This is a genomic window from Gordonia sp. NPDC003424 (assembly GCF_053588655.1).
In genome coordinates this window covers 57,672-173,014 of the sequence record NZ_JBSFQJ010000002.1, presented here as the reverse complement: position 1 = coordinate 173,014, position 115,343 = coordinate 57,672, and the positions used below count along the sequence as shown (strand labels likewise).

The window sequence follows — 115,343 nt, the reverse complement described above, 5'->3', positions numbered from 1 at the left end:
CCGAACTTCGCCTACGAGCACGCCGCCGCCCGCGGACTGCCCAAGCCGGGCGAGCATCTCGACCTGTCCAACGTCATCGGCCTGATCAACGGCTCGGAGCCGGTGACCGTGGCGTCGATGAAGAAGTTCAACGACGCCTTCGGCCCCTACGGTCTGCCCAAGACGGCCATCAAGCCGTGCTACGGCATGGCCGAGGCCACGCTCTTCGTCTCCGCCACCCAGCGCGAGAACGAGGCCAAGATCATCTACGTCGACCGCGACGAGCTCAACGCCGGCCACATGAAGCCGGTCGACCAGCACGCACCGAATGCGGTGGCGCAGGTGTCGTGCGGTCAGGTCGCGCTGAGCCAGTGGGCCTGCATCGTCGATTCCGAGACCGCCACCGAGGTTCCCGACGGTCAGGTCGGCGAGATCTGGCTGCACGGTCTGAACATCGGTGCCGGCTACTGGAACAAGCCGGACGAGACCGAGGAGATCTTCGAGAACAAGATCGCCCATCCGCTGGACGAGGGCAGTCACTCCGAGGGTGCGCCCGCCGACGGCACGTGGATGCGGACCGGCGACTACGGCGTCTGGCTCGACGGCGAGCTCTACATCACCGGCCGGGTCAAGGACCTGGTCATCGTGGACGGTCGCAACCACTACCCGCAGGACCTCGAGTTCAGCGCGCAGGAGGCGAGCCCCAGCCTGCGTCCGGGTTTCGTCGCCGCGTTCTCGGTGCCTGCCAATCAGTTGCCGCCGGAGGTCTTCGAACAGTCCACGTCGGGTCTCAGCTTCGACGCCGACGATGCCTCCGAGCAGCTCGTGATCGTTGCCGAGCGGGCGCCGGGCAAGCGGCACGATCCGCAGGAGGTGGCCGACACCGTGCGCGCCGCCATCGCCCAGCGACACGGCGTGATGGTCCGCGACATCCTGCTCACCCCGGCCGGTTCGATTCCGCGTACGTCGAGCGGCAAGATCGCGCGACGGGCCACCCGCGCCGCCTACATCGACGGCAGCCTGCGCGGTGGCTACAAGCAGAACGCCTTCCCAGATAGCGTTTGATTGCGTGGGGAGAAGGGTGTTAGGCCGAGCCAAAGGTCACTGTGGCAACAACACCCGCGTCGACGGAGTCGGCGCCATGAAACTAAGTAGTCTGGAAAACGATGTCTGAACTGAATAACGACGAGCCCACCACCCCCGACGAGCACGGCACGGCCGGCGAGACCGCGGGTGATCTGACCGTCGCGGAGCTGCGCGACTGGTTGCGGAACTGGGTGTCCGAGGCCACCGGAATCCCGGCCGATCAGATCTCCGAGGACCGGCCGATGGAGGAGTTCGGGCTCTCGTCGCGCGATGCGGTGGCGCTGGCTGCCGACGTCGAGGACAAGACCGGTGTCATCCTCACCGCGACGGCGGCCTACAACCATCCGACCATTGCGATGCTCGCCAAGCGCATCATCGAGGGTGATCCGGACGAGCTGCTCGACGACGCCGCCGACACCTACTGGCAGCGTGATCGTAGCGACGACGACGACATCGCAATCGTCGGCCTGTCCACGCGGTTCCCGAAGGCAGGATCCACTCCGGAGTCGACGTGGGAGGCCCTGATCGAGGGCCGCGACGGCATCAGCGATCTTCCTGCCGACCGGTGGACCGAGTTCACCTCAGACCCGCGGCTCGCCGAGATCATCGAGTCCTCGAACGTCAAGGGCGGCTACCTCGACGACGTGAAGACGTTCGACGCCGACTTCTTCCAGATGAGCCCGCGCGAGGTCGAGATGGTCGACCCGCAGCAGCGGCTCGCCCTGGAACTGACGTGGGAGGCGCTCGAACACGCACACATCCCGGCGAGCGACCTCAAGGGCGCCCCGGTCGGTGTGTTCATCGGCACGTCCACCAACGACTATCAGATGCTCGCGACGCTCGGCCTCGGTGAAGGTGCCCAGGAGACCGCTGCGTACGCGCTGACCGGTACCGCGACGTCGATCGTCGCCAACCGGGTGTCGTACTTCTTCGACTTCCGCGGGCCGTCGCTCGCCATCGACACGGCGTGCTCGTCGTCGCTGGTGGCGGTGCATCAGGCGGTGCGCAGTCTGCGGTCCGGCGAGTCGGATGTCGCGCTCGCCGGCGGCGTGAACATGATCATCACGCCCGCGGTGACCTTGGGCTTCGACAATGTGGGTGCACAGGCCAAGGACGGCCACATCAAGGCCTTCTCCGCCGACGCCGACGGCATGATCCGCGCCGAGGGCGGTGGCCTGGTGGTGCTCAAGCGGATGGCCGACGCCCGCCGCGACGGCGACCACGTGCTCGCGGTGGTCGCGGGTTCGGCGGTGAACTCCGACGGCCGCTCGAACGGACTGTTCGCCCCCAACCCGGAGGCGCAGGTCGACGTGCTGCGCGACGCCTACCTCGACGCGGCGCTCGACCCCCGCACCGTCGACTACGTCGAGGCGCACGGCACCGGAACGATTCTGGGTGATCCGATCGAGGCCGACGCGCTCGGACGGGTGGTCGGGCGCGGACGTATCGTCGGTGCGCCGGCCCTGCTCGGTTCGGCCAAGACGAACTTCGGGCACATGGAGTCCGCGGCTGGTGCCGGCGCACTCGCCAAGGTGATCCTGGCGTTGCAGCACAACAAGATTCCCGCATCACTGAACTACTCGGAGCCCAACCCGTACATCCAGTTCGGCGCGAACGGCCTCAAGGTGACCCCGGAGGCCGCCGACTGGCCGCGCTACTCCGGCCACGCCATCGCCGGTATCTCCGGCTTCGGCTTCGGTGGCACCAACGCGCACGTCGTCGTGCGCGAGGTGCTGCCCTCGGATCTGGCCGCGACCACCGGCTCTCCCGTTGACGCTCTCCCCGGCGGCGACGCTCTCCCCGCTGATCGGGTAGGCCTCGACGAGGGAGCCTCCCCCGATGATCGGGTAGGCCGCGACGAAGGAGCCTCCCCCGCTGATCGGACAGGCCGCGACGAAGGAGCCCTTCCCGCTGGTCGAGTAGCGGCGACGGAGGAGCCGCGTATCGAGACCCCTGCGTTCGACGACGAAGACGACGACGAGTTCCTCACCGAAGCCGAACGCGCCATCCTGGCCGCGCAGGCCGACAAGAACACCGCACCCGCCGAGGACACCGAGAAGGACCCCGCCGAAGGCTTCGCGCCGTGTGCCATCGAGGGATCGGTGGTGCCGCTGGTCATCTCCGGGTTCCTGCCGTCGCGTCGGCGCAAGGCCGCCGCGGATCTGCTGGAGTGGCTGGAATCCGAAGCGGGACAATCGACTCCGCTCGCCGACATCGGCCGGGCGCTGGCGCACCGCAACCATGCGCGTTCCCGTGCGGTCGTCATGGCCCGCACACACGCCGACGCCGTCAACGGCGTTCGTGCGATCGCCGAGGGCAAGAACAATCCGCTTGTCTACGTGGCGGATTCGCCCGATGCCGCATCCGCGGTGTGGTTGCTGTCCGGCTTCGGATCGCAACACCGCAAGATGGCCAAACAGCTCTACCTCGAGAACCCGGTCTTCAAGAAGTACGTCGACCGCGTCGACGCGTTCGTGGAGAACGAGCTGGGCTACTCGATCGCCGCGATGTTCCTCGACGACGAGCAGACCTACGGCATCGAGACCAGCCAGGTCGGCATCTACACCATCCAGGTCGCCCTCGCCGACCTGCTGCGTCATCACGGCGCGGAACCCGGTGTGCTCGTGCCACATTCGATGGGTGAGGCTTCCGCGGCCTACATCAGCGGCGGATTGTCGCTGGAGGACGCCACCCGCGTCATCTGCCAGCGCTCGCGCCTGATGGGCGAGGGCGAGGCCATGCTGGTCGGCGACGACATCCGGCTGATGGCCCTCGTCGAGTACAGCGCCGACGACATCACGGGCGTCCTCGCCGATTACCCCGACCTCGAGATCTGCGTCTACGCCGCCCCGACCCACACGGTCATCGGCGGTCCGGAGGCACAGGTCGACGCGATTGTCGAACGTGCCGAGAAAGAGGGCAAGCTCGGCCGGAAGCTGCAGACGAAGGGTGCGAGCCACACCTCGCAGATGGACCCGCTGCTCGGCGAACTCGCCTACGAGCTCACCGGAATCGCGCCGCTGCGGCCGACCGTCGGGTTCTACAGCTCGGTCGACCGCGAGACCTTCTATCGTCCGGGCAGCGAGCCGGTCCACACCATCGACTACTTCACCAAGGGGCTTCGGCACAGCGTGTGGTTCTCGCAGGCCATCGCGAAGGCGGTGGAGAACGGACACCGCACATTCCTGGAGCTCTCGCCGAATCCGGCGGTACTGATCTCCGTTGCCGCGGTGACGTTCTCGTCCGGTCTGCACGACGCCGAGCTCATCGAGACCCTGCGGCGCAAGGAAGACGAGAGCTACGGCGTCGTCAACGCGCTGATGAAGCTCTACGTGCACGGCCACGCGGTCGACGTCGGATCCTTGTTCGGCGCGGGCGAATTCGGGGACATCCCGCGAACCCGGTTCGAACGCAAGGAGTTCTGGCTCAAGGCGCAGATCTCCGCCGGTGGCTCGGCCGGTACCGTGCCGGGATCGCATGTGGCGCTGCCGGATGGTCGGCACGCCTGGGAGGTCAACGCGTCGGCGATCGGTGATCCGCGCGACCTCGTCCGCGCGGCCGCAGCGCAGGTCATGACCGATGTGGGCGTGGGCGCCGCGATCACGCACGGACAGATTCCGACGACGGGCACCGTCACCACGACGCTCAGCCCGCATCCGGGGGGCGCGTCGGTGAGCGTGCACGCCAAGGAGGACAAGAACTTCCGGCTGCTGTTAGAGGCCGTGGTCACCAGCGGCGGAGCCGTGGCGGAGGCTGCGCCCGCAGTGACGGCGACCGAGGTGACCGCGGCCGGCGAGTCGGCGGCTGCTGTCTTCGCCGACGACAAGGTCGTGACCGACGACGAGGTCGTCCACGACATCGACAACAAGTGGGACCCGAACTCCGATGAGTCCGTGGAGGATCGACTCGCCATCATCGTCGGCGAGTCGATGGGCTACGACCCGGAGGACCTGCCTCGCGAGATCCCGCTCATCGAACTGGGCCTCGACTCGCTGATGGCGGTGCGGATCAAGAACCGCGTCGAGTTCGAGTTCGACATCCCGCAACTGCAGCTGCAGGCGATGCGACAGGCCAATCTGGCCGACGTCACCAAGTTCGTCGCCTATGCGGTCGAGCACCGTGACGAACTCGACGACCTCGCCGAGAACGCTGCGGGCGGTGGTGAATTGGACACCGCCGCGCTCAACGCGTACATCGACGAGCAGAACGCGAAGCGCGATGCCGCGCCTGCCGTCGAGGAGTCGGCGGAGGAGGCTTCCCCCGCCGACAGCACCCCGCAGGTCGTCGACGAAGACCAATCGGTCGGCGACGCTCCTCAGGCGGCGGACACCGTGCCCCCGATCGCCGAGGAACCGGCAGTCGCGCCGGCAGCCGTCACGAAGAGTCCCGCCGACCTCACCGACCAGGCCGCCGTCGCCGACGCCGCGGGCGCCGATGTGCCGCCGCGTGACGCCGCCGAGCGTCTGACGTTCGGCGTCTACGCGGTGGTGACGAAGAAGTCGGCGGGCGGCATCTTCAACAAGCTGCCGGTTCTCGAAGAGGAAGTGGCGCAACAGCTCACGGACCGTCTCAACGAACGCACCGGTGGCGACATCGACGTCGAGGACATCCTCGACTCGGAGACCATCGAAGAGATGTCGGACTACGTCCGGCAGTACCTCGACGCCAGTGCCGACACCGACGGCTTCATCCGCTATCTGCGCCTGGTGCCCGAGGGCAAGAAGTCCTACGACCCCGCCGCCGGCGATCCGTCGCCCATGCTCTTGTTCCATCCGGCCGGCGGTAACACCTCGGCATACGAGGCGCTACTCAAGCGCCTGCCCGAGGACCGACCGGTGATCGGTTTCGACCGGGTTGAAGGAACGATCGAAGAGCGTGTGCGCCAATATCTTCCGCGCCTGCGCGAGATCCAGCCGCACGGTCCGTACGTGCTCGTCGGCTGGTCGCTGGGCGGAGCACTCGCCTACGGGTGCGCGCAGGTGCTGCGCGACGAGGGCGAGGAGGTCTCGTTCGTCGGGCTGATCGACGTGGTGCGGCCGTCCGAACCCGTCGTGGAGAACGCGGACACGAAACGTGCTCGGCTCGAGCGGTGGAAAGAGTTCGCCATCAAGAACTATGACCTCGACGACGACATCCCGATCCCGATGGATCGGCTCGTCGAAGCCGACGACGAGGGCCAGTTCCAGATCATCATGGAGATGATGTCCATGTCGGGCACGAAGATTCCGGGCGGCATCATCGAGCACCAGCGCACCTCGTTCCTGGACAACCGTGCACTGACCAACATCGAGCCGACGAGCTACGACGGCAAGGTGATTCTCTATCGCGCGGACAAGATGCACGACGGGGCAATCGAACTCGAGCCGCAGTGGGCGAAGATCGACGAAGACGGCCGCTGGGGTGAGGTAGTCGAGGATCTCGAGATCATCCACATCGGCGGCGATCACCTGTCCATCGTCGACGAGCCCTTCATCGGAAAGATCGGTGCCGACCTCTCCAAACGTCTCGGCGCCCTCGGCAAGTAGAAAGTGCAGGACCGTGTCTGACACCACCGCAGGCAAACTGGCCGATCTCCGCGAGAAGTTGGCTGCCGCCAACGAACCCGGCGGCGAGAAGGCGATCGCCAAGCGAGAGGCGAAAGGCATCTGCTCCCCGCGTGAACGGTTGGCGATGCTGTTCGATCCCGGGACGTTCGTCGAGATCGGCGGACTGGCCAAGATGCCCGGTGCCGCCCACACGGGTTACGGCGACGGTGTGGTTACCGGTCACGGACTGGTGCACGGGCGCCCGGTGGCGGCGTTCTCGCACGACCAGACCGTGCTGGGCGGCACGGTCGGAGAGATGTTCGGCCGCAAGGTGTCTGCCCTCATGGAGTGGGCGGGCAAGATCGGTTGCCCGATGGTCGGGATCAACGACTCGGCCGGCGCCCGGATCCAGGACGCGGTCACCTCGCTGGCCTGGTACGCGGAGATGGGTCGACGGAATCTGCTGCTCTCGGGACTCGCTCCGCAGATCTCGGTGATCCTCGGCAAGTGCGCGGGTGGTGCCGTCTACACGCCCGCCAACACCGACATCCTGGTGGCGGTCGAGGACAAGAGCTACATGTTCGTCACCGGTCCCGACGTCCTCAAACAGGTGAACGGAGAGGACATCTCGGCCGAGGACCTCGGCAGCGCCCACAACCAGGCGCGGTGGGGCAACATCCATCACGTGGCGCCGGACGAGAAGGCGGCGTTCGACTGGGTGCGCGAGTACCTCCAGTACATGCCGTCGAGCGCCTACGAGCAGCCCCCGATCATCAACCCGGGCCTCGAACCCGAGATCACGGCGTCGGACCTGTCGCTCAACGAGTTCATGCCGGACAACGACAATGCCGGTTACGACATGCACGACATCATCATCAAGCTGTTCGACGACGGCGCCTTCCACGAGGTCGGCGAACTGTTCGCGCCGAACCTCCTGACCGGGTATGCGCGCGTCGACGGGCACGCGGTTGGCGTGGTGGCGAACCAGCCGAACGTGATGTCGGGTGTGCTCGACACCGATTCATCGGAGAAGGCAACGCGATTCGTCCGGATCTGCAACGCATTTTCCATCCCGCTGATCTTCCTCGTGGACACCCCGGGCATCCTCCCCGGACTCGCCGAGGAGCAGAAGGGCACCATCCGGCGCTCGGGCAAGTTCCTATACGCCTACGTGGAAGCCGACGTCCCGAAGGTCACCGTGGTGCTGCGTAAGGCCTACGGCGGCGCGTATGCGGTGATGGGCTGCAAACAGCTCGGCGCCGACATCAACCTCGCCTGGCCGAGCGCGAAGATCGCGGTGATGGGTGCCGAATCCGCCGCCGCGATCCTCACCCGCCGGCAGACGGCGGGCATGTCCGCGGCCGAGGCGGACAAGGTGCGCCGCGACTTCATCGGCTTCTACAACACCATGATGGCGACGCCGTATCTCGCGGCGGAGCGTGGCTACATCGACGCGGTCATCGAACCGGCCGAGACACGACTGCAGCTGCGAAAGGCGATGGCGCAGTTGCGGGACAAGGCGGAGTACCGCACGCCGCGCAAGCACTTCCTGATGCCCATCTGACCCTTCGAGGCTCGCTGCGCTCGCACCTCAGGGAGCGGATGGTCACCCCACCGCGGTCCCGACCAACCGCCCGATCGCGAACGTCACCACCATCGCGATCGCCCCGCCGATCACCACCCGGCACATCGGCCGCCAGGGGCGGGAGCCGCCGAGCGTCGCGCCCATCCAGCCGGTGACCGCGAGCGCGAGGATCACCGCGACGAAGGCGACCGGTATGCGCCATGCCGCCGGCGGGATGAGGATCGCGAGGAGCGGCAGCAGCGCACCGAGGGTGAACGACACCGCCGACGAGCCCGCCGCCTGCCACGGATTGGTCAGATCGTTCGGATCGATCCCGAGTTCGGCCTCGACATGCGCCTCGAACACGTCGTGCTCGGTCAACTCGGTCGCCACCTGACACGCCGTGTCGTGGGTGAGTCCCTTGGCCTCGTAAATGCCGACCAATTCCTCGAATTCGGCGCGCGGTTGCTCGGCGAGCTCACGGCGTTCCTTGGCCAGCAAGGCCTTCTCGGTGTCCCGCTGGGTACTCACCGACACATACTCGCCGAGCGCCATCGACACCGCTCCCGCGGCCAGCCCCGCGATGCCGGCGGTGAAGACCGGTGCACGTGCGGTCGTCGCGGCCGCGACACCCACGACGATGCCGGCGGTGGAGACGATCCCGTCGTTGGCGCCCAGCACCCCGGCGCGTAACCAGTTGAGCCGATTGGCCAGGCCCCCACCGGCATGCGGCTCCGCGGCATGCTGATGCGGCACCCCGTTGGTCTCGGCTGGCGATTCGTCCGCGGACATGCATCCAGGGAACCGGAGAATACCGCTGTGCCGCAAGCAAGGTGATGCTTGCCTAAAGCCGAGCCGTCCAGGGCCGAACCGACTGAGACTAGTCGAAGCGCATCAGGATCGACTGCACCGCCTGCGTCACCGTGAGCCGGTCATAACTCTGCACGAAATCGAATGTGCGATCGAGATCCGTTGCGCCGCAGTGCTGGTCACGTGCCGACAGCAGTGCGGTGAAATGTGGCCCCAGGACCGCGACATTCCATTCGTTGACCAGATCGTCATCCGGTGCCAAGGGCGCCCGATGGACATTGCCGTCCCGCACGTCCACCAGATCGACACCGAACACACCCGCGAGTCCGGTCTGCTCGGACATCAGGCGCCACCGGTCTGCGGTGCTCGCGGTGAAGTGGCGCGCGTGCTGGAATGTGCCGAGCACCACGGCCGGGCCGCCGACGGCGGCCTGGTGCTCGAGGGCCTTGCTCATCTCGATGAGCAGGCGTTTGTCGCCGCGGCGCGGTGTGATCGACGCCGATGCGATGGCGAACGGTGTCGCGTGTTCGGGTGGCGGAGTCGACCAGACGGGCAGTTCCGGCAACGGCACGATGGTTGTCGAGGTCAACGAGGACGGCGACTCGACGGGCGGATACAGCGCCCCCGTGCCATAGGCGGCACCGATGGTCAGCGCGGCGATACGCTGCTCCTCGTTGTCCACCCCCTCGGCGATCACCACCGCATGACTGCGTTCGGTGTGCGCCGCCAGGGCGTGAGCGACCCGGGCGGATTCCTGACTTGCGTTGCCGCGCAGCAGATCTGCACTGGTGATAACGATGTCCGGCTCGATCAGCGACAGCAGGGTGGCGGCCTGCTCGCTGGTGGTCAGGCCGTCGACGCAGATGACCCGTCCGGTCCGCCGTGCCTTGGCCACCTTGGCCAGGGTGTGCTGGGGACTGCGCTGCACGGCGTCGGGCAGCACCACCATCACGTGCCGTTCGAGCGTCTCGACCGTGACGGCGTCGAGTCCGGTGATCAGATCGAGATCCAGGGGCACCAGCAGGGGGAGGATCTTGGCGACGGACTGTGCGCGCGAGGTCGTCGCGAAGTCACGTTTGCGGTTGTCGAGCACCCGGTGCTGATCCATCAGCCAGGCCGCGCGGCGCAGTGCGCGCGCCGTGCCGACGCGGGTGCCCGACGGTCCGCGGAGCTGCAATTCGACGGCGGCCACCGCGCCGTCCGACAGCCGGCAGACCGGCGCGAATTGCATGTGGAGCTCCAGATCGTCGAAGACGGTGAATTCACTGCCGGAAACGGGCCCGGCGCTGGGCCTCATCGCTGAACCTTGGCCATTTCGAGGCCTCCCGCCAGGGCGAGGCGCCCCGTTTGATCTGGGCAGATGCGGACTGTTTCACATCCGGAGGAGGACGAGCAGAGTCCCTGCCGTTAGCGTAGCAAAAAACCCACCAGCGCGACGGCCGTCCAGATCGAACCGAGCATAGAAAAGCGATCAGAAACACCCAGACCAGGATGGACACGGCAAGCGCAAGGCCGTATAGGGCGCCCTGATCCGCGACCGAGTCGCGGACCCGACGCTCCGGCGACACCACGGCCTCCTCAACCCTGGTGTCGCCGGCGGCGGGATCGACGGTGGTCACCGGGTCAGCCTGCGGCGCGTGCCGCGTCGGCGGCTCCGACCTCGGTGGTCTCGCCCGCGGTGGCGAGTTCGCCCGTGTAGCTCTCCAGGTGGGCGCGCACGAACCACTGGAACTTCTCCAGTTCGGCGGTCTGGCCGATCAGGATGTCCTCGGTCACGGGATCGATCTCGCCGGCCTTCTCGATCGCTGCCCGGTGCGAGGTGATGAAGCCGTTGTAGACCAGGTTCAGCGCACCCAGGTGTGCCTGGGCGGTGTCGCGCCCGATGGAGTAATCGTCCCAGGACCGATCGTCTTCGATGGCCTTTGCCGTTCCGCGCGGGGAGACGCCCAGGGTGGCGATCCGCTCGGCGATGGTGTCGGCGTAGCCGCGGACGAGTTCCACCTGGGGATCGATCATCTCGTGGACTCCGATGAAGTTGGCGCCCAACACATTCCAGTGGACGTGTTTGAGCGTGAGGTGAAGGTCGTTGAGCGCGCTGAGCCGCTCCTGCAGTGTGTCGGCCACCGTGGTGGCGTCGTCGATGGACAGGCCCGGAGCGGTGAATGTGGTCATGCCCCGACGCTATTGCCGACGCGCACGCAGCGGCCCGTGGCGAATCGTGACGGCAACACAACCGAGACGTCCGGTATCGGTCCGGTAACGGCACAGACGGCGGGTGGGTCAGAAAACGCGGAGCCCCATCCGCCGGCGCATCCGCATGTCGAGGAGGTAGGCGGTCAGCAGGCCGCGCATGACGCGGCCGACCGCGGGATCGACGGCGCGCGCGACCCTCAGCGTCCGCTCGTAGATCTGCTCGTCCCGGCTGCTCCACCGCCACTGCATCATGTCGCGGAAGCCCGGCGGCAGCCCCGCCTTGATGAGGTAGTTCATGGGCTGGCCGAATGCCTTGTGCGCCAGGGTGCCGACCGGGCCGAACCGGTAGGACAAGAACGAGAGGTCCGAAAGGCTTTGCAGCAGTGCGCGAACCGGAGGATCGATGGACAGGGTTGCCAGCTCCGAGTTCCAATAGTCTTGGAGCTGTGCGTAACTGTGCGGCCACTGGTCGGCGGCCACGTTCAATGTCGTACCGAGCCATCGCGAATCGGCCACCACCCGCTCGCGTTCGGCCACCGACAACCGGCCGTACAGCAACTCGTACTGGTCGATGAAGTACTTGAGCAGGCACACCGCCACCCAGAGCTGGAGCCGGGAGTCGTTGCCGCTGTAGCGGACCGGGCTGTCGTCGGTCGAGTAGACCAGCCCGTGGACGCGGCGCAGTTCGTCGCGGACGTAGGCGCGGTCGTCGTCGCTGCCGAGCAGCGCCACCGCCAGGAACGTGCCCGTGGTGCGGCTGCGCTTCATCGGATGCTTCACCGCGCTGCCGGACTCGACCCGGCTCTCGACCACTCCGTAACCGACTTTCGAGTTGGCCAGCTGCATGATCACATTGGCACCCGCGATGGACGGACCCAGGCCGGTCACGAGGTCACCGGTCCGGCGGACGCGGCGCCGATGCCGGGCGCGGGGCACCTCGGCGACATGCGCATGCCGGTAGCTGTCCTCGATGACGCTCACGGGGCTACCGTAACCCCGCGAGGCGCCCCGGCGGTCAGTATCCGCTGGATCGCATCGGTGCCGGACTGTACAGCCCGGAGTGCCGGGCCGTCCCGAGTTCGAGTTCGGCCGGTGGTGCCGGCTTGATCTCGGTGAACCGTTGCAACCCACCCCAGTCGCGGCCCCAGTTGTTCCGCAGATACGTCGGCAGCAGCGTCGGTGTGAGCATCGCCTCGGTGATGCCGAGTGGGCCGCCGGCCTTGCCCGACATCCACGTCTGGCTGTTCTTCCGGGTCGCCTCCGCGTCGGGCATGATCCGCCACTTGGGTACCTCGAGGACCCCGTTGCTCACCCGCATCGGTTGCTGGCAGGGGAACACCATGCCGGGCAGCCAGTCGATGAACACCGGATCGGTGCTGCCCACCACGTCCTGCAGGGTGTTCAGCGCGGTCACCCTCGGTGGGGTGACGGCCACCCATTCCGAGGGCGCCCCGGCGGTGTCGTTGACCTCCACCCGCACGACGTCGGCGTCGCGCGGCGCCTGATCCATCGGGAAACGGAGATTGCGCCAGGTGGGCACCTCGCCGATGTCGATCGGCGACAACGTGCCGATCGGGGTCACGCGCCCGTCCGGACCGGTGCGGCCGAAACGCATGATCAACTGCTGTCCCGGATGGACGACTCCGATACCGTCGACGGCCTGGACCGACCCGGCGACGGAGATCGTCAGCAACGGCTTGTCCCCGGCGCGCGGCGGCAGTTGATACCAATCGGTGGTCAATGATCCGGTGCCCGAGGGGGTTCCGTAGCTTCCCAGCACCGGTGTGGTCGCCGGATTCAGCCCGAACGGCAGACGCACGGTGGAACCGTTCACCCCGCGCGCGCCCTGTCCGCCTTCGGTTCCGCCCTGCGCGGACGTGTTGCTGTCGGTGGCCGCGGCGGCGCCCGCCCCCGCTTGTGCGGTGTTCTGCGCGGTCGTCGTCGCGGTGTTCTGCTCCTCCGTGACGTCGACGGACAGGCGGTTGGGAACCCCGTTGGGAGAGAACCCCTCCGGGCTCGACGACCCGGCCAGCGCGGCCGCGACGGAGGGTGCGGGCTTGCCGTCGACGGCCGCCGGCTGCAGCATGCCCGTATTCGGATCTGCTTCCACCAGAACGTCATTGGCGAGTGCGCACTCGTTTCCGGTGATGGCACGGGCATTCGAGTTGAGCCACGACCAGCTGTCACGCTGGACGTAGGCCGCCTTGGCGAACGACGCCACCATGAACATCACGACGAACACCGAGATCACCGGCAGCGGTGAGAACTTCAGCTTGGACAGCCACCCGGTGCCGCCACGGCTGCGGGTCTGTTCGTCGACGTAGTCGTCGCGGAAGTGGAACCACAGGCCGACCAGCGCGGTGATCACGGCCAGCACGAGGATCACCCAGCCGAGCTTGATGCCGGCGATCGACGGCGGGCGGTCCCACCACGGGATTCCATAGCTGCCCACGAACCACCAGCCGTTGGTGCCGGCGAACGAGATCGCGGTGACCCCGAGTACCGCGGCGGCGAAGAACGTCCGGTTGCGCCGTGACCGCAGGATCGCGGGCGCCATCATCGCGCCGGCCGCCGCGGCCAGACCGCCGGCGATCCCGGCGTAGATGCCGAAGTGGTGGGTCCACTTGGTGGGGGTGAACGAGATCAGGAACATCGTGCCGAGGACCACGGCGAGCAGACGCCAGATCGGTGCCCGCGCCACACCGTTGGGGTGTTCCCGACGCAACAGGCGCAGCAGGACCACCACGATGCACAGGATCATGATGAGGACACCGAACCGGCGCGCCAAGGTGCCGTCGGCGGTCTGCAGGTCCAGGTAGTAGTAGCGGACCGGCTCCTGCCACCACTCGAGGGTGGGACCGACGTCGGTGGCGACCTTGTTGCCGGCGATCAGCGGAGCCAGCGGCTGGTCGAAGAAGATCTCGTAGAGCACCGCGGTGCCCGCCGCGACGATCGGTACCAGCATCGGCAACAGGCCGTCGCGCTTGCGGCGGGTCACGACTGTCTTGACGATCGGCCGGATGCCGGCGAGCAGCGCGGCCACCGCCATCAGGCCGCCGGGCGCGAGCGCCAGGGTGAACGCCGCGGTCACCACCGCCACCGCATAGGGCAGCAGACGGCGGGTCGCGATGGCGCGCTCCACGCAGCACCACGCGAGCAGCGCGCCGATCGCCTCACCCGGTTCCGGGCGCAAACCGTTGTTGTAGGGCAGCCAGATCGCCAGGAACACGAACGCACCCGACCACATCGCCGGTGTGCTGTTGCGCACCGCGCGACCGAGACGCGGGATGACCTCGCGGCTGAGCAGCCACCAGCCGAGCAGGCCCAGCAGGAAGGCGGGCAACCGCATCCACGGCGCCGACAGGCTGACATGGGTCATCGCCGCGATCACCTGATAGTGCCAGCCGAACGGGTCCTGCGGCACACCGAAATAGCGGAAGTAGTTGTCGGCGTAGCCCGCATCGCTGGTGATGCGGCCGACGGTGAAGTTATAGCCGTCGTCGGAGGTGTTGGCGCCCATGAACCACCAGAACGCGAGCACGGCGAACACGACGACGTCGAGGGGGGTGATCGCCCACCATCCGGCGGGCAGGAACCGCTTGTGGCCGCGGCCATCTCGATGATCGAGCACGCCGAGTGCGATCAGCGACAGGATCGTCATGAGGATGCCCACGATGATCGCCGCGAGCTTCAGGAACGTCGGGCTGCTGACATAGCGGGTGTCGATGGTGGCGTGGAACGACAGGCCCTCGCGTGGTGCGGCGCTCGGCAGATCGGTGTAGACGCCGACGATCTGCGGACGCATGTCGGGATCGGGGACCGAATACCTCAGCGCGCCATCGCCGGTCACGCCGTCGATCCGCGCGTTCACGCCCTTGCCGTCCGCGTGGAACACCACCCGGCACGCCGGATTCGCCTGCGCCGCCGCCCGATCCGTGTTGAGGATCACCACGTTGCGGTCGCTGACCGTCAGTGCGTCGCCGGTGGCGCGGATGAACAGGCCGCGAGCCGCGGCATCCTGACCGCCGTCGGGCACTGTCGACAACAGCACTCCACCGTCCGGCGGCAGCTCGCGGGCCAGCGAGCACGGCACCGCGACGTCCATGTCGATCGGGACGAACGAGACGAGCGGTGCCGCCACACTGCCGACACCCTCACCCTGTGGCCAATTCAGTTCGGAGGTGGACTGATTGACCGGCAGCAGCGGTGTCAGCACGGCCATCAGGACGCCGATCACACCGGCGACCACCGCGACGATCTTGACCGTCCGGTAATTGCGCTGTTCTGTGTCAGTCGTCATCTGATTGGGGCTCCACCCTGATCGAACCGGTCCGCGACCATCCCCATCGCGTCTGCTGTGTGAGGTCCACCTCCACCGATCCGGCGTCGGGCTCCAGCGGGGTCAGTTTCTCCAGCGCACCCCAATCCTGATGCCAGTCGTCGCGCAGGTAGGTGGGGACCGTGGTGGCCGAGGTCGTCGACTCCGACACCGCCAGCAGCCCCCCGTCGGCCGCCGACATCCAGGTCTTGGACTGCGAGTTCGCCGACGCGAAGTCCGGCAGGATGCGCCACTGCGGCACCTCGGCGACCCCGTTGGTCACCTCCAGCGGCCGCTGGCACGGGAAGTGGGCGGCCACGGTGAAGTCGATGACGGTGGGCGCCTGCGAGCCGACCGTCTGCTGCAGGGTCTGCAGCCTCGGCGCTCGCGGCGGGGTGATGCCGATGAACTGCTTCGGGTCGATGTTGTTGTCCAGCAGGGACAATCGCATCACGGTGGCACGCGGCGGGACCTGTGCCATGGGTACCCGCAGATTGCGCCACGGTCGATTCGGGATCACCGGACCGGGATCGATCGGCACGATGTCCCGGCCGACCTGCTCGAACGAGCCGTTCGCCCCGGGGCGACCGAACTGCATCACCAGTTTCTGCCCGAACACCTGCGCCCCGAACACGTCGGTGGTGGCGATGGACCCGGCCGCGGCGACGACCAGCAGGGGTGACGAATTGCGTTGCGGCAGCTGGTACCACCCCGTCGTGAGGTGTGCCTCGCCGGTGAATCCGTAGCTGCCGAGTACCGGCGTGGTCGCCGGGTTCAGGCCGAACGGCAGAGCGACCGTGGAGCCGTTGACCGTTTCCGGGCCGGTGCCGCCGGTGGTTCCGGCGCCCATTCCGCCGCTGACGACGAACGGCTTGGAGAAGCTCGCCGCCACGTTCATCTGACCCGGCCGCGCACTGCCCGGGTCCGGGGTGAGATCGCCGGGCACACCGTTGGGGGTGAAGCCGACCGAACCGGTGCCGGCCAGGGCCGCCGACGCGGATTCACCGCCGGCGGGCGGCAGGATGCCGGCGTTGGGGTCCGGTTCGGCCAGGACCGCATCGGCCATCCCACAGGGCTTGCCGCGCAACGTGTTGAGATTCTCCGCCGCCACGGTGAACGCCGGGCGCCGGACCACGACGGCCTTCGTGAACACCAGTACCTGCGCGACCACCATGATCGCGGCGATCACCGCGATCGGCGACGACGCGAGGAACAGGCGGCGGCGGTCGGCGGCGGTCTCACCGGGGCCGTCGGTGGTGTGGGAGAGTCCGCGGTTCTCGACGTAGTCGAGGCGGAGGTGCTGCCACACGGCGAGGCCCGCGGTCAGGACGGCCAGGCCCAGGAAGATGCTCGACACCTGGAACCCGAGCAGCACCGGGGCGCGGTCGAACCAGGAGATGCCGTACTCGTAGGCGAAGGGCCAGGCATTCTTGCCGGCCATCGCCGCCGCCAGGGCGAAGAAGAGGCCGGAGACGAACACCGTGAGGTTGCGTGCCGAGCGGGCCGCCGACTGCGCCACCGCGAGCGTGGCAGTCGCGGCCAGTGCCGCGGCGAGTCCCGCGAACACCCCGAACTGGATGGTCCACTTGGTCGGGGTGAACGCGAACAGCAGCAGCGTGACGCCGACCGCGCCGATCGCCCGCCAGGTGGGACCCGGGTCCACGCCACGGATCCGGGTGCGCCGCAGCATCACCGCGACGGTGACGATCAGCGCGGCCAGCAGCAGCAGCACCGGGACGCGGCGGGTCAGTGCGCCGTCGTCGGTGGTCACGGTGAGGAAGTAGTAGCGCAGGTATTCCTGATGCCAGCTGATGACCGGCCCGACCTGGTAGCGCACCTTCATCGCCTCGAGCACCGTCGCCAGGGTCTGGTCACGGAATACGACGACCAGCACCAGCGATCCGGCGGCGAGGATCGGTGCCAGTACCGCGGTCAGCCCGGACTCGCCGCGCCGGTCGAGCAGGATGCGCAGCAGCGGACGTGCAGACACCAGCAGGATGGCCACACCGATCACGCCCTGCGGCGCCAGCGCCAGGGTGAAGCCGGCGGCGATCGCCGCGGCCGCGGCCGGCAGCAGTCGTCGGGTCGCGATCGCCTGTTCGGCGGCCCACCAGGTGAGCAGCGATCCGAGCACGATGATCGACTCGCTGCGCAGACCGCTGCAGAACGGGAGCCAGAAGGCGGTGAACACCGCGGCCGCCGCCCAGATCGCCCAACCGGAGCGCCGCACCGCCGAACCCAGGCGCGGCAGCAGCACACGGCTGAGCACGAACCACGACGCCAGGCCCGCGACCAGCGACGGGATGTGCATCCACAGGATGCTCGGCGACACCGCCGACCAGTGGGCGAGGAAGCTGTAGTACCAGTCGAACGGGGCTTCGGCGATCCCGTAGAAGCGGTAATAGTCGGCCAGGTATCCGGACGCGCCGGCGGTGCGTCCCATGTTGAGGATGTAACCGTCGTCGGCCGTGCCGGCGCCCAGCAGGGCCCACAGGACCAGCACGATCGTCACGGTGATGTCGGTGGGTCGCGGGATCAGCGACCGCGCCAGCGACCGGGAGCGCTGACCGATCCGTCGGTGATAGCCGTGGATGCGGTCCAGCATGCCGAGCGCCACCAGCGCGACGAGCACCGCGAGTACTGCCGCCACCATCACGATCAGCTTGAGCACGCTCGGCGAGCTCACGTACCGGTTGTCGATGGTGATGTGCACCCTCATCCCGGCGTCGGCCGCAGCGGTCGCCTGCGCGGGGGTGAGGTCGGTGTAGATGCCCGACACCTGAGGCCGCTTGTCCGGCGGCAGCGTCTTGGATTCGCCGCCGTTGTCGCCGGGCAGCCCGATGAATCCGGCGCCCGGGCCGGCCGGTGCCGACCAGATGTGCAGTTCACGGCACTGCGACATGCTCGTCCGGGGTGCCGACGCGGCCAGGGTGTTGCGGAACGTGACCGACACGGTCGACGGCGTGGCGGTCACGTACAGCGCCGACGCCTTGCTCTTCGGGGCGTCCGGCGACATCGTCGCGAGCACGAGACCGCCTTCGGCGGGCAACGAGGACAGCACCGCGCACGGGATCCGGGCGTCCATCGACTGTGGTGTCTGAGCGATCAGGGGTGCGACGATGTCGGCGGACTCCCCGGACAGGGACTGCCCCTGCGGCCAGTCGAACCCGGCGTCGGTGGACTTGACCGGCAGAAAGGGCGTGATCACGCACAGCATCAGCCCCACCGTGCCGGCGACGACGGCGACAATGCGGGCGGTCGGGGCTGTCACAGGCACGATCCCAAATGCTAGGTGACTTTGCTGAGAGTATTCAGACATACCCGCGGCGCGCTCACCGCGATTCTTTTCAGGCACCCCAGGTCCACTAGGGTCACGATCTGATGACTGCTGATCCCCGACCCGCGACGACGCGCCTGTGGGCGACGATCGCCACCGTCTCCGGACTGGTTGCGATCGTTGCGGCGGTGTTGACGCCGCTGCTGCCGGTGACCACGCGGACGGCGGCGGTCGACTGGCCGGCCCGCGCGGTCGCGACCGCACCGTCGGCGTCGGTCACCGCGCCGCTGGTCGCGCAGTCGCCCGCCCACATGCGGATCACCGTCGGTTGTCGCACACTCCAGCAGACCCCGTCCGACGCGTCGACCGTCGTGGTCTCCACCGTGCCGTCGGCGGCGCTACAGGCCGCGCAGAAGGGGTTGTTCGTCCAGACCACCGCGGATGTCCTCGCGGTGACGCTGCGGGGCAAGGACCTGCTGCGGGTGCCGCGGGCCGACCTCGCCCGCTGCGAACGGCTGCAGGTGACGTCGTCCCCGGCCGGTGTCGAGGCCCGGCTGGTGGGTGCCGGGCGGGTGGGGACCGCCGAACCGGGCGAACGGCCGCAGGTCTCGGGGATCTTCACCGACCTCGACCCCGCCGCGGCACAGCGGGCCCGCGCCGACGGTCTGTCCGTCCACCTCGACATCGACAACCGTTTCGACACGAGCCCCACCTGGATCAAGCTGCTCGTGATGATCGTCGGCGTGCTCGCGGTCATCGCCTGTCTCGTCGCCATCGCGGTGCTCGATGTCGCCAACGGGTATCACCGGCGGGTCGGGCGCACCGACCTGCGACGGGTGTTCGACCCGCGGGTCGCCGACGTCGCGGTCACCGTCACGCTCGTCGCCTGGCACTTCCTCGGTGCCGGCTCGTCGGACGACGGCTACATCCTGGCGATGGGCCGCAACGCACCCGATGCCGGCTACCTCGCGAATTACTACCGCTTCTTCGGGATCCCCGAGGCGCCGTTCGACTGGTACTACAGCTTCCTGGGGCACTGGTCGTCGATCTCCACCGCCGGGGTGTGGATGCGGCTGCCCGCGCTGTTCGCCGGGCTGGCGAGCTGGTTCATCCTCAGCCGCGTGCTGCTGCCCCGGCTCGGCGGTGCCGTGCGGCGCTCCCAATGGGCGATGCTGACCGCGGCAGCGGTGTTCTTGGCGTTCTGGATGCCCCTGGACAGTGGGCTGCGCAGCGAGGGCGTCATCGTGCTCGGTTCGCTGCTCACCTGGTGGGGCGTCGAACAGTCGATCGCCACCCGCCGGATGCTGCCGGCCGCCGGCGCCGCACTGGCCGCCGGCCTCACGGTGGCGCTCGCGCCCCACGGCGTCATCGCGGTGGCGCTGCTGCTGGCCGGCTCGCGGCCGATGCTGCGCACCATCCGCCGGCGACGTGGCGAGAACGGCATCCTGCCGCTGATCGCGCCGATCGGCGCGGCAGTCGCCTTCGTCGTGATCGTCGTGTTCCGCGACCAGACGCTGGCCGGCATCGCCGAAGCGCTGCGCATCCGCTACTCGGTGGGCCCGACCCTGGTCTGGTACCAGGAACTGCTCCGCTACTACTACCTCTCGCTCACCACCGTCGACGGCTCGCTGGTGCGCCGGGTGCCGATGCTGCTGTTCGTCGCCGGCCTGTTCGTCACCCTGGCCCTGATGTTGCGGCGCAAGCACATCCGCGGCGTCGACCCGGGCCCGGTGTGGCGGCTGATCGGCGCCGCCCTGCTCGGTGTGCTGCTGCTGTCGTTCACCCCGACCAAGTGGACCGTGCAGTTCGGCATCTACGCGGGCGTCGCGGCGGCCATGGCCGCGGTCGCGACGGTCGGTGTCGCCCAATCGGCGCGCCGCTCCCCGCGCAACCTGTGGATGTACATCGCGGTGCTGATGTTCGCCTGCGCCGTCGCCACCGCCGGCAAGAACGCCTGGGGCTGGGCCTACGACTTCGGTATCGCGTTCTTCGACAAGGCGCCGTCGCTCGCCGGCGTGCAACTGTCGTCGGTGTTCCTCGTGCTGACCGTGCTGGCGCTGGCGGTCGCCATGTGGTTTCACCTCCGGATCGACGTCGACGCCGAGCGCGGTGTGCGACACGACGGCCGGGTTCCGGTGTCGCGGTGGAGCAGCGCGGTGGCGTCGGCGCCGATGCTGGTGATCGCCACCCTGGTGGTGGTCGGTGAGCTGCTGTTGTTCGCCAAGGCGGCCGTCGTGCGGTCGGACACCTATACGACGGCCAGCGCCAACCTGCGCGCGCTGGCCGGGCACACCTGCGGCATGGCGGATCAGGTTCTCGTCGAGGACGACCCGAATCGTGGTGCGCTGCAACCCATCGGCACCAACGACCGCAACGCGGCCCTGCGCGGCGAATCCACCGGATTCACTCCCGACGGGGTCGCCGGCGACCTGACACCCGACGCGACGTCGCTGGGCGCGGGCACCATCAACACCTCCGGTGACCTGTCGCGGCCGTTCGTCGTGTCCGGCGGGCCGCCCGGAACCCTCGGCGGCGTACTGCCTTTCGGTCTCGACGCGACGACGACACCGGTGCTCGGCAGTTACGGCCACGACAACGGCACCGCCGAACTCACCTCGATGCCGTATCGCCTGCCGGATCGGTCGTCGTCGAAGCTGCTGGTGATCACCGCTGCCGGCCCGGTGTTCTCCGTCGACGAAGACGGCGTCGTCACGCCCGGGCGATCGCTCAAGGTGCAGTTCGGACGCGACGAGAACGGGACGTTCACCGAGATCGGCGCCCCCTACATCCCCATCGATCCCGGGCCCGACCGCCCCAACCGGCCGTGGCGCAACCTGCGCATCCCGATGGCCGATGTCCCGGCCGACGCCACGGCGATGCGTATCGTCGCCACCGACGACAACCTCGCTCCCGATCAGTGGCTGGCCTTCACGCCGCCGCGTGCACCGGTGCTGGCGCCGCTGGAGGAGGTCGTCGGCTCCACGACGCCGGTGCTGCTGGATCTGTCCGTGGGCAGCCAGTTCCCGTGTCAGCATTCGATCACCACCCACGCCGGGGTCAGTGAGATCCCGCGGTGGCGCATCGTGCCCGATCAGGTCACCACGAACTCGAAATCCAAGACCTGGCAGGCAGGCATCAACGGCGGAATCCTCACCACGCCCGAGGCGTTGACGCGGGCGGACACCATGGCGACCTATCTCGACAACGACTGGTATCGCGATTGGGGCGGACTGCAACGACTTTCGCCGATCGTCGAGGGTGCGCAACCGGCGACGGTGACCACGGGCACCACGACGACCTGGGGCTGGACCCGGCCGGGAGCGATCAGGGTGGTGCCGCAGAATGACTGACCGCACAGTGGCTGATGGCAGGGTGACCGACACCGGGAGAATCCGCATCGCGAAGATCGTCGCGGTGGTCGCGGGGGCGATCGGCGTTCTCCTGGCGCTCGCGGCGCCGTTCCTCCCGGTGAGCTACACCAAGACGGAACTGGTGTGGCCGCAATCCGGGGGGATCGAGAACGTCGCCGCCCCCAACGTGGCGTTCGTGCCGGTCTCGATGGACATCACGGTGCCGTGCCGCCTGGCCGCCGACCTCCCCGCCGGCGGCGGAGTGCTGCTGTCCACGGTCCCGGAGAACGGCGCCGAGGCCGGCACCGTCGGTCTCTTCATCCGCGCCACCACCGACCGACTCCTGGTCACCCAGCGCAATGCCGTGCTGATCTCGGTTCCACGTGCCGATGCACAACGAAACCCCGACTGTCGCATCGTGATCCATGCGGACAGGACCGGGAGCCGGGGCTCGGTCGACGGATTCGCCACCGACGGCGGCGCACCACCCGGATTCCGCCTCGACGACCCGAACGCCCGCCCGCAGATCATCGGCGTCTACACCGACCTGCCGAAAACGGCGTCCACAGAAGGTCTTTCCTACCGATCGACCATCGACACCCGGTTCAGTTCGAGTCCGACGCCGCTCAAGGGTGCGCTGCTCGTCATCGGTGTGCTGGCCACCATCGCGTCGATGCTCGCCCTCGCCGTCCTCGACGCGCGGGACGGCCGTCGCCTGCCGCGGTTGCTGCCGGCGCGATGGTGGAGGCCGACCTGGGTCGACGTCACCGTCACCGCAGTGCTGGTCGTCTGGCTGTTCATCGGCGGCAACACCGCCGACGACGGCTATCAGGTCACCGTCGGACGAGTCGCGCCCGGCGCCGGGTACCTCGACAACTACTACCGGTATTTCGGTGTGCCCCAGGATCCCTTCGGCTGGCACTACCAGTATCTGGCCCTGTGGATGAAGGTCAGCATCGCGACGCCGTGGCTGCGCCTGCTGCCGTTGCTGTTCGCGCTCGCCGGCTGGTTCCTGATCAGTCGTGTCGCCATACCGCGATTGGGACAGGCGGTACGCACGTCCACCGCCGCACGATGGGCCGCCGGTCTCGGATTCCTGGCGGTGTGGCTGCCGTTCAACAACGGTCTGCGGGTGGAACCCGCCCTGGCAGTGGGCATCCTGCTCACCTGGGCGCTGGTGGAACGGGCGATCGCGACCGGACGGTTCTTCCCACTGACCCTGGCGATCGTGTCCGCCGCCCTCACACTGACCATCCATCCGGCCGGGGCCATCGCGATCCTGCCGCTGCTCGCCGCGATTCGCCCGTTGCTCACCCGCCTGCGCAAGCGCTGGAAGCGGGACGGCCCGCTGCCGTTGCTGATGCCGATCCTCGCGTCGGGGCTCGCCATCTTCTACGAGATCTTCGCCGACCAACCGCTCGCGGCGATCCTCGAAGGCGTCAAGGTGCAGGGCATCGTCGGACCCACCAACAAGTGGTGGACCGAGGCGATGCGGTACTACATCCTGCTCAACCCGACCCCGGACGGGTCGATCGCCCGCCGCGTCGGCATCTTCGTCACCATCCTCGCGGTCATCGTCATCGTGTTGACCCTGTTGAGCAGGCGTCGGGTGCCGGGGGTGGCGACCGCACCGCTGTGGCGGCTGATCGCGGTCACCTCGGGCGCGGTCGCGGTGCTCGCGTTCGTGCCGACCAAGGCCACTCACCAGATGGGTGCGTTCGCCTGTCTCACCGGTGTACTCGCCGCGGCCGCAACGGCTTTCCTGCGACCGGAGGTGATGACGCGCCGTTGCAACCGCACCTTCGCCGCCGCCGGCTGTGCGTATGCGCTCGCCGTCGCATTCGCCGGACGGAACCAGTGGTGGTACGTCGGCAGCTACGGCATGCCGTGGGGCGACGACACCCCGAACATCCGGGGCATCGGCCTCTACGTGCCGATTCTCGTTGTCGCCGTGGCACTCACCGCATACGGTGCATGGCAGTACTACCGCGACGACCGTCTCGACGAACGCGGCGAGCCGACCTCGGCCACCGCCGGCGGCGGCATCATCGGCCGGATACCGACCTACTCCCTGGCCATCATCTCCGCGGTCATCCTGCTGTTCACCTTCGTGTCCTATGCGAAAGCGATTCGCACGCAGGAGGGCTCATGGTCGTGGACGAGCTCCAACATCGACGCGATGCGCGGCAAGCCGTGTGCGCTGGCCGACGCGGTGCTCGTCGAGGCCGACCCCAACACCGGTGTCCTGGCACCGGCACATGTTGCCGGGCAGGCCGATCCATCTCCGGGCGCGGCGCTCGCCGGGCAGGGCATGGTCGGATTCGACCCCGACGGGGTCTCGGCACATCTGGAAAGCGACTCCGACAGCGGCGATTCCGCCCAGGTCGACCGCACCCAGACAGACCCCAATGCAGCCCAGCAGGAGGTCTCCGGCTCGGCGGGATCCGCGGACACCGGAGGCGGCACCACCTCCGCACGTGGCGTCAACGGGTCATCGGTGAAGCTGCCGTTCGGCCTGAATCCGAGCACCGTGCCGGTTCTCGGCACCTACGGAACCGACAGCGGCCGTGGATATCTCACCTCCGACTGGTATCAGCTGCCGGCCCGCGCCGACGACAAGCCGATCGTCACCGTGTCCGTCGCCGGCGAGGTCGAATACGTCGACGAACTGGCCGTCACCCATCCCGGAGCAAGGGTGCGCCTCGAGTTCGGCCGCGTCGAACCCGACGGGCGGGTGACCACGACGGCTTCGATGGCACCCCTGGGCATCAACACCGCGCCGGAGTGGCGCAACCTGCGGTTCCCCCTCGACGCGGCCCCGCCCCGGGCGACGGTGGTGCGAATCGTCGCCGACGACACCTCCCCGGACCCCGCGCAGTGGCTCGCCGTCACTCCTCCCCGGGTCACCCCACTGGTGACACTGAACTCTCTGGTGGGCGGCGAGGACCCCGTGTTGCTGGATTGGGAAGTCGCGCTGGCCTTCCCGTGCCAGCGGCCGGCCGGCGTCGCCCACGGCGTCCTCGAGACCCCGATGTGGCGGATCACGCCGGATGCCGAGGGCGAGCGCGTCAATTCGCGCCGCTGGATGGCCGGCGACTACGGCGGCCCGCTCGGCATCGTCGAGAACGAACTCCAGCCCATCGTGCTGCCGGCCTACCTGACCAACGACTGGGCCAAGGACTGGGGCAGCCTGCAACGCCTCGTCCCGCTCAAACCGCAGGTACCCGCCGAACTGACGCTCACCACCGACGTCGAGAGCGGCCTGTGGACGCCGGGGCCGATGCGCGCGATCAAAAACTGAGTCCTGCGTCCTGCACGCTGGTCGGCGAGACTCGTCTCTCGCTGATCGAGTAAGGCACCGAGCGCAGCGCCCTTCGATGCGCTCGCAAGCTCGCTTACTCAGGAACCGGCGCCGCATCGAGATCACCGCGCACGAGATCTCGATGCGCGGGCTCGCAAGCTCGCTCGCTTACTCGATCAGCGATGGGGCGAACTCTTCGGTCCCCGGGCCGACCTGACGCTCACCACCGACGTCGAGAGCGGCCTGTGGACGCCGGGGCCGATGCGCGCGATCAAGAACTGAGCTCTGGGCTGGGATAGTCGTCCATTCGCTGATCGAGCAGGTGGCGAGTTCTAGGGGTCGACGCAGGCGACCGGCGTGGGGTGGGAAGAGTCGCAGCCCTTTTCGCTGATCGAGTAAGCACGCGAGCTTGCGAGCGAGCGCATCGAGATCAACGGTGAACGAGATCTCGATGCGGACCCTCGCAAGCTCGGGGCCTTACTCGATCAGCGAGGTGTGGCGACTCTTCGGCTCAGGCTCCGAGCGTGCAGGCTCGGCTCGCTTATCCACCCTCAGTGCCGGATCGGCGCGGGACTCCACAGTCCGCTGCGGGTGGCGGTGCCGAGCTGGAGTTCGGCGAGCGTCGAGACGTCGTTGTACGGCGTGTAGCGCTCGAGCGATCCCCAGTCACGCCCGATGTCGCCCTGCAGGTAGGTGGCCATCGAGTTCGACTTCTGCGACACCTCGATCCAGCCGAGCGGCCCGCCACCGTAGGAGTCCTGCCAGGCGGACACCGCCGCGGCGAGATCGGCGCCCGGCTTGATCCGCCACTTGGGGATCTCCGCGACCCCGTTGCGATGGGTGAACGGACGCTGGCACGGGAACACCAACCCCGAGGTCCAGTCCACGTGGACCGGATCCTCCCGGCCCACAACCTCTTCGAGGGTCTTCATGCTCGGCAGCCGAGGCGGTGTCACGACGATGAACCGATCGGAGGACAGGTTGTCGTCGGTCGCGACGATGCGGACCGCGGTGATGTCGTCGGGCAACGAATCGGTCGTCACGCGCACGTTGCGCCACGAGGGTCGCGGCCCTGGGTCGATCAGCTCCGTGTCACCGGTGGCGTGCAGCGATGCGTCGCGTGTGCCGGGGCCGACCGGATCGGTGGTGTACTCCAGCAACAGGTTCGGGTTGTCGTACTGTCCGGCGACCGAGAACGTCAGCAGCGGACGGTCTTTGTAGTCGGCCGGCAAGGCGTACCAGGCCGAGGTGAGTCGGGCGGGCACCTGATCGGTGGTCGAATAGCTGCCCATCACGGGGGTCTTCGCGGGGTCCAGGAAGAACGGCAACTGCGCGTAGCTGCCGTTGACGCCGGCGGTCGACGAGATGCCGCCGCCGGTGCCTCCGGTGTTGGCGGTCAACACATCCGGCGACGATGCCGCGGTCCCGGCGAGCACCCCCAGCGATCCCTCGCTGGCGCTCGTGTCGAGATCGACGGGCACGCCGTTCGACGTGAACCCAGTGGTCGCCGGACGGGTCGCATCGGGCGGGGCGATCGCCGGGCCGGCCAACGGGTCGGCGATGGAACCGTCGACCGGGGTCAACTGGAACCGGCTGGGGTCCTCCTCGACCCACACCTTGTCGGCCATCCCACATTCCTTGCCCGCCAACGCTTCCAGGTTGGACCGCGGCACCGAGTACGAGCCGCTCTGCTGGATGCCGGCGAAAATCGCTGTCACGATGAGGAATACGACGACGCCGGCCGAGACGAATGCCAGCGGTGCGGACGCGAGGGTGGCCCAGACGCGCCGGTACCAGGCGCGCGGATGGTGATGCGCCGGGTCGGCGGGATCGGTGCCGGCGAAGGGCTCCCGGAAGTGGAACCAGAGGGCGAGCAGCAACAGCAGTAGCGACAGGTACAGCAGCAGATCGGCCAGCTTCATGCCGAACGTCACCTGGGTGACGCCCCAGGGCATGCCCCAGGCCGACGAATAGAAATACGAGTTGGGCGCGGTGAACGAGAGACCGGTGATGAACACGACGAGCGCCGCGAACAGGGTGCGGTTACGACGCGAATGCATCGTCTGGTTGCTCGCCGCGATCGCCGCGATCGCGGCCAGCGCCGCACCCAACCCGGCGAAGACCCCGAAGTGGTGGGTCCATTTGGTGGGCGTGAACATCAGGAAGACCAGCGACGCGAAGGTGATCCCGACGATTCGCCGCGACGGACCCAGCGCGGTGCCGGGGATGCGCGAGCGCCGGATGAGCATCGCCGCCGACACGACGAGACCGAGGATCAACGCGAGGACCGCGAATCGTCGTGCGATGGAACCGTTCGCGGAGAACTCGAACAGCGACGAGTACCGGTCGATCTCGTTGTACCAGTGCAGCGACGGACCGAGCGCCGACTTCATCGACGACGCCTCGAGGAATGACCGCAATGTCAGGTTCGAGAACACCACGAAGACGACGAAGGTGCCCGCCGCCAGGATCGGCGCCACCAGCGCGACGTAGGCCCATCGGTCACCGCCGATCACCCGGGCGCGTTTGATGAGCGCCATCATCATCGGGCGGGCGCCGGCGATCAGCGCCGCCACCGCGAGGAGTCCGGTCGGGCCGGCGGCCAGGCTGAACGCCCCGATCAGGCACGCGACGGCGGCCGGCAGCAACCGTCCGGTGGCGATCGATCGCTCCACCGAACACCAGGTGAGCAGCGCACCCAGACAGATGATGGGCTCGGGTCGCAGCCCGTTGTTGAACGGGAACCACGATGCGAGGAACACGAACGCCGCGGTCCATCCGACGACGGGCCGGGTGATCGCGGCCCGGCCCAGCCGCGGCAGCACCTCGTGACTGATGATCAGCCAGACGCCGATCCCACACAGCAGCGCCGGGATACGCATCCACGGACTCGCCACACTGACGTGGCTGAGCAGGCCGAACACCTCGTAGTACCAGCCGAACGGCGCCTCGGGTGCGCCGTACCAACGGAAGTAGTTCGCGGTGTACTGGGCGTTCTGCGCGACGCGCGACATGGTCAGCAGGTAGCCGTCGTCGGAGGTGTTCGGTCCGACGAAATGCCACAGGATCAGCGCGCCGATCACCACGTAGTCGCGGGAGTTGAAGTGCCACCACCGTGCGGGCAGTATCCGCCGGTGTTTGCGGCCGTCGGTGGAGTCGAGGACCGCCAGCGCGATCAGCGACACGATCGTCGCGACGATGCCGACGACGAGCACGATCCATTTCAGGACGGTCGGCGCGGTGGAGTACCGGGAGTCGATGGTGACATGCGCCCGCAGCCCGGGCAGGCTCGCGACGGGACCGGAGAGGTCGGTGAAGAGCCCGGTGACCTGCGGTCGCTGATCCTTGTCGTACGTGTTGGACTCGCGGCCCTCGGTGGTCCCGGTCAGCGCCTCGCCCTTGTCGTTGCGCATCCCGACGAACTCCGCGGTCACCGCGTCGGAGTCGGCGTGGACCACGATGTCACGGCAGTCCTGCGAGCGGATCTGCGCGAGCGTCGCCGACACGAGCGGGACGTTGCGAATGACCACCTCGACCGTCTGCCGGTCCGCGGGATCACCCGGCTGCCCGGTCTTGCGGACGAACAGGCCGCGTTCGGGGGATTTCTCCGCGTCCTTCGGGGTGGTGGACAGCAGGATCGATTCGTCGTCGCCGAGCTGCTCGACGGCCGAGCACGGAATGGACGCATCGAGGTCGATGGGGACATAGCTGATGAGCGGGGCGGCGACCGAGCCCACCGTGCCGCTCTGTGGCCAGCTGATCTGCGCGGTCGTCTGATTGACCGGCATGAGGGGCGTGGCCAGTGCCAGGAGGAAGCCGAGCAGGCCGGTGATGATGGCGACGATCTTCGCTCGTCGGATCGTCAGCTCGGGCACAAAGAGAGATGGTAACCGTTGGCCGGTGACGTCCCGTGCGGGCGAACGCCTGATCTATCGTGAGACCCATGGCCGACACCGAGACGAGCCCCGAACCGTTGCCGATTCTGCTGCTCAACGGCCCCAACCTCAACACGCTCGGGGTGCGACAGCCCGAGGTCTACGGTGCGGACACGCTGGCCGATGTCGTCGACCTCGCCGAACGCACTGCCGCCGAACTCGGCTACGGCCTTCGCGCCGCGCAGACCAACCACGAAGGCCAGATGATCGACTGGATTCACGAGGCCCGCGGTCAGATCAGCGGCATCGTGATCAACCCGGGCGGCTGGACGCACACCTCGGTCGCGCTGGCCGACGCGCTGGTGATCCCCGAGGTGCCGATCATGGAGGTCCACATCAGCAACGTCCACAAGCGGGAAGCGTTCCGGCACCACTCCTACGTGTCGCCCATCGCGGCGGGCATCATCGTCGGCTACGGAATCCGCGGTTACGAGTTCGCCATTCGTCGATTGGTCGAGCTGGTCGGCTGAGCAGGTGCTGCACATCGAGCTCGCCTCGCCCGCGCACCTCACCGACGATGTGCTGGCGCTGGTGGCCGACGACAAGGCGGTGAGTTCGGTGGCCCTGGTCCGCGGAGCATCGGTCAAACCCGTGGGTGACATCGTGAAGATCGACGTCGCGCGAGAGGCGGCCGACGACCTCATCAATGATCTCCATGACCTCGGCATCCCGCGCGATGGTGCGGTTCGGGTGGAGGAGGTCGAAACCTACCTGTCGCAGGCCGCACTCGACGCCGACCGCCGGTCTCCGGGCTTCGGATCGGACGCGGTCGTCTGGGCGCAGGTCGGACGTCGTGCCTACGACGAATCGGAACTCGACTTCATCTATCTCGGCTTCATGACGCTGGCGACCATGCTCGCGGCGATCGCGGTGGTCCTCGACTCCCAGATCCTGACCATCGGTGCGATGGTCCTCGGTCCCGAGTTCGGAGCGATCACCGCGATCGGGGTCGCACTGGTTCTCCGGCGATGGCACCTGCTGCGCCGGGCGACGACCACCCTGATCATCGGGTTCGCGGTCGCCATCGTGCTGACGCTGCTCGCCTCCCTGGTCGCGCGCGGTCTCGGCTGGGTGACCGAGGCCGATATCACCCACCATCCGGAAACCGAGTTCATCTACTCGCCGTCCCGGTGGTCGCTCATCGTGGCGATCCTGGCCGCGGTGGCGGGGGTGCTGTCGATCACCTCGGCGCGCACCGGTGCGCTGGCCGGCGTCTTCATCTCGGTCACGACGATTCCCGCCGCCGGCAACCTCGCCCTGGCCGCGGCGTTCGCGGAGTGGCACGAGGTTCGAGGATCGGGATTTCAGCTCGTCATCAACATCGTGGGGATGACGCTGGCCGGTGCTGCGACTTTGTGGACGCAACGGGTGGTGTGGAAACCGTTCTCGCGCCGACGGGTCGCCCGAGCGCGAGCGCTGCGCGCGGACTGACACCTACTGCAACTAAGCGGTTGCACTACTGGGAGCTATGTGCAACTATGGAGTTGCAGATAATCCAATCCATCGCCGAGGAGGCACCCCATGAACACCGAATACGACCGCATCGAGCGTGAGATCGCCATCGACGCACCGGCGGCGAATGTGTGGGCACTCGTGAGCGAGCCCGGATGGTTCGGCAACAACCGCGAGATCACCGAGCACCGCATCGAACGCGAGGGCGACGTCAGTTACGTCTACGACCCGACACACGGGAAGTTCGCGTTCCGCACGGTCGCACTCGACGAGCCCAACTACGCCGCCTTCCGCTGGCACATCGACGCCGACGACCTGGCGAGTTCGTCCACCCTCATCGAATTCTGGCTCACCCCATCCGATTCCGGGGTGGTACTGAAGGTCGCCGAGAGTGGCTTCGCCTCGCTGTCCGAACCGGAGGCCAATCGGCGCGCCCGATTCGACGACCACACCGAGGGCTGGAAGGTCGAACTCGACTTGGCACGCGCGCACCTCACCGGGACCGCTGCCCGTGCCTGACCCCGACGTCGCCGACGCCCCCGTCGACCTGTTCGCCGCGCTCGCCGACGACAGCCGATGGCGAATCCTGGTGCAGCTCTCGGATTCTCCGGCATCGGCGTCCGGGTTGGCGGCCGAACTGCCGATCTCCCGGCAGGCGATCGCCAAGCATCTGCGGGTGCTCGAAGAGGTCGGCCTGGTGACGCCGATCAAGGTGGGTCGTGAGATTCGTTACGAGCCGGTGGGCGCGACCCTGAGTCGCCTTGCCCGACATCTGGATTCGATCGCCCGCGGGTGGGACCGTCGACTCGACCGGATCAAGGATCTGGCGGAGAACCCGCCGCACGACGGCTGAGCGCGTCAGCTCACCTCGAGCGCCCGGCGTGCGGCCGTGGCCACCCCACCGTCGTGCCGAGGTCCGTGGCCGGGGAACAGCGTGGTGGCATCGAGCGCGGTGAACGATTCGACGGTTCGTCGCGCGGCCGCCTCGTCGTGCTGGAATGCGCTCGAAATGCATTGTGGCCCGGCGATCGCGGAGATCGGATGTCCGCTCACCAGGGCATCACCGCTGACCAGCACCTCACCGTCGGCCACGAGGTAGGCGCTGTGGCCGTCGGTGTGCCCGTGCGCGGTGACCGGCACCGGCCGGCCGGGCAGGTCGAGCGGATCGGGGAAGGCCTCCGCATCCGGAATACCCTTCCGGCTCAACACTCCCAGCGGCGTCACCGCGGCCAGCCAGCGCAGCACGCGCGGCTGGTAGGCGAGGGGTGCGATGTCGCCCGGCCCGGCCTGCTGCAGGTATTCGCGCTTGGCGTGCGCGACCTCCACGGGGTCCATGTACACGTCGAAGCCGTACCGGTCGTGCAGACGCGCAAGCCCGCCGAGATGGTCGACGTGTGCGTGTGTGAGCAGCGCGCCGCGGATGTCCTCGGGCCGTGCGCCGATGCTGCGGATCGATTCCTCGACGGCCGACGCCTGCCCGGGATATCCGCCGTCGATCAGCGTGATGTCCGAACCCTCTTGCAGCAGAACCCAGTTCGCCACACCGGTGGACACCAGGAAAGCGGTGGACGACCCGGCGTCGACCCTGCTGATCGTGAACTTGCCGATCATCGGCGCACCACCAGGACGAACGGTCCGACCTCGGTGACCTCGAAGCGTGGATCGGCGAACACCGCCGGGTCGAACGTCACGGTGTACCGCTTGACATTCGGGTCGTTCGGGTAGACGTCCTCGGCGAGCCGTAGCGTGTATCCGTCTGCGCTGTACCGGAACAGGAAGACGTTCGGTGGCGTCCAGGGTGAGTTGTTCAGCTTCGTGATCAGCTCCTGGGGCGACGTCGATTTCGACCATCGCTCGATGGTGGCGGCACGTTTGTCGAACTCCGCCAACGGATTCGCGTAATGCGACGTCAGTCCCTGGAATCCCCAGTACGGATAGATCGAGAGGAAGCCGAAGTCGGCGGTGAGCACGACATTGCCTGTCGCCGGCTTGCCGGTCTGTTTCGCGATCAGCCGATGGATCTCCGGGAAGTACGATTCCGCACCCGGCGGACGCTGATCGGCGCGCTCGCCGTAACCGTCGGTGTCGGTGTAGGCGGTGCTGATCTCCGTCGACAGGAAACCCGGAATCCCTTGTGCCAGGCCGATGGCGGCGATGGTGGCGACCGCGCCGACGGCGAAGCGGACATCCCCGAACCGGCCCACCGCCCAGCGTGCCATCTCGGCCACGCCGAACACGCCCGCCGCCGCCAGTGTGGCGTTCAGGATCGGGTCGAGCCGGAAGGACAGCAGGGTGCTGCCGCCCGCGGTCACCGCCATCGACAGCAGGCAGAACAGATAGATGGTGACCACGGTCAACCCGAAGGCGAGCGCGATGGTGCGCTGCCGGAATCGGAGCAGAATCCAGATCAACCCGATCAGGGTGATCACGCCGACGAGGGTGAGGTGGAGGAACGGGAGCGGCAGGATCGCACCGCGTTCGGGCAGGTAGTGTTCGGCGGTGCCGCCGCTGGCGGGTTGACTGCGCACTCGGGCCCACAGATACGGTGCCCACACGAGCAGGGCGATCAGGCCGGCGATCGCACCGACGACGACCAGTCGACCCCACACCGCCACCAGCACCGAGCGCCGGTGAGACCCGACGGATGGATCCGCCTTGTTCGCCGTCGAAAACCAGCCCTGCACCGACAGATACAGCGCCATCACCCCGGCTGTCAGCGCGAACACGGCGGTGTAGAGCGTGTAGAACGTGGCCGACAGTCCCAGGAACGCGCCGGCCGCGATCACCGCCGGCCAACTGGTGCCGGATCGCAGTCCGCCGATCGGGCCGTCGGCGTTCCGCGACCGCCCCCGCAGGGCGTACAGCAGGGTGACGAGCATCGGCGTGCCGAGCAGAACCAGTACCGCCGCATACGGTTCCGGTGACGCGTACATCACCGTGATCACGGTGACCGCCAGCGCCACCGCGATGCCGCGGTCGGCGCCGACGAGTCGGTTCCACAACAGGACACCCACTGCCGCGGCCGCCGACATCGACAGGATCGCCCACGGCTTGTAGGCCTCCCACCCCGGGACACCCACGAGATTCGCGTAGCGCCCACCACCCCAGAACCACCCGGCCGGATAGTACGGCGCCAGATGCAGATACGTCATGTCCGCCAGACGCGGACTGCTCGTCATCCGGGTCAGGTACTCGGTGCGGAACTCCTGATCCACCGACAGCCCGAACAGGTAGAGGCGCGTCGCGCCGAGGGGCATGCCGAGGCTCACGGTGACCAGACCCGAGGCCCCCAGCGCCGACAACAGACTGATCAGCCATCGCGATCGACCGAAACGGTAGAGCAGCACCGCGACGAGCAGTACCGTGATCGCCGCGACCTGCCCGACCGTGGTCAGAGCGCGAGTGACGTTGGAGGCGTTGAACGCCGGCCAGTCGACAGCGGAGATGACCTTCAGTCCGACGACGGCGACCAGGGCGCCGACGACCGCGCCGACGACCAGTTCGGCGACATCTCGAGTGCGGCCGGCGACCTGTGTGGTGGGCACCGTCGCAGATCAGATCGGGAGGCGGCGGAACACCGGTCGCGGGACGTGCCGCAGCACCATCATCACGTACCGGAATGCGCCGGGCGCCCAGACGATTTCCTTGTGCTTGTCGGCGGCGGCCACGGCCAGTCGCGCCACGTCTTCCTTCTCCACCGTCAGCGGTGCTTCGGCCACATGCGCCGACAGGCGGGTCCGCACCTGTCCCGGGCGGACGACGAGGACATGAATTCCGTCGGGGCGCAGTGCATCCCCGAGTCCGAGGTAGAAGCCGTCGAGGCCGGCCTTGGTGGAGCCGTAGACGAAGTTGCTGCGCCGCACACGTTCTCCGGCCACCGAACTCATCGCGATGATCTGGCCGAAGCCCTGCGCCCGCATCTTCTCGCCGAGCAGCACGCCCACCGACACCGCCGCGGTGTAGTTGATGCCGACCTCGGTGAGCGCGGTTTTCTGGTCCTGCCAGGCCTTTTCGTCGTCGGGCTGGATACCGAACGCGACGATGGCCACGTCGATGTCGCCGCCACCGAACACCTGATCGAGGACCGCGGCGTGAGTGTCGGGGGCCAGCGCGTCGAAGTCGATCTGCTCGACGCTCGACGCGCCCGCCTTCTCCATCTTCTCCACCGCGGCAGAGGCCGTCGGGTCGCCCGGGACGGTGGCCAGGACCACGCGCATCGGACCCTTCTTCAGGTACTCCGCAGTGATGGCCAGCCCGATCTCGGAGCTGCCGCCCAACACCAGCACGGACCGCGGCACGCCGACGGCATTGATCATATTCCTACTTCTCCTTGTGAAAACCGTTGGAAATCAAAGATTTACGACAATCAGACGAGTTCGAGGCGACGCGCCATGTCCGAGACGAAGACGTGCTCGGGGTCGATGCGACGACGGACCGCGAGCCACTCGTCGATGCGGGGGTACATCGCGTGGAAGTTGGCGGCGGTGGTCACCGAATCCTTGGCGGTGTAGAGACGACCGCCGATCGCCATCACGCGGTGGTCCATCTCCTGCAGGAATTCGTTCAGGCCCTTCTTGATCGGGAAGTCCAGGCACACGTTCCAGCCCTTGAAGGGGAAGGAGAGCGGGGCCTGGTTGCCCTCACCGAACAGCTTGATGACATTGAGGAAGCTCACGTGTCCCGACGACTGGATGTCGAGGATGATCTGCTTGAACTCGGGCTCGTTGCCGGTCGGCACGATGAACTGGTACTGGGCGAAACCACCACCCCGGCCATACGCGTTGTTCCAGTCCCCGATCACGTCGAGCATGTGATAGAACTGCGCGAGGCTCTTGATCTGGCCCATCTTGTTGGACCCCATGCGGTAGTAGGCCTCGCCGACCAGGGAGAAGTCGAACTTGTTGGCCAGCCCCCGCGGGAAGATGTCCGGCACCGAGATCAGCGGCTTCGGGTTGAAGCTCAGCGGATCGGACTGCAGTTTCGGCGGCAGTTCGTCGAGCGTGGCGAGGTTGCCGCGGGAGAACGAGCCGCGCCCGAGTTTCGGCGGTCCGCTGATGGTGTCGAACCAGCCCGACGCGTACTCGAATCCGTCCTCGTAGCGCTGCTCGAGGTGCAGATCGATCGTCTCGTCGAGCGAGGTCGTGGTGAACGTGTCGGCCATGAAGTAGGCACTCTCGGTGCGCTTCATCTTGATCGTGGCACGCAGGATGATGCCGGTCAGACCGATGCCGGCGACCGTGGCCCAGAACAGTTGTCCGTCGGTGTCGTCGGGGGAGCCGCCGGGCCGCAGCGTCAGGATACGGCCGTCGGCCACCAGGAGATCCATCTCCAGGACGTGGTTGCCGAAGCTGCCCTGGCTGTGATGGTTCTTGCCGTGGATGTCGTGCGCGATGGCGCCGCCGACGGTGACCTGACGGGTACCCGGCAGCACCGGCACCCACAGCCCGTACGGCAGCGCCGCGATCATCAGGTCGTTCAGTGAGACCCCGGCGTCGACGTCGACGGTCGCCGCATCCGCATCGATGGACCGGATGCGGTTCACCGGAGTCATGTCGATGGTGAGACCACCCGCGTTCTGCGCGGACTCGTTGTAGGAGCGGCCCAGGCCGCGCGCGATCACACCCCGTTTCAGATACGCCGGTTTGTCCGCGTTCTGGTCGGCCACCCGGGCCACCGCATCGGCGATGACCTCGGGATATGGGGTCGAGAGGACGTGCCCCTCGATCGGCATGGTGCGGCCCCAGCCCACCAGCCTGCGGGTCTCGATCGGCAACAACTCGTGAGTAGTCATCGCCTGTGAGCGTACTCGGCGGTTAGCTCTGCAAAGCCTTGACCGCCGCATTTCTCCCCGGTATGCCGCTGACCCCACCGCCCCTACGGGCGCCGGCCCCGCACAGCAGCAGCCGCGGATGGCGGGTTTCCACCCCCCACGTGCCGACCTGGTCATCGGACTCCGCCCACGGCCATTGCAGGCTGCGGTGGAAGATGTTGCCGCCCGGCAGTCCGAGGGTCTCGTCGAGATCCTGTGGCGTCTTCACCTCGATGCACGGACTGCCCGACACATCGTGCGCCATCACGTTCTGAATCGGTTCGGCCAGCACGGAATTCAACGATGCGAGGGTGGCGCCCACGGCATGGGCCACCGCGCCGGGCTCGTCGAACACCTCGGGCGGCATGTGCAGCCCGAACAGCGTGAGCGTGTGCTTGCCGGCTAGCTCCGGTCCGAGGATGCTGCGATCGGACAGGGTGTGGCAGTAGATCTCGCACGGCGGAAGATCCGGCACCTCGCCGCGGTCGGCCTGCCGCCACGCCTCGTGCAGCTGAGATGCGGTCTCGTTGATGTGGAATGTCCCGGCGAACGCCACCTCGGGATTCATCGACGCATCGGCCAGCCGGGGCAGCCGATCGAGCAGGAGATTGACCTTCAGCTGTGATCCGCGGGGCTCGTGCTCGGTGTCGATCGGGTCGTCGAGATACGCGTTGATGACCTGCGGAGCGCAGGCCGCATACAGCGTGGATCCGGTCACGGTGCCGGCCTCGAACTCCACGGTGCCGTCGCCGGGATCGACGCCGACGATCCGCGCGCCCGTCCGGATCTCGGCGCCGGCGGCGCTCGCCGCCTGGTAGAGCGCACCCGACACGGCACCCATCCCGCCGACCGGGACGTCCCAGTCGCCGGTGCCTCCGCCGATCAGGTGGTAGAGGAAGCAGATGTTCTGTTGCAGCGTCGGGTCGTCGAGGTCGGCGAAGGTGCCGATCAGCCCGTCGGTGGCAACGATGCCACGTACCGTGTCGTCGTCGAAATACTGGGTGAGGAGCTCGCCGAGGGGCCGCGAGGTCAGTGACTCCCACAGTTCGGCCTCGCTCGAGTCGAGGCCACCGGTCGTCAGGCCGGCGACGAGATCCCGCATCTCGGTGGCCGACCGGAGTGGCTCGAGCATCGTCGGGAACACCCGTTGGGCGATCGTGCCCATCCGTGCGTAGAACGACTGCCACGCCGTGAACACCGTGTCCGACCCGGTGGCCCGACGGAACGACTCGGCGGTCGCGTCGGGGTCCTCGTTGTCGACCAGGATGCCGCGCGCGGGATCGCCGGGCAGCGGGGTGTACGACGAATACCGGCGCCGGATGAGCGCGATGTCCAACCCGAGGTCGGCGATGATCTCCCGCGGCATCAGCGACACCAGATACGAGTAGCGCGACAGCCGCGCGGGGAGTCCGGCGAACGGCATCGCCGACACCGCGGCACCGCCGACGTGATCGGCCTTCTCCAGCACCAGCACCGACCGGCCGGCGCTCGCGAGATAGGCGGCGGCGGTCAGGCCGTTGTGCCCGGCGCCGATGATGATGTCGTCGTAGTGGGCCACGGCCCGATCATCGCAGGATGCGCGCCACGAAGGGAGTGGAATCCGGCATGGACGCGAGTACCGTGCCCGAATGGTCCTTGGTCGGGTAGACGTGCAGTTCGACCGGCTGGCCCGCCGCCCGCATCTGCGCGTACAGCGAAAGCGCTGACGGCGCAGGGACATCCGTGTCCAAGAGGCCCTGTCCGAGGAAGATCGGGCGGTCGTATCCGCGGTACGGGGTGCCCATGTACTCCGTGAGCGCGGGTCGTATACCCGGGATGCTGTCGATCGGCGCCCGGAAGAGGGTGCGCAGGTCGCGGCCGGTCATCAGTGCGACCATCTCCGGGTAACAGAGGTGCCGCGCCTGGTCGACCAGGGAGGCGCCGAGCGGTGTGAGCACCGACTGCGGCCGCAGGTCGGGCCGGGCCTCGATGAATCCGGCCATGATGTAGGTCGCGTACGTGTTGAGACCGGCGGGCAGCGTCACCGGAGGGAATGCGGGTCCGCCCAGTGCGACGACCTGCTCGATGTTGGCCGGGGTGCCGGTCGCGACGACCCCGCGGTAGTCGAGACCCGACCCGCGGGAGAGCGCGGTGGCACGCTGGGCGGCGTTGAGCGCCGCCCCGGCGCCCTGCGACTGGCCGACGATCACCCAGCGTTTCGACAGCGGCAGCCCCATCTGTTGTGCGGCCTTCACCGAGTCGACGATCGAATGCGCTTCGGTCTCGCCGTTCAGGTAGCTCATCAGGCCCGGGGTGCCGAGGCCGACGTAATCGGTCGACACCACGGCGTACCCCTGACGCAGCCAGTGCGCGAGGTAGGCCGAGTCGCGGGCGCTGCGCGGCTGTGCCGACGGTGTGCACTCGTCGCCGAGGCCGGTGGTGCCGTGTGCCCACGCGATCACCGGCCGGCCGCCGGGCGGGGGAGTGCCCGGGGGCAGGAACACCGCGCCCGTGCTGGTGGCCATCGTGCCGTGCTGATTCGGTGTCGCGTACAGGATCCGGTAGGCGCGTGCCGCGCCCGGGATGCCGAGCCCGGGTGCCAGCGGGACCGTCGCCATGAGCGTGCCCGCACGCGCGGGTACCGGGCCGGAGTAGTCGCGGACATCGAGGCCCGACCAGTTCGGCGCCGCGGTCGCCGGCAGTGGGGCCGCCGCGGCGGTCGCCGTGGTCAGCGTCGTGGCGGCGGCCAGGGCGACAGCGATCGCCGCGAGGGCTCGGCGGGTGGTGCGCAACATCATCTGTCGGACCCTAGACCCGACCCTTCGAGGCTCGGCTGGCGCCTCGCGCCTCAGGGAGCGGGGTGGGCCGCCGAGCGCCGCGAAGGGCCCGACCTCGTCACCGAAATGTCGGCTTGGGCCTATTCTTTGTGGGTGGACATTCCGTCAGTCGAGCTCAACAACGGGTTCTCGATTCCGATGGTCGGGCTGGGGACTGCGGGCATGATGGGTCGCCCGAATGTCGCCGCGGTCTCCACCGCTCTGCGGGGCGGATATCGGATGATCGACACGGCGAGTCGGTACAGCAACGAACGCAGCGTCGGGATGGGCGTCGTGGAATCAGGGGTCCCGCGCAGTGATGTCGTCCTACAGACCAAACTCGGCGGCGGCGACCAGGGATTCGACGAGGCGATCAACGGGGCGATGGAGAGCGCACGCCGCCTCGGTGTCGCGCACATCGACATCTTCCTGATCCATTGGCCCAATCCGTCCCTCGGACGCACCGTCGACTCCTGGAAAGCCCTGCTCACCCTGGCCGACGAAGGATTCATCGCGACGGCCGGCGTCTCGAACTTCAAGCGGCATCATCTGCAGGCGCTCTATGACGAGACCGGCCGCTGGCCGGCCCTCAACCAGATCAAGTGTTCTCCCGCGTTCGCGCGGACCGAGCTTCGAAAGTTCATGTCGGAAAAGGGAATTCATACCCAGGCCTGGAGTCCCACCGGACGCAAGGACGGCGTGCTGTCCGATGCGGTGATGATCCGCCTCGCCCGGAAATACGGCAAATCACCCGCCCAGATCGCCTTGCGGTGGGCCGTGCAGAACGGCATCAGCGTGATCCCGAAGTCGTCGCACAGCGGTCGGCAGACGGAGAACGCCGACGTGTTCGACTTCGAGCTGAGCGACGACGACCTCGCCGGCCTCGACACCCTCGACCGCGGCGAACGAGCCGCACCGGACTCCGACGTCGAGGAAGCGTTCTGACGGTGGCCGCCAGAACGCAACCGGTAGGGTGACAGGGTGTCTCGACCCGAGTCCGGCGCCGCCGACGGTCATCCGCGCCATGAAGACTTCAGCTCTCCGCACGCGCCGCTGCCGATCGAGCTGCCGCTGGGCGACGGCGAGGCGTCGACGAACGTCGACCTGAAGACGCAGATCATCCGGTTCGCCATCACCGGTGCCGGGTCCGGTGTGCTCGACTTCGGTCTGACCATCTTTCTCCAGTACGTGGTCGGGACGCCGTTCTGGATCGCGAAGTCGTTCGGCTTCATCCTCGGCACGACGACCGCGTATCTACTGAACCGGCGGTGGACGTTCGAGGCCGAACCGAGCTTCCTCAGATTCCTGGCCGTCGCCGCCCTCTACGGAGTGACGTTCTTCGTGAATGTCGGTCTCTACACCTGGCTCTCACATCTGTGGCCGGTGGAACTCGTCTACAGTTTCGCGGCCTATGTCGTCGCGCAGGGCACCGCCACGGTGATCAATTTCGTGGTCCAGCGGCTGGTCATCTTCCGGATCCGGTAGGGCCTCCGGATGACCACTGCCGTCGTTGTGGGAAGTGGACCCAACGGTTTGACGGCGGCGGTCATCCTGGCCCGCGCCGGATGCGACGTGCGCGTCGTCGAGGCCGCCGAGACGATCGGCGGCGGCACCCGATCGGGTGCGATCTTCCGTCCCGGCATCATCCACGACCACTGTTCGGCCTTCCATCCGCTCGGCGCCGGATCGCCGGCGTTCCGGGCGCTGCGGCTCGAGCAATACGGGTTGCGGTGGGCACGTCCGGAGATCGACTGCGCCCACCCGCTCGACGACGGCCACGCGGCGCTCCTGCATCGGTCCGTTGCCGAGACCGCCATCGGTCTCGGCGTCGACGGGCAGGCCTGGCGCGACGTGTTCACCAGCGGCGCGACCGATTTCGACGAACTCGCCGACGACATCCTCGGACCGCTCCTGCGGTTCCCGCGGCATCCGATCCGGTTGGCGGAGTTCGGGAATCGCGCCCTCTATCCGGCCACCTCGGTGGCGCGGGTGTTTCGCACCCCGGAGGCGCGCGCCTTGTTCACCGGTGTGGCGGCGCACGCCTTCACCCGCCTCGACCGCCCCGGCTCCGCGGCCGCGGGGTTGATGTTGCTGGCCGCCGGTCACCGGCACGGATGGCCGGTGGCCCAGGGTGGGTCGTCGGCGATCACGACCGCGCTGGCGCGGGCACTCATCGACGCGGGCGGTCGCATCACCACCGGCACCCCGGTGAACGACCTGGACGACGTGGCCCCCGCCGACCTCGTGCTCCTCGACGTGATGCCCCGGGCCGCCGTCGGCATACTCGGAAACCGGCTGCCGCCGAGGATCTCTCGACGATTCCAGCAATATCGGCCGGGCCCGGCCGCATTCAAGGTCGATTATCTCGTCGACGGCGAGGTCGGGTGGGCCAACGCGGACTGTGCGCGGGCCGGCACCGTTCATCTCGGTGGCGATCTGCACGACATCGTCGCCGCCGAAGCCGACATCGCCGCCGGGCAGATGCCCGACCGTCCGTTTGTCCTGGTCGGTCAGCAGTGGCTCGCCGACCCGTCCCGCGCCCCGGGTCGCGTGAAGCCGCTGTGGGCGTATGCCCATGTGCCCCAGGGATTCAGCGGCGACGCGACCGCCGCGGTGACGGCGCAGATCGAACGGTTCGCGCCCGGGTTCGCCGACCGGATCGTGGCGGTGGCGGGCACGACCACCCGGCAGCTCGAGGCGTCCAACGCCAACTACATCGGTGGCGACATCGGTGGCGGTCGGAATGATCTGCGGCACTTGATCGCTCGTCCCAGGCTGACGCGAAACCCTTATGCCACCGGGGTTTCCGGTGTCTACCTGTGTTCGTCGGCGACACCGCCCGGTGGCGGCGTCCACGGCATGTGCGGCCATCATGCGGCGCACGCGGCGCTGCGCTATCTCGACGACTGACCCCTGCGTCCCGCCCCATCCGCACTGCGTGCCATGCCGAGGGCCTGACGTCAGCTCTTGACCTTCGCGATCACATTCTCCGCATACCAGTTGAGGTGGTCGATCTTCTTCTGCAGCGGCTCGGTGTCGTCGCCGGTGATGTACGGCATCCGGAATCCGACGATGACGTCGGTGATCCCCTTGTCCTCCAGTCGTTTACAGCCGTCGACCGAGTAGGCGTCCATCGAGATGACGTGGATCTCGAAGGGGTCGTTGGTGGTGCCCTCCGCCTTGCGGAGGTCGGCGATTTTCTCCAGCAGTGCGTCGAGTTCCTCACCGGGGCCGCCGCCATGCATCCAGCCGTCGCCGCGGATGACCGCGCGCTTCAACGCGGCGTCCGCGTGGCCGCCGACAAGCAGTGGCAGCGGCTCGGTCGGCGCGGGGGTCATCTTGATTTTCGGGATGTCGTAGAACTCGCCGTGGAACTCGAAGTAGTCACCGCTGGTCAGCCCGCGGATGATGTCCATGCACTCGTCCATCCGTTTGCCGCGGCGACGGAAGTCGACTCCCATGAACTCGTAGTCCTCCGGCCACGGACTGGTGCCGACGCCGAGCGCGAGGCGGTTGTCGGTGAGGTAGGCGACCGACGACGCCTGCTTGGCGACCAGCGCCGGTGGGCGCACCGGCAGCTTCAGCACGAACGGTGTGAAGCGGATCGTCGAGGTCACCGCCCCGAGTGCGGCCGCCTGGATGAACGTCTCGATGAAGGCTTTGCCGTCGAGGAACTCCCGGTTCCCGTCCGGGGTGTACGGGTAGGTCGCGTCCGATTCGGCGGGGTAGGCCAGCGAGTCCGGGATGGTGAAGCCGTCGAACCCGGCCGCCTCGGCCGCCTGCGCCAGCGGTGCGTAGTAGCGGGGGTCGGTCATCGCCTCGGCGAAGGTGAATCGCATCGTGCTCCTCGGGTCGTCGTCTCACCACCGAGGGTAGAACACGTTCTAATTCTTTGGATAGTGCCGTCTCGGTCGGAGGTCGCGTGGACCACCCCGTCGTCGGCGCCGACGGGGTGACGGCCGGTGTTCTAGGGCACCAGCGCCGCGGTGGTGTTGGTGGACAGGGAGGCCCGAACCGCCGCGGTGATGTCGTCGACGATCGCCTCGTCTGCTCCCTCTTCGAGAGCGTCGAAGATCTGCGCGACCACCGTCTCCGGCGACAGCTTCGGCACATCGAGTGACTCGGTCATCTCGGTGGCCGCGTACGAGAGGTGGGCGCCGAGCACCTGTGTCCCCTGGCCGGCGAGCTCGGCCCGCAGGCTGTTCGTCAATCCCCACACGGCGGCCTTCGACGACGAGTAGGCACCCGGCGTGGCGATCCAACTCAGCGCCGACGCGATGTCGATCACCGCGCCCCCGCCGCGGGCGGCCAGGATCGGGGCGAACGCGCGGGTCATGTCCAGGACCCCGAAGACGTTGGTGTCGAATACTTTTCGAATGTCGGCGACCGGTGAGGTGAGAAGCGAGCCGGCGGCGCTGATACCGGCATTGTTGATCAGGATGTCGACGTCGGGAGCGGCGGCCGCCGCGGCGGCGATGCTCGCGGTGTCGGTCACGTCGAGTCGCAACGGGATGACACGGTCGTCGGTGATCGGGATGTCGCGGCGCGCCCCGGCATAGACCTTGGTGGCACCGCGGTCGAGTGCCTCGGTGACGAACTGCAGGCCGAGGCCGGCGGAGGCGCCGGTGACCAGGACGGTGTGGCCGGTGATGAGCATGGGGGGTCTCCTCGTGTCGAGAGCGGTGGCGTGATTGGGCGATCAGGGACGGTCGGGGAACGGATTCCCGGCGCGCGCGCCCGGCCCGCGGTGCAACGAGAGCGATGCGCGGGTCACCGGCTCCCCGCACGCCGAACACACGGGCTCGACGGTCATGACCTGTCCGCAGTCGCGATGCGTGGCCACCACCGGTGCGCCGTCGGGTGCCGCCCATTTGTCGCCCCACTGCCGCAGTGCGGTCAGCACGGTCCAGAGGTCGCGGCCCTTCTCGGTGAGTCGGTAGTCGTACCGCACAGGTTTGTCCTGGTACGGCACCCGGGTGAGCACGTCATGCGCGACGAGCGTGTCGAGTCGCTGGGTGAGGACGTTGCGCGCGATGCCGAGGCGCTCGGAGAAGTCGTCGAATCGGGTCACCCCGAAGAACGCGTCGCGGATGATCAGCAGCGTCCACCACTCGCCGATGATCTCCAGGGTCTGGGCGACCGAACAGTTCATGTCGGCGAAAGAGGCGCGGCGCATGAGTTCAGACTAATGGGTTGCGTGAAGCAACTCAAGTCTGATCTTATGGGTTGCATGACAGAACTCACTGATCGACGATCCGCCCGCGATGGCGTATCGACTCCGCACCGCCCGGGCATCGTGCTGCTCGTGCTCTCGTTGGCGGCCTTCATGGCCAGCCTCGACGTCTTCATCGTCAACGTCGCATTCGACGACATCGGCCACGACTTCCACGGCGTCGGCCTGGCCGAACTGTCCTGGGTGCTCAACGCGTACACGATCATCTACGCCGCACTGCTCGTGCCGGCCGGCCGGATCGCCGACCGCTACGGCCGCAAAGGAGCGTTCCTGACCGGTCTCGCGCTGTTCACCGCGGCCAGCGTCGCGTGCGCGCTCGCCGGAGGCATCTGGTGGCTGGTGGCCTTCCGGGTCGTGCAGGCGATAGGTGCGGCCATCCTCACCCCGGCGAGCCTCGGATTGGTGGTGTCGACGATGCCCCTCGCGGTCCGCGCCCGGTCCGTGCGCATCTGGGCGGCGACCGGTGCACTCGCCGCCGCACTCGGTCCGGCCGTCGGTGGCCTGCTCGTCGAGGCATCCTGGCGGTGGGTGTTCCTGGTGAACGTGCCCGTGGGCATCGCGGCATTGATCGCCGGCGCGCTGGTCATCACCCGATCGGTCGACGAATCGCAGTCGCCGCTACCGGATCTCGTCGGCGCCGGACTGCTCGCGGTGGCCATCGGCGCGTTGACCCTGGGCCTGGTCCAAGGCACCGACTGGGGATGGACCGACGGCCGCATCATCGGCGCATGGGTCGTCGCGGCGATCGCGTTCGCCGGATTCGTGGTCAGTTCCGCGCGGCATGCGGTCCCGGTGATCGACCCGGCGTTGTTGCGGGTTCGGTCATTCGCCTTCTCCAACCTGACCGCAGTGCTGTTCGCCATCCCCTTCGCGGGTGCACTACTCGCCAATATCCTGTGGCTGCAACAGGTCTGGGGATACTCGGCGATCAAGACCGGTTTCGCGGTCTCGACCGGACCGCTGATGGTGCCGATCTTCGCCGCCGTCGCGCATCGGCTCAGCGCGCGAATCCCGGTGGGCGCCATCGTCGCTGCCGGCTGTGTGCTGTTCGGCTTCGGCGGGGTACTGATCGCGCTGTCGGTCGGGCAGACCCCGAACTACGCGACCGAGATCCTGCCCGGCTGGCTGATCGGCGGAATCGGGGTGGGGCTTGCGCTGCCGTCGATCCTGTCGTCGGCCACCGCCGAACTCCCCGCCCATCAGGCCGCCACCGGCAGCGCCGTGGTCAACATGAGCCGGCAGATCGGGATGGCGTTGGGCGTCAGCCTGCTGGTCGCCATTCTGGGCACACCCGTAGGATTCGCCGCGGCGCACAGCGCCTTTCAGAACGCCTGGTGGGCGCTGGCGATCGTCGCACTCGGTGCCGCGGTCGCGGCGATCGGGATGACCCCGCCGCGGCGTGTATAGACGCGGCACAACAGCGAGTTCGCGTCAGCTACTGACGCGAACTCGCTGTGACACCGCATCTGTGTACCGCTGCGGGCGTCAGGGCCGGGTGAACCGTTCCCGACGGCCGAGCCGGCGCAGTCGGACCCACTCGGCGAAGCCCTTCGGGTCACGTTGCTGGACCAGGAAATACCAGCCGAACCGGGCGTACTCCTGAGGAAGCAGCCTGCGCATGCCGGGCTGGCTCATCAGGTAGCCGCGGTTCCGGTAGGTGAAGTACCGCTTCTTCGGATCGTCCGGGTACTGGGTGTGCATCCGGCCACCGAGAATCGGGCGGAACTCGTCGGAACCGTCGGGATGGAGGTACCCGGCGGTCAGGCAGGTGCCGAACCTCAGTCCCGACCGCTGCAACCGACGATGCATCTCCACCTCGTCGCCACGGAAGAACAGGCGCAGATCGGGGACGCCGATCTCCTCGATCGCCCTCGCGGAGAACAGGGCGCCATTGAACAGTGACGCGATGCCGGGAAGGAGATCGTCGGCATCGGCAACATTCGACCCGCTCGACCCGCTCCCGGCGTCGCGGGTATTCGCCCCGCTCGCTCCGCTCCCGGCGTCGGCAAACAACTCCGAACGCTTGCGCCGCCACACCAGCCCCCGCCGCAACGGGAAGGCCAGCGTGTCCGGGTCGTCGATGTTGGCGACCACCGGCGACACCTCGTCGAGGCCGTGGCGCTGCGCGCACTCGAGCAGGGTACTGAGCACGGCGGGCCCGTCGGGCCGGCCGTCGTCGTCGGCACACCAGATCCAGTCGGCGCCCAGCGCCAGCGCGTGCAGTATGCCGAGCGCGAACCCGCCTGCGCCGCCGAGGTTTCGCTCCGATCCGAGATAGGTCGTCGGAACCGGCTGCGCGGCCACGAGATCGGCGACCGCGGCCTCGTTCCCGTTGTCCACCACGATCAGCCGGTCGACGGGCCGATCCTGGGTGGTGACGACCGCCAGCGACTGTGCCAGCAGTTCCACCCGCCGGTGGGTCACCACCACGGCGATCACCCGGTCGGTCACTGGTTCTTGGCTTCCAGGTTCGCCAGCACCTTGCGAACGTGCTCGGCGGCCTTCGGGCCCTCGTAGGCGCCGACCACCTCTTCGATCCCGCCCTCCATGCGGATCTGCCCGTGGTCGATCCACAGTGCGCGGTCGCAGAGTTGCGCGAGAAACTCGTTGGAGTGGCTGGCGAACACCAGGATTCCGGAGCGTTCGACCAACGCCTGCAACCGCGTGCGGGCCTTGCGCATGAAGTCGGCGTCGACCGCCCCGATCCCCTCGTCGAGGATCAGGATCTCCGGGTCGATGCTGGTCACCACGCCGAGCGCCACCCGCACGCGCATACCCGTCGAGTATGTGCGCAGCGGCATCTGCAGGTAGTCGCCGAGTTCGGTGAACTCCGCGATGTCGTCGATCTTCTTGAGCATCTCCTTGCGCGTCATGCCCAGGAACATCCCGCGGATGATGATGTTCTCGTAGCCGGAGATCTCCGGGTCCATGCCGACACCGAGATCGAACACCGGCGCCACGCGCCCGCGAATCCGGCATGCACCCCGGGTCGGTTCGTAGATACCGGAGAGCAACCGCAGCAGCGTCGACTTGCCGGCACCGTTGTGGCCGACCAGGCCGACCCGATCGCCATGCCGCAGGTGCAGGTTGATGCCCTTGAGCGCCTCGACCACCACGACGTTCGACGAGTTCGACCCGATCACCCCGCCCGCGGCGCCCATCACGGACTTCTTCAGCGAACGCGTTTTCGCGTCGAAGATCGGGAAGTCGACGCACGCGTCCCACGTGTCGACGCGGACCTCGGTCTCAGCTGCCATCTCTCGTCCGTCCTAGACCCAATACGCCACGCGGGCACGGTAGTTGCGCATCACGAACATGGCCATCAGCCAACCGACCGCGGTGCAGCCGATCACGATCGCCCAATGGTAGAAGGGGACCGACTGTCCGAGCAGCGGACCGCGCGCGATGTCGAGGTAGTGGTACATCGGGTTGAGCTCCACGAGTTTCAGCCGCGACGACTCCTTGCCGGTCGCACTGCCCAGGCTCTGGGTGGTCCAGATGATCGGGGTCATGAAGAACACCAATTGCACGACGGTGGTGAGCAATTGGCCGATGTCGCGGAACCGGGTCGACAGGATGCCGAACACGATCGACACCCACACCGCATTCACCACGTACAGCGCGATCGCCGGAACCACGAGCAGCACACTCCAACTCAGCGGCGGCGGGAAGATCACGAAGATGATCACGATGATCACCACGTTGTGCGCGAAGATGATCAGCTGCCGCCACACCACGCGGTAGACGTGCACGCTCACCGGTGCCGGGAGTTGCTTGATCAGGCCCTCGTTCTTGGAGAACACCTCGGCGCCCTCGAGGATCGAACTCTGGATGAAGTTCCAGAAGATGAAGCCCAGCGCGACGTAGGGCAGGAACTGCCGGAGATCCATCCCGAACAGCTCGCCGTAGAGCAGACCCATCGCGATCGCGGTGACGCCGGTCGCAATGGTGATCCAGAGCGGCCCGAGGACCGAACGACGGTAGCGCTGCTTGATGTCCTGCCATCCCAGGTGCAGCCAGAGCTCTCGATTGCGCAGACCGTCGCCGAGGTCGGTGACGGCTCGCCGCAGGGTGCGGGAGTCCGCTGCGGCTTGCGGCGCGGGGATCTCGTCGTTGACTACCGATGACACGGGGACACAGCTTACAAGCGTGCGCTCAGAGGTATTGCCCGGTACTGGGACCGTGCGGTGCGTTGGTACCCATCACGCCCGGCGGGAGCGCACCCTGACGCATCTGCTCGAGTTGCGCCCGCGCGGCCATCTGCTGCGCGAAGAGCGCGGTCTGAATGCCGTGGAACAGGCCCTCGAGCCACCCGACGAGCTGGGCCTGCGCGATCCGCAGTTCCGCATCCGACGGGGTGGAGTCGTCGGTGAACGGCAGCGCGAGACGTTCGAGTTCTTCCCGCAGCTCGGGTGCGAGGCCGTCCTCGAGTTCGCGGATCGACGACTCGTGGATCTCCCTGAGACGGGTGCGGCTCGCGTCGTCGAGGGGTGCGGCGCGGACCTCCTCGAGGAGCTGCTTGATCATCGTGCCGATCCGCATCACCTTGGCCGGCTGTTCGACCATGTCGGCGACGTTCTTGTCGTCGCCGCTTCCGCTGGCGGTGTTGGACTCGGCCGCCGCGTTCGCCATGATCACCACGGGATCGTGGTCATCGGGGGTACCACCGGGAACGATGGAACGCGGGTCGCCGGATCCGAACTGGCCTGAGGTCATGGATCCATTGTGCCCAAGCCGCTGTCCACGCCCGGTTCCGGGCCTCTCCGACACCCCATCGGACCGCCTCGGCACACGTCTATGGTGTGTCCCATGGCCTTCGACGTCGCACACGTGCGTGGATTGTTTCCCTCGCTCGGCGACGGCTGGATCCACCTCGACCCGCAGGCCGGAATGCAGATTCCCGACTCGGTGGCCAGCGCGGTGTCGGCCGGTTTCCGCCGGCTGGGGTCGGCGCCCGGCGGCGTCTACCCGGCATCGCGGGACACCGCCGAAACCCTCGACGGCGCGCGCCGCGCCGTCGGTGATCTCGTCGCCGCCGATCCGTCCGCCGTGGTCATCGGACCGTCGCGCGCTGCGCTGATCGGCGGTCTCACCGAGGCCATCGTCCCCACCACGTGGATCGGCAGCAACGTGGTGCTCAGCCGCCAGGACGACGAACCGAACATCGTGCCGTGGCTGCGCGTGGTCGACCGTTACGGCGGGCAGGTCCGGTGGGCCGAGGTCGACGTCGAGACCGGCGCGTTGCCGATATGGCAGTACGACGACCTGGTCGACGACCACACCGCGGTGATCGCGGTGACCCTGGCGTCGTCGACCACCGGCGCGATCACCGATGTCCCGGCGATCGCGGCGCGGGCGCGTGCGGCGGGTGCACTGCTCGTCGTCGATGCGACCAGCGCCGCCCCGTACATTCCGCTCGACATCGGCGAACTCGACGCCGACGTCGTGGTCGTCTCCGCTGAACGATGGGGTGGACCGCGACTGGCCGCGATGGCGTTTCGCAGTCCCGAGCAGCTTGCCGGCCTCCGGAGCATCTCGATGGACCCGCGTGCGCAGGGACCGGCCCGCCTGGAACCCGAACCCCACCCCGGTGCGCTGCTCGCGGGTCTCGTCGCGTCCGTCGAACACCTCGCGAGCCTCGACGAGGATGCCATCGGCAAGCGTCGCCGACGCCTGACGACCGCCCTCGACGGCGTCTACGAATACCTGCAACGCCTGACCTTCTACCTCACGACCACGCTGCAGCAGCTCAACCAGGTCGACCTGGTCGGCACCGACGACGACCGGATCCCCGCGGTCAGCTTCACGTTCGACGGCGTCGGCGCCGACAAGGTCGTGCGGCGGCTCGCCGACAACGGGATCTGTGCCCTCGCCGACGTGCCGAGCCGAGCGCTGGCGCGGATGGGCGCAGGTGATTTCGGTGGCGCGGTGACGATCGGTCTGGGCCCGTACTCGACGCCGTACGAGGTCGACCACCTGGTGCGGGTGCTGGGTTCGCTGGGCTGAACCGCCAAGTGGGTCGCTTGACTAAAATGTGACTTCAACATCCGGCATCGGTGGTCGTTTTCGGTCTAGGTTGGTTGACAAGTGCACATGTCGAGCCGCCGAGAGGGGATACCCGGGTGTCCGAAGAGTCGGTCCGATCACTCACGGCGGCTCAGCAGGCGGTGTGGCTCGACGTGGTCGACGGTGGGTGGGCGCTACTCGCCGCCATCAATGCGGAGCTCTCGAGGCGAGGTTTGGCGCAGACCGACCTCCGGGTGCTCGAGGCGCTGTCCGGCGCTCGGGAACGTGGGATCAGCGAGCTGGCGTCCGACGTGCACATGTCGGTGTCGACGGTGTCGCGGCAGGTCGGTCGGCTGACCGAGTCGGGCGCCGTCGAACGGATATCGTCGGACGTCGACGGCCGTCACCGGCTCGTGCGGGTCACCGAGGCCGGCCACCGGCTGACGCGCGAGCACGTCATGGCGCGCGACGAGCTGATCCGAAAATTCGTCGTCGACGTGCTGACCGATGAGGAGTACGACGTGATCGGCGCCGCGTTCCGCAAGATCGGCGAGGGGCTGTCCACGCGGCGGGGCTGACCCGCCCGGCACTCTCGGATCAGATGGTCAGCAGCACCTTCCCGACGGCATCTCCGCTATTGAGCCGGTCGTGCGCCGCGTCGGCGTCGGCGAGGGGGAATGTCGAGTCGATGATGGGTTTGACCTGCCCCGCGTCGATCAGCGGCCACGTGACACGACGGGTCGTGGCGACCACCTCGGCCTTCGAGCCCGAGCCGTGGACCGGGCGGGCCCGCAGGGTGGTGCCGATCACCGCGGCGCGCTTGGCCATCAACGCGCCGATCGGCAACTCGGCCTTGCTGCCGCCCTGCATGCCGATGATCACCAGACGGCCGCCGGTGCGGAGGGCGGCGATGTTCCGAGCGAGGTACGACGCACCCATGATGTCGAGGATCACGTCGGCGCCGCCGCTGTCGCGGACCACCTCGACGAAGTCGTCGGTGGTGTAGTCGATGAGGATGTCGGCGCTGAGGGCGCGGCATCGTGCGAGTTTCTCCGGGGTCCGGGCGGTCACCGCGACCCGGACGTCCATCGCGTGGGCGAGCTGAGTGGCGTGGGTGCCGATGCCGCTCGAACCGCCGTGTATCAGCAGCAGGTCCCCGCTGTCGAGGTGAGCGGCGTTGAGCAGGTTCGACGCGACCGTGCACGCGACCTCGGGCAACGCGGCGGCGTCGATCAGGTCGACGCCCAACGGTTTCGGCAGCACCTGCACCGCGGGCACCGCGACCTTCTCCGCGTATCCGCCGCCGGCCAGCAGCGCACACACCTCGTCGCCGACGGACCAGCCCGCGACGTCGTGCCCGAGCGCGGAGATCCGCCCCGACACCTCGAGGCCGAGCGTGTCGACGGCTCCGGGCGGCGGGGGATACAGGCCACGCCGCTGCAGCAGATCGGCGCGGTTGACCCCGGCTGCGACGACGTCGATCACCACGTCGCCGGCCGCCGGCTCGGGATCGGGGAGGGTGGCGATGCTCAGCTCGTCTGTTCCGGTGATGGCGCGCACCCTCCCGATGCTGTCACATCGGTGTCGCGCCACGGCGATGTCCGCCGAGGTCGGTTCGTGTCCGAGCCGGTTGCTCCAGTAGCCTTCTCGGCAGGGAAGCGTGGCAGAGCGGCCGAATGCACTCGCCTTGAAAGCGAGCGTGCCTAAACAGCACCGGGGGTTCAAATCCCTCCGCTTCCGCTCAAAGTCCCAGCCTGTTCACGATTTGCCTACACTCGCCGCATATACCGCCTGATGTAGGGCGATTCCCACGGCATCGAGGTCGTCGTCGAACAGGTCGCTGTCGACATCGAGGATATGGCTGCGGAAGCGTGACCGCGCCGCCGCTGGACCGCCTCAATGTTGACCCCGGGTCGACAGCGTGAGGCTGGTCGCGGTATGCGTGAGGTCGTGGAACTCGATCCGTCCTCGGCGCGATGGAGCAGGCAGAGGACGATCTGCGCGTATTGCATTGCATCAACGCTGACGTCGACGCGCATTGCGTGTAGCTGATCCTGGCGTGCGTAGCGGGCTGAGAACCGCCCGCGAGCGTCGCAGATTGGGCGCCAGCCGAGATCGTCGCGACGTACCCGGCGATGACGAGAACGGGTTTCTCGCAGGTCCAGAAGATGCGGTCAGCGGCGGCATGATGATCAGCGTGGCCTGTCTGACCTGCGCAGACGAGACTGTCGGTGACGAATGCAATCATGTGACATGTATCCAGATTTCGCACCTGGCCAGTTCGACCATGTCACACTGGTCACACGGTGCACGACACGCCGAATGGAGATACCTCACATGACATCGACGCTGCCGACGAGCAACTTCCGGCACCTCAGTGTTGCTGAGGCCCGCGAAGAGCGCGACAGGCTGATCGAGTGCGCCAAGATGACTCGAGAAGAACTCGACGATCGGGCATCCAGATGGGAGCTGGATGCCGATGAACGAGGCCTGCTTTCGGACATCAGAAGCCTTGAGTTTCTGATCGAGCGAGCTGTCAGTGGAGCTTGACCTACGGGAACAAGCTGATCGGTTTGCATCACAACAGACACGTGTCGCGCGAGCGTTAGTCGGTGACGGGTGTCCGGCATTCGTGGCGCTAGAGGTTGCTGGGTCCAACGCGTTCACCGTTAGGCAGGAGCCCGCCGCAGGGTTGGTGCTGTGTGACGGGACAGACCGTCCACTCCTTCGACTCGAGGTTCGATACGAGTGCGTTCTCGACGGCCATAGGACATTCCTCGCGGTGGAGAAGGCTGAAGTCCATGTCTTTGTGGAGCCGGACGGTCGAAACCCGCTGTTCCGGTACGAGTATGTGCGGAACCTTGGAGACAGGCTGCCCTGTGCGCATATCCAGTTCCACGGGACACACCCCGAACTTGAGGCGGCAATGACAGACGCCGGCGAAAGCACCCCGCGATCGAAGAAGCGCAAGACCGGGAAGCGGCGAGTGGTACTGAGTGATCTGCACTTTCCCGTGGGCGGTCCGCGATTTCGGCCACCTCTCGAAGACGTACTTGCAATGCTCATCGAGGAGTTTGGGATCAAGCCGAACGGCCGGTCAGTCCGCGATGCCCTGGACTTTCTGGCTGGTGAACGTGAAGACTGGCGGCGTACGCAAGTGGCAGTGGTCGTACGTGACGCACCGAGTCGAGCCGCAGAGACGCTGGTCGACATGGGATACGTCGTCAAGTGGCCTTGGTGGCGCAAAATGCTGCGCCGGCAGCCAGCACCGGCCGACAATATCGGGAAGCTTCGGCGGCTGTGAGAGGGCGCATTCTAGGTGCCAAACATGCCAATCTGGCGTGATCTCGGACGACCTGAAGCCACAGGTGAGCTCGCTTGTCGACCTCTGACCAGCACCATCGCAGGTTGAAACCTCTCGCTTCCGCGCAGAATTGAGTTCGCACGCGACTTCGTGCCGGTATGGCGGCCTCGGTCGATGTCGCGCCACCGAATTGGGTGGCATGCGACGCCGGCTCACCCCTCGGTATCGTCGCCGGGTGAGCACGACACCCGCGTCCCGCGAGGGGTTGGGCCCGCGGCTCCTTTTCGCGCTGGCCCTCATCTCGGCGACCGCACCGATTGCGACGGATCTCTATCTACCGTCGTTTCCCGAGGTGCAGTCGTCGCTGCACACCAGCGCGACCGCGGTCCAACTGACGCTGACCGCGTTCCTGGTGGGACTGGCGGTCGGCCAGATCATCTGGGGTCCGGTGTCGGACCGGTTCGGACGACGGCGGCCGCTGATCATCGGTTCGGCGGGCGCGGTCGTCGCCGGCGTCTTCGTCGTCGCCGCGCCGAACATCGAGATCCTCGTCGCCGCGCGCTTCGTCCAGGCGCTCGCCGCGGCCGGCGGGATGGTCACGGCGCGGGCGGTGATCGCCGATCTGCTGCGTGGCTTTGCCGGCGCCCGGTCGATGACGTTGATGATGACCATCCAGAGTCTCGCGCCGGTCCTCGCGCCGGTTGTCGGCGGCATCCTGGCCGGTCACGTGCCGTGGCGCGGTGTGCTCGGCGTGATTCTGGCGATCACCGTGTTGCAGCTGGTCATGGCCGTGACAACGGTGCGCGAAACCCTTCCCCCCGACAAACGGGCGCCCCAGTTGGGTTACCGAGATCTGTTCACGCGGTTCACCCGTCCGGCGTTCCTCGCGTACGTGCTGACCCAGGCGTTCGCCTTCGGCGCCCTCATGGCCTACATCTCGAGTTCCTCGTTCGTGTACCAGGAGGTGCTGGGTGTCTCGAGCGTCGTCTACGGTCTGGGCTTCGCGATCAACGCGCTGGGCCTGACGTCGGCGGGCCTGATCTCGGCACGGCTCTCCCGCCGGCGCGTACACCCCGCTCGCACCATCGGGTTTGCCCTGCCGGTGCTGATCGTCGCGTCGACGTGTGTGCTCGCGGCGGCCGCCTCACCGAAGCCGGCGCTGCTGGTGGTGCCACTGTTCGTCGTGGCGTTCGCCTTCGGATTCGTGGCGGGCAACTCGGCGGCGCTGGCGATGGAGCATTCCCGCGATGCCGTCGGCGCGGGAAGCGCGGTCCTCGGCGCGATGATGTTCCTGGTCGGCGGGGCGCTGTCGCCGCTCGGCGGCCTCGCCGGCGACGACACCGCGGTGCCGATGGGGATCGTCATGGTCGGCTCGGCGATCGTGGCGACCCTGTGTTTCGCGGTGGCGCGACGACATGTGGCCCGTCATCCGGACAGCGAGAAGGTCTTCGCCTGACCGCTCAGAGCCCGAGACGCTGTGCGGCCGAGGCGAACCCGAGCCACGTGTGCCGGTTGCCCGAGCCCGGTCACGAGATAGAACGACGAATCCGGCACGTCCACGCCGGGTATCGGCCCGAAGTCGTCGAGATCTGCTCAGGCCGGCCGGCTCGCCGACGCCGAGGTCGATGAGCCGGTCGATCCGCCCGGCCAGGCTGGGAAGTGCATCCATGCGCTGGCCTTCTGGTCTGGGGCTCACCGCAACCCGAGCGACCCCATCAGGATCGGCCACGAGATACGCAACTCGTCCTGCCAATATCCCCACTTGTGGGTGCCGGTCGGACGCATCGCCGTGGTGTACGGGATGCCCAGCGCCGAGAGTCGTGAACTCATCTGGCCGGTGCAGAAGTACGTGCCCATCTCGCCGAAGATGCCGCGGAAGGTTTCGTCGAGCGGATCGTTCAGCAGGTCGTTGTACTTGCCGGGAGCGCCGTTGCCCGACGACATGTAGATCGTCTTGCCGCGCAGCTTGTCGGCGATCAGGTAGGGATCGTGGGCGGCCCACGCCGGGTCGCCGAGCGGACCCCACATGTTGTCGGCGTTGCCGCCGGCGCGGTTGATGTCCCACTGGGTGAGCAGCATGTTGGGCAGGCTCGAGATGTTCGCGCAGTCGCTGTAGCCCGCGACCCCGCGATACAGCGACGGGTGCCGTGCGGCCAGGGTCAGGGCCGCGACCCCGCCCATCGATGCGCCGGCGACCGCGTTGCGCCCGTTGCCGCCGAACTCGCCGTCGATGATCGGGGGGAGTTCGGCGGTCAGGAACGTCTCGTACATGTACTTCTTGCCGATCGCCGGATCGACGGCCCGCCAGTCGGTGTAGTAGCTGTGCGGATCGCCGACCGGCGTCACGACGTTGAGTTTCTCGCCCGCGGCCAGTGTCTTGACGTCGGTCATCGCGTACCAGCCCGACTCCTCGGGGTGGGCCTCGGCGCCGTCGAGGAGGTAGAGCGTCGGTCGTGGATCGGTGCCGGCGGGGTGCTGGATGTCGACGGTCACCGCGCGGCCCATTGCCGGTGACCACACCGTCAGCCGGTCGCGGCCCGGGATCGAGTACTTCGACACCACGTGGGGCGTCGACGGATCCTGGGCCGCGGCGGCATCTGGCGAGGTCAACGTGCCAACGATGCCGACGCACGCCGCCAGCGCCACCGCCACACGGACGCCGAGGACTCGTGCCCGCCGGTTCGCCGCGCGCACCTTCACACTGGTCACTTTCGTCACTCCTGCCTCATCTGTACCACGACAGTATGCGGCATCGGTGACCCGTTCGCCGAATCGCGAGACCGGACCGCGACAAGGCGGTGACCCTCAGGCGACGGTCGCCGTCACCAGCAGGTACTCCCAGCGCATGACTCCGTCGGTCAGGTAACCGTCGGCCAGGCGCGCGATGGCGTCGTCGAGTTCGGCCGTCCGGGCGGCATCGTCGGCGACCGTTCGGTACGCGGCGATGGTGGGTCCGTAGTTGGCCTTGAAGAACTCGCGGAAGGCAGTTCCGTCGGCGAAGTGGATCTCGACGGACTCGGTGCGTGTCTCGAGGTCGGTGACCTTGTCACCGAAGAGCGTTCGCACATGATCGGCATCGCCCCACAACACCCCGGGCTGTGCGCCGGGCGGTGGTGGCGGGGCGTACGGCTTCATCACCGAGAAGAGCCGGCCGATGAACCCGGTCGGCGTCCAGTTGATCAGACCGATGAGTCCGCCGGGGCCGGTCACGCGGACCAGTTCGTCGGCGCAGCGTTGGTGATGCGGCGCGAACATCACCCCGACGCACGACACCGCGACATCGAACGTGCCGGGGTCGAACGGGAGATCCTCCGCGTCGGCGGTCTGCCAGACGATGTCGCCGTCGGCGGTGACCGCCTCCCCGGCCTCGAGGAGTTCGGGGGTCAGATCGGTCGCGACGACATGCGCGCCCGTTGCCGCGGCCGGGATCGCGACGTTGCCCGCGCCGGCGGCCACATCGATCACCCGCTGACCCGTCGTGATGCCGAGCGCTTCGACGAGACGCGCGCCGAGCGATGCGATGAGATCGGCGACCGCCGGGTAGTCGCCGGACGCCCAGAGCGCGCGGTGGCGAGCCTTGAGTTCCTTGTCGAAGGCGGTGGTGGTTGTTGTCATGGTGTTCCCTTCATTCGATGGTGTACCCAGCGTCCCGCGATGGTCCCCGTCGTCTCCAGATCAAGATGTGAACCACCCGCGGTACAGAATCTGTACTGGCCGCACGTCGGCGATGGGTGTGTACTGGAAACCGGTCGACGGAGGTGAACGCGATGCCGTCATATGGACAGTTCTGTCCGGTCGCGAAGGCAATGGAGTTGCTCGACGAGCGGTGGACGATTCTCGTGATCCGCGAACTCCTCTTGGGCAGTAGGCATTTCAACGAGTTGCGACGCGGCGTGCCCAAGATGTCGCCGGCGTTGCTGACCAAGCGGCTCCGCGGACTCGAGCGTGCGGGCGTCGTGCACCGCAGTGAGGTGGGTGGCCGGTCGGTCTACACCCTCACCGAGAAGGGGGAGGAACTCAACGACGTCGTCACTGCGTTGAGTACCTGGGGAATTCGATGGATCGCTGAACTCGGCGACGCCGATCTCGATCCGCATCTGTTGTTGTGGGACATGCGCCGGACGATCCCGGTGGACCGGTGGCCGCGTGGCCGGACGACGGTGGCCATCTGCTTCACCGATGTGGTCGGCAAGGCGTCGTCGTGGTGGATGGTCGTCGACAACCAGGTGGAGGTGTGCGACTTCGATCCCGGATACGAGGTGGCCGCCTCGATCCGCACCGACCTCCGTACCCTGACCCGGGTGTGGCGCGGTGATGTGGCATGGTCAACCGTGTTGGCCGACAACCGAATCAGTGTCGACGGAGCATCGGGCGTACGCCGCGCGATGCCGGCGTGGATCGGGCAGGGATCGTCGGCCGCGATCCCTCGCCCGGCGTGACATCGGCGGCGGTTCACAACCAGTCGCGGCGGCGGAACCTGATGTAGAGCGTGAGCACGACGACGATCATCAGCGCCGAACTCGTGACGAATCCGAGGGTTCGGTCATAGCCGGGGTACGGGACGTTCTGACCGTAGAAGCCAGTGATCGCGGTCGGCACGGCGATGATGGCGGCCCACGCCGTGAGCTTCTTCATCACGGTGTTCAGCCGGGCGTCCGCCAGGGACAGGTTGGTCTCGAACACGGTGGTCACCATGTCGCGCAACGACTCCGTCCACTCCGCGGCCCGCAGGGCGTGGTCGTAGAGGTCGGAGAAGTGCGGATCGAGTTCGGACGGCGCGTGATTCTCGAAGCGGCGCCGCTGGATTCCGGCGATCACCTCCCGCATCGGCAGCACCACACGACGCAGCAGGACGAGATCCTTACGGAGATCATAGGTTCGGCGTTGCAGCGTACGCCCGGGTGTCTTGTCGTCGAACAGCATGCTCTCGACGTCTTCCATCTCGTCGTCGATGCACTGCACCGCATCGAAATGCCCGTCCACGACGACGTCGAGCACACCGTGCAGCAGGGCGCCGATCCCGTACTGTTCGCCGCCGATGTCGGCCCACCGCGCCACGACGGCATCGATGTCGAATCCGCTTGTGCGGCGGACGGTGATCAGGGCGTTCTTCTTGACGAAGATCGAAATCCGGTGCAGGTCAAAGAGAGTTGGTCGCTGGCCGGAAGTTCTTGTGACATGGGCTGATTCGTCGTCGGCTCCGTTGGAGCCTTTCTCGTGCATGGTGACCGCGTACACCATGAGGAACGTGTGATCGGCGTAGGCAACGGTTTTCACGCGTTCGGCGGCGGCGATGGTGTCCTCGACGGCGAACGGGTCGAGGTCGAGTTCCTCGGCGAGATCGGCCATCGTCTCGTGTGTCGGACACTCCAGATCCGCCCAGATCAGCATGCCGGGTTCGTCCAGACACTCCGACAGTTTGCTCAACTCGAATCCGTCGACCGTTGCGCCGTCCCGCCAGATCTGGCCCCGGATACGTTCTGACATGCGCCCAATCCTGCCATCGCCGGCCCTGGCAGGATCTCAGGCATGGCCGCACGGATACCGTCCCTCACCGGTATCCGCACCGTCGCCGCGCTCGCGGTGTGTCTCACCCACGCCGCGTTCTGGACCGGCCACTACACCGACGACTACGTCGGCCGGCTGTTGTCCCGCTTCGAGGTCGGTGTCGCGATCTTCTTCGTGCTCTCCGGCTACCTGTTGTTCACGCCCTGGGTCGCGGCGCTCGCCGACGGACGTCGGATGCCGTCGACCGGACGGTATTTCTGGCACCGGGCCCGGCGCGTCCTGCCCGCCTACTGGGTGACCGTGATCGCGGTCTATCTGCTCTATGGGTTCTACGAGCCGCCCGACGCGTCGCCGACCGGACTCGGCTGGTCGGGTTTCTGGCGCAACATGACCTTCACGCAGGTCTACGGTGAGGGGCACCTGCACTCCGGGCTGACCCAGATGTGGAGTCTGGCCGCCGAGGTCGTCTTCTACCTGGTGTTGCCGATCATCGCCTACGGTCTCGTCGCGGTGGTGTGCCGTCGCCGGTGGCGCCCGGATCTGCTGATCGCCGGAATCCTTCCGCTGCTGCTGGTCTCGCCGATCTGGTCGGTGGCCGTGGCCGGATCGGCGGGGGTGAACCCGACGGCACGGCTGTGGGCGCCCGCGTTCTTCGGCTGGTTCGCCGCCGGGATGGGACTGGCGGTGGCTGCGCGACTGATCCGTCGCTGGCCCGCGGCACCGTCGGTGGCGATCGCGCTGGCGGCGTTCCTGCTGTCGGCGACGTCGATCGCCGGCGAGCCGACGATCACCCCCGACTCCGCGTCGGCCACCATCGTCAAGCACCTCCTCTACGCCGTGGTGGCCGTCGGTCTGATCGGTCCGCTGACCGTGGGTGACCGATCCGACGGGTGGGCGCGGATGTGCGGAAGCCGCCCGATGGTCGCCTTCGGCGAGATCTCCTACGAGTTCTTCCTGGTCCACGTGGTGGTGCTCGAGGTCGTGACCGATGTCCTCGGGTACGGGGTGTTCCACGGCTCGACGGTTGTCGTGTTCGTCGCGACGACGGCGATCGGGACGCCCATCGCGTGGTGCCTGCACCGGGCGACGTCCCCGCTCTGGCGTGCGAGAACCCCGGGTCACCACTGAACCCGCAGGTACGATGGACCGCGTGGTGGACAACCGGCGGCCCGACCTGCGGACCGAGATCACATCCAGCGCGCAGATCCGCGCCTGGTGCGATCAGTCGCGTCTGCCGGGGGAACGTCCGGAACTGTCCGACATCGCCGCGATCCTGATCGCCAGCGGATTCATCACCCCCGCCGGCCGGGCCATCATCGTTCGGCGCATCTCCACCGGGCTGCCGGTGCCCGTGCTGCCCGGCGGATTCGGAGATCTCCGACGGCTGCAACGCGCGATCGCCCAACTCGAGCATCAACTGGCGAACCCGGTGGTTCCCGGTGTCGTCACGGCGGTGATGCGCAATCGGGTGAACGGGCTGATCCGCCGTCGCGAGGACGCCCGCAAGATCATCGTCACCGGCAAGGGGGTGTTCGGCGGGAGTTCGCGCGCCATCCGCCGTGAACGCCGCGAGAACGTCTACCTCGAGATCCAGGAACGGGAGCGGCTGTTCGGCGGCCTGGTGTGCACGCCGACACCCAATGTGAACTCGTCGGGCTACATGCGGCGTGCCGGCAACGCGGCGCTGGACCGGCTGGCCGGCGTGGTCGGCCAGGTCGCCGCCAAGTCCGGCTATCCGCAGGCCGGTGAGTGGGCCGGGCAGATCCTGGCACCCGAGACCGAACCCTCCACGGCGAGTCGGGCCACCCCGGGCGGCGCCGGCTTCGTCGACGGTTACGAGACGCTGCTGTTTCTCTCCGGTCACTACTACGACCGCATCGTCGGCAACCCCGCGTGGCTGTCCGATCATTTCGAGATCCAGCGCACCCAGGTGAACCTGCATGCCGAACTCGCCGAGATCGCCGCCGACGTGATCGCGCTGCGGGCGGTGCGCATCGACCTCGACCGGGCCAAGGCCAACGCCGGTTTCGACCCGGGCCTCGCCGAGCAGATCGACCGACGCGAGACCGCGCTGCGGCCGGTGTGGACCGAACTCATCGACCGGGTGCAGGCGCTCGGCGAGGTGGCCTCGGTGGTCGAGTCGGCCGCCGTGGAGCTTCGGGTGCTCGCCGAGTACAACCGGGCCACCACGATCGACGACCGCATCGAGGCGTTGATCGGTCGATCGGGCGACCGGGAGATCTCCGTCGACAACGCCAAGCGTCTCACCGAACAGGTCCGGTCCGGTGAGGAGCAACTGCGGGTGTACCGAGATGTGCTGCAGGGCAACATCGCCCGCATCTCGCCCGCGGTGCCGCGGGAACTGCCCGCGCGTTACGAGCCGTCGTAGTGCCGCTGGACGGTCATCGCGTCCACGACCGCAGATAGCCCTTCTCTTCGTCGGTGAGACGCCGCAGGGTGTGCGCTTCGATGTCGACCACGGCCATCTGCGTGCTCGCCACACACGCCGGCTTGATCGACGCGTCGTCGCCGGCGGCGCGGATCTCGTAGCCGATGGTGAAGTCGACCGACCGGAAGGCCTTGATCCACATGCCCACCCGCAACGGTGAGTCGTCGTGGCGGAGCTGCCGCTGGTAGCGGATCTCCACGTGCACGATCATCGCGCTGGTGATCAGGGGCGTGAACTCCTCCCCGGCGGAGAGCAGCCACGCGATCCGGGCCTCCTCCATCAGCGTCACCATCCGCGCGTGGTTGATGTGTCCGAAGGCGTCCATGTCCGACCAGCGAACCGGGACCTGCGCGGTGAAGGCGAACTCGCCCGGTGCCAGTCCGGGGTGCGCGGTCATCTGAGGCGGTTCATGTCGCTGGTCTGCGGCGGACATCGTTCTCCCGGTCACGTGAGGTCGGAGACGGTGCCACCGGGTCGGCGCTGCCTGGCGCGAGGACGCCGACAGGCCGTTGACGGTCGCACCGGACAGTCCGTCCGAGGTTAGCCGAATCGGTGAGGACATCTGGTGAGTGCGCGAGGGCCGAGCACAACGGCGGCGACCGTGTGGGATTGCCCATCGTCGGCGCGCCGTCGACTTCTCCCCGACACATTGCCCAGGTACCCTCGCCCACATCGGCCCGATCGGAGTGCACCGCACGTGCATCCCGATGTGCGGCCCCGGAGGGAGAAGAAGTGATGCCGAGGCGCCTCGCGGTGGTCGCGGGAGCAGTGATCGCCGCCACGACGACGTTCGCTGCGACCACGTTCAGCGGGACCATGGCACCCATCGCCCATGCCGAACCTCGTCACGAGGTCGCCCAGATCTCCAAGTTGACCCGCCTGAGCCCCTTGCGCACCGACATCTGGGTGCGCTCCCCGGCCATGGGCGGCAAGGTCAAGGTGTCGGTGCTCACCCCGCAGAACAGCAGCGGACCCCGGTCGACCGTCTATCTGCTCGACGGCGCCGACGCCGGTGAGAACGTCAGCGATTGGATCACCAAGGGCCGTGCCGGACGGTTCTTCGCCGACAAGAATGTGAACGTCGTTCTCCCGACTGGCGGAGCGGGAAGCTTCTACACGAACTGGCTGCACCAGGACGCGAAACTGGGCAAGCCGCAGTGGGAGACCTTCCTGACGAAGGAGCTGCCGCCGCTGATCGACACGCAGTTCCACGGCACCGGCCGCAACGCGGTCATCGGACTCTCGATGGGCGGGCAGTCGGCGTTCGCGCTCAGCATCCGCCACCCCAGCCTCTACCGGGGAATCGCATCCCTGTCCGGGTGTCCGCCGGTGTCGGGACCGGTCAATCAGGCATACGTGCGCAGTACGGTCGCCAAGAGCGGTGGTGATGCCACCAACATGTGGGGGCCGTTCGGCTCCGCCAACTGGTCGGCGCACGATCCGAGCCTGCATCTGGATCGGTTGCGCGGCAAGGACATCTTCCTGTCTGCGGGTTCGGGTGCGATAGGTCCGCTGGATCTCACCATCCCTCGCGATCCCAAGGACGGTCCACCCCAGGTGTCGACCGCGGCGGGTTCGGCACTGGAACTCGGCGCGTGGCGATGCTCGCTGGAATTCGCTGCGACGTTGCGCGCCAACAACGTTCCGTTCACCGAAGGCTTCCATCTGATCGGCACGCACAACTGGGTGTACTGGGAACAGGATCTGCCCGTCGCGTGGCAGACCATCTCACGCGACCTCTGAGTCGGGCGCCGAAGCGCCGGGCCACCCGAGGTCAGGCGCGGCGGCTCCACTGCTCCGCGAACGCCAGGAAGACGTCGTCCTCGGCCGGGTTGGTCACCGTGACCCGCACTCCGTCGCCGGCGAACGGGCGCACCACCACACCGGCCTCGACACAGGCCGTCGCGAAATCGATGGTGTCCTCACCGAGTTCGATCCACACGAAGTTCGCCTGCGACTCCGGCACCCGATAGCCGAGTTCCCGCAGCCGGCCGGTCACGCGCACCCGTTCCGCGACGACGGCGTCGGTGCGGGCGAGCAGTTCGTCCGCCGCGTCGAGGCAGGCCACCGCGGCCGCCTGCGCGAGGCTGTTGACGGAGAACGGAACGTGGGCCTTCCCCAGCGCAGTGATGACCTCGGGATCGGCGATCGCATAACCGACCCGCAGGCCCGCGAGCCCGTAGGCCTTGGAGAACGTCCGCAGCACAACCAGATTGCGGAACTCCCGATGCAGGGCGATCGCGTCGTATGCCTGGGTCGGGCCGAGCCGCAGGTACTCGAAGTAGGCCTCGTCGAGGGCCACGACGACGTCGGAGGGGACCGCGTTCAGGAATGCCCGCAGATCCGCGGCCTCGACGACGGTCCCGGTCGGATTGTTGGGGTTGCAGACGAAGATCAGGCGCGTGCGGTCGGTGACCGCCGCGGCCATCGCCTCGAGGTCGTAGACGAGGTCGCCGGTCAACGGCACCTGCACCGGCGTCGCCCCGGCCACCCGGGTCGCCAGCGGATATGTCTCGAACGACCGCCAGCCGAAGATCACCTCGTCGCCGGGCCCGCTGGTGACGGTGATCAGGTTCTGGCACAGGATCACCGACCCGCAACCGACCTGGATCTCGGCCTCGGTGACGCCGAGCGTCTTGGCGAGGGCCGCGGTCAGCTCCACCATCCCGTTGTCGGGGTAGCGGTTCGCGGTCGCCGCCGACGCCGCGATCGCGTCCCGGACGCTCGGCAACGGTCCGTCGGTCACCTCGTTGCTGGCCAGTTTCACCGCACCCGGGAAGGTCTTGCCGGGCACGTAGACGGGCAGGTCGTCGAGGTCGGGACGAATGCGCAGGGTCACCCGTCAAATGTAGGACCGTGGGGCCTGTCCAGCCAAAACAGTGCCGCTGCGCTCGCGGTTTGCTTCCGCGCGGCGCGGGTGTGTAACCTTCTGCTTCGGCAGTTCGAAAGGACTCCGCAAGGAGGCGTGCCAGAGCGGCCGAATGGGACTCACTGCTAATGAGTTGTCTCGCTAAAACGGGACCGGAGGTTCAAATCCTCTCGCCTCCGCCGACCTGTGGTCACGCCGACCGCAGGAACAAGTGAATAGCACGCGCCCGTAGCTCAACGGATAGAGCATCTGACTACGGATCAGAAGGTTTGGGGTTCGAATCCCTACGGGCGCACAGAGAAACACCCCGGCACCTGTGTCGACAGGTGCGGGGTGTTTCTGTTGAGGCAAGAACGTCGCCCCGGTGCGGATCCGGCAGCGGGCGTCAGCTGTGGCTACGCGGAGTCTCCGGACTGCTCGTCAGCCGCGCGCCGGCGGTCGGCGTGGAGGGATTTCACCCGACGCTCCTCGCGCAGCACCTCGACGTGTTTGGAGCGTTCGGCGGCGAGCCACTCGGGCATCTCGTCGAGCAAGGCGTTGATCTGGTCGGTGGTGAGCGCTTCGGTCACCTCACCGCGGATCAGCCCGGAGTTCGAGATCCCGAGTTTGGCGGCGACCAGGTTCTTCGGGTGTGGTCCGTTGGCGCGCAGATCGCGCAACCACGACGGGGGATCTGCCTGCAAGGAGGCCAACTCCGCACGGGTGATCGGCCCGGAGCGGAACTCATCGGGCGTCGCCGGCAGATAGACGTCGAGCTTCTTGGCGGCGGTGGCCGGTTTCATGGACTGCGAGCTCATGGTCGCAGCGTATCTCCGCGGTAGCCTCGGGGCGTGAGTTCGCCGGCAGATCCCGACCAGCCCAGCGCCACGGTGTTCCGGCTCGCGTACGTGCCGGGCACGACGCCCGGGAAGTGGGTCCGCATCTGGGGTGAGCGCCACCCGGATGTGCGGCTCGAACTGGTGGCCGTCGAGGTCGCAGACACTGCCGCCGCGATCGGCGACGGCCGCGTCGACATGGCGATCACCCGATTGCCCGACGCGCTCACCCACTCGGATCCCGGTCCGCACCACACCATCACGCTCTACGAGGAGACGACGGTGGTCGTCGTCGGAAAAGATCATGTGCTCACCGCAGGTGACGAGTTGTCGCCGGCCGACCTCGCCGACGAGAACGTGCTGTGGCCGCTCGACGAACCGCTCGCGGTGGCCGATCGCCCCGGAATCGCCGTCGAGCATCGCCCGGAGACGACCGCCGATGCCGTGGAACTCGTGGCCGCCGGTGTCGGGGTGCTGCTGGTCCCGCAGTCGCTGGCCCGGCTGCACCACCGCCGCGATCTGGACTATCGCCCGGTCACCGGGATCCCGACGAGCACCGTCGGTCTGCTGTGGCCCGCGCCGACATCCGAGTTGGCCGAGGAGTTCATCGGAATCGTCCGCGGGCGCAAGGCCACCTCGTCGCGTGGGGCATCGGATCCGGCACCGAAACGGTCGGCGAAGGAGAAGGCCGCCGCCAAACGCGCATCCCGGGAGGCTGCGGGCAAGGTGCCGGGATTGGGAAGAGCCAAGAGCCGCAAGGCTCGTCGTCCTCGTTGACGTCGAGGTTCGATCAGGCGCCCCGAACCGTCGTCAGACGATGTCGCGGCGGAACGTGGTGCAGCGGCCGATGACCGCGAAGACGACGATGTAGGCGACCAGCACCACCCCACCCGCCCATTGGGGCAACAAGTCCATCGAGCCGGTGCCCATCGCCGAGTAGAAACTCGTCCCGATCAACCCGTCGGCGGCGGCGCCGGGTAAGAACTTCGCGATTCCCGACGTGGCATCCAGGGAGGCCAGCGCGATCCGGGCGATCGGTTCGACGAGTTGGGTGAAGACCAGCAGGATGACGAGCGCGGCGACCTGATTGGGTACGACCGTCCCGAATGCGACGCCGAGCGCCGTCCACAACACCATCACCAGCATGGACAGCGCGATGATCTCGATGATCGAACCGTCGGACAGATAGGCGCCGTCACCCCGCCAGGCCAGCAACGGAGCCGATCCCGCGACGACCGCAAGGGTTCCGATCACGCCGTACAGCGCGCCGATCGGAAGGGCGGCGACGAGCTTGGCGACGACGACGAGCGTTCGACGCGGCTCGATGAGGAGCGTGGACGTGATCGTCTTGTGGCGGAACTCGGCGGTCACCGCGAGGCTCCCGATGACCAGGGCGAAGACATAGCCCATCGGACTGGCCAACGAGTAGAGGGCGCCCGCGAGATCGGCTCCGGTCAGCGGCGGCCGCGCCTGCCCTTCGATGTCGGCGGTCATCGAGAAGGCGAGGACCACCGCGATGAAACCGAGGTAGGCGACCATCGCGAGCAGCAACACCCACCACATCCGGGTGGAGGTGAACTTGCGGTACTCGGCGCGCAGGGCATCGGAGATCCCCGCGGCACGTGTGTCGGGACCGGCGCTCATCGCACCTGCACCGGTGGGCGGCTCGTCGGGGCGTCGATCGACGAGGTGAGCTGCAGGAAGACGCTTTCCAGGTCGGCGCCGATGTCGGCGAGCTGGTGGAGTTCGATGCCCGCGGCATACGCGGTCGCCCCGATGGTCGCGGCGTCGACACCGGCGATCCGGAATCCTTCCGGCCCCTCGGCCAGCGGCCAGCGATGGTGGGCCGCCAGCGCGCGAAACGACTCGATCGCCGGTGTGCGCACCAGGGTCTCGTGTCGGGCCAGCGATTCGAAATCGATCAGCGACGACGCGTGGATCAGGCGGCCCGCACCGATCACGACGACGTCGTCGACGGTGCTGCGCACCTCGGCGAGCACGTGACTCGACACCAGCACGGTCTTGCCCTGGTGCGCCATCGCCCGCAGCAGTTCACGCAGCCACACGATGCCTTGGGGATCGAGTCCGTTCGCGGGTTCGTCGAGCACGACGATCGCCGGGTCGCCCAGTAGCGCGACAGCAAGGGCGAGGCGTTGGCGCATACCCGTGGAGTAGCCGCCGACCCGGCGGTCGGCGGCCGCGGTCAGCCCGACGAAGTCGAGGACCTCGCCGCACCGCATGTCGCTCACACCCGCTTGTGGCGCAAGCATTTTCAGGTGGCTGCGGCCTGTGCGGCCGGGATGGAAACTCGACGCCTCCAGCGCTGCCCCGACATGTCGGGCGGGGCGCGGGATCTGCGTGTACGCACGATCGCCGATCAACGCGCGCCCGGCGCTCGGCACCATGAGGCCGAGGATCATCCGCAGCGTGGTGGTTTTTCCCGAACCGTTGGGCCCGAGGAATCCGGTCACCCGGCCGGACGCCACGGAGAAGCTGAGGTCGTCCACGGCGGTGAGGGCGCCGAAACGCTTGGTCAGGCCTTCGACGGTGATCGCCGGCGTCGACATGCATCACTCCGGGGTTGGTTGACGGGGTCCCTGAACGTTACCCATCGAGGACGTGACGCCCGGGTCAGCCACTCCGGCGAACCTCTGCGTGACCCATAGCCCACTCGCCGACGAGAAACTCGTCCTCGACTGGTAGGTAACGAAACAGGTTTATTCGCGGCACGTTTCGACCCACCGGGTTATCGTGGCCCGCGGGACGGTTGATCAACTCATGCTCGGCAACATCTAGCGAAAGGTATTGCCATGACGACTCCCAATCCCGTGGCGCGATATGCAGCTGAATTCGTCGGCACTTTCTGGCTGGTGTTCGGCGGTTGCGGCACCGCAGTGTTCGCCGCGAAGCAGGTGGCCGTTGGCGACGACGTGGGAACCAAGGTCCAGGTCGGCGTCGGCTACCTCGGTGTCGCGCTCGCCTTCGGTTTGACGGTCGTCACCATGGCATATGCGTTGGGCCATGTCTCCGGTGGCCACTTCAATCCGGCGATCACCCTCGGTGCGGTGATCAGCGGCCGTACGCCGGTGAAGGATCTGCCGGGCTACTGGATCTCGCAGGTGGTGGGCGGACTGCTCGCCGGCCTCGCGCTGTGGCTCATAGCGTCGGGCAAGGAGGGATTCAACCGGATCGGGAACATGGCGGCCAACGGATACGGCGACCACAGTCCGGCCGGGTACGGACTCGGGGCGGTGATCGTCGCCGAAGTGCTGTTGACGGCGTTCTTCCTCCTCGTGGTTCTCGGTGCGACCGATTCGAGAGCCCCGCAGGGTTTCGGGCCGCTGGCCATCGGTCTCACCTTGACCCTCATCCATCTGATCTCCATCCCGATCTCCAACACCTCGGTCAACCCGGCCCGCTCGACGGCGGTCGCGTTCTACAACGGGAACGGGGCGCCGGCGCAGCTGTGGGTGTTCTGGGTGGCGCCGCTCATCGGTGGTCTCCTCGGCGGTTTGCTCTACCCGCTCCTGTTCGAGGACGGGAAGTTCAAGTTCTCCTCGTCGGCCAATCCCACATAAGGGAAACCACCTGGCGCACATCGCTGTAGTGCGCTTTCGGTACTCGTGACCAGGTCCCGGGCCCGTCGGGCGACTGCCCATGCAGACCGCCCGGGAGTCCGTCGGTAGACCGGGACCTCCGCGCATCGTCGTAGGGTCGAAGGGAGACCGCGACGGGTGTGGACGGGAGGTGGCCGATGACGGAACCCGCGGCACGGTCACCTCGTGTGTCCGGCCGGCCGGCCGACGACGTGTACGCCCGGCCCCTCGAGCGCCTGTACCCGCCGCTGGGGTTCGGTCCCGACGGCATGCCGCGAACCGTCGGCCCGCAACCCGTCTCCACGCCGGCACCGGCCGCGCCGGACCCGACCACAACCTCGCCCGTCATCGACGGCGACACCGGCGTCGACGACTCCACACCCATGCCGCGACGGACCTCGTCCAACCGAGGTCTGTGGCGTGGACTCGCGCTGGTGGTCGTGCTCGTGGTCGGTCTGTTCCTGATCGTGCACACCTGGGCTGGACGGAATGCGGACACCGTCACGCAGCCTCCGGTCCCGATCACCCTCCCCACACTCCCGACGATCATGCCGACGATCCCGAGCGAGGGGCCGGGGGCGCAGCCGGGTTTGCCCGCGAATCCCACCGCACCCATCGGGCGGGAGGTCGTCTACCAGGTGATGTCGACCACCTCGACGACGATCATCTACGTCGATCCACGCGGACTGCGGACGATGATCGGCGCACCGAACACCTGGTCGGTGACGTTCACCGCTACGTCCAACCCGCTGCGCATCCTCGTTCTGGCCGGTGGAGGCGCCGCATCGTGCACCATCACCGTCGACGGGCGCGTCGTGGCGACCGACCAGATCACCGAGGAATCGCCGCGCCGCACCGTGTCGTGCCGGGGTTGACGACGCCGCGAACCGCCCAATCCGTGGGCAAAGCACCTCATCAAAGGTGTGCACTGGTCATCGGGTCGCTACCGTAGATCTGTGAGTTCATCGCAGACAGCCCCAGAGAACACCGCGACGCCCGCAGACGGCACGCCGTCGGGCGACTTCAAGACGATGGTGACGTGGCGCGGCGTGGGCGCTGACCGGCTCGAACAGGTCCGCCTGCATGTGACCGGCGCCCGGATCAAGGCCTACGGGCGGATCATCGCGGCCGCCACCGACGACCACGAGGCGTTCTCCGCCTCCTACGAGTTGGTGACCAACGACCTCGGCGTGACCAAGCGTTTGTCCGTGCATCTGCTTCGGGCCGGCGGCGAAACACAGCTCGGCATCAGCCGTGACGGCGAGCACAACTGGTTGGTGCAAACCCCGGACGGCACCACCACCCGCAGCGACTTCAACGGTGCCGAGGACGTCGACCTCGCGCTCTCGCCGATGTTCAACTCGCTGCCCATCCGCCGGCACCGGCTCTACCAGGGTGACGCCATCGTGGACGTGCCCGTCGTCTATCTGTATCTGCCCGGTGGTGCCGTCGAGGCCGCCACCCTGCACTACACCGCGGGCGCCGATTCCATCGGTGTCGTGTCGCCGGTGGCCAACTCGACCATCACCGTCGACGACAACGGATTCGTCGTCGACTACGCCGGACTCGCCACCCGCGTCTGATCGCTGGGCGTCGTCAGCCCACCCAGACCCGCGCCTGATGGGCCTGACGGCGAAGTTCGTGCGCCCAGCCGTCGGCACCGATCTGCACTCCGGTGATCGGGACGGGCGCGGCCCGCGCGATCGTGTCGTAGGCGAGGCGCGCGCGATGTCCGTCGTCGACGAGGATTTCGGCCGTGCCCTGATCCCGGAGCTCGTCGCGTGCCGCGATGAGCCGATCGATGGCCTCCGACAGCACGTTGAGCAGTGCGATGCCGTTGGCCTCGAGCATCGCCCGCTGCAATGCGGGTGCGGTGCCCGCCACCCGGGTGCCATCGCGGAAACTGCCCGCCGCCAGGCGCAGCGCCAGGTTGCTCTCCCCGGCGCCCACGGCCGCCGTCACGGCGGCGGTCAGATGAGGGAGATGCGAGATCGCCGCCACCGCACGATCGTGGGCGTCGGGCGCGGCGGGCACGACGAACGCCCCGACCGCGCGTGCCATCGACGCCACACGCAGCCAGTCGTCGGCGGCGGTGTCGTCGTCGGTCGTGACCATCCACATCGCGTTCTGGAACAGGTGCGGATTGGTGGCCGCCCAACCTGACTGACTGGTGCCCGCCATCGGGTGCCCGCCGACGTAACGCATCTGCGGCGCTCGGCGTGACACCGCCTCGGCGACCGCTCGTTTGACGCTGACCACGTCGGTGAGCAGACAGTTGCCGGCTTCGGCGGCAATCGTCGGGAGCAATTCGTCGAGGGTGGTCGCCGGTGTGGCCAGGACGATCAGCGCATCGTCGGCCGACGCCTGGCGCAGCGTTGCCACCAGGTCCACCGACGCGCGATACCCCTCCTCGGCCGCCGCATCCGCTCCCGCGGAGGAGCGGTTGTAGCCGTACGCGGTGTGTCCGCCGTCGTGCAACGCCCGCAGCAGCGAACCGCCGATGAGGCCGAGGCCCAGGACGCAGACCGGGGTGGAGATCGTCGGATAGGCGGGTGTCGCAGTCACGGCTCTTACATTTCCACAGACCCGCGACGGGTCGCTCGCATGTCCGCGAGACCGATCGTTGTCCCAGGACTTGGGCGCTTCGCCGTTTACGGCTACCGTGACCTGCATGGCAGGTGCCGCTGGTGTGTCGGGTGGTTCGAACAAGCAGGACGTCGCCGACGACGTCGAGGGTTTTGCGGTGGCGGTGGTCCGTGAGGACGGCTCGTGGAAGGTCTCGGCGTTGGAGAAATCGGCGCTCTACAACCTCGCCGACGCCGAGCGTCAGTTGCTCGCGCTGCGGGCCACCGGCGCGGTCTTCGGCCTCCTCGACGTGGACGACGAGTTCTTCATCGTCGTGCGACCGGCGCCGGCCGGTGCGCAACTCCTGGTCTCCGACGCCACCGCCGGGATCGACTACGACATCGCCGCCGACGCGCTCGAAGCGATGAATGTCGAGGTTCCCGACCTCGACCCCGATGACCTCGACGACGTCGACCCATGGGAAGAGGGTGACCTGGGCATCCTCGCCGACCTCGGTCTGCCGGACGCGGTGATGAGCGTGATCGTCGGGGACACCGATCTCTACGCCGACGAGCAGGTCGGGATGATCGCGGCACGGCTGGGCTTCGCCGACGAACTGTCCAAGGTGCTCGACAAACTGGGCCATTGAGCTCCCGCCGCACCGCGGGGTCGTCGCAGCTCCCGGTGTGGGAATCGATGATGGGTGCGGCACTCGAGGCGGCCCGCGCCACCGATGCCGACGACGTTCCGATCGGGGCCGTCGTCTTCGACCCGGCCGGGATCGAGCTCGCGCGTGCGACGAACCGCCGGGAGGCCGACGGCGACCCGACGGCGCACGCCGAGATCCTCGCCCTGCGGGCCGCGGCCGCCCGATTCGGCGACGGATGGCGCCTGCCGGGCTGCACCCTGGCCGTCACCGTCGAGCCGTGCACGATGTGTGCCGGCGCGATCACCCTGTCGCGCATCGGAACCCTGCTGTTCGGTGCGTGGGAGCCGAAGACCGGTGCGGTCGGCTCCCTGTGGGACGTCGTCCGTGACCCGCGGCTGACCCACCGGCCGGAGGTGCGCGGTGGCCTTCGGGAACCCGAATGCCGTGCGCTGATGCTCGACTTCTTCGACCTGCGCCGCGGCGACGGGTTTGCCTGACCGCTCGCGATGGTTGCTGCGCACCGGCGGTGAAATGCTCTTACCGTGGTGGCATGGGGCGCCGACCGTGTGCCCCCCGAAGCGAGGAGGATCCGATGTCCGATGCCGCCGACAAGGCGAACAGCGCGTTCGACACCGCCATGGACAAGGCGAGCGAGGTGTTCGATGCCGCGAAGGACAAGTTCGGTGAGTTCGTCGACAGCGACACGGTGCACGGTGTCGTCGACTCGGCGAAGGAGAAGATCTCCGAACTGGTCGACAGCGACACCGTCCAGAGCGCGATGCAGTCGGCGAAGGAGAAGGTCTCCGAGGTCGCCGACAGCGACACCGTCCACAGCGTCGTCGGCAGTGTCACGTCGACCGTCGGCAACCTCAAGGACAAGATGACCGGGCATTGATCCGCGCCTGACCAGGCATCCTGGCCGGTTTCGGAGTTCCATGGCACGGTGGAGGGTGCTTTCGAACCCGACGGTAACAAGGCCGCCGGGTAGTTGGAGGAGGCAGCAGTTCAATGGGAATCACCGACGACGCCAAGAACAAGGCCGAGGAACTGAAGGGGCGCGGTAAAGAAGCTGCCGGCGACCTCACCGACAACCAAGATCTCAAGAACGAGGGCAAGGGCGAGCAGGGCGTGGCCCAAGGCAAGCAGAAGGTCAGCGAGGCCGCCGACGCCGTCAAGGGCGCGGTGGACAACGTCAAGGACAAGCTGACCGGACGCTGACGTCCGGCGCCTTTCGCCCGCTGTGGTCTTCTGACCAGGCGATTTAAGCCAGGACGCGGACTGCGGTACAGTCTTCCGCGGTGGCGTGTCCGAGCGGCCGAAGGTGCAGCACTCGAAATGCTGTGTACGGTAACCCCGTACCAGGGGTTCAAATCCCCTCGCCACCGCAGCGAACACCCTCCCATCGATGCAGATGGGAGGGTGTTTTCGTATCTGTCGCGGATCGTCTGACACGGAGCACAGCGAGAGCGGCTCGTCGCGTGGACTGTGCACGCATCCACCTGTGAGAGCTGTGGCCGGTGTCAGCCGGGCGTGCAGGACTGCGGTGCACAGCCCCAGTTCCTGATCACCCGTCAATCCGGTTCCGAGAAGACCGTGTTCAGACGGCCGTCGCCACCGAGACGGCGGCGAAACGGTCGGTGTGCTCGGCTTCGAGGCGCTCCTCGAGTTCCTCCAGCGTGGTGCCCTTGGTCTCGGGGACCGTGCGGAAGACGAAGATCCAGGACGCGATGTTGACGGCGACGAACAGGCCGAAGGTGCCGGTCGAGCCGAGCGACGAGTTCAGCAGCGGGAACACGAAGGAGATCAGGGCGTTGGTGCACCACAGGACGAACACGGCGATGCCCATCGCGAATCCGCGGACGTTGAGCGGGAAGATCTCGGAGAGCAGCAGCCAGACGCAGGTGCCGATGAACATCTGCACGAAGGCGACGAACAGCACCATGCAGGCGAGGATCACGTAGCTGCGCATGGTGGACTCGGGGAGCAGGAAGGTCAGTGCGAGCGCGGCCTGCGAGGCGGCGACGCCGGCGAACCCGATCAGCAGCATGGTGCGCCGGCCGAGGTAACCCAACAGCACGATGCCGATGATGGTCGTGATCACCGAGGTGACGCCGACCGCGATGGTGGCCACCAGTGCCGCGCTGACGCCCAGGCCGCTCTGTTCGAGGATGGTCGGCGCGTAGTAGTTGACGGTGTTGATGCCGGTGGCCTGCTGGACGATGGCCAGGCCGCAGCCGATGAGCACGATCCGTCGAATCCACGGGACGTCGCGCAGGATCGACAGAGGCTTGCGGGTCGTGGACAGCATGTGGTGCGTGTGGTCGTCGATGACCGCGAACTCGGCGGCCGCCTCGTCGGGAGTGCGGCTGAGCGCGAGCACCGAGCGCGCGTCGTCCATGCGGCCCTTCAGCGCATACCAGCGCGGTGAATCGGGCAGGAACAGCATGCCGATGAGCAAGGTGACCGCGGGGATGGCGGCGACGGCGAGCATGATCCGCCAGACGTGCGGGTCGGTGATGAGGTGGTTGAGCAGCGCGTTGATGGCGAAGGCGAGCATCTGGCCGGTGACGATCATCAGTTCGTTGATGGTGACCATGCGTCCACGTCGATCGGCGGGAGCCATCTCGGCGAGGTAGAGCGGGCAGGTCACCGCGGCGGCGCCGACACCGAAGCCGAGGATGATCCGCGCCACGACCATCGCCGCGACCGAGGGCGCCAGGGCACAGGCCAGGGCGCCGACCAGGAAGATGCCGCCGCACAGCAGCAGGGTGCGCTTGCGGCCGAGGCGGTCGGCGATGCGGCCGCCGAACAGGGCGCCGAACGCGGCGCCGGGGAACAGCAGCGAGCTGACCACCAGGGCCTCGGTGAACGAGGTCAACGCGAGGTCGTCCTTCATGTAGAGCAGCGCCCCGGAGATCACCCCGGTGTCGTAGCCGAACAGCAAGCCACCGAGGGTGGCGATCACCGTGAGCTTGGTGAGGAAGCGTCCGTGGGACGCCCCGGACAGGGGTGTGGTGGTCATGTCGGTGGACCTCGATTCCGCCGGAAAACTTTGGGTTGGTAACGCGCGTTAGTAACGCGCGTTAGGACTATGATGTGTGGGGAGAGTCACTGTGTCAACCATCACTTCTCGAGAGGGGGTACCCGGTGCCACCCAGTTCGTCAGTCAACAGGTCCCGTCGGCGTCCGACGATGGCGCAGGTCGCCGAGCGGGCCGGGGTCTCGCGCACGCTGGTGTCGTTCATCCTGGACGGCAAACCCGGCGCCAGTGACGAAACCCGTCAGCGGGTGCTGGCCGTCGCCGAGGAACTCGGGTACCGGCCGGACTCGGCGGCGCGGGTCCTGGCGCAGGGGCGCAGCCGCACGCTCGGTGTCCTGATGGACGTCCGGCAACTCCATCAGGCGGCCATGGTGACCAGCATCTATCCGGCGGCGGAGAAACGCGGGTATGAGGTGTTGCTGTCGGCCAACCTGCCCGACAAGGCCGAGAGCTCGTCGATCGACGCGCTGCTGGCCCACCGCTGCGGGGCGCTGATCCTGCTGGGCCCGTCCTCGTCGCCCGACTATCTGTCCGACCTCGCCCAGCGGGCGCCGACGGTCGTCGTCGGCGAGCGCCTGCCCGAGCGTGCGCCCGAGGTTCCGCTGGCGACGGTGCGCACCGACGACGCCACGGGCATGCGCCTGGCCGTCGACTATCTCGTCGGTCTCGGTCACCGAGACATCACCCACGTCGACGGCGGCACCGATCCCGGATCTGCGGACCGTCGCGACGCTTACCGAAAAGCGATGCGCGACAACGATCTCGAGAGCCACATCGTGGTAGTTCCCGGCGCCCACAACGAGGTCGCGGGCGCCGACGCGGCCCGCGCGATCATGGCCGGTGCCGCGCTGCCGACCGCGATCCTCGCGGGCAACGACCGGTGCGCGTTCGGACTTCTCGATGTCCTGACCCGTGCCGGGATCGACGTGCCGGGTGACGTCTCCCTGATGGGCTACGACGACAGCCTGCTCTCCGACAATCCCCGGATCGACCTCACCACCATCCACCAGGACAGTCATGAACTCGCCTGTCGTGCAGTCGACTTCGCGGTGGATCTCCTCGAGGAGACGCCCCGCGACACCTACGATGCCATCCTGGAACCATCGTTGATGGTGCGTGGCACCACAGGTCCGCCGCCGTCGCGCCGTCGATGATCTCGACGGCGGGTCACGTCGTCAGGACCGCCTGCATCCCGGGCGCGAGTAGGTCGGACAACTCGCTCCACGGCACCGTCACCGGGAGGTAATCCCCGAGTGCGTGCACCACCGGAACGTAGATGTGGAAACCGGCGGGCAGCGGCACCCAGTTCGCGAAATTCTCGATTGCCGGTGCGATCGGCGCGGCTTCGGGTTCGATGCGGTTCACCGCGTCCGCCAGGCGCTGCGCCGCCGCAGCGGGATCGGTGAACACGTCCGACAGCAGGATCGGCTGCGCGGTCTTCGCGTTGGTGGTGATGGTTGCGACCGAGTTGTTCGGATGCGCCGCACCTTTGCCGTACCAGTTGTAGATGGTCACTCCGGCAACAACATTCGGGGAGATTGTGGTGACCCGACTGCGTTCGCCGTGGGCGAGTTCACCGTCGGTGATCGTGGTGTCGGCGGCGGGTCGGAGCAGGTCGTCGAGGGTCGCGCGGATGCCGGAGTTGAAACGCGCACGAACGGCGTCCGGCCCGCCCGAGATCTGCGGTAGGTTCACGTCGAAGGTGGTCGTGCCCCGCGTGCCGGAGACCGGCACCATGAACGGCCGGATTCCCTGTGCGGCAGCGGGAGTGGGCGGGGCAGGGGAGGCCGGGCTCGTCGCCGTCGCCGACGCCGTGACCGTCGAGGTCACCGTGGTCGGGGTGGGCTGCGCCGTGCCGCTCTCACTGCACCCCGCCAGCGCGAGGGTGAGCGCAAGGCATGCCAGTGGGGCCGCATGGCGAACTCGGGTGTCCATGAGCGGAGACTACGCGTGGGGGCACTCGATCGTGCGACGATCACATCTCATGCGAGCAACGGACTCAGCCGCTCGGCGTAGGCGGCGAGCGCAGGTGCCTGTCGCCGCATGAGATCATGCTGATCCTCGCGGCCGGACAGCGCGATCGCGCCGACGAGTACTCCGGTCGGCGACCGCACTCCCACCGCCAAACATGCTCGGGCCGGGTCCATTTCGCCGACCTGGAGGGCGTAACCATCGCGCCTGACCGCAGCCAGCTGGGTCACCAGGGCGGCGCGGGTGGTCGGCGTCCGGGATGTGATGGCGGTGTACGGCTCCGACACCACGCCGCTGATGTCGTCCTTCTCGGCCAACAAGAGTTTGCCGACGGCGCTGGCATGCAGGTAGAGGTTCAACGTCCGCTCGTCGGCTGTCGGCGGGAACTCGTCGTCGATGTCGGCGGCTCGGACACCGGTGTTGGTGAAGTAGTACAGGTGTGCGCCGAATCGCATGGATTGTCGTAGTTCGGTGAGGGTTTCGCGTGCCGCCGTGCAGACCCTGGGCACGAGGGTGGCATCGACCAGCGCCCCCGTCCGCGGGCCGAGCGCGAACCCGGAGAGGTCGGGCATCCGGACCACGAACCCCTCGGCGACCAACAGGTTGAGCAGTCGGTACACGGTGGCCGACGGGATACCGAGCGTTGCGGACAGATCCTTGGCCGTGATCCCGACGCCGCCGCGGGCGACCTCCTCGAGAACGCGCAGTGCCGACTGCACCGCCTTGGGTTGCCGGCCCGACATACTCGACCCGGCTGGGCTCATCGACGCACCTGCCACGGGTCATAGTCGTTGAGCACCTGATCCGACGTCGTCTCGTCGAAGATCCCGACGTGGCGCGGCAGATCGGGGAGTCGGCGGCAGCGGATCAGGTACACCCCGACCCCGCACGCGAGGAGCACGGCGAACGTTGCCGTGGCGATCCATACCGGCGCATCGATCGTCAACGCGGCCCACACGACGATCGCGACAAACGCCGCGGCCGTGGTGATCCCGACGATCAGCGGGAGCCGCCCGAGTTCACCGATACGTCGGAGGAACAGCGGTGTCGACACGCAGACCAGGATGTAGGCGCACAGGTATCCGTGCGCCGACACCGCCAGCAACCCGATGAGCGCGAGGCGCGCCGAGTCGACGACGAACAGGTACCCGGCCGGTATCAGGGTGACGATCGGCATGGAGACCAGCAGGGCGATCACCGGAGTCCCGAAACGTTTGTGGGTGTTGCCCATTCGCCGCGGTAGCACTCCCTCGCGGCCCATCGCGAACAGCGTGCGCGAGAGTGCGGTTCCGGACCCGATCACGCACGCGAACCACGACGCGGTGATCCCGAGGTCGAGGATGACCGACAGCACCGTCGACACGGTCCCGTCGGAGCCCGGAAGACTCAGCACCACCGAATCCGGGGATGCACGGCCGAGGCCCGATGCCCCCGATTGGGTGACGGCCGCGAAGATGTACAGCACCCCGAGTGCCACCGGTGCCCATCGCACGGCCCGCGTCACCGCGACGAACGGCCGTCGCGCCTCACGGGCGATCGTGGTGGCGCTCTCGAAGCCCACGAATGCCGTCGTTGCGAGGAGCAGCGCGAAACCGAGTGCGCCCGGCGCGCCGCCATCGGAGCTGGTGGGCGCCGGAGTGGGTGGGCTGCCGTCCCGCGTGGCCAACACGGTCAGCACCACCGCGGCAGCCACGACCGCGAACATCTCGATGCTCAACGAGATCCGTGCCGACAGCTGGATCCCACGCACCATCAGCGCCAGGGCCACCGCGCCCACGGCCACGGAGAGCACCGCGATCGTGGTCGCACCCGAGGGCAGCCCGACGCGGCTCAGCAAGGCGGTGAGGTAGGCCGCGGCCCCCAGCGTGCTGGCCATCGCGGCCGCGGCGTACCCGACGACCACAGACCAGCCCGCCACGATGCCGGCACCCGGCCCCAGCCCCTTCGCGGTGTAGCTGTAGAGGCCACTGACCGCCACCATGCGGGTGGCGAACTGGCCGATGCAGTAGCCCAGCGCGAGGAACAGCACCGTCGTCACGACGAATACCGGGACGGTTGCGCGCCCCGCGGCGGGCAGCACCAGGGCCGGCAGCGTGACCATGACCGCCGACGGCGCGACGGCGGCCACCGACTGCCCCAACACCTCGACGAAAGACAGTTGTGCGCGACTCAACCCCTCGACCGGGGATGTGCTCCGGACGTTCGACGTCGTGTTCATCTCGTCACCTGCCCGTCTACGAAATCGCCAGACGCAACGTAACCCATCGGCATCCGCGTCCGACCAGTTTCCCCGTCAAGACTTTGAAACGTCAAATGAGAATGCCCTCGTCAATGCATTCTCATTTGATTCCCGTTATGTGGTCTGAACAGCATTCTTACCGATCTTCGGCGCCAACACAATGTGTCGGTACGCGATATTCAAATGAGAATTGGACAGGCCGGAATACTCAGTAGAAATAACTGGTGACATGGGTCATAACGGGGGCGTAGGGTCCATGAACAGATCGATGAAGATCTGAAACAGTCGCTAATCATGGTGTGACACAGGCGTTGTCGGGACAGTCCCTGGTGCCACACGGTGGGGAGGACACGGAAACCGCGATGCCGTGTCCGCGAACGCCGCACGGAAATGCTCGGTTCCGTCGTATGGCATCTGGCCACTCAACGGCACACACACCAATCTCGTCAACAAGGCTGAGGAAAGACATGACGACCAAAACAACCTCGATCGCTGTGGGACAGGAGGCCGGCCGGCGAGAGCTGACCGGCCGGCTCGGACCGACGGCGATCGTATTCATGGTGATCGCCGCGGCCGCGCCGCTGACCGTGATCGCCGGGGCGGTTCCGCTGGGCATCTCGGCGGGCAACGGCGCCGCCTTTCCCGCGTCGTACGTCGTGTGCACGGTGGTGCTGCTGCTGTTCGCGGTGGGATTCACCGCGATGACCAGGCACATCACCGGTGGCGGCGCCTTCTACACCTACGTGGCCCATGGACTCGGCCGGCACGCCGGGTTGGGGGCGGCCTTCCTCGCGCTGCTGTCCTACACCGCGGTGCAGGGTGCCGTGTACGGGTACATCGGCGCGGCGATCAACGACCTCGTCACCGCCCACGGCGGTCCGGCCGTCCCCTGGTACCTCTACGCCGCGGCGATCCTGGTCCTGGTGGCCACCCTGGGATACCGCCACATCGAACTGTCCGGACGTGTCCTCGGCGTCCTGCTCATCTGCGAGGTGGGCATCGTCATGGTCATCAACGCGTCGGTGCTGTTCCACGGCGGCGCCCAGGGACTCTCGACCGCCGCGCTCAGCCCGGGCAACTTCTTCCAGGGCGCACCCGGCATCGCGCTGATCTTCGCGCTGGCCGGCTACATCGGGTTCGAGGCCACCGCGGTGTTCCGCGACGAAGCCCGGGACCCGGCCCGCACCATCCCTCGTGCCACCTACTGCGCGCTGATCCTCATCGGTGTCTTCTACGCACTCAGCAGCTGGCTGATGGTCAGCGCGTGGGGCGATGCGGGAGCGGTCGCCAAGGCCACCGCCGACCCGGAAGGCATGATCACCGAAACCGCCGTCCGTTACGTGGGGTCGACGGCCGGCGACCTCGTGCAGATCTTTCTGATCACCAGCCTCTTCGCCGCCGTGCTCTCGTTCCACAACGTGCTCGCCCGCTACATCCACTCGCTGGGTAACAGCGGTGCGCTGCCCGCCTCCTGCGGGCGATCGCACGCACGTCACGACTCGCCGCACATCGCGTCGATCGTGCAGACCACGTGTGCCGTCGTGCTCATCGTCGCCTCGGTGCTCGGCGGACTCGATCCGGTGACGCAGGTGTTCGCCTGGTTCGCGGGGGTGTCCTCGGTCGGCATCGTCGCACTGATGACGCTCACCTCGGGCGCGGTCATCGTCTACTTCCGCCGCACCCGCAAGGACACCCGCCTGTGGCACACAGTGGTGGCGCCCGGCCTCGGCCTGATCGGCCTGCTCACACTTCTCGTGCTCACCGCCGTGAATCTGCCGCTGCTCGTCGGCGGATCGGACACGCTGGCCATCATCATCGCCGTCCTTCTGATCGCGACCTTCCTCAGCGGCGCGATGGTCGCGATCCTTCGGCCTCACGCGGCCAAGCACCACGAACCGGTTGCACAGTGAAAACCCTTACCGCTGAACCAAAGACCACTTCAAGGAGAAATCGATGAGTACCGCAGCGATCACCCGCCCCGCAGACGTCGACGCCACCGGCCCCGACCATCCGCTGACCCCGCTGACCGCCGCCGAGATCACCGCGGTGCGCGAGATCGTCGACGGCGCCGGATTGCTGTCCGAGCGCACACGATTCGTGTTCGTGACGCTCGACGAACCGGACAAGGCCACGGTCTCGGCGTTCACCGCCGGCGATCCGATCCATCGCCGCGCCCGCGTCCTGTTGCTCGACCGGGAATCCGGCCTCGGCAGCAGCCTGCTCATCTCGGTCACGGATCGTGAAGTGCTGCAGCAGGACACGATCGACGCCGCCGCCGAGGGCCAGGTCCCGATCCTCGACGAGGAGTTCGAGGACATCGAGGCCTACCTGCTGGCCTCCGACGACTGGCTCACCGCGATGCGCAAGCGCGACCTCGACCCCGCCAACGTTCGTGCAGTTCCGTTGTCGGCCGGTGTCTTCGGACACGAGGACGAGATCGGACACCGCATGGTCCGGGTACTGGCGTTCTACCAGTCGGACAAGGCGGATCTGCCCTGGGCGCACCCGATCGACGGCGTCGTCGCCTACGTGGACCTCACCGGCCGGCGGGTCGTGAAGGTCATCGACGAGATCGTCCTGCCGGTGCCGGCCGAGCGCGGCGAGTGGAACGCCGAACCGCACGCCGTACCCACCCGCACCGATCTCAAGCCCATCGAGATCGTCCAGCCGGAAGGGCCGAGCTTCACCGTCGAGGGCAACAAGATCAGTTGGGCGGACTGGACTTTCCGCTTCGGCTTCGACATCCGCGAGGGACTGACCCTGCACCAGCTGTCGGTCCGTGACGGCGAGCGCGAGCGGCCCGTCATCTACCGCGCATCGATCGCCGAAATGGTTGTCCCGTATGCGGATCCGTCTCCCGTCCGGTACTGGCAGAACTACTTCGACCAGGGCGAGTACCTGTTCGGCCGCTACACCAACTCGCTGGAACTCGGTTGCGACTGCCTCGGCGACATCACCTATTTCGATGTCACCATCGCCGACGAGCAGGGCAATCCGCGACTGATGAAGAACGCGATCTGCATGCACGAGGAGGACTACGGTGTGCTGTGGAAGCACACCGACATGTTCAACGACATGGCCGAGACACGTCGGCAGCGTCGCCTGGTGATCTCGTTCTTCCTCACCATCGGCAACTACGACTACGGCTTCTACTGGTACCTCTACCTCGACGGCACCATCGAACTCGAGGCCAAGGCGACCGGCATCGTGTTCACCTCCGCGCACCGCGGGCCCGACGGCTTCTCCACCGAGATGGCACCCGGACTCGGTGCACCCTTCCACCAGCACCTGTTCTCGGCCCGGCTCGACATGGCCGTCGACGGCGACACCAACACCGTCACCGAGGTGGACGCCGTGCCGGTGCCGATGGGACCGGAAAACCCGTGGGGCAACGGATTCCGTGCCCAGAAGACCACGCTGCGGACCGAGTCGGAGGCCATGCGCACGGCCGACAATCTGAAGGCACGCGTCTGGCACATCACCAATCCGACCAAGCAGAACCGTTTGGGCCAGGACGTCGGTTACGCGCTGTATCCCGAGGGGCAGCCGGCACTGCTCGCCGATCCGTCCAGCTCGATCGCGGCCCGTGCCGCGTTCGCGACCAAGCACTTGTGGGTCACGCAATACGATCCGGCGCAACGGTATCCGGCCGGCGACTACGTCAACCAGAACCCGGGCGGCGCGGGGTTGCCCGAGTACGTCGCCTCCGACCGCAACATCGACGGCGAAGATCTGGTGCTGTGGCACACCTTTGGGCTGACGCACTTCCCGCGCCCCGAGGACTGGCCGGTCATGCCGGTCGACTACGCCGGATTCAAGCTCAAGCCGGTGGGCTTCTTCGACCGCAACCCCTCGCTCGGCGTGCCCTCCGGGCCGAAGAAGCACTGCTGCGAAGACTGATGTCGATGCCGTTGCTCCTGCACACGCCCGCCGTCATCGGACGGCGGGCGTGCGCACTGCTCGCCTTCACGTCGGCCGCCCTGCACTTGCTGGTTGCGATGTCCGGTGGACACCTCGCGATGGTCGTGCTGGCGCTGTGCATGGCGTTCGCGTGCGCGATCTGTGCGCGACACCTCTGGCGTGGACCCGACCTGCCCGCATGGTTCGCGATCGCGATGATGAACCTCGCCATGCTGGCCACACACCTCTCGCTCGGCGGCTGTCACACCAAATCCCCGACGCCGACCTCGGCCGGCACGCCGTCGGACCTGATCGTCGCCGCCACCGGCCTCGCGGCGGCCGAAGTGGTCATCGCCGTCGGGGTGATCTTCCTCCGGACCCGGAACCCGATGTTGCTTCTTCCCTCCCGCTGATCGAGTAAGGCTCCGAGCGAAGCGAGGCGCCGCATCGAGATCGCCGTGGTGCGAGATCTCGATGCGCGGGCTCGCAAGCTCGCTCGCTTACTCGATCAGCGAAAGGGATGGCGCCGCAGGCCATCAGCGAAAGGGTGGCTCCACTTCCCCTCCCGCTGATCGAGTAAGGCACCGAGCGCAGCGAGGGGCCGCATCGAGATCACTTGCAGCACAACGAGGCCAGGCCACGCATGCTGACCTGCAAGCGTCAGCCGAGGAAGTGCGCCGCCTGCTGCGCCAGATCCAGCACCGGCTGCGGGAAGATGCCGAGCACGATTGTCACGACGGTGCAGATCGCGATCGACGACGTCGTCAGCACACTGGGTTTCACCACGTGTGGGGCGTCGACGGGGACGTCGGCGAAGAACATCGCGACGATGATCCGGATGTAGAAGTAGGCGGCGATGGCGCTGCTGATCACGCCGATCACCACCAGCACCCCACCCCCGTTGCCGGCGACGGCGGCGAACACGTCGAACTTGGCGATGAAGCCGCTCGTCAGCGGGATGCCGGCAAAGGCGAGCAGGAACATCGAGAACATCGCGCCGACAAGCGGATACCGTTTGCCTAGTCCCGCCCACTGGCTGATGTTGGTGGCCTCGCGGCCGGACAGGTGCGGCCCCGACGGGCGGTCCGGTTCGCGCACCACCGCGACCGTGGCAAACGCGCCGAAGGTCGAGAAGGCGTACGCGGCAAGATAGAACATGGTCGCGGCCAAACCGGCGTCGTCGAAGGCGATGAGTCCCAACAGAATGAATCCGGCGTGGGTGATCGACGAATAGGCGAGCATGCGTTTCACGTCGGACTGGGTCACAGCCATGAGCGCGCCGATGAGCATCGTCGCGATGGCCACCGCCCAGAGCGCCGGCTCCCAATCCGACTTGAGGGATCCGAAGGAGACGTAGAAAACCCGAAGCAGCGCACCAAACGCGGCGATCTTGGTGGCGGCCGCCATGAACGCGGTCACCGGGGTGGGCGACCCCTGGTAGACATCCGGAATCCACGAATGGAAGGGCACCGCACCGACTTTGAACAGCAACCCCACCGACAGCAGACCGAGTGCGATAAGCGGCAGGATGGTGTCGGCGTCCGGGGCGGAGATCGCCTGCCCGATCGCGGCCAACTGCAGGGATCCGCTGGCGCCGTAGGCGAACGCCGCACCGAACAGGAAGAACGCCGACGAGAACGCGCCGAGCAGGAAGTACTTGAGCGACGCCTCCTGCGAGATCAGCCGCCGCCGGCGCGCCAGCCCGCACAGCAGATACAGCGGCAGGGAAAACACCTCCAGCGCAATGAACATCGTCAGGAGGTCACCGCAGGCCGGAAACAGCATCATGCCGCCGACGGCGAGCAGGGTCAGTGGAAACACCTCGGTGGTCAGGCCACCCGCACGGGTGGCCTCGAACTCGGCGTCGGTGTTGGGTACCGATGCGCCGGACGGCGTGAACATGTCGGCTTCGACCGTGCCGAGCGTCGCCTGCGCGGCCGCCCCGGGACCGTCGCTGAACCGCTTGAGGGTCGGCGACGCGGGAGCAACAACCCGCTCGAGACGCCGCTCACCCATGAACGCCACCGCGGGTATCGCGATGAGCAGCAACAGACCCTGCAGGAACAGGGTGGGCCGATCCATCACCACCGCACCCGACATCACGACCTGACCTTGACCGCCGTCGCGGGTCTCGGCCACCGCCACGACGATCAGCGCCACGAACGCGGCCGCAAGCCCGCCGAGGGACAACGCCAGCTGCATCGGATACCGGGCCGCGCGGGGAGCGAACGCCTCCACCAGCACCGCCACCACGGCGACACCGAACACGATGAGCATCGGCGACAGCACGCCGTAGGCGATGCTCGGCGGCGTGATGGCCGCGAGGTCATACTCCGTCACTTCGGGCCTCCTTGAGTCGAGACCGGCACGGTCGGTTGTGGATTCGGCTCATGCATGGTGCTCATGGTGTGTTCCACCGCAGGGTCGATCAGATTCAGCAGAGGCTTCGGATAGATGCCGAACACCAGCAGCAGCGCCAGCAGAGGAGCGACGACCACCACCTCACGGCCCCGCAGGTCCGGCATGCCGCGGGCGGCCGCCCCCGGCCCCTCGACGGGACGGACCGGTCCACCCATCATCCGCTGATAGGTCCACAGGATGTAGATCGCCGACAGCACCAGGGCGCTCGACGCACAGATCGCCACGACCGGGTAGCGCGTGAACGTGCCGATGAGAACCAGGAATTCACTGATGAACGGCGCCAGGCCGGGGAGCGACAAGGTGGCCAGCCCGGAGATCAGGAAGGTGCCGGCGAGGACGGGCGCCACCTTCTGCACACCGCCGTAGTCGGCGATGAACCGGCTACCGCGCCGCGACACCAGGAATCCTGCGATGAGGAACAAAGCGGCCGTGGACAACCCGTGATTCACCATGTACAGCGTGGAGCCGGTCTGCCCCTGCTGGGTGAGGGCGAAGATGCCGAGAATGATGAAGCCGAAATGCGAGATCGAGGTGTAGGCGATCAGCCGCATGACGTCGACCTGGCCGATGGCGAGGATCGCGCCGTAGACGATGCCGATCACCGCGAGCGCCGCGATCAGAGGTGCGAAATAGCGTGCGGCGTCCGGGAAGATCTGCAGACAGTAACGCAGCATCGCGAACGTGCCGACCTTGTCGACCACCGCCATCATCAGCACCGCACTCGCCGGGGTGGCCGACACGGCGGCGTCGGGCAGCCACGAGTGGAACGGCCACAACGGTGCCTTGACCGCAAAGGCGAACATGAAGCCGAGGAACAGCATCTTCAGCAGGCCGGAATCGGCGTCGAGTTGACCCGACGACGCGGCCTCCACCACCGCTCGCAGATCGAAGGTGCCGCCACCGAGGTTCGAGCGGGCGGTCACCACGTACAGCCCGATGACCGCGGCCAGCATGATCAGCCCGCCGAACAGGTTGTACAACAGGAACTTCACCGCCGCCCGCGACCGCTCCACTCCACTCGCGCCGGCACCATTCGGCCCGCTCGCTCCGCTCCCGGCGCCGGATCCGAACCCGCCGATCAGGAAGTACATCGGGATCAGCATGGCCTCGAAGAAGATATAGAACAGCAGGATGTCGAGTGCGACGAAGCTCATCAGCACCATGGCCTCGACCGCGAGGGTCAGCGCGAGATAGGTGTGTGGGCCCTTCTGCCGCCGTCCGCCCGAATGATCCAGCGAGCCGACATGATCCGCGTCCTGCCAGCCGGCGAGGATCAGTAGCGGCAGCAGCACCGTCGTCAACAGCACGAGCACCAGGCCGATGCCGTCGAGCCCGAGGGTGTAGCGGGTGCCCAACGCCGGAATCCAGCTGTGATCCTCGACGAACTGGTAACGCTCACCGCCCGCGTCGAATCCGATGGTCAGTCCGAGAGATACGACGAATGTCGCGAGAGAGACCAGCAGTCCCAACCACTTCGCGACATCCGGGCGCGTGTTCGGCACGGCGAGAACGGCAACGGCGCCGACGGTCGGCAGCAGCCAGAGGACGGTGAGCCACGGAATACTCACAGCACGCTCACCACCATCACCAACGCGACGATCAGCGTGGCCCCGGCGAACATCGACAGCGCGTAGGAACGGACGAATCCGGTCTGCCATCCGCGTATTCGCTGGGACAACGCGCCGATCGCGGAGCCGATCCCGGTGGTCAAACCGTCGACGCCCTCGTCCTCCACCACGACCAACCCGCGCGTCACCCCCTGGCCCGGACGCATCAGCGCGTTCTCGTTGAACGCATCGCCGTACAGGTCGCGGCGCGCCGCGACGGTCAGCGCCGACACGTCGTCCGGGGCCACCTCCGGTACCGGCCGTGTCCCGTACTGTCGCCACGCGATTGCGATACCGATGGCGACGACCGCGAGAATGGTGACGGTCACGACCCAGGCGGGCACCGCGAGCTCGTGATGCTCATGCCCGACAACGGGTTCGAGCCAATCGACCAGACTGTCACCCCACACCAGCAGCCCGCCGGCCGCCACCGAACCGAGCGCCAGGATGATCATCGGCCACACCATCACGCCGGGCGACTCGTGTGGATGTGCGTCCGGATGCCATCGCCGGTCGCCGTAGAACGTCAGCAGCATCACCCGCGTCATGTAGAAGGCGGTGATCCCGGCACCGAGAAGTGCTGCGCCGCTGAGGAACCAGGCGCCGACACCCCCGGATGCGAACGCGGCCTCGATGATCGGGTCCTTCGAGAAGAAGCCGGAGAACGGTGGCACACCGATGATCGCCAGATAGCCGAGCCCGAACGTGACGAAGGTGATCGGCATGACCGTGCGCAGGCCACCGAAGCGGCGCATGTCGGTTTCGTCGTTCATGCCGTGCATCACCGATCCGGCACCGAGGAACAGTCCGGCCTTGAAGAAGCCGTGGGTGAGCAGATGCATGATCGCAAACGCGTAGCCGGCCGGACCGAGTCCGGTGGCCAGCACCATGTAGCCGATCTGGCTCATCGTCGACGCCGCGAGTGCCTTCTTGATGTCGTCCTTCGCGCAGCCGATGATCGCACCGAACAGCAGCGTGACCGCGCCGACCACGGTGACCCCGACCCGAGCGTAGGGGGCGAGATCGAAGATGGGGCCGGACCGCACGATCAGGTACACGCCCGCGGTGACCATGGTGGCGGCGTGGATGAGCGCCGAGACCGGGGTGGGGCCCTCCATGGCGTCGCCGAGCCACGACTGCAGCGGCACCTGCGCGGATTTGCCGCATGCCGCGAGCAGCAGCATGAATCCGAGTGCGGTGAGCACATTTTCGCCGGCCTGGTTGGCCGCGCCGAACACCGCCTGGAACGAGATGGCGCCGAAGGTGGCGAACATGATCATCAGCGCAATCGCCAGACCGATGTCGCCGACCCGGTTGACCACGAACGCCTTCTTCGCGGCGGTGGCGGCCGAAGGCTTGTACTGCCAGAAGCCGATCAGCAGATACGACGCGAGACCCACACCCTCCCAACCCATGTAGAGACCGAGGTAGTTGTCGGCGAGCACCAGCAACAGCATTGCGGCGACGAACAGATTGAGGTACGCGAAGAACCGGCGACGCTCCGGGTCGTGCGCCATGTACCCGATCGAATAGATGTGGATGAGCGAGCCGACTCCGGTGATCAGCAGTACGAACACCATCGACAACTGGTCGAGGAGCAGACCGAAGTCCACCTGCAACTGGCCGACCGGCACCCAGGAGAACAGGATCTGATGCACGGCACGGCCTTCCGCGCCGCGCCCGACCATGCCGAAGAACATCGCGAGTCCCAGAACGAAGGACGCGAGTGCCATTCCGCACGCCAACAGGTGACCCCACCGATCCGTGCGCCGGGCACCGAGGAGCAGGATCGCCGCGCCGAGCAGTGGGAGGAACGGCAGCAACCAGAGAAGATCCGCGGACACTTCGGTGCTCATCGGCGCCTCCTTATGTCGTGCGTCGGGATGTCTTGCGGTGGGTGAATGGTCAGCGTTTCAACAGATCGGCGTTGTCCACCGAGGCCGATCGTCGGGCGCGGAAGATGGTCATGATGATGGCCAGTCCGACGACGACCTCGGCCGCGGCGACCACCATGGTGAAGAAGGCGATCACCTGCCCGTCGAACGAACCGTGCATCCGGGCGAACGTGACGAATGCCAGGTTCGCCGCATTCAGCATCAACTCGACGCACATGAACACGACGATGGCGTTGCGGCGCAGCAGAACCCCCGCCGCGCCGATGCTGAACAGCAACGCGGACAGGTAGAGGTAGTTCTCCGGGTTCATTGCTGACTCCCCAACTGGTGGCGGATACCGGCGTCCTCGGGTGCCGGAGCGGCGCCGGGCCGCGGCCGAAGGGTCGCGTTGACCGACAGGTCCGACGGCGTGCCGTCGGGCAGCAGAGCGGGCACGTCGACGGCGTTGTGCCGGGCGAACACGCCAGGGCTGGGACGTGGCGTCATGTCGACGCCGTGCAGGAACCGTTCCTCCGACAGCTCGCGCTGGGATCGCCGGGGCCCGAAGCGCTCTCGATGCGCGAGCACCATCGCACCCAGTGTGGCGGCGATCAGGAGAGCGCCGGTCAGTTCGAACGCCCACAGATATCGGACGAAGATGAGTTCGGCGATGGCAACGATGTTCGCGTTTCCGCCACCCACCACGGGACTCGCCTCCGGTGCTCCCGCGAATACCGCGAGCGACGCACTGCCGATCGCCGCGATCAGGAGGATGCCGAAGCCGATACCGATGACCACTGCGGCAAGGCGTTGTCCGCGAAGGGTTTCGGTGAGGGAATCCGACGAGTCGACGCCGATGAGCATGAGCACGAACAGGAACAGCATCATCACCGCGCCGGTGTAGACCACCACCTGGACCACGCCGAGGAACAGAGCTCCCTGCGCGACATAGAAGATCGCCAGGATGATCATCGTCGTCGCCAGGAAGATCGCCGAATAGACGGCCTTGGTGGCGAACACGACGCCGAGTGCGCCGAGAACCGCGACCACACCGAGCCCGTAGAACTGAATCGCCTCGCCCGTGGAGGTGCGGGTCAGTTCGGCGGCGAGCACCGCGGCGGTCACGAGTCGCCCTCTGCGGTGGTGTGATTCACGAGCTTCCCATCTTTGGTCACCTCGCCGCGGTAGTAGTTCTCCTCGGTGGAGCCGGGGGCCATGGCGTGCGGCGGCGGCGTCGTGTCCGGTGGGAGCGGGGCGAGCAACCGGTCCTTCTCGTAGATCAGCCCGGCGCGGTTGTCGTCGGCGAGTTCGTAGTCGTTGGTCATCGTCAGCGCCCGGGTGGGGCAGGCCTCGATGCACAGTCCACACCCGATGCACCGCAGATAGTTGATCTGATAGACCCGGCCATAGCGTTCACCCGGCGAGTACCGCTCGTCCTCGGTGTTGTCGGCGCCCTCCACATAGATCGCATCGGCCGGGCAGGCCCACGCGCACAACTCGCAGCCGATGCACTTCTCGAGGCCGTCGGGATGCCGATTGAGTTGGTGGCGGCCGTGATACCGAGGTGCGGTGGGTACCTTCTGTTCGGGGTACGACTCGGTGATCGTCGGCGAGAACATGCCGGAGAAGGTGACCTTCAACCCGTTCATCGGTTTCAGGAAGTCAGGCATCGGTGGTCTCCTTCGCCGTGTCGGAGGGTGGCCGGGTGGTGCTCGTCGGGAGCACCTGGCCGGGGAGGGGCGGGACGGGGAACCCGCCGGCCATCGGGTCGAAGGCGGCGGGCGTCGATTTCGGTTCGACGGGGGGTGCGCTGGGGGCACGCATGAGGCGCCAGACGGCGTAGCCGATGAGCGCGGTCACGACGAGCCCGGCCGCCGCGGAGATCAGCGCGCGGGTCAGGTCGTGGTCGCCGACGGCGACCCGGATCACCGCGACGACCATCACCCAGGTCAGTGAGATCGGGATGAGGACCTTCCAGCCCAGATTCATGAACTGGTCGTAGCGCAGGCGGGGGAGGCTGGTGCGCAACCAGATGAAGACGAACAGGAACACCCAGACCTTGAGGGTGAACCAGAGGATCGGCCACCAGCCGGAATTGGCTCCGTCCCAGATGGACAGCGGCCACGGGGCCTGCCAGCCACCGAGGAACATGGTGGTGGCCAGGGCGGACACGGTCACCATGTTGATGTACTCGGCGAGCATGAACATCGCGAACTTCAAAGACGAGTACTCGGTGTGGAACCCGCCGACCAGCTCGCCCTCGGCCTCGGGCAGGTCGAAGGGCGCGCGGTTGGTCTCGCCGACCATGGAGATCGCGTAGATCACGAACGACGGCAACAGCAACAGGACATACCAATGATGTTGTTGCGATTCCACGATCCCCGACGTCGACATCGTGCTCGCATCCAGGAACACCGCCGCGAAGGTCAGCCCCATGGCGATCTCGTAGGAGATCACCTGCGCCGTCGACCGGAGACCACCGAGAAGGGGATAGGTGGAGCCCGACGACCAGCCGGCCAGCACGATGCCGTACACGCCGACCGAGGTGACCGCCAGGACGTAGAGCACACCGACCGGAAGATCGGTGAGCTGCAACGGGGTCGGATGACCGAACACCGACACCATCGGTCCGAACGGGATGACCGCGAACGCCATGATCGCCGGGACGACGGCGATGATGGGCGCCGCCAGGTAGATCAGCTTGTCCACACCTACCGGGACGATGCCCTCCTTCAGTGCGAGTTTCACGCCGTCGGCGAGGCTCTGCAGCAGCCCGTGCGGACCGACCCGGTTGGGGCCGATCCGGGACTGCATGCGCGCCATGATCTTTCGTTCGGCCAGAATGGCGACGAGGGGATTGGCGACGAGGAACGCGAACACCGCAACCGCTTTGACGGCGATCAGCCACCACGGGTCGTGGCCGAAGTCGGCGAGGGTGGGGAAGTCCGTGGCGAGGTACGTGGTCGTCATTGCTGCACCTCCGGGCCGATCGCGACGATATCGCCCGGCGACGCACCGAGGTGGGTGTTCACCGATGCGCCGGGCGTGTTCATCGGTACCCAGACCACACCGTCGGCCATGTCGGTGATGGTCAACGGCAGCGTGATCTCGCCGCGGTCGGTGCGTACGGACACCCGCGCACCGTCGACGGCGTCGATCCCGGCCGCGGTGTCGGCCGACAGGCGCACCACCGGGGTGCGTGCGGTACCGGCGAGATGCGGTTCACCGTCCTGCAACCGGCCGTCGTCGAGCAGCATCCGCCACGACGCGAGCACCGCCTCGCCGTGGCCCGCCACCGGTCTCGGGGAAACGGGTTGCGGTGCCCCCAGATCCGGCCGCGATCCCCGCCAGGCGCCGATGCGATCGAGGTCTCCGCGGATGACGGCGGGGTCGTCGCACCGCAGGGTCACCCCCATCTGCGCGGCGAGCGCAGTGAGCACCCGATGGTCGGAGAGCGTTCCGGCCTGCTGCAGCGCGGTGCCGAAGGGGCGGGCCCGGCCCTCCCAGTCGACGAACATCCCCGACTTCTCGGCGACCGCCGCCACCGGCAGCACGACGTCGGCGCGCTCGGTGACCTGGCTGCGTCGCATCTCCAGGCTCACCACGAAATCGGCTGCGGCGAGGGCGGACATCGCCGCGGTCGGATCGGGGAGGTCGGCGATCTCCACGCCGCCGACGAGCAGTGCGCCCAACTGGCGGGCCCGGATCGCGTCCACGATGCCGGCGGTGTCACGGCCGGCTGTGCTCGGCAGCTCACGCACCTGCCAGGCTCGGGCGATCTCCGCGCGCGCATCGGCGTCGGCGAGCGGGCGGCCGCCGGGCAGGAGATTGGGTGCCGCACCCACTTCCAGTGCGCCGCGCTCACCGGCCCGCCGCGGAATCCAGGCCAGGCGAGCGCCGGTGCGTTCGGCGAGTCGCGCGGCGGCGGTCAGGCCGCCCGGCACCGTGGCCAGTCGCTCCCCGACGACGATGATCGAACCCGGTGCCGCCACCGCATCCGACGCGGTGACCGAATCCAGCACGGATGCCTCATCGCCCGGAATCGTCTGCAGCAGAGCGCCGTCGAGTTTCGTCACCCCACGGCTGCGCCACGGCGCGATCGCCGTCACGCGCTGGCCGGCCGTCCGCACCGCGCGCCGCATCCGGATGAAGACGATCGGCGACTCCTCCTCCGGTTCGAAGGCCACCAGCAAAACCGCGGGTGCGCCGTCCAGATCCCGATAGGTGACATCGTCGGAGCGGGTCGCGATGCGGGCCGCCAGGAACTTGGTCTCCTCGGCGCTGTGGGCGCGCACGCGGAAGTCGATGTCGTTGGTGTCCAGAACGGTTCGCGCGAAGCGGGAGTAGGCGTACGCGTCCTCGGCGGTCAGCCGGCCACCGGCCAGCACCCCGGTGCGCCCCCGGTTGGTGGTGAGTCCGGCCGCGGCGTCGCGGAGCGCATGCGCCCAGGACACCGCGCGCAGAATGCCTTTCGTGTCCCGGACCATCGGTGAGCTGATCCGGTCCTCGGCGGCGGTGTAGGCGAAGGCCCACCGGCCCTTGTCGCAGTTCCATTCCTCGTTGACGGCGGGGTCGTCGCCGGCCAGGCGCCGCAACACTTTTCCGCGCCGATGATCGGTGCGCTGCGCGCAGCCGCTGGCGCAGTGCTCGCAGACGCTCGGTGTCGACTCCAGATCGAAGGGACGGGCCCGGAAGCGGTACGCGGTGCCGGTGAGGGCGCCGACCGGGCAGATCTGCACCGTGTTACCGGAGAAGTACGATTCGAACGGCTCGTCGGCGTAGATCGAGACCTGTTGCAGGGCACCACGATCCTGCAGACTGATCAGCGGGTCGCCGGCGATCTGATCGGAGAACCGGGTGCACCGGGCACACAGCACGCAGCGTTCGCGGTCGAGGAGCACCTCCGACGACAGCGGCACCGGCTTGGTGAATGTGCGCTTGACGCCGGTGAAACGGGATTCCCCACGGCCTGAGGACATCGCCTGATTCTGCAGCGGGCACTCGCCACCCTTGTCGCACACCGGGCAGTCCAGCGGATGATTGATCAGCAGCAGCTCCATCACGCCACGCTGCGCCTTTTCGGCGACCTCCGAGCTGAGCTGGGTGTGGACCACCATGCCGTCGGTCACCACCGACGTGCACGACGCGAGCGGCTTGCGCTGCCCCTCGACCTCGACCAGGCATTGCCGGCAGGCGCCGACCGGATCGAGCAGCGGGTGATCGCAGAACCGGGGGATCTGCACCCCGATCTGCTCGGCCGCCCGGATGATGAGAGTCCCCGGCGCCACCGAGATCTCGGTGCCGTCGATGGTCACCGAGACCAGATCCGGTTTCTGGTCGGCGGCCTTGGCGTCGTCGACGGCGGTCATCGGGCCTCCCCGGATGGGTAGTCGGTGGATGCCTCCGGATCGAACGGGCATCCACCGTCGAAGTGGGCCAGGTACTCGTCGCGGAAGTACTCGAGCGACGACACGATCGGGCTGCCGGCGCCGTCGCCGAGCGCGCAGAACGATTTACCGACAATGGTGTTCGTGACGTCGGCCAGGATGTCCAGATCGGCGGCGCTGCCCTCGCCCGCCTCGACCCGTCGGAGGAGTTGCACCAGCCAGTAGGTGCCCTCGCGACACGGGGTGCACTTCCCGCACGATTCGTGGGCGTAGAACTCGGTCCACCGCAACACCGCGCGCACCACGCACGTCGTCTCGTCGAAGATCTGTAAGGCCTTGGTGCCCAACATGGAACCGGCCTCCCCGACACCCTCGTAGTCGAGCGGGACGTCGAGGTGCTCGGCGGTGAACATGGGCGTCGACGATCCGCCCGGGGTCCAGAACTTCAACTCGTGCCCGGCGCGCACACCGCCGGCGCGATCGAGCAACTCGCGCAACGTGATCCCCAGCGCCGCTTCGTACTGCCCGGGATTGGTCACATGCCCGGACAGCGAATACAGGGTGAAGCCGGGGGACTTCTCGGTGCCCATCGACCGGAACCAGTCGACGCCGTTGCGGATGATCGACGGCACGCTGGCGATGGACTCGACGTTGTTGACGACCGTCGGACTGGCGTATAGGCCGGCGACCGCCGGGAACGGCGGACGCAGGCGGGGTTGCCCGCGACGGCCCTCGAGCGAATCCAGCAGCGCGGTCTCCTCGCCGCAGATGTAGGCACCCGCACCCGCATGCACCACCAGGTCCAGGTCGAATCCCGAACCGAGTACGTTCTCGCCGAGATACCCGGCGGCGTAGGCCTCCTCGACCGCGGTGCGCAGCCGCCGGATGACCGAGGACACCTCGCCGCGCACGTAGATGAACGCATGGCGCGCCCGGATCGCGTAGGCGGCGATGATGGCGCCCTCGATGAGCGTGTGCGGGGACGCGAGCATGAGCGGCATGTCCTTGCACGTGCCCGGCTCGGACTCGTCGGCATTGACCACCAGGTAATGGGGCTTGGCGTCGGGGTCGTCGGATTGCGGGATGAACGACCACTTCATGCCGACCGGGAATCCGGCGCCGCCACGACCCCGCAACCCCGACGCCTTGACGGTGGCGATGAGGTCGTCGGGGGGTTGCCGCACGGCCGTCCGCAGTGCGGTGTATCCGTCATGGGATTCGTAGGTGCGCAGCGTCCACGACTCCGGCTCGTCCCAGAACCGGCTCAGTACAGGGGGTTCGGCGGGCTCCGACCCTTCGTGACGCTCGCCCGCTGCGCTTGCTGCGCTCGCGGGCTCCGCAGCGGGCGGGGGAGACGGCGACACCTCGTCCACGCCCGCCAACAACCGCGCCGTCTGGTGGAACGAGCACACAGTGCCGGTGCCGCGCGACGGCACCGTCGTCACCCCGGCCCGCAGATCCTCCACCAATTCGATGGCGCTCGAGGGGGTTTGCCGATCGATGAACTCCCAGTTAGCCATCACCACCGGTGCGTGGTCGCAGGCGGCGTTGCATTCGACGTGTTCGAGGGTGATCCGGCCGTCCGCCGTGGTCTCGCCGGGCGAGATACCGAGGTGTTCCTCGAGTGCCGCCAGGATCTCGTCCCCACCCATCACCGCACACAGGGTGTTGGTGCACACCCCGACGAGGTACTCACCCGTCGGGGAGCGGCGGTACATCGAGTAGAACGTGGCCACCGCGGCCACCTCGGCCGCCGTCAGATTCAGTTGCGCCGCACAGAAACCGACGCCCGCGCGGGTGATGTAGCGGTCATGTGCCTGAACGAGATGCAACAGCGGCAACAACGCCGACCGGGCCACCGGATAGCGGGCGATGATCGTCGTCGCCTCCTCCGCGAGCCGTTCGGTGACGTCGGCGGGGTACTCGGCGGGTCCGGAGAAACTGATCGCCGGATGCGGGGCCTGCGGGATCGCCGGCGAGCCGGCGGCCGGCGGTGCGGTGAGATCCACGAACACCGGGTCTGTCATCGGTCAACCCCTCCCATCACCGGGTCGATACTGGCGACGGCGGTGATCACGTCGGCGACCATTCCGCCCTCGCACATCGCCGCCACCGCTTGCAGATTCGTGAACGACGGGTCGCGATAGTGCACGCGATAGGGACGCGTGCCACCGTCGCTGACCATGTGCACGCCCAGTTCGCCGCGCGGGGATTCCACCGCCACATAGCATTGCCCCGCCGGCACGCGCATACCTTCGGTGACGAGCTTGAAATGGTGGATGAGGGCTTCCATCGAGGTGCCCATGATCTTCGCGATGTGTTCGGGAGAGTTCCCGAGACCGTCGGGGCCGAGCGCCAGATCGGCGGGCCACGCTATCTTTCGGTCCTCCACCATCACCGGGCCCGGCTGCAGTCGCTCGAGGCATTGCCGGGCGATCCGCACCGACTCCTTCATCTCCTTGACCCGGATCAGGTAGCGCCCGTACGAATCACATGCGGTATCGGTGATGACGTCGAACTCGTAGCTCTCATATCCGCAGTAGGGCTGCGACTTTCGAAGATCGTGCGGCAATCCGGTGGACCGCAGGACAGGTCCGGTGATCCCGAGCGCCATACAACCGGTGAGGTCCAGGTAGCCGACACCTTGAGTGCGTGCCTTCCAGATGTAGTTGTCGTTCAACAGATCTTCGAGTTCGGCGAGTCGGGCCGGCAGCAGGTCGAGCACCTCGGCCACCTTGTCGGCTCCGTCGTCGGGAAGATCCTGCGACACCCCGCCCGGGCGGATGTAGGCGTGGTTCATCCGCAGTCCGGTGATGTACTCGAACAGGTCGAGGATCATCTCGCGCTCGCGGAAACCGAGGAACATCGCGGTGACCGCACCGAGTTCCATCCCGCCGGTCGCCAGGGCGACCAGATGCGACGTGATCCGGTTGAGTTCCATCATCATCACGCGGATCACGCTGGCGCGCTCCGGGATGTCGTCGGTGATCCCGAGCAGCTTCTCGACGCCGAGGCAGTAGGCGGTTTCGTTGAAGAAGGGCGACAGATAGTCCATCCGCGTGACGAAGGTGACGCCCTGCGTCCAGTTGCGGAACTCCAGGTTCTTCTCGATCCCGGTGTGCAGGTAGCCGATTCCGCAGCGGGCCTCGGTGACCGTCTCGCCCTCGATCTCCAGGATCAGGCGCAGCACACCGTGCGTGGACGGGTGTTGCGGACCCATGTTGACCACGATGCGTTCGTCGCCGGGTTGTGCGGCGGCACGTTCGCGGACGGCGGTGACGATCTCGTCCCAATCTTGCCCGGACACGGTGTAGGTGGCCGGGTTCGGGTCGGATCGGTCCCGCTCGCGGCGCCCGTCGTCGGTGGTGGTCATCAGCTGTAGGACCTCCGCTGGTCGGGGGGAGCCACACGGGTTCCCTTGTACTCCACGGGAACTCCGCCCAGTGGGTAGTCCTTGCGCTGCGGATGCCCCTGCCAGTCGTCGGGCATCTCGATGCGGGTCAACGAGCGGTGCCCGTCGAAGACGATGCCGAAGAAGTCGTAGGTCTCGCGCTCGTGCCAGTCGTTGGTCGGGTAGATGTCGCACAGGCTCGGGATGTGCGGGTCGGCGTCGGGGCACGCGACCTCGAGCCGGACCCGGCGGTTGTGGGTGATCGACATCAGCGGATACACCGCATGCAGTTCTCGATCGCGATCGTCGGGATAGTGAACACCGTTGACGCCCAGACACAATTCGAACCGCAACGACTGCCGGTTGCGCAGTGTCAGCGCGACGGCCCGAAGGTGCTCGCGGCGGACGTCCAGCGTCATCTCGTCGCGGAAGACGACGACCTTCTCGATCGCGTCGTCGAACGTAATGCCTCCCCCCTCCGTCGTCTTTCCAGCGGCTCCGGGCGCGGGTATCTCGCCGAGTCCGGCGGCGAGTTCGTCGGCGACCTCGTCGAAGTACGACCCGTACGGGCGTACCGAACTGCCGGGCAGTGTCACCGCCTGCACCAGGCCGCCGTACCCGGAGGTGTCGCCGCTGCCCTGCACACCGAACAGGCCGCGTCGCACCCCGATCTGTTCGGCGCCGCCGGGCTTCTCCCCCGAGGTCATCGCAACAATCCCTTCATCTCGATCGTCGGCTTGGCTTGCAGCGCCGCCTGTTCCGCCGCCCAGACCGCCTGCTCACGGTTGACGCCGAGGGGCATCTGCCCGATCTGCTCGTGCAGCTTGAGGATCGCGTTGAGCAGCATCTCCGGTCGAGGCGGGCACCCCGGCAGGTAGATGTCGACGGGTACCACGTGGTCGACGCCCTGCACGATCGCGTAGTTGTTGAACATCCCGCCCGATGACGCGCAAACCCCCATCGCCAGTACCCATTTGGGCTCGACCATCTGGTCGTAGATCTGCCGCAGCACCGGTGCCATCTTCTGACTCACCCGCCCGGCGACGATCATCAGATCGGCCTGCCGCGGAGAGGCGCGGAACGCCTCCATGCCGAAGCGCGCGAGGTCATAGCGGCCGGAGGTGGTGGCCATCATCTCGATCGCGCAGCACGCCAGCCCGAAGGTGGCCGGCCACAACGATCCTTTGCGCATGAAGCCCGCCAGATCCTCGACCGTACTCAGCAGGAAGCCGCTGGGAAGTCGTTCCTCAAGTCCCATAACGCGAACCTCCTTGCATGTCTTGTCCGTTCGGGGTCGGCGCACCCACACGGGCGCACCGAACCACCGGTCATTCCCAGCTCAACCCTCCGCGACGCCACTCGTAGGCGTAGGCCACCGAGACGTTCACGATGAACAAGGCCATCGCGACGAGCCCGAACCAACCGAGCGCGTCGAAGGCGACCGCCCACGGGTAGAGGAAGACGATCTCGATGTCGAAGATGATGAACAGCATCGCCGTCAGGTAGTACTTGACCGGGATGCGTTGGACGGCGCGCTCGGTGCGCGTGGCGGTCGAGAGACCGGGGCCAGACGCGGACATCGCGTGTGTCTCGGTCAGCGGTTCGATGCCGCACTCGTACGGTTCCAATTTGGCGCGGTTGTACCGTTTCGGGCCGACGAGCATGGCGATCCCGACCGAAAACACCGCGAACGCCACGGCAATTGCCCCGAGCACCATGATCGGGACGTAGGCGTTCATAGAGCGGCGGCCTCCCCAGGGTAACTAGGCCCGATGTGAGCTGTCACACAAGCCTACAAGCGTTCGCGGGCATGCCGCCAACGTTTGGGCCGACGTGTCGTTACGCCCTAGCGTCCGGAGGATCGGAGCAGGTCGACGAGGGTCGTCGACAACGCGATCGGATCCACCGGGAGGGTGGCCGTCGCGTCGGCGCGTGACCAGTCGGCGAGCCACCGGTCGTCGGCGCGTCCGAGGAGCAGCAGGATCGGCGGGCACGGATCGATCTCGTCACGCATCTGCTTGGCGACCCCCATACCGCCGGCCGGGGAGGCCTCGCCGTCGAGGATGACCACATCGATCACGCCCGCATCGAGCTGCGCGAACACCATCGGCGCGGTCGCCACCTCGACGAAGCTGAGTTCGGGGAGCTCGGGGTCGGGGCGCCGGCCCAACGCGCTGATCACCTGCGACCGCGTGTCCGAATGATCCGAATAGACCAACACGCGCAATGCCGAAGCCGGCTGCACCTGAGGGTCTGTCACGTCGTGAACACTACCGCGCGGGTTGGTGTGCCGGTCGTACGACACCGACAGGCGTGCGTGTGGCTCGGAGAATGAGGTCGCACGCGATGTCAGTTCGACGATGCGACCTCGACCGAGCTCGCAACACCGACGGCAGGTCGCGTGCGACCTCGTCTCGGCGTCGGGACTTTCAGTGCTCGGTGGAGAACCCCACCCGCCGGCGATGGGTCTCGAGGGCGTGGGTGACGAGCTGGTCGATCAGATCCGGGTACGCGACACCGGTCGCCTCCCACAGCTTGGGGTACATCGATGCAGGCGTGAAGCCCGGGATCGTGTTGATCTCGTTCAGCAGCCAGCCGCGGCCATCCTCCTCGTAGAAGAAGTCGACCCGCGCCATGCCGGCGCACCGCAGAGCGGTGAACGCCTTTGCGGCCAGCTCGCGCACCTCATGGGCGGCGTCGGCCGGCAGGTCCGCCGGAATCACCAGCTGCGCCGCCCCGGTGACGTACTTGTCGTCGTAGTCGTAGAACTCGCTGCCGGGCAGGATCTCGCCGGGCACCGACGCCTCGGGCGCGGTGTTGCCGAGCACGGCGACCTCGATCTCGCGTGCCGTCACGTTCTCCTCGATGATCACCACGTCGTCGTAGCGCAGCGCCAGATCGATCGCCTCGTCCAGCTCGGCGACGTCGTGCGCCTTGGTGATACCGACCGACGATCCGAGGTTGGCCGGCTTGACGAACAGCGGCAGCCCCAACTCGTCGACCGCCTGGCGCACGATCGTCCGCGAGTCGTCGATGCCGTCGCGGAACTCCAGCCACCGGCACTGCGGAATGCCGAAGTGCTCGGCGACGACCTTGGCCATCGCCTTGTCCATGCACACCGCGGACGAGAGCACACCGGCTCCCACGTAGGGCACCTTGAAGATCTCGAGCATGCCCTGGATCGTCCCGTCCTCCCCGTGCGGCCCGTGGAGCAGCGGCAACACGACGGTGATCGCGCCTGAGTCGTCACCGCGGATCGCGGTCAGCGGCTCGACGACGGTTCCCGCCGGCTCGAGCTTCTCCGGCAGGTCACTGCCCTCGGCGATCGCGGCGATCGCCTTGTCGTTGCGTAGCCACGTGCCGTCCTTGGCGATGCCGATCGGGACGAGATCGTAGGTCTCGCGGTTCGCGGCGGCCAGGACGTGCGCAGCCGTCACACACGACACATCGTGTTCGGCGGACACGCCGCCGAAGAGGACGACCAGACGCAGCAGGGGTGAAGCCATGGCTGTCACGATACGGCCCGCGGGTGCCGACGGCCGAACACGCCGGGCGCCTTGTAGCGTTGCGGTGTGCATTTCAGGGCGAGTGAGGTGGCGCAGGCCGTCGGCGGTCAATTGATCGGCGACGACGTCGTGATCGACAGTGTGGGCATCGATTCCCGCACGGTCCGCGCCGGGCAGCTGTTCGTCCCGATCGTCGCGGACCGCGACGGCCACGAGTTCGTGCCCGCCGCCGTCGAGGCAGGCGCCGTGGCGTATCTCTCATCGGAAGGGTCGATCCCGGGCGTCGACATTCCCGCAATCGTGGTCACCAACACAGCGGCCGCCCTCGCCGACCTCGGCAGCGCCGCCCGCGACCGGCTGCCCGGTCGTGTCGTCGGCGTCACCGGCTCCGTCGGCAAGACGTCCACCAAGGATCTGCTGGCCGGCGCGCTGGCCACCACCTACCGCACCACCGCCAGCGCGAAGTCGTTCAACAACGAACTCGGTCTCCCGCTCACCCTCATCGGCGCCGACGACGCCACCGAGGCCGTCGTCGTCGAGATGGGTGCCCGCGGTATCGGCCACATCGATCTGCTGTGCGAGATCGCGCGACCGACCGTCGGCATCATCACCCGCGTCGAAGGTGTGCATCTGGAGCTGTTCGGCGACATCGAGGCGGTTGCGCGCGCCAAGGGCGAACTGGTCGAGGCCCTCCCGGTCGACGGGCTCGCCGTGCTCAACGCCGACCACAAACACGTCGCGGCCATGGCCGACCGCACGGACGCAGCCGTGCTGACCTTCGGGTTGACGCCGACCGCCGACGTCCACGCCTCGGGCATCGTGCTCGACGAGCAACTTCGCGCGTCGTTCCGCCTGCACACTCCCTGGGGCGAGGCCGACGTCCGGCTCGGTGCGCGCGGCGAGCATCAGGTCCCCAACGCCTTGGCTGCGGCCACCGCCGCCGGCTGGCTCGGCGTGCCTGTGGAGAAGATGCCGGCGGGCCTGCTCGACGCGGAACTGTCCGGGTTGCGCATGGAGCTCGTCACCACGTCGGGCGGGGTGACCATCCTGAACGACGCCTACAACGCGAACCCGACGTCGATGTCGGCGGCGCTGCAGTCGCTGGCCGCGCTCGAGGCCCGGCGACGGATCGCGGTCCTGGGCACCATGGCCGAACTCGGCGAGGAGTCCGCCGCGCAGCACGCGGCGATCGCGATCCAGGCGCGCGAACTCGGCATCGAGGTGATCGCGGTTGCCGAGCCGAGCTATGGCCCAGACACCACACATGTCGACGACGTCGAGGCTGCGGTCGCCGCCCTCGACGGCCTGTCCGACGGTGACGCGGTCCTGGTGAAGGGCAGCCGTGTCGCGGCCCTCGAACGGGTGGCCGAGGCGCTGCAGGGCTGAGGTGGTCCGGCCGGCGTTACGACGCCGGCAGCAGGTGAGCGAGGATGCCGTTCAGGTCGGTGGTGAACAACGGTTGGCGGAACTCGTGGCCGCCTGGCACCTCGTGCGCCTCGAACGGGATACCCGCGTTGGCGAGGAGCTTGCCGAACTCCTGTTGGCCGCGCAACACCTCGGTCTCGTTCACGGTGCTGAACCAGTTGACGGGATCGGGACTTGTTCCGGCAACCAGGAAGACACGCTTGTCGGCAAAGCGGTCGATGTGTTCGACGGGATTGTCGGCACTGACCCGCAGCTCGGACCACAACGGTGCCCCATAAACCGTGCCGCCGCCAAGGTCGAACGCCGACGTTACGTTCGCCCAGTTCACGACGAGGCCGGCATCGCGGCGCAGGCTGGGTGGCCCGGAGTGCGCACTCACCGAGGCGAAATGGCCGAAGTACTTGACGGCGTACTTCAGCGCCCCGAACCCGCCCATCGAGAATCCGCCGACGGCGCGTCCGGCCGGTGTCGCATGGGTCCGGAAGTTCGCATCGATCCACGGCAGCAGCTGCCCCATGTGGAAGTGCTCCCAGTTGCGCGGACCGGCGGAAGAGGACACCGGGTTGCAGTACCAGCCGAAGTGCCCACCGTCGGGCATGACGACGATGATCGGCTTGCCGGCGGTGAGATCACGCATGTTGCATTCGTCGTAGTAGGTTCGGAAGTCTTGGTTGCCGCCGTGCAGCATGTACAGGACGGGATAGCGCAGCCCGCTGGTCGAGTAGTCAGCGGGCAGCAGGACATTGACGCCCGGACTCCACCCGATCGCAGCGGTGCTGAAGCGATAGAACTTCAACCGTGTGTCGTTCTCGTTGCGTTTAACAATGTTCAAGCCGAAGCCATTGGCGACCATGCACGAACGGTAGGGCTGCGCACGACCAGGCGCTTGAGTAGTGCACTACCCGATTTGGCGCAGGCGAAGCGTCAGTCCCGGTCCTGCCTCGCATTCGCGACGATCACGTCGTGCACGTACTGCGCCAACCCCTCCACGCGGTCGTCGTAGTGCCGGGTGAATCGCGGATCGGCAAGATACATCTCGGCGAGATTCACCTGCATCTCGTGGCTGCAGTCGTAGAACCGGTTGATCCCGGCCCGGTGTGCCTCGGCAAGGGCGTCGGCCTCGGGGGTTCCGGGTGCGATACCGGCGCCGAGCGCGTCGGCGAACCGCGACTCCAGCGCATCGGTGTCGGCTTTCACCTGCCGCCAGTCGTCCTTGCCGAACCGCGCGGTTCGCTCCTGACTCTGCTTCCAGGCATCGGTCTCGCCCCACCGTTCCTCCGCTTCGGCGGCGTACTCGTCGCCGAGCCAGTCCCGGCCGAAGATCTCGGCCTGCTCCTCGGCGGTCAACTGCACGCCCTCGCGCTTGGCGTTCATCATGTCCTCCACAGCTGCGACCATCTGGTGCAAGCGATCGATCCGTTGGGTCAGCAGGTCGTGCTGATCCCGCAGATGCGCGATCGCGTCCACGGTCGGATCGTCGAGCAGGGTCGCGATCTGCTCGAGCGAAAAGCCCAGTTCACGGTAGGTGAGCACCTGATGGAGGCGCTCGATGTCGGCGTCGCTGTAGACGCGGTAGCCTGCCGCGGTCCGCTCGGACGGCAGAACCAGCCCGATCCGGTCGTAGTGGTGCAGCGCGCGGACGCTGATGCCGACCATCCGGGCGACCTCGCCGACGGTGTGTTCCTGCGTCACCTGGTGCATTCCTTCGCTCACACCGGACACTGTGCGCCTGACGTCGCGTCAGGGTCAAGCGTGTTTCTCGGGGATCACGGCGAGAACGAGACGACCTGGTCGACGCCGTCGACCGACCGTGTACAGGCGGCAAGGACGCCGGGGATCTGCGCGGGGCCGCACTTCCAGTCGTCGACGGTCTGGATCTTGCCGGTGGCGATCATCGGGCTGTACTTGTCGGCGAGAGCCTTGGCGTCGGCACAGTCGACCGAACCGGCGGTGATCACGATGTGCAGGGCGCCGTCCGGTCCCGCGGTGGTGCCGCACTCACGGGCGACGCCGGCCGCCGAACTCGCCGCCGACGCCTCCGACGAGGCGGGACGCGGACCCGCGACCACGGGTGCCGAGGAGTTCTCCGACACGACGGCCGCCGTCGATGTGGACGGCGCTTCCTGCTCGGAACCACATGCGGCGAGCGTCACCCCCAGGGCTGCGGTGGCGACGACCAGGCCGAGACGACAGCTGTTGCGCGACATGGGTTCACCGTAGCGAATCAACTGCACCGGTTTGGGCCGTTGGCGCCGACCTGGGAAGATGCTGCGGTGAGCACCAACGACACCGTATTGACGCCCGACCACTCGTTCACCGTCGGGACGTCGTTGCCCGGCACGCTCGGCCGCACCGGCGTCATCGACACCCCGCACGGACAGATCCACACACCCGCGTTCGTCCCGGTGGGCACCAAGGCGACCGTCAAGACGGTGCTGCCCGAATCGGTGGCCGCGCTCGGCGCACAGGCGGTGCTCGCCAACGCCTACCACCTGTACCTGCAGCCCGGCCCGGAGATCGTCGACGAAGCCGGCGGACTCGGGGCTTTCATGAACTGGTCCGGCCCGACCTACACCGACAGCGGCGGTTTCCAGGTCATGTCACTCGGCGTCGGATTCAAGAAGGTGATCTCGATGGAGGCCACCGGCGAACCCGACGACGAGATGACCGCCAATGGCCGCGAACGACTTTCGAATGTGGACGACGACGGTGTCACGTTCAAGTCGCATCTGGACGGATCGTCACACCGGTTCACCCCCGAGGTGTCGATGCAGATCCAGCATCACCTCGGCGCCGACATCATCTTCGCGTTCGACGAACTCACCACCCTGATGAACACCCGTTCCTATCAGGAGAATTCGCTCGAACGCACCCGCCTGTGGGCGATCCGCTGTCTCGCCGAACACAACCGGCTCTCCGTAGAGCGGTCGCACCGCCCGCAGCAGTCGCTGTGGGGTGTCATCCAGGGCGCCCAATACGAGGATCTGCGACGCAAGGCCGCGCGGGATCTGGTCGAGCTCAGTCGCATCGACCAGGAGGACGGCGGAAAAGGATTCGGTGGCTACGGAATCGGCGGCGCGCTGGAGAAGGACAATCTCGGCACCATCGTCGGCTGGGTCAACGATGTGCTGCCCGAGGATGCCCCGAAGCACCTCCTCGGGATCAGCGAACCCGACGACATCTTCACCGCCATCGAGAACGGTGTCGACACCTTCGACTGTGTGTCCCCGACCCGCGTGGCCCGCAATGGTGCCATCTACTCCCTCGACGGGCGCTACAACATCACCAATGCCCGCTACCGCAAGGACTTCCGGTCGCTCGACCCCGAGATCGACAACTACACCTCGCAATACTCCCGCGCCTACCTGCACCATCTGTTCAAGGCCAAGGAGGGGCTGGCCGCCACTCTCGCGACGCTGCACAATGTTTCGTTCATCGTCACGCTGGTCGATCGTGCCCGCCAGGCCATCGAGGATGGCACCTATGTCGAGTACCGCGACGAGTTCCTGCGCCGGTACTACGGGGATTGAGTGATCTCGATGCGGCGCCTCGCTTCGCTCGGGGCCTTACTCGATCGGCGGATGCGGCGCCTCGAGTCGCTCGTGGCCTGATCCGAATAGGCACCACCCCCGCTTACTCGACCAGCGGAGGGTCACCGCCCCCGTTGATCGAGTAAGTGAGGAGCGCTAGCGACGAACGCATCGAGATCGGTTGCCGGGGAATGGGAGTGGCGTCGATGCGCGGCCTCGCAGGCTCGGTCGCTTACTCGACCGGCGGGGGTGGCGAGTCTTCCTGACAGCCGTACTCGATCGGCGGAGGGTCACCGCCCCCGTTGATCGAGTAAGTGAGGAGCGCTAGCGACGAACGCATCGAGATCGGTTGCCGGGGAACGGGAGTGGCGTCGATGCGCGGCCTCGCAAGCTCGGTCGCTTACTCGACCAGCGGGGGTAGCGAGCTTGGTAACAGCCATGCCGTGTTACGCGCAGATCGCCAACGAACTCTACGTGACACGGAGTACGGTCACGTTCCATCTGCCCAATGCCTACGCGAAGACCAACACGACGTCGCGCCACGAATTCGTACAATTGGTGCGCGCGGCGTGAGCTGAGTCAGATTGCGGCCCAGTGTGGATCACCTCGCGGGGGTCGGTGACGGCGGGAACCACCGCAGATCGCTCGGCACGTACTGCCGGAAGATCAGCCGGAACGGTCCCGGTGGCGCAGGCAGCCAATTCGGGAACATCCGCAGGTCGCGCGGCGGGGTCGACGACAACACGATGTCCACCGATCCGTCGGGATTGCGGGTCAGCGCCGACGGGTTGCTTCCGAGGGAGTATCGTCCGATCGGATTGGGCACCAAGAAGTTCGACGTGTCGTACATGGTGACCGACCACCAGCCGCCCTTGCTGCGGTCGACCGGGACCAGCGGGCTGTGTGCCGGGAGATGGATCAGGTAGGTCTTCGACCCGCTGTACGGCGAGCCTCCGCTGTCGACGGTGGACAGGAAGTAGCGGGACTCGGCCTGCTCGTTGGCGGCCAGCACCCACCGCGCGACGGCGGCCCGGGTGGCGAAGTCGGTACCGAAATGTCCGGCCGTGGCCAGCGTGGTCCATGCGCCATGACGAATGAGGTTGTCGGCCACGGCGCCGTCGACCATGCGGCTGCCCACGGTCATGCCGGCCATCAAGGCGGCGGCGAACGGACCGGTGCTCGGCTTGGAGCCGGGCCGGACACCGACGCCGGCCAGTGACGCCACCGCAGCGTGATCGGCGGCCGGTGGCGGATCCGCGGCCAGCACATCGGCGAGTTCGTCGAAGAACACCGTGCCGTTGGCGTCGAGTTTCTGCGGCGAGCGTCCGGTGCACGTGGGGGTTGTCAAGCTTGGTGGTACCGCCGCCGGATAACCCACCCGGGGGCCGACCGTCAGCCGGGTCCGGGCCTGAACCACCTGCGCGAGCGGCCGCTTGTTACCGGTGAGGAGGATCCGGCCGAGCATCCATACGTCCCATGTGGGAGATTGCAGTCGGCGCGATCCGGCGGGTATCGGTCCGTGATAGCCCGGCGGGACGACGGTCACCGAGGTCGGGCCGAAGCCCGCGGTCCGGCTCCCGACGCTGCCGATCACGTTGGTGTACATATCCAGGAACTGCAGGACGAGGTATCGCCCGTTGGTTGCCGGATAGCTCAGCGTCACCGGGCCGCGACGCAGATCGAGAAAGGCATTGCTGTAGAGCGTGTCCGAGTTGGGCGCGACGACCTGCCGGATCCACGGATTGGCCGGAATCGGGAGATTGATCAACGTGTTCGGCGCCCGATTGCACAACAGATTCGAACGGGTCCGCACCACCGCGACGGGCGCCACGCCGTAGACGTATCCGTTCGCGGCGGCCTCCACCGCCGACGGCGACGGCGCCGCCTGAGCCGGTGCCGGCGTGATCACCGCACCCAGGCCCAGCAGGAGGGCGGCAACCACTGTCCACGCGGTCGCCACCGTTCGGGAGTGTGGTGGCACCTCGCGGCGTGGTGCCGGAATCAGCCGTGTGCGCATGTGTTCTCCCTATGCCGGGCGACGATCGCGGTCGAGACACCCGTCGGCGACGCGACGAGGTTCTCGCAAAACAACCTATCCGAGCAGCTGCATCGCGAGACTGGTCAGTGTGATCACTGGGCACCGCGGGTCGCGGTGAACTCCGGCGGTCAAGGAGGCGACCTGTCCCGGACACCAGGAGGGTGTGACATGAAGATAGGCCTGCACGCCTTGGGTATCGGCGCCGGAGCCGACCCGGACATCATTGCGGCCACCGCGCGGCATGCCGAGCGACGAGGCTTCTCGACGCTGTGGTGTGGGGAGCACGTGGTGATGGTCGACGACCCGACGTCGCGATACCCATACACGGCCGATGGTCGGATCGCGGTGCCGGCCGCCGCCGACTGGCTCGACCCCATGGCGTGCCTCGGCTTCGCGGCCGCTCACACGTCGACGATCCGCCTGGCCACCGGCGTCGTGCTGCTGCCCGAACACAATCCGCTGATCATGGCGAAACAGGTCGCCTCTCTCGACCGCCTGAGTCGTGGCAGGCTCACCTTCGGCGTGGGGATCGGTTGGGCGCGAGAAGAATTCGATGCGTTGGGGGTCCCGTTCGAGCGTCGTGGCGAGCGGGCCGCCGCTTACGTCGAGGCCATGCGTGCGGTGTGGGGCAACGACATCGCCACCTACTCGGGCGAGTTCGTGTCATTTCGCAACATTCGGGTCAATCCGAAGCCGACGCAACCCGCGCTGCCGATCGTTGTGGGCGGCAACAGCGCCCGGGCCCTGGCGCGTGTCGCCGAGTGGGCCGACGGGTGGTACGGCTTCAACCTCGACGACGTCGACGCGGTGGCCGATCGCCTCACCGTGCTCCGTGCGCACTGCGCCGAGCGTGGCCGTGCGATCGGCGACCTTGACATCGCCGTCGCCCTGCGTGACCCGTCGATCACGGACCGCGACGGTCTCGAGGACCTCGGGGTCACCGAACTCGTCATCGTCGACTCACCTCCCGAGGCCGTCGGCGACGTCGAACGGTGGATAGAACGGGTCGGTGATCGCTGGCTGCGGTGAGCCGACTGCGCCGGGACGACGGCCCGCGCCTTTACCCGTGCTTTACGTACACTGGTGGTCCGGCCGCGTAGATCACGCGGCGTCCCGACACGAAAGACACCATGCGACGCGCCAAGCGCCGAAAACGCCGACGATCCGACCCGACCCGCTTCACCTCTGATTCATTCGCTCCGGGGTCCTCGTGCTGACCCTGCTCGGTATCGCCGCCGGCCTCCTCGTCGTCATCGCGATCACCACCCTGACCGGCTATTTCGTCGCCCAAGAGTTCGCCTACATGGCCGTCGACCGGTCACGGTTGAAAGCGCGCGCCGCCGCGGGAGATGCAGTTGCCGAACGCGCACTCTCGGTCACCCGTCGCACCTCCTTCATGCTCTCCGGGGCTCAACTCGGCATCACCGTCACCGGCCTGCTGGTCGGCTACGTCGCCGAACCCCTCATCGGCAGCGGCATCGGTGACCTGCTCGGCGACGTGGGCATGCCCGTCGGGGCCGGAGTCGCCATCGGCACCGTGATCGCGATCGGATTCTCCACCGTCGTCCAGATGGTCTTCGGTGAGCTGTTCCCGAAGAATCTGGCCATCGCGCGTCCGGAGCCGGTGGCTCGCCGGCTCGCCCGCTCCACCACGATCTACCTGGCCTTCTTCGGCTGGCTCATCGCCCTGTTCGACTCGTCGTCGAACCTGCTCCTGCGGGCGCTGCGCATCGAACCGGTGCACGACGTCGAGCACTCCGCCACCCCACACGACCTCGAGCACATCGTCGCCGAGTCCCGCGAGGCCGGTGAGCTTCCCGCGGACCTGTCGCTCCTGCTCGACCGAGTCCTCGACTTCCCCACGCGCACGGCCGAACACGCGATCATCCCGCGACGGCGGGTCGATCTGGTGCGCGCCGACGAACCCGCGACCGCGGTGTTGGCGCGGATGAGCACGGGGCACACGCGTTACCCGGTGATCGACGGCGATGACATACGGGGCGTCGTCCACCTGCACGACCTGCTCGACTGGTCGGCCGACGCGAGCTCGGACCCGGCGGCCACGGCGCTGGATCTGTGCCGCGCTCCGGTTGTCGTCCCCGTGTCGCTCCCGCTGCCCGAGGTGCTCACCCGGGTCGACGCCGCCGGCGACGAGATGGCCGTCGTCATCGACGAGTACGGCGGATTCGCCGGTGTGATCACCGTCGAGGACATCGCCGAGGAACTCGTCGGCGAGATCGACGACGAGCACGACGGCGACACGGTGGCGGCGATCCGTGCGACCGCGCGGGGCTGGGAGGCGCGCGGCGACATCCCCCTCGACGAGGTCTCTCGCGCACTCGATGTCGAACTCCCCGAGGGCGACCACGAGACACTGGCAGGACTGGTCATCACGCGGTTCGTCGGCCTCCCCGAGGTCGGCGACGAAGTGTCGATCGACATCGAGCCGGACGGCGACGCCCTGATCGGCGACCGACACATCCGCGCGCGGACCCTGCACGCGCGGGTCTTGGGCGTGGACAAGCACGTGCCGTCATCGGTGTTGCTGTCCGTCGAGGACGGGTTGGCCGACCTGGACGGACAACGGCGATGAGCAATCCCTGGATCGTCGCCGCCGCGACCGTCGCGCTGATCGCCGCGAGCGCATTCTTCGTCGCGGTCGAGTTCGCGTTGATCGCCGCCCGCCGGCACCGACTCGAGGGCGACGCCCGCACCAGCCGATCGGCCCGGGCCGCGCTGCGCAGCGCCTCGGAACTCTCGGTCCTGCTGGCCGGCTCGCAACTCGGCATCACGGTGTGCACCCTGGCGCTCGGTGCGATCACCAAACCCGCTGTCCACCATTGGCTCACGCCCGTGTTCGCGGGTTGGGGTGCTCCGCTGTGGCTCGCCGACATCGCCGGATTCGTCCTGGCGTTGATCATCGTCACCTTCCTGCACCTGGTGGTCGGGGAGATGGCGCCGAAGTCGTGGGCGATCGCCCATCCGGAACGTTCGGCGACCCTGTTGGCCATTCCGATGCGCGCCTTCATGTGGGTGACCCGGCCGATGATCGTGGCGCTCAATCGACTAGCGAACTGGTGTCTGCGCCGGGTGGGTGTCGAACCGGCGGATCAGGTTGCAACCGGACAGGATTCGGAGTCCCTGCGGCAGCTGGTGGAGCATTCGGCCACCGTCGGTGTGCTCGACGAACGTCACCATGCGCACCTGGCGAGAGCCCTGGAACTGGAGTCGCTCACCGTCGGCGATGTCGTCCGCCGCGGCGATCCGGTGAGTGTCGGTCCGAACGCGTCCCCGCCGCAGATCCAGGCTGCCGCCCGCCGCAGCCGGCACTCCCGAGTCCTGGTGCGCGACAAGGGCACGGTCCACGGTGTGGTGCACGTTCGCGACAGCATCGCGGCGCCCGCCGGTGCCGTCGCTGCCGATCTGATGCGTCCGGTGCCGACGTTGCCACCCGACGTCGCGGTCTACGAAGCACTCGCGAGGTTTCGGGATACGCGACAGCATGTTGCCACCGTCGTCGACGATGGACAGGTGGTCGGTCTGCTGACCCTCAACGATGTCCTGGAGCGGCTGCTGGTGCCGACGTGAGGAGCCTTCCGTTGATCGGGTTCGACCACCGAGAGGTCACTCACCCACCCAGCGGGAAATCCTCCGCGGTCAGGATCCACGGCTCGCGCGGCAACGTGGCCGGGTCGAAACGTGCTGCCAGCGTGGCCATGTCGACCGGCTCGTCGACACCGGCGAGCCCCAGCGAGCGGGCGATCCGTGCCCGTATCCGGCCGACATCCACACCGGCGGCACCGAGATCGGTCAGCGTCACGGCACCGTCGCGTTTGCTGAGCCGAACATGCTTACTGTTCAACACCATCGGGACATGAGCGTAGGTCGGTGGCACATACCCGAGAAGTGTTGCGAGATACGCCTGCCGCGGTGCCGACGAGAGCAGGTCGTCACCGCGCACGACCTGATCGACACCCTGTGCGGCGTCGTCGACGACCACCGCGAGGTTGTAGGCGGGGGTGCCGTCGTTGCGTTGCACCACGAAGTCGTCGACCATCCCGGTGTACTCACCGTGCAACTCATCGGTCACGGTGAACTCGGTGGCGTCGGCAAGTAGCCGGATGGCCGGTGGACGTCCGGTTGCGCGTCGCTCCGCCCGCTCCTCGGCGGTGAGGTCGCGGCAGGTGCCCGGGTAAGCGCCCTGCGGGGCATGTGGCGCCGACGGTGCCTCCAGGATCTCTCGACGCGTGCAATAGCACTCAAAGGTGCGGCCCGCGGCACCGAGGTCGTCGATGACCGCTCGATAGACGTCCAACCGGTCGGACTGGTAGACGAGACGACCGTCCCAATCGACGCCGATCGCGGACAGGTCCGCCAGCTGCTGTGCATCGGCGCCCACCGCGGTCCGGTCCAGGTTCTCCATCCGGATCAGGAACCTGCGGCCGGATGTGCGCGCAAACAGCCAGGCCAGCATCGCAGTCCGGAGGTTTCCGACGTGCAGATCGCCCGACGGTGACGGCGCGTAACGGCCGGCCCCGAGCGATACATCGTTGTCGTCCATTGCGCATCAGGGTACAAGTGGCCACGATGGAGGTCGTGGACCTCCCGGTTATGCCGCCGATCGCGCCGATGCTCGCCAAAGCCGTCCCCGACGTTCCCGCCCAACCCGAGGGTGATCCCGTCTGGTCGTACGAGCCCAAATGGGATGGCTTTCGGGCGTTGATCTTTCGGGACGGCGACGAGGTGGCCATCGGTTCGCGCGGCGGCAAGGATCTCGCCCGCTACTTCCCCGAACTGGTTGCGGCGGCCAAAACCGAGTTGCCCGACAAGGTGGTGGTGGACGGCGAGATCGGTGTCCCCGCACTCATCGGCGACACGCACCGCCTGGACTGGGATTCGCTCGCCCAGCGCATCCACCCCGCCGAATCCCGCGTCACGATGCTGTCCGAGAAGACTCCGGCGATCTTCATCGGGTTCGATGCGTTGGCCCTCGACAAGGCATCGGTGATGGGAGAGCCGTTCGAGGTCCGACGCGCGGCGCTGCTGCGGGCGATCGATGCCCAGGGTCCCGGCGACCGGTCGTTCCATGTCAGTCGGGTCACCACCGATGCCGCGATCGCCGACGACTGGTTCTCCGCATTCGAGGGCGCGGGACTCGACGGTGTCGTCGCCAAACGCCTCGACGGTGCCTACGTCGAGAACAAGCGAGAGATGATGAAGGTCAAGCACAAGCGCACCGCCGACTGCGTGGTGTTCGGCTACCGCGTCCACAAGAGCGGCACCGGGTTGGGATCGATGCTGCTCGGACTGTACGGCGACAACGGGGAACTCCAGATGGTCGGCGGCGCCGGAGCCTTCTCGGATGCCAAACGCATTGAGCTGCAAGAACTGTTCGAACCCATGCGGCTTGACCCGGACAAACCCGCCGGTGGTGCGCCCACCCGCTGGCGGTCGGAGAAATCGGGGGAATGGATCCCCATCCGACCCGAACTCGTCGTCGAGGTCGCCTATGACCAGATGGAGAACCACCGCTTTCGTCACACCGTGAAGTTCCTGCGGTGGCGCCCCGATCGTGACCCGGAAAGCTGCGGCTACGACCAACTCGAGGTGCCGCTGACCTACGACCTGCACGATGTGCTGGAGGGCTGAGCGATGGCATCACGTTCTCCGGCAATCGAACTCGACGTCGACGGGATCGCGGTCCGATTGAGCAACCCGGACAAGATCTATTTCCCGGAACTCGGCGAAAACGGTGGGCGCAAGCGGGATCTCGTCGGCTACTACCGCGACATGGCGCTCGCCGGACCGATCATGGACGCCCTCCGCGACCGGCCGACTTTCCTGCAACGCTTTCCCGACGGCGTCGACGGCGAGGAGATCTATCAGAAGCATCTCGCCAAGAAGCATCCCGACCATGTGCAGTCGACCCGAATCGTGTTCCCGTCGGGCCGCACCGGTGACGCGCTCAAACCCACTGCGCCCGCCGACATCGTCTGGGGCGCGAACCTCGGGACGGTCACCTTCCACTCTTGGCCGACGATCGATCCCGACAATGATCACCCCGACCAGCTGCGCATCGACCTCGATCCGCAACCCGGCACGGACTTCGACGACGTTCGGCGTGTGGCCCTCGACATCCTGCGTCCACTGCTGGAGGAGCTGGGCTACACCGGATTTCCGAAGACCTCCGGAGGCCGGGGAGTCCACGTCTACGTGCCGATCGAACCGCGGTGGGATTTCATCGCCACCCGCCGCGCCGTCATCGCGATCGCCCGAGCGATGGAACGCCGCGACCCCGATTCGGTGACCACCTCGTGGTGGAAAGAGGAACGCGGAGAACGGATCTTCATCGACTTCAACCAGAACGCCCGTGACCGCACCATGGCCTCACCGTATTCGGCGCGCCGCAGCCCGAACGCCCGTGTCTCCACGCCGGTCACCTGGGATGAGCTTGCCGACGTCAATCCCGACGACTGCACCATCGCCACCGTTCCGGATCTTGTTGCGCGGCGCGGTGATCCGATGGCCGACATCACGTCCCGACGCCGCAGCCTCGAGCCGCTGCTCGAGATGGTCGCACGCGACGAAGCGAACGGCCTCGGTGACATGCCGTATCCGCCCAGCTA

Annotated in this window: 95 protein-coding genes, 4 tRNA genes and 1 pseudogene (2 of these 100 cut by a window edge); 46 read left to right on the top strand and 54 right to left on the bottom strand. The window is 67.5% G+C overall.

Features of this window, described 5'->3' with window-relative positions; genetic code table 11:
- From fadD32 to ACWDTI_RS03405, 3 genes are all read left to right on the top strand, one after another.
- On the top strand, positions 1-1,044 hold the 3' portion of the coding sequence (gene fadD32 / locus ACWDTI_RS03415) for a long-chain-fatty-acid--AMP ligase FadD32 (RefSeq protein WP_449736633.1). The gene continues 858 nt to the left of window position 1, outside the view; the window shows 1,044 of its 1,902 coding nt (coding positions 859-1,902); its start codon lies beyond the left edge, outside the window; it ends in the stop codon at positions 1,042-1,044.
- A 101-nt stretch (positions 1,045-1,145) separates the two neighbouring features.
- Entirely contained in the window at positions 1,146-6,590 is a 5,445-nt protein-coding gene (gene pks13, locus ACWDTI_RS03410; protein WP_449736632.1) for a polyketide synthase Pks13, read from the top strand.
- 13 nt (positions 6,591-6,603) lie between these two features.
- On the top strand, positions 6,604-8,154 hold the full coding sequence (locus ACWDTI_RS03405) for an acyl-CoA carboxylase subunit beta (RefSeq protein WP_449736631.1): 1,551 nt from the start codon (positions 6,604-6,606) through the stop codon (positions 8,152-8,154).
- Between the two features lie 42 nt (positions 8,155-8,196).
- Here ACWDTI_RS03405 and ACWDTI_RS03400 read toward each other — a convergent pair whose 3' ends face one another.
- The 6 genes from ACWDTI_RS03400 to ACWDTI_RS03375 all read right to left on the bottom strand — a co-directional run bounded on the left by ACWDTI_RS03400 (position 8,197) and on the right by ACWDTI_RS03375 (position 18,794).
- The gene (locus ACWDTI_RS03400) at positions 8,197-8,946 is read right to left on the bottom strand and encodes a VIT1/CCC1 transporter family protein (protein WP_449736630.1); all 750 of its coding nucleotides are present in this window, start codon (positions 8,944-8,946) and stop codon (positions 8,197-8,199) included.
- An 88-nt stretch (positions 8,947-9,034) separates the two neighbouring features.
- Positions 9,035-10,261 carry a DICT sensory domain-containing protein gene (locus tag ACWDTI_RS03395; RefSeq protein ID WP_449736629.1) on the bottom strand — a complete coding sequence of 409 codons (1,227 nt, stop codon included), beginning with the start codon at positions 10,259-10,261 and terminating at the stop codon, positions 9,035-9,037.
- Between the two features lie 326 nt (positions 10,262-10,587).
- Entirely contained in the window at positions 10,588-11,136 is a 549-nt protein-coding gene (locus tag ACWDTI_RS03390; protein WP_449736628.1) for a Dps family protein, read from the bottom strand.
- 108 nt (positions 11,137-11,244) lie between these two features.
- Positions 11,245-12,138: an oxygenase MpaB family protein gene (locus tag ACWDTI_RS03385; RefSeq protein ID WP_449736627.1), complete on the bottom strand. Its 894-nt coding sequence runs from the start codon at positions 12,136-12,138 to the stop codon at positions 11,245-11,247.
- Positions 12,139-12,172: 34 nt separating this feature from the next.
- Positions 12,173-15,457 (bottom strand): arabinosyltransferase domain-containing protein, encoded by a 3,285-nt coding sequence (locus ACWDTI_RS03380; protein ID WP_449736626.1) that lies wholly within the window; start codon positions 15,455-15,457, stop codon positions 12,173-12,175.
- Complete coding sequence (locus tag ACWDTI_RS03375; protein ID WP_449736625.1) at positions 15,447-18,794, bottom strand: arabinosyltransferase domain-containing protein; 3,348 nt, start codon at positions 18,792-18,794, stop codon at positions 15,447-15,449. The genes ACWDTI_RS03380 and ACWDTI_RS03375 overlap by 11 nt, the downstream gene beginning before the upstream one ends.
- Before the next feature lie 62 nt (positions 18,795-18,856).
- Between ACWDTI_RS03375 and ACWDTI_RS03370 the strand changes: the two genes are divergently transcribed.
- Both ACWDTI_RS03370 and ACWDTI_RS03365 read left to right on the top strand, forming a co-directional pair.
- Positions 18,857-22,102 (top strand): arabinosyltransferase domain-containing protein, encoded by a 3,246-nt coding sequence (locus ACWDTI_RS03370; RefSeq protein ID WP_449736624.1) that lies wholly within the window; start codon positions 18,857-18,859, stop codon positions 22,100-22,102.
- Positions 22,095-25,403, top strand: coding sequence for an arabinosyltransferase domain-containing protein (locus tag ACWDTI_RS03365; RefSeq protein WP_449736623.1), 3,309 nt, complete (start codon positions 22,095-22,097; stop codon positions 25,401-25,403). Before ACWDTI_RS03370 ends, ACWDTI_RS03365 begins: the two co-directional genes overlap by 8 nt.
- A gap of 551 nt (positions 25,404-25,954) precedes the next feature.
- Here ACWDTI_RS03365 and ACWDTI_RS03360 read toward each other — a convergent pair.
- Positions 25,955-29,278 carry an arabinosyltransferase domain-containing protein gene (locus ACWDTI_RS03360; protein WP_449736622.1) on the bottom strand — a complete coding sequence of 1,108 codons (3,324 nt, stop codon included), beginning with the start codon at positions 29,276-29,278 and terminating at the stop codon, positions 25,955-25,957.
- 68 nt (positions 29,279-29,346) lie between these two features.
- Between ACWDTI_RS03360 and aroQ the strand changes: the two genes are divergently transcribed.
- The 4 genes from aroQ (at position 29,347) to ACWDTI_RS03340 (ending at position 31,643) form a co-directional block, all read left to right on the top strand.
- Positions 29,347-29,808 (top strand): type II 3-dehydroquinate dehydratase, encoded by a 462-nt coding sequence (gene aroQ / locus ACWDTI_RS03355; RefSeq protein ID WP_449736621.1) that lies wholly within the window; start codon positions 29,347-29,349, stop codon positions 29,806-29,808.
- A 4-nt stretch (positions 29,809-29,812) separates the two neighbouring features.
- The gene (locus ACWDTI_RS03350; RefSeq protein ID WP_449736620.1) at positions 29,813-30,769 is read left to right on the top strand and encodes a DUF389 domain-containing protein; all 957 of its coding nucleotides are present in this window, start codon (positions 29,813-29,815) and stop codon (positions 30,767-30,769) included.
- Between the two features lie 90 nt (positions 30,770-30,859).
- The gene (locus ACWDTI_RS03345) at positions 30,860-31,309 is read left to right on the top strand and encodes an SRPBCC domain-containing protein (RefSeq protein WP_449736619.1); all 450 of its coding nucleotides are present in this window, start codon (positions 30,860-30,862) and stop codon (positions 31,307-31,309) included.
- Positions 31,302-31,643 (top strand): ArsR/SmtB family transcription factor, encoded by a 342-nt coding sequence (locus ACWDTI_RS03340; protein WP_449736618.1) that lies wholly within the window; start codon positions 31,302-31,304, stop codon positions 31,641-31,643. Before ACWDTI_RS03345 ends, ACWDTI_RS03340 begins: the two co-directional genes overlap by 8 nt.
- Before the next feature lie 5 nt (positions 31,644-31,648).
- On the opposite strand, the gene ACWDTI_RS03335 is transcribed toward ACWDTI_RS03340, so the two are convergent.
- Genes ACWDTI_RS03335 through ACWDTI_RS03310 form a run of 6 tightly spaced genes read right to left on the bottom strand, consistent with a single transcriptional unit; the run spans position 31,649 to position 39,376 of the window.
- The gene (locus tag ACWDTI_RS03335) at positions 31,649-32,401 is read right to left on the bottom strand and encodes an MBL fold metallo-hydrolase (RefSeq protein ID WP_449736617.1); all 753 of its coding nucleotides are present in this window, start codon (positions 32,399-32,401) and stop codon (positions 31,649-31,651) included.
- Positions 32,398-34,335: a galactan 5-O-arabinofuranosyltransferase gene (locus tag ACWDTI_RS03330; RefSeq protein ID WP_449736616.1), complete on the bottom strand. Its 1,938-nt coding sequence runs from the start codon at positions 34,333-34,335 to the stop codon at positions 32,398-32,400. Before ACWDTI_RS03330 ends, ACWDTI_RS03335 begins: the two co-directional genes overlap by 4 nt.
- Positions 34,336-34,344: 9 nt before the next feature.
- On the bottom strand, positions 34,345-35,106 hold the full coding sequence (locus tag ACWDTI_RS03325; RefSeq protein WP_449736615.1) for a decaprenylphospho-beta-D-erythro-pentofuranosid-2-ulose 2-reductase: 762 nt from the start codon (positions 35,104-35,106) through the stop codon (positions 34,345-34,347).
- Positions 35,107-35,156: 50 nt separating this feature from the next.
- Positions 35,157-36,581: an FAD-binding protein gene (locus ACWDTI_RS03320; protein WP_449736614.1), complete on the bottom strand. Its 1,425-nt coding sequence runs from the start codon at positions 36,579-36,581 to the stop codon at positions 35,157-35,159.
- A 22-nt stretch (positions 36,582-36,603) separates the two neighbouring features.
- A complete protein-coding gene (locus ACWDTI_RS03315) occupies positions 36,604-38,157 on the bottom strand; it encodes a phytoene desaturase family protein (protein ID WP_449736613.1) in 1,554 nt (517 codons plus the stop codon).
- 7 nt (positions 38,158-38,164) lie between these two features.
- On the bottom strand, positions 38,165-39,376 hold the full coding sequence (locus tag ACWDTI_RS03310) for an alpha/beta hydrolase family protein (protein WP_449736612.1): 1,212 nt from the start codon (positions 39,374-39,376) through the stop codon (positions 38,165-38,167).
- Between the two features lie 132 nt (positions 39,377-39,508).
- Here ACWDTI_RS03310 and ACWDTI_RS03305 point away from each other — a divergent pair, with 132 nt between their 5' ends.
- The 3 genes from ACWDTI_RS03305 to ACWDTI_RS03295 are packed head-to-tail and all read left to right on the top strand — an operon-like array spanning position 39,509 to position 42,304.
- A complete protein-coding gene (locus ACWDTI_RS03305) occupies positions 39,509-40,339 on the top strand; it encodes an aldo/keto reductase (protein ID WP_449736611.1) in 831 nt (276 codons plus the stop codon).
- 36 nt (positions 40,340-40,375) lie between these two features.
- Complete coding sequence (locus tag ACWDTI_RS03300; RefSeq protein ID WP_449736610.1) at positions 40,376-40,879, top strand: GtrA family protein; 504 nt, start codon at positions 40,376-40,378, stop codon at positions 40,877-40,879.
- Positions 40,880-40,888: 9 nt separating this feature from the next.
- Positions 40,889-42,304: a phytoene desaturase family protein gene (locus tag ACWDTI_RS03295; RefSeq protein ID WP_449736609.1), complete on the top strand. Its 1,416-nt coding sequence runs from the start codon at positions 40,889-40,891 to the stop codon at positions 42,302-42,304.
- Positions 42,305-42,354: 50 nt separating this feature from the next.
- On the opposite strand, the gene ACWDTI_RS03290 is transcribed toward ACWDTI_RS03295, so the two are convergent.
- The 3 genes from ACWDTI_RS03290 to ACWDTI_RS03280 form a co-directional block, all read right to left on the bottom strand.
- Positions 42,355-43,233: a TIGR03619 family F420-dependent LLM class oxidoreductase gene (locus ACWDTI_RS03290; RefSeq protein ID WP_449736608.1), complete on the bottom strand. Its 879-nt coding sequence runs from the start codon at positions 43,231-43,233 to the stop codon at positions 42,355-42,357.
- A gap of 128 nt (positions 43,234-43,361) precedes the next feature.
- Positions 43,362-44,051 carry an SDR family oxidoreductase gene (locus tag ACWDTI_RS03285; RefSeq protein WP_449736607.1) on the bottom strand — a complete coding sequence of 230 codons (690 nt, stop codon included), beginning with the start codon at positions 44,049-44,051 and terminating at the stop codon, positions 43,362-43,364.
- 42 nt (positions 44,052-44,093) lie between these two features.
- Entirely contained in the window at positions 44,094-44,570 is a 477-nt protein-coding gene (locus ACWDTI_RS03280) for a winged helix-turn-helix transcriptional regulator (RefSeq protein WP_449736606.1), read from the bottom strand.
- 54 nt (positions 44,571-44,624) lie between these two features.
- On the opposite strand from ACWDTI_RS03280, the gene ACWDTI_RS03275 reads away from it, so the two are divergent.
- A complete protein-coding gene (locus ACWDTI_RS03275) occupies positions 44,625-46,034 on the top strand; it encodes a DHA2 family efflux MFS transporter permease subunit (protein ID WP_449736605.1) in 1,410 nt (469 codons plus the stop codon).
- Positions 46,035-46,112: 78 nt separating this feature from the next.
- Here the strand turns inward: ACWDTI_RS03275 and glfT1 are convergent, their stop codons facing one another.
- Genes glfT1 through ACWDTI_RS03255 form a run of 4 tightly spaced genes read right to left on the bottom strand, consistent with a single transcriptional unit; the run spans position 46,113 to position 49,343 of the window.
- Entirely contained in the window at positions 46,113-47,078 is a 966-nt protein-coding gene (gene glfT1, locus ACWDTI_RS03270; RefSeq protein WP_449736604.1) for a galactofuranosyltransferase GlfT1, read from the bottom strand.
- Positions 47,075-47,884, bottom strand: coding sequence for a galactan export ABC transporter ATP-binding subunit Wzt/RfbE (wzt, locus tag ACWDTI_RS03265; RefSeq protein WP_449736603.1), 810 nt, complete (start codon positions 47,882-47,884; stop codon positions 47,075-47,077). Before wzt ends, glfT1 begins: the two co-directional genes overlap by 4 nt.
- Positions 47,885-47,896: 12 nt before the next feature.
- The gene (wzm, locus tag ACWDTI_RS03260) at positions 47,897-48,757 is read right to left on the bottom strand and encodes a galactan export ABC transporter permease subunit Wzm/RfbD (RefSeq protein ID WP_449736602.1); all 861 of its coding nucleotides are present in this window, start codon (positions 48,755-48,757) and stop codon (positions 47,897-47,899) included.
- Between the two features lie 25 nt (positions 48,758-48,782).
- Positions 48,783-49,343, bottom strand: a complete 561-nt coding sequence (locus tag ACWDTI_RS03255; RefSeq protein WP_449736601.1) for a bacterial proteasome activator family protein — start codon at positions 49,341-49,343, stop codon at positions 48,783-48,785.
- Between the two features lie 93 nt (positions 49,344-49,436).
- On the opposite strand from ACWDTI_RS03255, the gene ACWDTI_RS03250 reads away from it, so the two are divergent.
- Positions 49,437-50,633 carry an aminotransferase class V-fold PLP-dependent enzyme gene (locus tag ACWDTI_RS03250; protein WP_449736600.1) on the top strand — a complete coding sequence of 399 codons (1,197 nt, stop codon included), beginning with the start codon at positions 49,437-49,439 and terminating at the stop codon, positions 50,631-50,633.
- Positions 50,634-50,749: 116 nt separating this feature from the next.
- Positions 50,750-51,211 (top strand): MarR family winged helix-turn-helix transcriptional regulator, encoded by a 462-nt coding sequence (locus ACWDTI_RS03245; RefSeq protein ID WP_449736599.1) that lies wholly within the window; start codon positions 50,750-50,752, stop codon positions 51,209-51,211.
- Positions 51,212-51,230: 19 nt separating this feature from the next.
- Here the strand turns inward: ACWDTI_RS03245 and ACWDTI_RS03240 are convergent, their stop codons facing one another.
- On the bottom strand, positions 51,231-52,193 hold the full coding sequence (locus ACWDTI_RS03240; RefSeq protein WP_449736598.1) for an NAD(P)H-quinone oxidoreductase: 963 nt from the start codon (positions 52,191-52,193) through the stop codon (positions 51,231-51,233).
- Between the two features lie 94 nt (positions 52,194-52,287).
- On the opposite strand from ACWDTI_RS03240, the gene ACWDTI_RS03235 reads away from it, so the two are divergent.
- The 4 genes from ACWDTI_RS03235 to ACWDTI_RS03220 all read left to right on the top strand — a co-directional run bounded on the left by ACWDTI_RS03235 (position 52,288) and on the right by ACWDTI_RS03220 (position 55,393).
- Positions 52,288-52,373 (top strand) — tRNA-Ser (locus tag ACWDTI_RS03235).
- A 597-nt stretch (positions 52,374-52,970) separates the two neighbouring features.
- The gene (locus tag ACWDTI_RS03230) at positions 52,971-53,183 is read left to right on the top strand and encodes a hypothetical protein (protein ID WP_449736597.1); all 213 of its coding nucleotides are present in this window, start codon (positions 52,971-52,973) and stop codon (positions 53,181-53,183) included.
- A gap of 232 nt (positions 53,184-53,415) precedes the next feature.
- Positions 53,416-53,937, top strand: coding sequence for a hypothetical protein (locus tag ACWDTI_RS03225; protein WP_449736596.1), 522 nt, complete (start codon positions 53,416-53,418; stop codon positions 53,935-53,937).
- Positions 53,938-54,172: 235 nt separating this feature from the next.
- Entirely contained in the window at positions 54,173-55,393 is a 1,221-nt protein-coding gene (locus ACWDTI_RS03220) for a multidrug effflux MFS transporter (RefSeq protein WP_449736595.1), read from the top strand.
- A gap of 236 nt (positions 55,394-55,629) precedes the next feature.
- Here ACWDTI_RS03220 and ACWDTI_RS03215 read toward each other — a convergent pair whose 3' ends face one another.
- Together ACWDTI_RS03215 and ACWDTI_RS03210 are read right to left on the bottom strand one after the other, a co-directional pair.
- Positions 55,630-56,646, bottom strand: coding sequence for an alpha/beta hydrolase (locus tag ACWDTI_RS03215; RefSeq protein WP_449736594.1), 1,017 nt, complete (start codon positions 56,644-56,646; stop codon positions 55,630-55,632).
- Between the two features lie 96 nt (positions 56,647-56,742).
- Positions 56,743-57,552, bottom strand: a complete 810-nt coding sequence (locus ACWDTI_RS03210; protein ID WP_449736593.1) for a class I SAM-dependent methyltransferase — start codon at positions 57,550-57,552, stop codon at positions 56,743-56,745.
- 152 nt (positions 57,553-57,704) lie between these two features.
- On the opposite strand from ACWDTI_RS03210, the gene ACWDTI_RS03205 reads away from it, so the two are divergent.
- Positions 57,705-58,376 (top strand): winged helix-turn-helix transcriptional regulator, encoded by a 672-nt coding sequence (locus ACWDTI_RS03205; protein WP_449736592.1) that lies wholly within the window; start codon positions 57,705-57,707, stop codon positions 58,374-58,376.
- Between the two features lie 13 nt (positions 58,377-58,389).
- On the opposite strand, the gene ACWDTI_RS03200 is transcribed toward ACWDTI_RS03205, so the two are convergent.
- A complete protein-coding gene (locus tag ACWDTI_RS03200; protein ID WP_449736591.1) occupies positions 58,390-59,424 on the bottom strand; it encodes a magnesium transporter CorA family protein in 1,035 nt (344 codons plus the stop codon).
- A 42-nt stretch (positions 59,425-59,466) separates the two neighbouring features.
- On the opposite strand from ACWDTI_RS03200, the gene ACWDTI_RS03195 reads away from it, so the two are divergent.
- Positions 59,467-60,573 carry an acyltransferase family protein gene (locus ACWDTI_RS03195; protein WP_449736590.1) on the top strand — a complete coding sequence of 369 codons (1,107 nt, stop codon included), beginning with the start codon at positions 59,467-59,469 and terminating at the stop codon, positions 60,571-60,573.
- Positions 60,574-60,586: 13 nt separating this feature from the next.
- A complete protein-coding gene (locus ACWDTI_RS03190) occupies positions 60,587-61,834 on the top strand; it encodes a hypothetical protein (RefSeq protein ID WP_449736589.1) in 1,248 nt (415 codons plus the stop codon).
- Positions 61,835-61,847: 13 nt separating this feature from the next.
- Here the strand turns inward: ACWDTI_RS03190 and ACWDTI_RS03185 are convergent, their stop codons facing one another.
- Positions 61,848-62,291, bottom strand: coding sequence for an acyl-CoA thioesterase (locus ACWDTI_RS03185; RefSeq protein ID WP_449736944.1), 444 nt, complete (start codon positions 62,289-62,291; stop codon positions 61,848-61,850).
- A 338-nt stretch (positions 62,292-62,629) separates the two neighbouring features.
- On the opposite strand from ACWDTI_RS03185, the gene ACWDTI_RS03180 reads away from it, so the two are divergent.
- Positions 62,630-63,637 carry an alpha/beta hydrolase gene (locus tag ACWDTI_RS03180; RefSeq protein ID WP_449736588.1) on the top strand — a complete coding sequence of 336 codons (1,008 nt, stop codon included), beginning with the start codon at positions 62,630-62,632 and terminating at the stop codon, positions 63,635-63,637.
- 31 nt (positions 63,638-63,668) lie between these two features.
- Here ACWDTI_RS03180 and hisC read toward each other — a convergent pair whose 3' ends face one another.
- A complete protein-coding gene (hisC, locus tag ACWDTI_RS03175) occupies positions 63,669-64,733 on the bottom strand; it encodes a histidinol-phosphate transaminase (protein WP_449736587.1) in 1,065 nt (354 codons plus the stop codon).
- Between the two features lie 120 nt (positions 64,734-64,853).
- On the opposite strand from hisC, the gene ACWDTI_RS03170 reads away from it, so the two are divergent.
- Positions 64,854-64,942: transfer RNA gene (locus ACWDTI_RS03170), tRNA-Ser, on the top strand.
- A gap of 43 nt (positions 64,943-64,985) precedes the next feature.
- Positions 64,986-65,058 (top strand) — tRNA-Arg (locus tag ACWDTI_RS03165).
- Between the two features lie 100 nt (positions 65,059-65,158).
- On the opposite strand, the gene ACWDTI_RS03160 is transcribed toward ACWDTI_RS03165, so the two are convergent.
- Positions 65,159-65,545, bottom strand: a complete 387-nt coding sequence (locus ACWDTI_RS03160; protein ID WP_449736943.1) for a DUF5997 family protein — start codon at positions 65,543-65,545, stop codon at positions 65,159-65,161.
- A 48-nt stretch (positions 65,546-65,593) separates the two neighbouring features.
- Between ACWDTI_RS03160 and ACWDTI_RS03155 the strand changes: the two genes are divergently transcribed.
- Positions 65,594-66,355, top strand: coding sequence for a LysR family transcriptional regulator substrate-binding protein (locus tag ACWDTI_RS03155; RefSeq protein ID WP_449736586.1), 762 nt, complete (start codon positions 65,594-65,596; stop codon positions 66,353-66,355).
- A 33-nt stretch (positions 66,356-66,388) separates the two neighbouring features.
- Here ACWDTI_RS03155 and ACWDTI_RS03150 read toward each other — a convergent pair whose 3' ends face one another.
- Both ACWDTI_RS03150 and ACWDTI_RS03145 read right to left on the bottom strand, forming a co-directional pair.
- Positions 66,389-67,189, bottom strand: coding sequence for an ABC transporter permease (locus ACWDTI_RS03150; protein WP_449736942.1), 801 nt, complete (start codon positions 67,187-67,189; stop codon positions 66,389-66,391).
- A gap of 29 nt (positions 67,190-67,218) precedes the next feature.
- Positions 67,219-68,145 carry an ATP-binding cassette domain-containing protein gene (locus ACWDTI_RS03145; protein WP_449736585.1) on the bottom strand — a complete coding sequence of 309 codons (927 nt, stop codon included), beginning with the start codon at positions 68,143-68,145 and terminating at the stop codon, positions 67,219-67,221.
- A gap of 243 nt (positions 68,146-68,388) precedes the next feature.
- On the opposite strand from ACWDTI_RS03145, the gene aqpZ reads away from it, so the two are divergent.
- The 3 genes from aqpZ (at position 68,389) to ACWDTI_RS03130 (ending at position 70,757) form a co-directional block, all read left to right on the top strand.
- The gene (aqpZ, locus tag ACWDTI_RS03140) at positions 68,389-69,156 is read left to right on the top strand and encodes an aquaporin Z (RefSeq protein WP_449736584.1); all 768 of its coding nucleotides are present in this window, start codon (positions 68,389-68,391) and stop codon (positions 69,154-69,156) included.
- 176 nt (positions 69,157-69,332) lie between these two features.
- On the top strand, positions 69,333-70,049 hold the full coding sequence (locus ACWDTI_RS03135; RefSeq protein ID WP_449736583.1) for a hypothetical protein: 717 nt from the start codon (positions 69,333-69,335) through the stop codon (positions 70,047-70,049).
- 81 nt (positions 70,050-70,130) lie between these two features.
- A complete protein-coding gene (locus tag ACWDTI_RS03130; RefSeq protein ID WP_449736582.1) occupies positions 70,131-70,757 on the top strand; it encodes a putative glycolipid-binding domain-containing protein in 627 nt (208 codons plus the stop codon).
- A gap of 13 nt (positions 70,758-70,770) precedes the next feature.
- Here ACWDTI_RS03130 and ACWDTI_RS03125 read toward each other — a convergent pair whose 3' ends face one another.
- The gene (locus tag ACWDTI_RS03125; RefSeq protein WP_449736581.1) at positions 70,771-71,739 is read right to left on the bottom strand and encodes a prephenate dehydrogenase; all 969 of its coding nucleotides are present in this window, start codon (positions 71,737-71,739) and stop codon (positions 70,771-70,773) included.
- A 106-nt stretch (positions 71,740-71,845) separates the two neighbouring features.
- On the opposite strand from ACWDTI_RS03125, the gene ACWDTI_RS03120 reads away from it, so the two are divergent.
- The 5 genes from ACWDTI_RS03120 to ACWDTI_RS03100 all read left to right on the top strand — a co-directional run bounded on the left by ACWDTI_RS03120 (position 71,846) and on the right by ACWDTI_RS03100 (position 73,773).
- Positions 71,846-72,388, top strand: coding sequence for a tRNA adenosine deaminase-associated protein (locus ACWDTI_RS03120; protein ID WP_449736580.1), 543 nt, complete (start codon positions 71,846-71,848; stop codon positions 72,386-72,388).
- 47 nt (positions 72,389-72,435) lie between these two features.
- Positions 72,436-72,885, top strand: coding sequence for a nucleoside deaminase (locus ACWDTI_RS03115; RefSeq protein WP_449736941.1), 450 nt, complete (start codon positions 72,436-72,438; stop codon positions 72,883-72,885).
- Between the two features lie 95 nt (positions 72,886-72,980).
- Positions 72,981-73,283 (top strand): hypothetical protein, encoded by a 303-nt coding sequence (locus ACWDTI_RS03110; protein WP_449736579.1) that lies wholly within the window; start codon positions 72,981-72,983, stop codon positions 73,281-73,283.
- Positions 73,284-73,396: 113 nt separating this feature from the next.
- Positions 73,397-73,606 (top strand): CsbD family protein, encoded by a 210-nt coding sequence (locus ACWDTI_RS03105; protein ID WP_449736578.1) that lies wholly within the window; start codon positions 73,397-73,399, stop codon positions 73,604-73,606.
- Positions 73,607-73,685: 79 nt separating this feature from the next.
- Positions 73,686-73,773: transfer RNA gene (locus tag ACWDTI_RS03100), tRNA-Ser, on the top strand.
- A gap of 212 nt (positions 73,774-73,985) precedes the next feature.
- Here ACWDTI_RS03100 and ACWDTI_RS03095 read toward each other — a convergent pair.
- Positions 73,986-75,410: a sugar porter family MFS transporter gene (locus tag ACWDTI_RS03095; protein WP_449736577.1), complete on the bottom strand. Its 1,425-nt coding sequence runs from the start codon at positions 75,408-75,410 to the stop codon at positions 73,986-73,988.
- Positions 75,411-75,580: 170 nt separating this feature from the next.
- Here ACWDTI_RS03095 and ACWDTI_RS03090 point away from each other — a divergent pair, with 170 nt between their 5' ends.
- Positions 75,581-76,582 (top strand): LacI family DNA-binding transcriptional regulator, encoded by a 1,002-nt coding sequence (locus tag ACWDTI_RS03090; protein ID WP_449736576.1) that lies wholly within the window; start codon positions 75,581-75,583, stop codon positions 76,580-76,582.
- 13 nt (positions 76,583-76,595) lie between these two features.
- Here the strand turns inward: ACWDTI_RS03090 and ACWDTI_RS03085 are convergent, their stop codons facing one another.
- Genes ACWDTI_RS03085 through ACWDTI_RS03075 form a run of 3 tightly spaced genes read right to left on the bottom strand, consistent with a single transcriptional unit; the run spans position 76,596 to position 79,617 of the window.
- On the bottom strand, positions 76,596-77,363 hold the full coding sequence (locus tag ACWDTI_RS03085; protein WP_449736575.1) for a hypothetical protein: 768 nt from the start codon (positions 77,361-77,363) through the stop codon (positions 76,596-76,598).
- 47 nt (positions 77,364-77,410) lie between these two features.
- Complete coding sequence (locus ACWDTI_RS03080) at positions 77,411-78,163, bottom strand: IclR family transcriptional regulator (RefSeq protein WP_449736574.1); 753 nt, start codon at positions 78,161-78,163, stop codon at positions 77,411-77,413.
- Complete coding sequence (locus tag ACWDTI_RS03075) at positions 78,160-79,617, bottom strand: APC family permease (protein WP_449736573.1); 1,458 nt, start codon at positions 79,615-79,617, stop codon at positions 78,160-78,162. Before ACWDTI_RS03075 ends, ACWDTI_RS03080 begins: the two co-directional genes overlap by 4 nt.
- 488 nt (positions 79,618-80,105) lie before the next feature.
- On the opposite strand from ACWDTI_RS03075, the gene ACWDTI_RS03070 reads away from it, so the two are divergent.
- Genes ACWDTI_RS03070 through ACWDTI_RS03060 form a run of 3 tightly spaced genes read left to right on the top strand, consistent with a single transcriptional unit; the run spans position 80,106 to position 83,951 of the window.
- Entirely contained in the window at positions 80,106-81,548 is a 1,443-nt protein-coding gene (locus ACWDTI_RS03070; protein ID WP_449736572.1) for an APC family permease, read from the top strand.
- Positions 81,549-81,591: 43 nt separating this feature from the next.
- On the top strand, positions 81,592-83,538 hold the full coding sequence (locus ACWDTI_RS03065) for a primary-amine oxidase (RefSeq protein WP_449736571.1): 1,947 nt from the start codon (positions 81,592-81,594) through the stop codon (positions 83,536-83,538).
- Positions 83,539-83,543: 5 nt separating this feature from the next.
- Positions 83,544-83,951: a hypothetical protein gene (locus ACWDTI_RS03060; protein WP_449736570.1), complete on the top strand. Its 408-nt coding sequence runs from the start codon at positions 83,544-83,546 to the stop codon at positions 83,949-83,951.
- Between the two features lie 247 nt (positions 83,952-84,198).
- On the opposite strand, the gene nuoN is transcribed toward ACWDTI_RS03060, so the two are convergent.
- The 15 genes from nuoN to ACWDTI_RS02985 form a co-directional block, all read right to left on the bottom strand.
- Positions 84,199-85,878, bottom strand: a complete 1,680-nt coding sequence (gene nuoN, locus ACWDTI_RS03055; RefSeq protein WP_449736569.1) for an NADH-quinone oxidoreductase subunit NuoN — start codon at positions 85,876-85,878, stop codon at positions 84,199-84,201.
- Positions 85,875-87,527 (bottom strand): NADH-quinone oxidoreductase subunit M, encoded by a 1,653-nt coding sequence (locus ACWDTI_RS03050; protein WP_449736568.1) that lies wholly within the window; start codon positions 87,525-87,527, stop codon positions 85,875-85,877. Before ACWDTI_RS03050 ends, nuoN begins: the two co-directional genes overlap by 4 nt.
- Positions 87,524-89,422 (bottom strand): NADH-quinone oxidoreductase subunit L, encoded by a 1,899-nt coding sequence (nuoL, locus tag ACWDTI_RS03045; RefSeq protein WP_449736567.1) that lies wholly within the window; start codon positions 89,420-89,422, stop codon positions 87,524-87,526. Before nuoL ends, ACWDTI_RS03050 begins: the two co-directional genes overlap by 4 nt.
- 49 nt (positions 89,423-89,471) lie before the next feature.
- On the bottom strand, positions 89,472-89,771 hold the full coding sequence (gene nuoK / locus ACWDTI_RS03040) for an NADH-quinone oxidoreductase subunit NuoK (protein WP_449736566.1): 300 nt from the start codon (positions 89,769-89,771) through the stop codon (positions 89,472-89,474).
- Positions 89,768-90,565, bottom strand: coding sequence for an NADH-quinone oxidoreductase subunit J (locus ACWDTI_RS03035; RefSeq protein ID WP_449736565.1), 798 nt, complete (start codon positions 90,563-90,565; stop codon positions 89,768-89,770). The genes nuoK and ACWDTI_RS03035 overlap by 4 nt, the downstream gene beginning before the upstream one ends.
- Positions 90,562-91,110, bottom strand: a complete 549-nt coding sequence (nuoI, locus tag ACWDTI_RS03030) for an NADH-quinone oxidoreductase subunit NuoI (protein ID WP_449736564.1) — start codon at positions 91,108-91,110, stop codon at positions 90,562-90,564. The genes ACWDTI_RS03035 and nuoI overlap by 4 nt, the downstream gene beginning before the upstream one ends.
- On the bottom strand, positions 91,103-92,410 hold the full coding sequence (gene nuoH / locus ACWDTI_RS03025; protein WP_449736563.1) for an NADH-quinone oxidoreductase subunit NuoH: 1,308 nt from the start codon (positions 92,408-92,410) through the stop codon (positions 91,103-91,105). Before nuoH ends, nuoI begins: the two co-directional genes overlap by 8 nt.
- Positions 92,407-94,809 (bottom strand): NADH-quinone oxidoreductase subunit G, encoded by a 2,403-nt coding sequence (locus ACWDTI_RS03020; RefSeq protein WP_449736562.1) that lies wholly within the window; start codon positions 94,807-94,809, stop codon positions 92,407-92,409. Before ACWDTI_RS03020 ends, nuoH begins: the two co-directional genes overlap by 4 nt.
- Positions 94,806-96,854, bottom strand: coding sequence for an NADH-quinone oxidoreductase subunit NuoF (nuoF, locus tag ACWDTI_RS03015; protein WP_449736561.1), 2,049 nt, complete (start codon positions 96,852-96,854; stop codon positions 94,806-94,808). The genes ACWDTI_RS03020 and nuoF overlap by 4 nt, the downstream gene beginning before the upstream one ends.
- A complete protein-coding gene (nuoD, locus tag ACWDTI_RS03010) occupies positions 96,851-98,200 on the bottom strand; it encodes an NADH dehydrogenase (quinone) subunit D (protein WP_449736560.1) in 1,350 nt (449 codons plus the stop codon). Before nuoD ends, nuoF begins: the two co-directional genes overlap by 4 nt.
- Positions 98,200-98,925: an NADH-quinone oxidoreductase subunit C gene (locus ACWDTI_RS03005; RefSeq protein WP_449736559.1), complete on the bottom strand. Its 726-nt coding sequence runs from the start codon at positions 98,923-98,925 to the stop codon at positions 98,200-98,202. Before ACWDTI_RS03005 ends, nuoD begins: the two co-directional genes overlap by 1 nt.
- Positions 98,922-99,476 carry a NuoB/complex I 20 kDa subunit family protein gene (locus tag ACWDTI_RS03000; protein WP_449736558.1) on the bottom strand — a complete coding sequence of 185 codons (555 nt, stop codon included), beginning with the start codon at positions 99,474-99,476 and terminating at the stop codon, positions 98,922-98,924. Before ACWDTI_RS03000 ends, ACWDTI_RS03005 begins: the two co-directional genes overlap by 4 nt.
- A gap of 70 nt (positions 99,477-99,546) precedes the next feature.
- Complete coding sequence (locus ACWDTI_RS02995) at positions 99,547-99,957, bottom strand: NADH-quinone oxidoreductase subunit A (RefSeq protein ID WP_449736557.1); 411 nt, start codon at positions 99,955-99,957, stop codon at positions 99,547-99,549.
- Between the two features lie 107 nt (positions 99,958-100,064).
- Positions 100,065-100,478, bottom strand: coding sequence for a hypothetical protein (locus ACWDTI_RS02990; RefSeq protein ID WP_449736556.1), 414 nt, complete (start codon positions 100,476-100,478; stop codon positions 100,065-100,067).
- A 169-nt stretch (positions 100,479-100,647) separates the two neighbouring features.
- The gene (locus ACWDTI_RS02985; RefSeq protein WP_449736555.1) at positions 100,648-101,724 is read right to left on the bottom strand and encodes a D-alanine--D-alanine ligase family protein; all 1,077 of its coding nucleotides are present in this window, start codon (positions 101,722-101,724) and stop codon (positions 100,648-100,650) included.
- Positions 101,725-101,790: 66 nt separating this feature from the next.
- Between ACWDTI_RS02985 and ACWDTI_RS02980 the strand changes: the two genes are divergently transcribed.
- On the top strand, positions 101,791-103,110 hold the full coding sequence (locus ACWDTI_RS02980) for a UDP-N-acetylmuramoyl-tripeptide--D-alanyl-D-alanine ligase (RefSeq protein ID WP_449736554.1): 1,320 nt from the start codon (positions 101,791-101,793) through the stop codon (positions 103,108-103,110).
- 16 nt (positions 103,111-103,126) lie between these two features.
- Here ACWDTI_RS02980 and ACWDTI_RS02975 read toward each other — a convergent pair.
- From ACWDTI_RS02975 to ACWDTI_RS02965, 3 genes and pseudogenes are all read right to left on the bottom strand, one after another.
- A pseudogene (locus ACWDTI_RS02975) lies at positions 103,127-103,996 on the bottom strand (alpha/beta hydrolase); the annotation flags it as partial.
- Between the two features lie 77 nt (positions 103,997-104,073).
- Positions 104,074-104,841, bottom strand: coding sequence for a MerR family transcriptional regulator (locus tag ACWDTI_RS02970; protein WP_449736940.1), 768 nt, complete (start codon positions 104,839-104,841; stop codon positions 104,074-104,076).
- Between the two features lie 74 nt (positions 104,842-104,915).
- On the bottom strand, positions 104,916-105,356 hold the full coding sequence (locus tag ACWDTI_RS02965) for a hypothetical protein (protein WP_449736553.1): 441 nt from the start codon (positions 105,354-105,356) through the stop codon (positions 104,916-104,918).
- Positions 105,357-105,422: 66 nt separating this feature from the next.
- On the opposite strand from ACWDTI_RS02965, the gene tgt reads away from it, so the two are divergent.
- Together tgt and ACWDTI_RS02955 are read left to right on the top strand one after the other, a co-directional pair.
- A complete protein-coding gene (tgt, locus tag ACWDTI_RS02960) occupies positions 105,423-106,679 on the top strand; it encodes a tRNA guanosine(34) transglycosylase Tgt (protein WP_449736552.1) in 1,257 nt (418 codons plus the stop codon).
- 438 nt (positions 106,680-107,117) lie between these two features.
- Entirely contained in the window at positions 107,118-107,252 is a 135-nt protein-coding gene (locus ACWDTI_RS02955; protein WP_449736551.1) for a LuxR C-terminal-related transcriptional regulator, read from the top strand.
- Positions 107,253-107,280: 28 nt separating this feature from the next.
- Here the strand turns inward: ACWDTI_RS02955 and ACWDTI_RS02950 are convergent, their stop codons facing one another.
- The gene (locus ACWDTI_RS02950) at positions 107,281-108,696 is read right to left on the bottom strand and encodes a DUF1254 domain-containing protein (protein WP_449736550.1); all 1,416 of its coding nucleotides are present in this window, start codon (positions 108,694-108,696) and stop codon (positions 107,281-107,283) included.
- A 189-nt stretch (positions 108,697-108,885) separates the two neighbouring features.
- Here ACWDTI_RS02950 and ACWDTI_RS02945 point away from each other — a divergent pair, with 189 nt between their 5' ends.
- The 3 genes from ACWDTI_RS02945 (at position 108,886) to ACWDTI_RS02935 (ending at position 112,305) form a co-directional block, all read left to right on the top strand.
- Positions 108,886-109,746 carry an LLM class F420-dependent oxidoreductase gene (locus tag ACWDTI_RS02945; protein WP_449736549.1) on the top strand — a complete coding sequence of 287 codons (861 nt, stop codon included), beginning with the start codon at positions 108,886-108,888 and terminating at the stop codon, positions 109,744-109,746.
- Between the two features lie 181 nt (positions 109,747-109,927).
- A complete protein-coding gene (locus ACWDTI_RS02940; protein ID WP_449736548.1) occupies positions 109,928-111,310 on the top strand; it encodes a hemolysin family protein in 1,383 nt (460 codons plus the stop codon).
- Positions 111,307-112,305, top strand: a complete 999-nt coding sequence (locus tag ACWDTI_RS02935; protein ID WP_449736547.1) for a hemolysin family protein — start codon at positions 111,307-111,309, stop codon at positions 112,303-112,305. Before ACWDTI_RS02940 ends, ACWDTI_RS02935 begins: the two co-directional genes overlap by 4 nt.
- Before the next feature lie 40 nt (positions 112,306-112,345).
- On the opposite strand, the gene gluQRS is transcribed toward ACWDTI_RS02935, so the two are convergent.
- Positions 112,346-113,278, bottom strand: a complete 933-nt coding sequence (gluQRS, locus tag ACWDTI_RS02930) for a tRNA glutamyl-Q(34) synthetase GluQRS (protein ID WP_449736546.1) — start codon at positions 113,276-113,278, stop codon at positions 112,346-112,348.
- Positions 113,279-113,313: 35 nt separating this feature from the next.
- Here gluQRS and ACWDTI_RS02925 point away from each other — a divergent pair, with 35 nt between their 5' ends.
- Complete coding sequence (locus tag ACWDTI_RS02925) at positions 113,314-114,366, top strand: ATP-dependent DNA ligase (protein WP_449736545.1); 1,053 nt, start codon at positions 113,314-113,316, stop codon at positions 114,364-114,366.
- A gap of 3 nt (positions 114,367-114,369) precedes the next feature.
- Positions 114,370-115,343, top strand: the 5' portion of a protein-coding gene (locus ACWDTI_RS02920) for a DNA polymerase domain-containing protein (protein ID WP_449736544.1). Its footprint extends 94 nt past the window's final position; the window shows 974 of its 1,068 coding nt (coding positions 1-974); the start codon lies at positions 114,370-114,372; its stop codon lies beyond the right edge, outside the window.

Bases quoted from the DNA above. Each gene is read 5' to 3' on its own strand.
- ACWDTI_RS03005 (WP_449736559.1), bottom strand. From the start codon at position 98,925: ATGACCTCGGGGGAGAAGCCCGGCGGCGCCGAACAGATCGGGGTGCGA.
- nuoF (WP_449736561.1), bottom strand. From the start codon at position 96,854: ATGACAGACCCGGTGTTCGTGGATCTCACCGCACCGCCGGCCGCCGGC.
- ACWDTI_RS03145 (WP_449736585.1), bottom strand. From the start codon at position 68,145: ATGTCGACGCCGGCGATCACCGTCGAAGGCCTGACCAAGCGTTTCGGC.
- ACWDTI_RS03205 (WP_449736592.1), top strand. From the start codon at position 57,705: ATGCCGTCATATGGACAGTTCTGTCCGGTCGCGAAGGCAATGGAGTTG.
- ACWDTI_RS02965 (WP_449736553.1), bottom strand. From the start codon at position 105,356: ATGTCGCGCAACAGCTGTCGTCTCGGCCTGGTCGTCGCCACCGCAGCC.
- ACWDTI_RS03095 (WP_449736577.1), bottom strand. From the start codon at position 75,410: ATGACCACCACACCCCTGTCCGGGGCGTCCCACGGACGCTTCCTCACC.
- ACWDTI_RS02935 (WP_449736547.1), top strand. From the start codon at position 111,307: ATGAGCAATCCCTGGATCGTCGCCGCCGCGACCGTCGCGCTGATCGCC.
- ACWDTI_RS03310 (WP_449736612.1), bottom strand. From the start codon at position 39,376: ATGATGTTGCGCACCACCCGCCGAGCCCTCGCGGCGATCGCTGTCGCC.
- ACWDTI_RS02945 (WP_449736549.1), top strand. From the start codon at position 108,886: ATGAAGATAGGCCTGCACGCCTTGGGTATCGGCGCCGGAGCCGACCCG.
- pks13 (WP_449736632.1), top strand. From the start codon at position 1,146: ATGTCTGAACTGAATAACGACGAGCCCACCACCCCCGACGAGCACGGC.
- ACWDTI_RS03250 (WP_449736600.1), top strand. From the start codon at position 49,437: ATGGCCTTCGACGTCGCACACGTGCGTGGATTGTTTCCCTCGCTCGGC.
- ACWDTI_RS03400 (WP_449736630.1), bottom strand. From the start codon at position 8,946: ATGTCCGCGGACGAATCGCCAGCCGAGACCAACGGGGTGCCGCATCAG.
- ACWDTI_RS03135 (WP_449736583.1), top strand. From the start codon at position 69,333: ATGACGGAACCCGCGGCACGGTCACCTCGTGTGTCCGGCCGGCCGGCC.
- nuoD (WP_449736560.1), bottom strand. From the start codon at position 98,200: ATGACCACCACCGACGACGGGCGCCGCGAGCGGGACCGATCCGACCCG.
- ACWDTI_RS03075 (WP_449736573.1), bottom strand. From the start codon at position 79,617: ATGAACACGACGTCGAACGTCCGGAGCACATCCCCGGTCGAGGGGTTG.
- ACWDTI_RS03290 (WP_449736608.1), bottom strand. From the start codon at position 43,233: ATGCGATTCACCTTCGCCGAGGCGATGACCGACCCCCGCTACTACGCA.
- ACWDTI_RS02995 (WP_449736557.1), bottom strand. From the start codon at position 99,957: ATGAACGCCTACGTCCCGATCATGGTGCTCGGGGCAATTGCCGTGGCG.
- ACWDTI_RS03375 (WP_449736625.1), bottom strand. From the start codon at position 18,794: ATGTCTGAATACTCTCAGCAAAGTCACCTAGCATTTGGGATCGTGCCT.
- ACWDTI_RS03070 (WP_449736572.1), top strand. From the start codon at position 80,106: ATGACGACCAAAACAACCTCGATCGCTGTGGGACAGGAGGCCGGCCGG.
- ACWDTI_RS03325 (WP_449736615.1), bottom strand. From the start codon at position 35,106: ATGATCAATGCCGTCGGCGTGCCGCGGTCCGTGCTGGTGTTGGGCGGC.
- ACWDTI_RS03295 (WP_449736609.1), top strand. From the start codon at position 40,889: ATGACCACTGCCGTCGTTGTGGGAAGTGGACCCAACGGTTTGACGGCG.
- ACWDTI_RS02950 (WP_449736550.1), bottom strand. From the start codon at position 108,696: ATGCGCACACGGCTGATTCCGGCACCACGCCGCGAGGTGCCACCACAC.
- ACWDTI_RS03085 (WP_449736575.1), bottom strand. From the start codon at position 77,363: ATGGACACCCGAGTTCGCCATGCGGCCCCACTGGCATGCCTTGCGCTC.
- ACWDTI_RS03195 (WP_449736590.1), top strand. From the start codon at position 59,467: ATGGCCGCACGGATACCGTCCCTCACCGGTATCCGCACCGTCGCCGCG.
- ACWDTI_RS03115 (WP_449736941.1), top strand. From the start codon at position 72,436: ATGATGGGTGCGGCACTCGAGGCGGCCCGCGCCACCGATGCCGACGAC.
- ACWDTI_RS03060 (WP_449736570.1), top strand. From the start codon at position 83,544: ATGCCGTTGCTCCTGCACACGCCCGCCGTCATCGGACGGCGGGCGTGC.
- ACWDTI_RS03210 (WP_449736593.1), bottom strand. From the start codon at position 57,552: ATGACAACAACCACCACCGCCTTCGACAAGGAACTCAAGGCTCGCCAC.
- ACWDTI_RS03185 (WP_449736944.1), bottom strand. From the start codon at position 62,291: ATGACCGCGCACCCCGGACTGGCACCGGGCGAGTTCGCCTTCACCGCG.
- ACWDTI_RS03065 (WP_449736571.1), top strand. From the start codon at position 81,592: ATGAGTACCGCAGCGATCACCCGCCCCGCAGACGTCGACGCCACCGGC.
- ACWDTI_RS03000 (WP_449736558.1), bottom strand. From the start codon at position 99,476: ATGGGACTTGAGGAACGACTTCCCAGCGGCTTCCTGCTGAGTACGGTC.
- nuoK (WP_449736566.1), bottom strand. From the start codon at position 89,771: ATGAACCCGGAGAACTACCTCTACCTGTCCGCGTTGCTGTTCAGCATC.
- ACWDTI_RS03345 (WP_449736619.1), top strand. From the start codon at position 30,860: ATGAACACCGAATACGACCGCATCGAGCGTGAGATCGCCATCGACGCA.
- wzt (WP_449736603.1), bottom strand. From the start codon at position 47,884: ATGGCAGCTGAGACCGAGGTCCGCGTCGACACGTGGGACGCGTGCGTC.
- gluQRS (WP_449736546.1), bottom strand. From the start codon at position 113,278: ATGGACGACAACGATGTATCGCTCGGGGCCGGCCGTTACGCGCCGTCA.
- aqpZ (WP_449736584.1), top strand. From the start codon at position 68,389: ATGACGACTCCCAATCCCGTGGCGCGATATGCAGCTGAATTCGTCGGC.
- ACWDTI_RS02955 (WP_449736551.1), top strand. From the start codon at position 107,118: ATGCCGTGTTACGCGCAGATCGCCAACGAACTCTACGTGACACGGAGT.
- ACWDTI_RS03160 (WP_449736943.1), bottom strand. From the start codon at position 65,545: ATGAAACCGGCCACCGCCGCCAAGAAGCTCGACGTCTATCTGCCGGCG.
- ACWDTI_RS03200 (WP_449736591.1), bottom strand. From the start codon at position 59,424: ATGTCAGAACGTATCCGGGGCCAGATCTGGCGGGACGGCGCAACGGTC.
- ACWDTI_RS03380 (WP_449736626.1), bottom strand. From the start codon at position 15,457: ATGACGACTGACACAGAACAGCGCAATTACCGGACGGTCAAGATCGTC.
- ACWDTI_RS03395 (WP_449736629.1), bottom strand. From the start codon at position 10,261: ATGAGGCCCAGCGCCGGGCCCGTTTCCGGCAGTGAATTCACCGTCTTC.
- ACWDTI_RS03080 (WP_449736574.1), bottom strand. From the start codon at position 78,163: ATGAGCCCAGCCGGGTCGAGTATGTCGGGCCGGCAACCCAAGGCGGTG.
- ACWDTI_RS03390 (WP_449736628.1), bottom strand. From the start codon at position 11,136: ATGACCACATTCACCGCTCCGGGCCTGTCCATCGACGACGCCACCACG.
- ACWDTI_RS03285 (WP_449736607.1), bottom strand. From the start codon at position 44,051: ATGCTCATCACCGGCCACACCGTCCTGGTCACCGGCGCCTCCGCCGGC.
- ACWDTI_RS03280 (WP_449736606.1), bottom strand. From the start codon at position 44,570: ATGCGCCGCGCCTCTTTCGCCGACATGAACTGTTCGGTCGCCCAGACC.
- ACWDTI_RS03365 (WP_449736623.1), top strand. From the start codon at position 22,095: ATGACTGACCGCACAGTGGCTGATGGCAGGGTGACCGACACCGGGAGA.
- ACWDTI_RS03120 (WP_449736580.1), top strand. From the start codon at position 71,846: ATGGCAGGTGCCGCTGGTGTGTCGGGTGGTTCGAACAAGCAGGACGTC.
- nuoI (WP_449736564.1), bottom strand. From the start codon at position 91,110: ATGCCTGACTTCCTGAAACCGATGAACGGGTTGAAGGTCACCTTCTCC.
- ACWDTI_RS03320 (WP_449736614.1), bottom strand. From the start codon at position 36,581: ATGACTACTCACGAGTTGTTGCCGATCGAGACCCGCAGGCTGGTGGGC.
- nuoL (WP_449736567.1), bottom strand. From the start codon at position 89,422: ATGAGCACCGAAGTGTCCGCGGATCTTCTCTGGTTGCTGCCGTTCCTC.
- ACWDTI_RS03090 (WP_449736576.1), top strand. From the start codon at position 75,581: ATGGCGCAGGTCGCCGAGCGGGCCGGGGTCTCGCGCACGCTGGTGTCG.
- ACWDTI_RS02985 (WP_449736555.1), bottom strand. From the start codon at position 101,724: ATGGCTTCACCCCTGCTGCGTCTGGTCGTCCTCTTCGGCGGCGTGTCC.
- ACWDTI_RS03105 (WP_449736578.1), top strand. From the start codon at position 73,397: ATGGGAATCACCGACGACGCCAAGAACAAGGCCGAGGAACTGAAGGGG.
- ACWDTI_RS03335 (WP_449736617.1), bottom strand. From the start codon at position 32,401: ATGATCGGCAAGTTCACGATCAGCAGGGTCGACGCCGGGTCGTCCACC.
- ACWDTI_RS03275 (WP_449736605.1), top strand. From the start codon at position 44,625: ATGACAGAACTCACTGATCGACGATCCGCCCGCGATGGCGTATCGACT.
- nuoH (WP_449736563.1), bottom strand. From the start codon at position 92,410: ATGACGACCACGTACCTCGCCACGGACTTCCCCACCCTCGCCGACTTC.
- ACWDTI_RS03255 (WP_449736601.1), bottom strand. From the start codon at position 49,343: ATGACCTCAGGCCAGTTCGGATCCGGCGACCCGCGTTCCATCGTTCCC.
- ACWDTI_RS03230 (WP_449736597.1), top strand. From the start codon at position 52,971: ATGACATCGACGCTGCCGACGAGCAACTTCCGGCACCTCAGTGTTGCT.
- ACWDTI_RS03190 (WP_449736589.1), top strand. From the start codon at position 60,587: ATGGACCGCGTGGTGGACAACCGGCGGCCCGACCTGCGGACCGAGATC.
- ACWDTI_RS03370 (WP_449736624.1), top strand. From the start codon at position 18,857: ATGACTGCTGATCCCCGACCCGCGACGACGCGCCTGTGGGCGACGATC.
- ACWDTI_RS03110 (WP_449736579.1), top strand. From the start codon at position 72,981: ATGTCCGATGCCGCCGACAAGGCGAACAGCGCGTTCGACACCGCCATG.
- aroQ (WP_449736621.1), top strand. From the start codon at position 29,347: ATGGCCGACACCGAGACGAGCCCCGAACCGTTGCCGATTCTGCTGCTC.
- ACWDTI_RS03180 (WP_449736588.1), top strand. From the start codon at position 62,630: ATGCCGAGGCGCCTCGCGGTGGTCGCGGGAGCAGTGATCGCCGCCACG.
- ACWDTI_RS03020 (WP_449736562.1), bottom strand. From the start codon at position 94,809: ATGACCGCCGTCGACGACGCCAAGGCCGCCGACCAGAAACCGGATCTG.